Origin of the sequence: Microbacterium sp. TPD7012 (assembly GCF_003075395.1) — a bacterium.
Classification (GTDB): Bacteria; Actinomycetota; Actinomycetes; order Actinomycetales; family Microbacteriaceae; genus Microbacterium.
In genome coordinates this window covers 446,151-543,667 of the sequence record NZ_QDFV01000004.1, presented here as the reverse complement: position 1 = coordinate 543,667, position 97,517 = coordinate 446,151, and the positions used below count along the sequence as shown (strand labels likewise).

Here is a 97,517-nt window from a genome sequence, read left to right as displayed (position 1 = left end):
CCGCTACACCAGGAATTCCAATCTCCCCTACCGCACTCTAGTCTGCCCGTACCCACTGCAGGCCCGAGGTTGAGCCTCGGGATTTCACAGCAGACGCGACAAACCGCCTACGAGCTCTTTACGCCCAATAATTCCGGATAACGCTTGCGCCCTACGTATTACCGCGGCTGCTGGCACGTAGTTAGCCGGCGCTTTTTCTGCAGGTACCGTCACTTTCGCTTCTTCCCTGCTAAAAGAGGTTTACAACCCGAAGGCCGTCATCCCTCACGCGGCGTTGCTGCATCAGGCTTGCGCCCATTGTGCAATATTCCCCACTGCTGCCTCCCGTAGGAGTCTGGGCCGTGTCTCAGTCCCAGTGTGGCCGGTCACCCTCTCAGGCCGGCTACCCGTCGACGCCTTGGTGAGCCATTACCTCACCAACAAGCTGATAGGCCGCGAGCCCATCCCCAACCGAAATTCTTTCCAGACGCAGACCATGCGGTCACGTCACATATCCAGTATTAGACGCCGTTTCCAGCGCTTATCCCAGAGTCAGGGGCAGGTTGCTCACGTGTTACTCACCCGTTCGCCACTGATCCCACAGAGCAAGCTCCGTGTTCACCGTTCGACTTGCATGTGTTAAGCACGCCGCCAGCGTTCATCCTGAGCCAGGATCAAACTCTCCGTAAAAAAGAAATGCATACCCCATCGGGAAAACGATGACGCAGCGAGTTTGATGCTGACCAAAGAGACAAATTCATTGCTGACTTCATCCGAATGCCAACCCCCAAAAGGGGCTGGTCTTTGATCCAAAGGAATTCTCACCCAGCCGAAAAACGACTGAACGAGGATAATTTGGCATTTGACAAGTGCACGCTGTTGAGTTCTCAAGGATCGGATGCTCCCACGACCCAGCCATCACAGCCAGGCCCGAAGGGCAACTTCTCTATCTTACTGATCTCGTTCCCGGTGTCAAATCGCCTTCCGGCGAGATGCTCGTGGGCACGAGGCAGTTCCTTCATCCTGAGGACTCGTGAGAGTTTCGGGATTCGGGAGGTGTTCGATGCTTGACGGGAGCCGGTCCGAGGACCTCCGCTCAACCGTTTGGGGCGAACAAGTAATAAGTTACGCGGATCCCGGGGATCGGGCAAATCCAGCCCGACCGCCGGGCGTGTCGCGCTGATTCACGGCGCCAGGGTCTGGTCGTCGAGAGCCTCGTCGTACCGCTCCTGCGCATCGATCACGTCCTCGACGTGAGACTCCGCCCAGACCTGGAGGGCTCTGAGCGGCTCATGCAGAGTGAGGCCGAGAACCGTGAGCCGATAGAGCGCGTAGCCGTCGGCATGCGCGATGCGCTCGACCATCCCGTCGCGCTCCAGCGCGCGGAGAGTGTCGGCCAGGACCTTCTTGGTGATCCCCTGCACATCCCGATGAAGCTCCCCGAAGCGTCGGGGACGTTCATGGAGCAGGACGACGATCATCGCCGTCCACTTGTTCGCGATGCGGGCCAGCGAACGACGCGACGGGCATCGGGCGGAGAACACCGTCCACTCGGTTGTCATGTGATCCCGCTCCCTGGTGACGTTGAAGTAACCATGTCCGCCTCGACACGGTGGAACCTCAGGGTACCGAGCAGAAGCGGAGGAAGAACATGTCGGCGATCGATGTGGTGGGACGTTACGGAGCCGCGGTGGCGGCTGGAGACATGGCGGGGTTGGCGGCTGTGCTGACCGAGGATGCCGTGTGGCACCAGCCAGGCGCGAACCGGCTGTCCGGCGATCATGTGGGACCCGACGCGATCGTGGCCCATCTGGGTGCATTCATGGAGTTGAGCGGCGGCACCTTCGCGCTCGAGACCGAGTCTGCGACGGAGAGCGGTCTGCTCGTCGCCACGACCGTGCGCTTCACCGCCCGGCGCGCAGGCGCTGCCGATCTCGACCAGCACGGCGTCGACGTGTTCCGTGTCGAGGGCGATCGGATCGCGGAGATCTGGCTGATCAGCGAGGACCAGGACGCAGAGGACCTCTTCTGGGGCTGAGCCCGGGAGAAAGAAGAAAGCCCCCGGCGCGTGCCGGGGGCTTTCTGTTCGGTGGACCTAAGGGGATTCGAACCCCTGACCTCCTCGATGCGAACGAGGCGCGCTACCAACTGCGCCATAGGCCCGTGAACGGCTTCTACGCTATCACGCCGCGGGGGCGGATCGCGTCGCGCGATGCTCAGCCGGCAGCGCGTCGCGAGAGAAGCTCACGAACGTGCGCCTCGATCTCGGCATCGTCGACGAAGCCCATCTTCGCGTAGGGCGACGACGCGGCCGGCAGCTGCACAGGAGCGACCGGGGACATCTGCTCCGCCCGCTCGCGGAGCGCGGCGACCCTGGCCGCCTTGCGACGCTCCTCCTGCGCCTCGATCTCCGCACGCGCGGCCTGCGCGCGCGACCCGGCGACGGTGACCAGCGGCTCGGGAAGCGGACGCGGAGTCCAGGTCGCGCGCCCCTGATCGTGCAGCTCGGGAGCGGTGCGCTCCCGAACGGGTTCCGAGACGACCTGCGGACGACGGACCGCGCGCTGCGCCACGGATGCCATCCGCTGCAGCATCACGCCGGCGATCACGACCAGCGCTCCGCCGATCCATGCGAGCGTCTGCGCACCGGATGCCAGGATCTGCCAGACGCCGAGACCGGCGACGGCCAGGCCGAGCAGAAGAGCACTCGTGGCCACCACCCGCACACGACGACGGGCCCGCGCGCGGCGGATCACGGGGTCGGCGCGCGTCGCCGCGAGTTCCTGCCGCAGGGCCTCGAGTTCGGCGGACTCCCGCTCGGACTGCACGCGCTTCGCGAGCTTCTGCTGCGCTAGCGCGGTCCGCGCGTTGAGCTCGAAGCGGACCTCGCCGGGGGTCTCGCTCGTCTCGGCGAGGACACGCAGCGCCTGATTCAGACGAACGGCGTTCCGCTCCGAGGCGTTGTACTGGTAGCGGCCGCGCCACGACGGCAGCAGATAGAGCATCCACAGGAGCACGGAGACGAGGACGATCACTCCCCCACTCAGCACCGGCCCGTCCATAGGGTCAACGGTAAGCGCTGAGGGCCGCTGCGCCGCGCAGGCGGCGCGTGTCGCGGCGAGTCCGATCCGGAACCGGTGCGAACCGAGGTCTCAGCGGGCGATGCGGTCCGACGGCGGCACCGTCGCGGCATCCGGCGGCACCTGGCCGCTCAGCCACCGGGCCAGCACGCCCTGGGGCACATCCTCGCGCGTGAGCGAGAACGCATAGTGGTCGCGCCAGTCCCCGTCGATGTGGATGTAGCGGCGCCGCAGCCCCTCGTAGCGGAACCCGAGCTTCTGAACGACGCGCAGGCTCGCCGCGTTCTCCGGGCGGATGCAGATCTCCATCCGGTGCAGGCCGTACTCGGTGAAGCAGGCATCGGTGGCGAGAGCCACCGCCGTCGGGGTGATCCCCCGGCCCGCGAACCGCTCGCTCACCCAATAGCCGATTGTCGCGGAGCACAGCGAGCCGCGGGCCACTCCCCAGACGTTCAGCTGTCCGGCGACCTCGCCCTCGTACTCCATGACGAAGGGATAGCCCGAGCCGTCCTTGTACTGCTGCAGCAGCCGACGGATGCTGAGGCGCATGTCGAACGACACCGAGCCGTAGGGGACGGTCGCCTCCCACGGCTGCAACCACGACCGGTTCGCGAGCAGCTCGTGCTGCAGCGGACGGGCGTCCTTCGTTCGCACGAGCCGAAGCTCGATCGGTCCGTGCCGCATTCCCGTCGCCAGATCCATGAGTCGTCCCGACGCCCGCAGAGTCGCCTAGAGGCGTTCCGCGAACTCCTTGAGCCAGGGCCGCAGCTCCGGGCCGAGGTCGTCGCGGTCGGAGGCGAGCTGCACGATCGCCTTGATGTAGTCCACGCGGTCGCCGGTGTCGTAACGACGGCCGCGGAAGATGACTCCGACGACGCCGGGCCCATCGGTGTCTGCTGCCATCTCCTGCAGAGCGTCGGTCAGCTGGATCTCGCCGCCCTTGCCCGGCTCGGTGCGCTCGAGGATTTCGAAGACGGATGCCGGCAGCACATAGCGGCCGATGACGGCGAGGTTCGAGGGGGCGTCCTCCTGCGCGGGCTTCTCGACGAGGCCGGTCACGCGGACGTTCTCCGAGTCCTCGATCGACTCGACGGCGGCGGCACCGTACATGTGGATGCTGGCGGGGTCGACCTCCATCAGCGCGATGACCGCGGCGCCGCTGCGCTCGTGCTCGGCGATCATGTCGGTCAGCAGCGGGTCGCGCTCGTCGATGAGGTCGTCACCGAGAAGCACGGCGAACGAGCTGTCGCCGACATGGGTGCGGGCACGCAGCACGGCATGCCCGAGCCCCTTGGGCTCGCCCTGGCGCACGAAGTGGATGTCGGCGAGGTCGCTCGACTTCATGACGCTCGCGAGGCGACCGTCATCACCCTTCTCCAGGAGCTTGACCTCGAGCTCGGGGACCGAGTCGAAGTGGTTCGAGATCGCGTTCTTGTTGCGACCGATGATGACGAGGATGTCATCGATCCCTGCGTCCGCCGCCTCTTCCACCACGTACTGGATGGCCGGCTTGTCGACGACAGGGAGCATCTCCTTCGGCATCGCCTTCGTCGCAGGCAGGAAGCGCGTCCCCAGTCCTGCCGCGGGAATGACGGCCTTGATCTTGTGCTCACCCATCCTCACAGCCTAGCGGTCGGCACCGCCGTAGACTCAGAGCCATGTCGAACGACGTCGAACACGCGAAACGCGCTCTGCGCGCCGAACTGCGTGAGCGCCGCCAGCTCCTCTCCGAGTCGCAACGCGATGCCGCGGCATCCGATATCGGCGCGCGCCTCGATGCGCTGGTCGACGAGCTCGGCGCACGATCGATCTCGTGCTTCCTCTCGACCACGACCGAGCCGGGCACCCGCGAGTTCGTGACCAGGGCTGTGCGCCGCGGCATCCGCGTGCTGCTGCCGATCACCCGGGCCGACGGCCTGCTCGACTGGGCCGTCGCCACCGACGACGACCGCGTCGCCGAAGGGCTGTTCGGTCTGCCCGAGCCGACCGGCGAGGTGCTGGGACCGATCGCCGTGAACGACGTCGACCTCATGATCGTCCCTGCCGCGGCCGTCGACCGCTCGGGGATGCGGATGGGTTGGGGCCGCGGCTACTTCGACAAGACGATCGGCTCCATGGAGAAGTGCCCGCCCGTCTACGCCGTCATCTATGATTCCGAGATACTCGACTCCCTGCCGCGGGAGGTGCACGACCAGCCGGTGAACGGCGTCGTGACCCCGACGCAGACCCTGAACCTGTCGCCCACGCGGCGCTGACCCGCAAGGACCCCCATGCCCACCTACGCCTATGCCTGCACGTCGTGCGGACACCAGTTCGACGCCGTCCAGAGCTTCTCCGACAACGCGCTCACCGAATGCCCCGAGTGCGGGGGCACGCTGCGCAAGCAGTACGGTTCGATCGGCGTCACCTTCAACGGCTCGGGGTTCTACCGCACGGACTCGCGCGCCAAATCAGGCGGATCGGGCGAGGGTTCGGCATCATCGAAGTCGGAGTCGAAGACGAGCGCCGCACCGGCTGCTGCGTCGACTCCGGCCTCTTCCTGAGGCCCCGACCCGTTGGGAGATCCCATGCTCAAAGGCTTCAAGGACTTCATCCTCCGCGGAAACGTGATCGATCTCGCCGTGGCCGTGGTCATCGGCTCCGCGTTCACCGCGATCGTCAACTCCGTCGTGGCCAGCATCATCACTCCGCTCGTCTCGCTCTTCTTCAAGGCGGATGCCGCCGGCCAGTTCGGGCCCCAGATCCCGAGCATCTACGGCGACATGGTCACCTTCCCTCTCGGGGATCTGATCTCGGCCATCATCAGCTTCCTCGCCGTCGCCGTGGTCGTGTACTTCGTGTTCGTCCTGCCGATGAACACCTTCAAGGCGCATGTCGAGGCCCGCAAGGGCACGAGGGCCGAGGAGCCGGAGGACGAGCCCGCCGCCGCCACCGAGGCGGAGCTGCTCGTCGAGATCCGCGACCTGCTCAAGAGCCAGCGCGCCTAGTCCGCCACTCCGTGAGAACCGCCGCCGTCCCCTCCGGGGCGGCGGCGGTTTCGCGTGGGGGCACTCAGTAGTGCGGCGGCACGTCCTGCATCAGGCGGTCGTCATTGGGACCCTTCGGACCGCGAGGTGCCGCGGCCACGTCGTCATCGTCGGTCTCGGGACCGGACTCCGGTGCGGGGTCGCTGCCGGGCACTGGCGTGAGTCGCGCCCTGCGCGCTCCGGCGACGCGGACGACGCGCTGACCGTCCGGATCGGGCTCGGACTGCTCAGCCATTCTCAGGGTCGATGATGTCGATCGGCTGCGTGTCGTTCTCGACGCGCGGCGCCGACTCGGAGATGCCGAGCACACCCGCGATGCGCGTCGCGGCGGTGACCGGATCGCTGTAGAGATCGAACGCGTGCACGCGCACGTAGTGCCATCCCAGTCTCCGCAGCACATGCGGTCGCAGCCGCAGCGTCTCCCGCAGCGAGTCCCCGCGGGACTCCGGATCCGATTCGATCACGACGGCCTTGCCGTCGTGCTGCGCGACCAGCGGAAGGAGCCCGCGGTAGTCGACGTCGACGGATGCTCCGAGGCGTCGCAGCTCGCGTGCCAGGGCGAGCGTGAGCGGATCGGCGAGATCCTCCAGCCGGGCGTCCCTGCTCCGTGCGGCGAGTCCGCCGAGGATCGACATCAGCGTGGCGGCGCCGTGCTCCAGCCGTCCGTCATCGAAGGCCGAGGGGCGGATGGACGAGACGATCACCATCGAGCGGCGGGCACGTGTCATGCCGACCGTGAGCAGCCGCTCGCCGTCGGGGGTCGAGAGATCGCCGAAGTCGCTCAGCACCCGACCGTGCTTCGTGAGTCCGAAGCCGAGAGAGAAGATCACCCGGTCACGGCTCTCGGCGACGGATTCCTCCAGCGTCAGCACCGCGAAGGGCTCCGCGGTGTCTCGACCGACGAAGTCCGCGACATCGGATCGGCCGGCGAACGCCGAGGTGACGGCCGCGCGGACGCGCTCGGCGTGACGCGTGCTGGCCGTGACGACCATCAGCGACTCGGACGGCCGATGGATCGCATGCTCGACGACGAGGGTCACGACCCTGGCCACCTCCGCGTCCGGGCTCTCGACCGCGCCCGACACCGGGTCCGGTGCACCGGTCCCGCCCTCGACGTAGTCGACCGTCAGGCTGCCGCGTCCGAGGTAGGAGCCGGCCCACGGCAGCGACACGATCTCTCCGCCGTAGAAGGCGTCGTTGATGAGCTCGGCGAGGTCCTCGCCTCCGGCACGGTAGCTGCGCGTGAGCGTCATCACCGGGAGGAGCTCGGACAGCCGCTCGAAGACGGAGACGTCGTCGAACGGGACCTCCGCCTCCCAGGACTCCACCGGGTCCACCGCGATGTGGAAGGGAGTCGGACGCTGTGTGACCGGGTCGCCGAACGCGACGATCTGCCGCGCGCGACGGATCGCCGGCGCGGCCTCCGCGAGGTTGATCGCGGCGGCGTCGACCAGCAGCACGGTGTCGAACTCGACGGAGTCGGGGATCTCGGGGACGAGGTACGGAGAGGAGATCCAGACCGGGGCCAGCACGTCGATGAGCGCGGGCGCGGAGCTGACGACCTCGGCCGTCGTCGTCGCCGGCTGCGTCAGCGCCCGACGGAGATGCTGCGACTGCTGCGGCTCGTCGACGATCGCGATCCGCCACTGGTTCGCGAGCTGCCAGGCGAGCAGAGGGCCGGCCATCGCGGCATGGGCCTCGTCGACGAGGCGGAAGTCGCGTTCGAGCCGGTCCACGACCGCGGTGTTCGCACCGAGGAGCGCCCGGTTGTCCTGCAGCGCCCGCTCCAGGAGCGACTGCCACCAGGCGAACTCGAGCTCGTCGCCCACCCGGGACTCGGCGACATGGCGCACGGAGAGCTCCGCGAGCAGCGGCTCCAGGCCGAGCAGCGCGAGACGGTCGCGCAGCTGCGCACGCTCCACGAGGTTGTCGAACACGTCGGACTTCTCGGCGAGACCGGCCAGCGTGCGGACCAGCCGCGCGACCGGGAGGGTCGCCAGCGGCTCGCGGCGGCCGAGCGCGGCATCGAGCTCCGCGAGCTCCGCCTCCACCCGCTGCCAGGAGGCGGCGACGTCGCCCAGACCCAGCGGCACCTCAGGTGCGACGCCGGCCTCGACGAACCGCTGCCACTGCGTGCGCTGCGTCTGGATGCGCAGCAGAGCCTCGTGCATCTCGGTGACGTGGACGCCGGGGCGCACGTACTCCTTCGCGAGGCGCCGCAGCCGTCGGCGATTGGCGGCGGACAGACCGGGCGCGTCACGGCGCGAGCCATGGGCCTGGATGAGCTCGCCCAGCGGACGCTCGAACACCGTGGGGCTGAACCGGTCGAGCGAGTCGCGGATGCCCTGCAGCAGGCGCAGATACTCGCCGAGCTCGTCGACGGTCGAGAACGGGCGCATGTGCGTCTGGGCGATCAGCTCGTAGCCGCGCTCGAGGAGCGTGGGCACGCTGCTCGCGTGCAGGCGTCCGGCGAGCTCGTGCGCGGCGCGTGCGGCCTCGGTGCTGGCGAAAGTCACGCCGTACCAGGGCGAGTCGTCGGGACCGAAGCGGAATTCGCCCAGGCGTGCGGCCTGGGCCAGCGACTCGGATGCCTCGGTCCGATCGGCGGCCAGACGGCGCAGGGCGTCGGGTCCGAGACGAGCCGTCGTCGACGGCGGAACGGGAAGCGATGCGAGGCGCGTGAGGTGACGGGTCGCGTCGAGGACCGACGCATCGGTCCCGGGGATCGGCGACGTGAGCGCCTGCCGGTAGTCGCGCAGCACGGTGCGCAGACGCACGAGCGCGTCGTCCACCTCGCTCACCTTGGGCGCTGCGGCCTTCTCGTTGCGCCCGATGGCACGGACGAGGTCGCGGCGCACGCTCGCCGGAGAGATCGCGAGGCTGTCGAGCCCGATGCCGGCGAGACGATGACGCACGCCGTCGAGCGTCGAACGCCGTGCCGAGACCACCAGCACGCGCTTGCCCGCGCGCACGAGCTCGCCCAGCGCGTTGATGACCGTCTGCGTGCCGCCGGTGCCCGGAAGCGTCGCCACCGTGAGCGAGTGCCCGGCGGCGATGCGTGCGAGCACGGCCTCCTGCTCGGCATCCGCATCGAGGAGGAGGTTGTCGGATGCCGGTGCACGGTCGTCCGGAGAGGTGTGGTGCGGTGCCGCCCGCGGTGCGGAGACCTGCTCCCGGTCGCCGACGTGGCCGTTGAGTGCGTTCAGCACCAGGTGATCGAGACTCCCGCCGTCGCGGGACATCGCCGCGGAGACATCGGCGAACGTCGAGACGACGAGCCGGGGCTCCACCGAGAACGTGTCGATCGATCGCGTCGTCGCGCGGAGGCTGTCGATCACGGGCTGCGGCTTGAAGATGCCGCCGTCGTAGGCGAGCGCCGCGAGGGATGCGGGGTCGATCGAGATCCCGAAGTGCTCGCGCGCGATGCGCACGAGCTCGGGATTCACCTCGAACGCACCCTGGAGCTTGAGCTCGAAGTCGGAGTGGTGCCGCCGGATCGCCAGAGGCCGCAGCAGGACGGGAGCGGCGAAGCCCGCACCGCCGATGCGCCAGCGGGCGACGCCGACCGCGAGGTGCACGGCCTCGATCCCCCGCACGGTGCGCAGCTCGGTGTTCTTGGCCGTGATCCGCTCGGCGGCGAGCCGCGCGGTGCGGAGCCCGACCTCGTCGCGGAACAGGTTCGACAGGAGCGTCGACTTGCCGGTGATGAACTGGGGAAGGCTGCCGGGGTGCGCCTTCGAGATGTCGATGCCCGACTCGGGCCCGTCGCGGAAGCTGACCAGAGGCGAGGGCCCGCCGAGATCGGCAGCCTCGGCCCGCAGACGGGTGCGCTCGGCCTCGGCGGCGTGCGCGATCTCGACACCGGTGCTCGACTCGTGCAGATCGCCGAGGGTCACAGCGGCCTCCGCCACCGCGTCATCCGCAGACCTGCCCTCACGTCGCCACACACTGACACCCTAGGCGCGCGAGAGCGCGAGCCGGGGTAACCCGGGCGGGTTTCACCGGAATTCTGGCCTCTGACGGGCGCTCGCGACTCCTCCTGCAACACACGGACCGCGAACCCGGTTGTCCACGCGGAGCGGACTGCCGCGTCCGCGAGGTCGCCGCGTCGGTTCAGTATGGATGCATGACCTTCCGCTACGACTTCGCACCCACCCCGTTCGGGGATGCTCTCGCGGTGTTCTCCGACGAGGGCATCGTACGCTTCGACCTCTCCGAATCCGAAGACCCCTCGGTGCCCTGGCTCCTCGAGGGCGTAGCGCGGCAGCTGCACGCGATGCCGGAGCCCGACCCCGGCGCGGCCGACGAGCTGGCCCACCTGCTCGCGGCGTACTTCGACGGGGAACCGGTCCGCTTCGAGGATCACCTCCGTCTCGACTGGCGGCTGGTCGAGGGATTCCCCCTGCTCGCCCTGCAGACGATCTGCGGCATCGCATGGGGCGAGACGCTCAGCTACGGCGAGGTCGCCGTGCTCGCCGGTCACCCCGGAGCGGCGCGGGCGGTCGGCACCGCCTGCCGCCTGACGCCGTTCTCGATCATCGTCCCCGTGCACCGCGTCGTGCGCTCCGACGGGACGCCAGGTCACTACGGCGCGCACCCGGAGCGCAAGACGTTCCTGCTGGACCTCGAGTCCCGCTGACCGACGCCTCCCCCGAGACGACGTGGACCCGGCGAGTAGGCCGCCGGGTCCACGTGCTCGAGGCTCCCGAGGTCAGTGCTCCGTCGCCTTCTCGGCCCCGAAGCCGGTGAGCGAACGCACCTCCATCTCGGCGGCGAGCTGCGGCGACTCCTTCCGACTGCTCGTGACGGTGCCGAGCCAGCCCAGCAGGAAGCCGAGCGGGATGGACACGATGCCGGGGTTGTTCAGCGGCCAGATCGCGATGTCGATCCCGGGGATCATCGACGTCGGCGTCCCGGAGAACACCGGCGACAGGACGATCAGGAGGATCGCCGACCCGAGCCCGCCGTACATGCTCCACACCGCGCCACGGGTCGAGAAGCGCCGCCAGAAGAGCGAGTAGAGGATCGTCGGGAGATTGGCGGATGCCGCGACGGCGAAGGCCAGTGCGACGAGGAACGCGATGTTCTGCCCCTGTGCCCCGATTCCGCCGATGATCGCCAGGATGCCGATGACGATCACCGTCCGACGTGCGACGCGCACCTCGGCGTTCGGGTCGGCCTCCACGGGCTCGCCCGCGGCATCCTTCTTCCCCTTCTGGATCACGTTCGCGTAGATGTCATGAGCGAACGACGCCGCCGCCGTGATCGTGAGGCCGGCGACCACTGCGAGGATGGTCGCGAACGCCACCGCCGAGATGAAGCCGAGGAGCACGGGCCCTCCGAGCTGCAGGGCGAGCAGCGGCGCCGCGGAGTTGACTCCGCCGGGGGCCGCCGCGATCACGTCGGCACCGACCAGCGCGCCTGCGCCGTAGCCGAGCACGAGGGTCAGCAGGTAGAACCCGCCGATCAGCCAGATCGCCCAGACGACCGAACGTCGGGCCTCCTTCGCCGTCGGCACCGTGTAGAACCGCATCAGCACATGCGGCAGACCGGCCGTGCCGAGCACGAGCGCCATGCCGAGGGACAGGAAGTCCCAGGGGTTCGCGCCGTACTGCAGCCCCGGGGCCAGGATCGCGTCGCCCTTGTCGGAGTTCGCCACGGCCGCTTCGAGAAGCGTGTTGAGGCTGAAGCCGTGGATGGCCAGCACCCAGATCGTCATCGCGAGCGCCCCGCCGATCAGGAGGAAGGCCTTGACGATCTGGACCCACGTCGTTCCCTTCATGCCGCCGATCAGCACGTAGACGATCATCAGGACGCCGACCACGGCGATCACGATCGACTGACCGAGCCGGCCGTCGATGCCGAGCAGCAGGGAGACCAGCCCGCCCGCGCCCGCCATCTGCGCGAGCAGGTAGAAGAAGCACACCGCGAGCGTGGTGATCGCCGCCGCCATCCGCACGGGGCGCTGCTTGAGGCGGAAGGAGAGCACGTCCGCCATCGTGAACTTCCCCGTGTTGCGCATCAGTTCCGCCACGAGCAGCAGCGCGACGAGCCACGCCACCAGGAAGCCGATGGAGTAGAGGAAGCCGTCGTATCCGTTGATCGCGATCGCGCCGCAGATGCCGAGGAAGGATGCCGCCGACAGGTAGTCACCCGCGATCGCGAAGCCGTTCTGCGGACCGGTGAACGAGCGCCCTGCCGCGTAGTAGTCGGCCGCGGTCTTGTTGTTGCGGCTGGCCCGGATGACGATGAAGAGCGTCACCGCGACGAAGGCGAGGAAGATCGAGATGTTGAGGACGGGGTTGCTCTCGATGACGACCGTCTCGGTCGCCGAGGGGACGATGTTCATGCGTGGCCCTGCGCCTTCTCGAGCTCTTCACGGATCTCCGTCGCCAGCGGATCGATCTTCCGATTCGCGAAGGACACATAGGCCATGGTGATCGCGAAGGTCGTGACGAACTGCCCCAGTCCGAGGAGCAATCCGACGGTGATATCCCCCCAGACGTGTTGCGCCATGAATTCGGTCGCGAATGCGGCGAGCAGCACGTAGGCGAAATACCAGAGAAGGAAGAACGCGGCGAGAGGGAAGATGAAGGATCGCTGCGTGCGTTTCAGAGTTCGGAATCTCGGTGATTCCTCGATCGCGATGTAATCGATCGCGCTGTTCGAATCCGCGGGGGTCTGGTCGCTCATGGGGCCTCCTTGCCACATGTCCGGTGCCCGCACGACGGGGTCCTGCGGGTGATAGGGTCGACGCTACGAAACGGGGAACGGTGCCGTCACCCCCGAAAGTAGGTAGTCGTGAGCTCACCCGTCGCCATCGAATCCGAAGGCGAACTCGTCGCCAACGCGGTGCGCGAGCTCGCCCGGCGTACGCGCTTTCCCGTGGCCTTCGGCGGGCTCATCGAGGAGGGCGTGGTCAGCGTCACGAGCATCGTCGGAAACCGCACCCGCTCTCTCGACGGTCTGCGGGTCCGCCCGGAGCGCGGCCTCGGCGGCCGAGCCATGATGGAGCTCCGCCCTCGGATGACGAGCGACTACGGGTCCTCGCAGCAGATCACCCACGACTACGACGTGTTCGTGCTGGGAGAGGGGCTGCGCACGCTTCTCGCCCTCCCGATCGTGGTGCACGGTCGACCGCGCGGAGTGCTCTATGCCGGCGCGTGGGATGAGGAGCAGGTGGGCGGCGTCACGACCGCCCCGGCGATGCAGGTCGCGCAGTCGGTCGCCGATGAGCTGCGCATCCGCGACGAGGTGCAGCGCCGGCTCCGGGCATCCGCTCCGGGAGCAGAGGCGGTTCCCGCCCCGCAGCGCGAGGAGCTGAGGGAGAGCTTCGCCGAGCTCCGCAGCATCGCCGCCGACGTCGACGATCCGGAGCTCCGTGCCCGGATCGCCCAGGTCGAGCGGCGCCTCGTCACTCTGGCGGGCGACGCCGTCCCGGTCGTCACCGGCCCCGTGCCGACCGTGCATCTCTCCCCCCGGGAGACCGATGTGCTCGCCTGCGCCGCGCTCGGCTCGACCAACGCGGAGATCGCCGCGCAGCTGGGACTTCGCGAGGGCACCGTCAAGGCCTACCTCGGAACGGCGATGTCGAAGCTCGATGCGTCCACGCGCCACTCCGCCGTCACCCGAGCGCGACGCGCCGGTCTGCTCCCGTGACGCCTGCCCGCACTGCCCAGGCCCTGCCCAGCCGCCTCCGCTAGCATCGGTCGTGGTCGGAGAACTCCGGCCCCGGACGAGGCAGACCAGTACCCGGTGAGCGAAAAGACTGGTCCGAAAGGACCGATCATGTCGTGGATCGTACTCATCGTCTCCGGAGTCCTCGAGGCCGTCTGGGCCACAGCACTCGGAAAGTCCGAGGGGCTCACGAAGCTCTGGCCGAGCATCATCTTCTTCGTCGGACTCGCCCTGTCGATGGTCGGACTCGCCTTCGCGATGAAGGACATCGCGACGGGTACCGCTTATGCCGTATGGGTCGGGATCGGAGCTTCCCTCACCGTCATCTGGGCGATGCTCACCGGCGACACCGAGATCTCCTGGCTGCGCATTCTGCTGCTGATGGGGCTGGTCGGGTGCATTGTCGGCCTGAAGCTGATCGACACGAGTCACTGATAATCGCCGTATTCCGCGATCCTCTTGTCCTCCGCTTTATCCCGGAGGTAGTGTCAATTCCATGGCGAGAAGAATTGTGCACCAGCTGGTAGACGATATCGACGGCAGCGTGCTGGAGGTCGGCGAAGGCGAGACCGTGCATTTCTCGCTCAACGGCACCTCGTACGAGATCGACCTCAATTCCGCACATGTCGAGGAATTGCGCCAGGCATTCGAGCCGTACATCTCGGCAGGACGCCGCGCCGGCACCTCCGGCGCCGCTCGGGCTTCGGCCCCGCGCAAGCGCCCGGCGCGCAACCCCGAGGTCGCGGCGATCCGCGCCTGGGCGAACAAGAACGGCTACACCCTCTCCGAGCGCGGCCGCATCCCGGCCCCGATCGTCGACGCCTACAACGCGGCGCACTGACGTCCGCCCTTCTGCCGGAGCATGCTCTGGCGGAAGGGTCTAGTCCGCCGTCCTGGTCAACCAGGGCTCGTCGCGGAGCGTGATCTCATCGGTCATGTCGGCGAGGAAGCGGATCACGAGGTCTCGCTCCTCTCTGCTCAGCCGGGCGGCGGCGTAGAACCGCTTGGCCTGCTGACGCCCGACCGTCTCCATCGCCGCATGGCGCGTCTCCGGCGTGATCGTGATCGCCAGTGCCCGACGATCCGTCGGATGCGGCGCCCGATGGATGTGCCCGCCGTTCTCGAGTCTGTCGAGCAGCTTCGTGGTCGCCGCGGTCGAGATCCCAAGGTGATGCGCGATCCCGCTGGGCGTCGACACGAGGTTCCGGTTGGCGCAGACGATGAGGTAGTGCAGCGCGCGCATGTCGGTCTCGTTGAGTCGCATGTATCGCCGAGACGCCTGCGACAGGCGCTGCTCGGCGTCGCGCAGCCCGGCCAGGGCCTCCATCACCGCGGCGATCTGCCGCAGATCCTCGGGCGGAACGCCGCTCCGGTCGATCAGGCTGCTCCGCGGGTCGCTGGCCTCGACGTCGTAGATCGCGGCGTGGCTCAGGCCGTCGGGCGTGCCTGCGGTGGTCGCCGAGGCGGCGTGCGGGGTGGTGCCGGCCTCCGAGTCCATGCGATCATGTTACACACGAAGAGTTTCATGCTAAGTTGATTACTCGCTTAGTTAGCTAAATCGGACGAAGGAGGCGTCGTGGATCACGTGACACTCCTCGCGGAGGACGGGACGGCGATCGGCACCCGACCCAAGAGCGAAGTCCACACCGCGGACACACCGTTGCACCTCGCCTTCTCCTGCTACGTCTTCGACTCCCGTGGACGCGTGCTCGTCACGCGACGCGCTCTGAGCAAGCGGACCTGGCCGGGGGTCTGGACGAACAGCTTCTGCGGTCACCCGCGGCCCGGCGAGGAGATGACCGCCGCGGTCCGGCGGCACGGCCTCAGCGAACTCGGTCTGCAGGTCGACGATCTCCGCGTCGTCCTCCCCGACTACCGCTACCGGGCGGTCGACGCGAGCGGCATCGTGGAGAACGAGGTCTGCCCCGTGCATGTCGCCGTCGTCGAGGGCGATCCCCTCGCCGACCCGGACGAGGTCGCGGAGTGGACATGGGTCGACGCCGACGCGCTCATCGAGGCGGCGGGCAATGCGCCGTTCGCGTTCAGCCCGTGGATGGGCGAGCAGCTTCCCCTCCTCCGCGCCATCGGAGAGATCTGAGCCATGACCACCACGGCGACGGAGGAGGATCTCGGCACCCGGATCGAAGAGGCGCTGAGGCGTCGCTTCTCCGAGCGCAGCGCCGCCGCCGAGCACTACGGCACAGAGTTCGTCGCGCTGTGGCAGGCGGCCGCCGAACACGCCCTCGGCGGAAAGCTGATCCGACCCCGGCTGCTGATCGATCTGCTGCGCAGCCTGACGCCGTCGGGCCTCTCGCCCGCCGAGGTCGAGCGCGCCATCGACGTCGCGGTGCATGTCGAGCTGCTGCACTTCGCCTTCCTGCTCCACGACGACGTGATCGACGGCGACCTGATCCGCCGCCGGCGCCCGAATCTGATCGGCTCGCTCGTCGAGCGCCGATCGACCGAGCCCGCGGAGCCGGCACTGCACTGGGCACGCTCGAGCGCGATCCTCATGGGCGATCTGCTCCTCGCCTCCGCCGTCCTGGGATTCGCACGCACCGACGTCTCGAGTGACGCGCGGGTGCGCCTGCTCGCCCTGCTGGAGCAGACGATCTTCGAGACGGTCGCCGGCGAACACACCGACATCGGCCTGAGCGACGGCATCATCGCTCCGGACCTGCGCACCATCCTCTCGACCAGCGCGTACAAGACGGCGACGTACTCCTTCGTCCTCCCGCTGCGCGCCGCCGCCGTTCTCGCCGGCTCGTCGCCGGCTGCCGAGGAGCAGCTCACCGCGATCGGCCGGCACCTCGGGCTCGCCTACCAGCTGCAGGACGACCTGCTCTCGGTGTTCGGCGACCCGGAGGCGCACGGCAAAGACGCCTTCTCGGATCTGCGTGAGGGCAAGGAGACCGCGATCATCGCCTACGCGCGCATGACCGGCCACTGGCCGAGCATCGAGCTGCGCTTCGGCTCGATGGACCTGAGCGATGCGGACGCCGCCGATATCCGCGATCGCCTCCGCGAGTGCGGTGCGGAGCGATTCGTCCGGAGCCTCGTGCAGGAGCAGCTCGGCGCGGTGTCGACCGTGCTCGGCGAGGCCGAGTCGGCGGGCACCATCTCCCCGGCGGCCGGGCGGACGATCCTCGGCCTCACGTCTCGCATCGAAGGCCGCACGGTATGACCGACGAACGCGCAGACGGCGCTCTCCGACGCTTCAACCGCACGGCCGAGATCGCGACGACCGACGTGATCCGCGCGTACTCGACCTCGTTCGGGCTCGCCACCCGCCTCCTCGGGAAGCGCCACCGCCAGCACGTGCGCAACATCTACGCCATGGTGCGGATCGCCGACGAGATCGTCGACGGCGTCGCGGCGGAGGCCGGCCTCGACGTCTCAGCCCAGTCCGCGGCGCTCGCCTCGTACATCGCCGAGACCCATCGCTCGATGCGCAGCGGCTACAGCAGCGATCTCATCCTCCACGCCTTCGCCCGCACCGCGCGGGAATGCTCGATCGGCGAGGATCTGACGCAGCCCTTCTTCGACTCGATGACAGCGGACATCGCCGCGGACGCCGGCTTCGCCTCCTACGACGCCGATGCGCATGCGAACTACGTGTACGGCTCGGCGGAGGTCGTCGGGCTCATGTGTCTGCAGGTCTTCCTGCGCGGGGAGGATCGGACGCCCCAGGAGCACGAGATCCTCGTCCGCGGCGCGCGCCAGCTGGGAGCCGCCTTCCAGAACGTGAACTTCCTCCGGGACCTGGCCGATGACACCGATCGGCTCCATCGCGGCTACCTGGGCGGCACGAACCGGCTCACCGACGCCGATCGCGATGCGTGGGTCGGCACAGTGCGTCGACAGCTCGACGATGCCCGCGCCGCGATCCCCCTCCTCCCCAAAGACGCCCGCGCGGCCGTGCGCAGCGCGCTGGCCCTGTTCGCCGCCCTCACGCAGCGCGTCGCCCGCACGCCCGTCGAGGTGCTGTACCGCCGGCGGGTCCGGGTTCCCGACCCGATCAAGGCAGGTCTCGCAGCACGCGCCCTCATCGTCACCGCACTGGAGCGCGACCGATGAGCCGCGTGGTGGTGATCGGCGCGGGAGTGGCCGGCCTCGCCGCTGCCGGGCTGCTGGCGCGCGACGGGCACGATGTCGTCGTGCTCGAGAAGAACGAGAGGATCGGCGGACGCGCCGGGACCCTCGAGCGCGACGGCTTCCGGTTCGACTCCGGCCCGTCCTGGTATCTCATGCCGGAGGTGTTCGACCACTTCTTCGCGATGATGGGCACGACCACCGAGGCGCAGCTCGATCTCACCCTCCTGGATCCGGGTTACCGCGTCTTCCGGTCTCCCGACGTCTCGGCGGGCCCCGTCACCGTCCCGGCGGGGCGCGCGGCCGTCTCCCGGCTCTTCGAGTCCCTCGAACCCGGGTCCGCGGCCGCTCTCGACGCCTACCTCGACTCCGCGCACGAGGCGAGCACCATGGCCGAGAAGTACTTCCTGTACAACCCGTTCACGCGGCTCCGGACCCTGACCGCGCCCGAGGTGCTGCGTGCACTCCCCCGGCTGTTCTCGCTGCTCGGCACCCGGCTGCAGTCGTTCGCCGCCCACCGCTTCCGCCACCCGGTCATCCGTCAGATCCTCGGATACCCCGCGGTCTTCCTCGGCACGGATCCGCGCAGCGCACCCGCCATGTACCACCTGATGAGCGCGCTCGATCTCGACCAGGGCGTGAGCTACCCGCAGGGAGGCTTCTGGCGGGTGGTCGAGCGCATCGGCGAGCTGGCCCGCGACGCCGGGGTCCGCGTCATCACGGGAGCGCAGGTCACCGGCATCCGCACGCAGGACGGACCGGACGGACCCGTGGCTTCCGGTGTGACCTGGTCCGACGCGACCGGCGCCGAGCACCTCGAGAGCGCCGACATCGTGGTCTCGGCGGCAGACCTGCACCACACCGAGACGGCTCTGCTCCCCCCGGCTCTGCGGTCCTACCCGGAATCCTGGTGGCAGCGCCGGACCAGCGGACCCGGCGGCGTGCTCGTGATGCTCGGCATCCGCGGTTCCCTCCCCGAGCTCCCGCACCACTCCCTCTTCTTCACCGACGACTGGAACGCGAACTTCGACGCGATCTTCGGCGACAGCCCCTCGGTCCCCTCCCCCGCGTCGACGTACGTCTGCCGCCCGAGCGCGACCGACGCCGATGTCGCCCCGCCCGGCCACGAGAACCTCTTCGTGCTGGTCCCCGTGCCCGCGGACGTCGACCTCGGCCACGGCGGCTCCGACGGCGCCGGGTCGCCGCAGGTCGAACGCGCGGCGGACGCCGCCATCGACCTCATCTCGACATGGGCGGACGTGCCCGATCTCCGCGAGCGCATCGTCGTCCGCGAGACGATCGGACCCGCCGACTTCCGCGACGACTACAACTCCTGGCGCGGGGGGATGCTGGGACCCGCGCACATCCTCAGTCAGAGTGCGATGTTCCGCGCGCAGAACGCCTCGCGCCGCGTGCGCGGCCTCTACTACGCGGGCGGCACGACCGCACCGGGCGTGGGCGTCCCGATGTGCCTCATCAGCGCCGAGATCGTGCTGAAGCGCGTGCGCGGCGATCACTCCGCCGGCCCGCTCCGCGAGCCCGTGCGGGAGCCCGTGCGCGGGGAGTCCGGCTGATGGGCGTGCTCTACCTGGGCGCGCTGATCCTGTTCTCCGGCTGCATGCTGCTGCTCGACCGGCGATTCCGCCTCTTCTTCTGGCGCGATGCGCTGTCGGCCACGATCGTCACCGTCGCCGGGTTCGTGTTCTTCCTGCTCTGGGACGTGGCCGGCATCGCCGGCGGGATCTTCTTCCGCGGAGAGGCGACGATCGCGACGGGCATCGTGCTGGCTCCGGAGCTGCCGATCGAGGAACCCGTGTTCCTCCTCTTCCTCGTCCTGTGCACGATGATCCTCTACACCGGAGCCGTCCGGATCCTCGCGCATCTCGGTGCGCGACGCGAGGCGCAGGAGCGGCGACCGTGACCTATCTCCAGCTCGCCGCGTGCTTCCTCGCCGTCGCCGCCGTCTGCGGCATCGTCCTGACCGTGGCATCCCGTCGGCGCGGCCCCGGCCCGGCCGCCGTCGCGCTGACGATCCTCGCCCTCTTCGCGCTGACGGCCGTGTTCGACACCGTGATGATCGCGACCGGTCTGTTCCACTACTCGCCCGCACATCTGCTGGGTCTGCACATCGGCCTGGCGCCGATCGAGGACTTCGCCTACCCCCTCGCCGGCGCCCTGCTCCTCCCGCCGCTGTGGACCGCGCTGCGCGCCCGGCGACGCGAGCGGGACGCCCGCAGCGCGGACGACGGGGAGCAGCAGGCATGAGCGCCGAGGCATCGGCCGCCCGCAGCACCGGGCGCGACATCGCGCAGATCGTCCTCTCGTCGCGGCCGATCAGCTGGATCAACACCGCGTTCCCGTTCGCTGCGGCCTATCTGCTCAGCACCCGCGAGATCGACCTCACGCTGGTGATCGGCACGCTGTACTTCCTGATCCCCTACAACCTCGCGATGTACGGGATCAACGATGTCTTCGACTACGCCTCCGACCTCGCCAACCCGCGCAAGGGCGGCATCGAGGGCGCCCTGCTCGCGCCCCGCATCCATCGCGCGACTCTCTGGGCCGCCGCCCTGACCAACATCCCCTTCCTCGCCTATCTCGTGATCGTCGGGAACCCGGCATCCTGGATCTGGCTGGCGGTGAGCGTCTTCGCCGTGATCGCGTACTCCGCCCCTGTCCTGCGTTTCAAGGAGCGGCCCTTCCTCGACTCGCTGACCTCGAGCACGCATTTCGTCAGTCCCGCCGTCGTCGGCCTCGCCCTCGCCGGTGCCGACGTCACCGCGGCCGCCGTGCTGACGCTCACCGCGTTCTTCCTCTGGGGGATGGCCGCGCACGCGTTCGGCGCGGTGCAGGACATCGGCCCGGATCGCGAGGCTGGGATCTCCTCGATCGCCACGGTCATCGGCGCGCGGGCGACGGTGCGGCTGTCGCTGGGCCTCTGGGTCGTCGCGGGCGCCGCCATGCTCCTGACGTCCTGGCCGGGACCGCTGGCCGCGCTCCTCGCGCTGCCCTACGTCGTGAACGCCGCGCCCTGGTGGAACGTCACGGATGACACCTCCGCGACCACGAACCGCGCGTGGCGGCGCTTCATCGCCCTGAACTACTTCTCCGGCTTCCTCGCGACGATGATCCTCATCCTCGCGTGGGTCTCCTGATTCCCGCACCGCAGCCCTCCGAAAGGCCCCCGATGTCCCGCCCTGATCACGACCCTGCTCCGCCGACCCGAGAGCGCTCACGACGACACTCCTGGGTGCGCGTGTTCATCCCGGTGGCGCTGATCCTCGTCTGGCTCGTCGGCGCGTCGCTCGGCGGGCCGCTGTTCGGCAAGGTCGACGAGGTGTCGTCCAACGATCAGACGACCTACCTCCCCGAGTCCGCCGACGCCACCCAGGTGCAGAAGCTGCTCGGCGAGTTCAACGACAGCGACTCCATCCCCGCCATCGCCGTGTTCACGTCCGAGGAGGAGCTCACCGCGAGCGAGCTCGACGCGATCTCGGATGCCGTCGCCGACGCGCCCTCCGTGGAGGGGGTCGGCGCCGAGGTCTCCCCCGCGCTCCCCTCCGAAGACGGGCGCGCCGTGCAGGCGTTCATCCCGATCCAGAGCGATGCCGAGCTCGCGGACGCCACCGCCGCCCTCGGCGAGGAGCTTCGCGGCGCCGTGCCCGAGGGCATCACGGTCTACATCACCGGTCCTGCCGGCTTCAGCGCCGACCTCGTGGCCGGCTTCTCCGGCATCGACGGGCTCCTGCTGGGCGTCGCGCTCCTCGCCGTGCTGGTGATCCTCGTGCTCGTGTACCGCTCGTTCCTGCTACCGCTCGTGGTGCTGTCGACCAGCCTGTTCGCGCTCTGCGTCGCGCTGCTGGTGGTGTGGTGGCTGGCGAAGTTCGAGATCCTGCTGCTCAGCGGTCAGACCCAGGGCATCCTGTTCATCCTCGTGATCGGCGCGGCGACCGACTACGCCCTGCTCTTCGTCGCACGATTCCGCGAGGAGCTCCGCGTCGTCCAGGACAAGGGCGCCGCCGTCTCCGCCGCGTGGAGGGGCTCCTTCGAGCCGATCGTGGCGTCGGGCGGCACGGTGATCGCCGGCCTGCTGTGCCTGCTGCTCAGCGACCTGAAGTCGAACAGCACGCTCGGCCCCGTCGCCGCCATCGGCATCGTGTTCGCGATGCTCGCGGCCCTCACCCTGCTCCCGGCGCTGCTGCTGCTGTGCGGTCGCGCGGTCTTCTGGCCGCGTCGCCCGAAGTTCGAACCCGAGGTCGTCGAGGCGGAGCACGGCATGCGGACGACGGGGCTGTGGGCGCGGCTGGCCGGCCTCATCAAGCGCCGCCCTCGCGTGATCTGGATCGCCACGACCGTCGTGCTCCTCGTGGGCGCGGCCGGCGTCACCCAGCTCGATGCCGTCGGCATCCCGCAGTCCGACCTCGTGCTCGGGGCGTCCGAGGCGCGCGACGGTCAGGCCGCCCTGGGCGAGCACTTCCCCGGCGGGTCCGGCAGCCCGGCCTACGTCGTCGTGGCCGAGGACCGGCTCCAGGATGCCGCCGACGTGCTGCTCGCGAGCGACGGCATCGACGGGGTGTCCGTCACCGCGGCGGACTCGCCCAGCGGCACGGCGACCGTGACAGAGGACGGGCTGACCGCCGTCGGCCCTCCGGGTACACCGGCCCCGGAGCCGACGGTCGTCGACGGCGACGTCCTGCTCCAGGCGACGCTCACGGATGCCGCGGACTCCGACGCCGCCGCCGCGACGGTCCGCGAGCTGCGCTCCGAGCTGAGCGAGCTGGATGCGCTCGTCGGCGGAGTGACCGCGACCTCGATCGACACGAACGACGCGTCGATCCACGACCGGAACCTCATCATCCCCGTGATCCTCGTCGTGATCATGTTCATCCTGATGCTGCTGCTGCGGTCGGTCCTCGCACCGGTGCTGCTGATCCTGACCACGGTGCTCTCCTTCGGCACGGCGATGGGCGTCTCGGCGCTCGTGTTCAACAGGATCTTCCAGTTCCCCGGAGCCGATCCCGCCGTCCCGCTCTTCGGCTTCGTGTTCCTCGTCGCCCTGGGCATCGACTACAACATCTTCCTGATGACCCGCGTGCGGGAGGAGTCGAAGGCGCACGGCACCCGCGAGGGTGTCCTGCGCGGACTCTCGATCACCGGCGGAGTGATCACCTCGGCCGGGCTCGTGCTCGCCGCGACGTTCGCGGCGCTCTCGGTCATCCCGATCCTGTTCCTGGTGCAGCTCGCGTTCATCGTCGCGTTCGGCGTGCTGCTGGACACGTTCGTGGTGCGCTCGCTCCTGGTGCCTGCGCTCGCATACGACATCGGCAAGGCCATCTGGTGGCCCTCGAAGCTGTGGCGGCGCGGGCAGGATTAGCGGCGGGGGCGCCCGATCGGTCGCCTAGACTTGAACCGCGCCCTCGTAGCTCAGGGGATAGAGCAGCCCTCTCCTAAAGGGCAGGTCGCAGGTTCGAATCCTGTCGCGGGCACGGAACGCGAAGGGCCGCCCTCACGGGCGGCCCTTCCTCCGTCTCCGGGTGCGTCCGCCCGACTCTTCACGCCGCGAGGGCGAGATACGGCTCCCACCGAGGGTCGCTGCGCTCGGTCCCGCGAACGGTCCAGGCGGTGCCGTGCGGCGGGCGGGGAGTGAACCGCAGCTGCCAGCGCATCTCCTGCGGCGTCCGATCGCTCTTGACGTTGTTGCAGCGCAGGCAGCAGGCGACGAGGTTCTCCCAGGAGTCCGCGCCGCCGCGCGAGCGAGGGAGCACGTGGTCGATGGTGGATGCGGCCTTGCCGCAGTACCCGCAGCGGTGGTTGTCGCGGCGGAGGACGCCCCGTCTGGTCACCGGCACCCGTCTGCTCTTCGGCACCCGCACGTAGCGGGAGAGGATGATCACCGCGGGGCGTTCGTAGACGCCGTGACTCCCCCAGACGGGATCGTCTTCCACGCGTTCGATCACCGTGGCCTTGTCGTTCATCACGAGCACGAGCGCTCGCTTGAACGACACGATCGCCAACGGCTCGTATCCGGCATTCAGGACCAGTGTGCGCATTCGTCATCCTCTCGATCCGCCGGGACGGCTTCCCGGCACTCTCGACTCACACGAGGTCGCGCAGGCGGCAGAGCGTTCGCAGGGACGAAAAAAGGCGCTGTCTACAGACAGCGCCTTTCGCGCGCGGCAACGCCGTGGCATCCCTGCGGGCTATGCAGAAGGACGTGACGACCGAGGGCATCCATGGTTCGGATGCTCGATATTCGCTCCATCTGCCTCTCCCGCCAGTACGACAACGGGTTCAGGCTAACCCATCCAGCTGGATGGGAGGCGAAACGAGAGATGAACGGACGGAGGCGTGTCCGCGGATCAGCCGGCGTTCGCCGCGAGCCAGGAGTAGGGCTCGACGATTCCGCCGTTGATCCACACCTCGAAGTGGAGGTGGTTGGCGGTCGAGCTTCCGGTGCTGCCGACGTAGCCGATCAGCTGTCCGGCGGAGACGGTCTGGCCCTCTTCGACCTGACGCGAGCCGTAGGTCATGTGACCGTAGGTGCTCTGGACCTGCTGTCCGCCCACGACGCTGTCGATCATGACGCAGACGCCGTAGCCGCCGATGCTCTCGGCCGACGCGCGGACGACGCCCGCCGCCGTGGCGTAGATCGGGGTGAGGGCCGGCGCGAGCATGTCGACGCCGTTGTGGCCGCCGCCGATCGTGCGGCCTTCCGTGTAGGAGCCGGGAGGCAGCGGATAGCGCACCTCCCCGGATCCGGGCGAGACCAGCGCGTAGCCGGCGGTGTTGAAGTTCGCGGTGGCGGGCGAGGCTGCCGCTGCACGTGCGGCGGCTGCGGCCTCTGCCTTCTTCTTCTCGATCTCCTCCGGCGTCGTCGCCGTGAAGGTTCCGCGGTTGAGCGGCGCTGCGGTCGCCTGCGAGGCGACGACGAGCGACTGCGCGTCGACGGCTGCGAGCTGCTGGACGGTGGTCGACGCCTCTGCCGGCTTGCTCGCCGCGTAGGCGGGAAGGGCGACGGCGGCCACCAGGGCACCGACGGCCGCGAAGATGGCGACGGATCGGAGGGGCTTGACGGCCTTGCGAGCCGTCACCCGCGCACCGGTGCGGCGGGCGGGAACTCGGTCTTCAGATGTCTTCGCGGTCGGTTCGATGTCTGCGGCCAAAACTTTGTCCTCCTGGGCCCTCGCGCTTTCGGGTAGCGCTGGCTCGTCGGCACTCTCGTTCTCGTGGCACGAATGTAGCTCGGGTACTTTGTGCGTTCCTGCCGTGAAGACGACGAGCCTGGAAGGCGATCTTCGCGGGTCATCGCCAGCGGGCTTCTTCGCTGACGACTTGACCGAGGTTACCGGAAGATAACGATCATGTCACCCTGGGAACCTGGCAATCGACGCAGAGCCCTGACTTTCCGCGTGGATCAGGCCGGTTCACCGACCAGGAAGATGTGCGAGGCGAGCTCGACGGGCAGTTCCAGCCCGTCTTCCTTGCCGTCCATCTGGATCAGGACGTAGCCCTCGCTGAAGCGGAAGTCGCCGTGCGCGCCGGGCATGACGCCGGCATCGCGCAGCTGCTCCAGCAGCTCCGGATCGACCTGAGCGGGTTCGGCGAGACGGCGGACCGTGCCGTCGATGGGCGCGCCCGCCGCGTTCAGCTTCTGGACCAGGCCGATGACGCCCTCGTCGAAGGTGCGCGCCGGCAGGTCGCCGAGCTGGTCGAGGCCCGGGATCGGGTTGCCGTAGGGAGACTCCGTGGGGTGGCCGAGGAGCTCGACGAGGCGACGCTCGACCTGCTCGCTCATCACGTGCTCCCAGCGACAGGCCTCCTCGTGCACGAACGCCCAGTCCAGCCCGATGACATCGGACAGGAGACGCTCGGCGAGACGGTGCTTGCGCATGACGTCGACGGCCTTGCGCCGCCCGGCGTCGGTGAGTTCGAGGGTGCGGTCCTCGGAGACGACGACCAGCCCATCGCGCTCCATGCGACCGACGGTCTGCGAGACCGTGGGGCCGGAGTGCCCGAGGCGCTCGGAGATGCGCGCGCGCAGGGGCACGATGTTCTCCTCCTCGAGCTCGAGGATGGTGCGGAGATACATCTCCGTGGTGTCGATCAGATCGGTCATGTGCAGGCCCTCCGAGATTCTTAGGCAAGCCTACATTCCCGGACGGACATCGGATCCGCCGTCGGCGGGGAAGGATGCCGCGCGCCCCCTAGAATCGACGCATGGCGATCGAGATTCCCGGTGACCTCCTGCCCGCTGACGGTCGTTTCGGCTGCGGCCCCTCGAAGGTGCGCCCCGCGCAGCTCGAGGCGCTTCTCTCGTCGGGGGCGGCGATCCTCGGGACATCCCACCGTCAAGCGCCCGTGAAGAACCTCGTCGGCAGCGTGCGCGAGCAGCTCGCCGCCCTGTTCCGCGTTCCGGAGGGGTACGAGATCCTCGTCGGCAACGGCGGCTCGACGGCGTTCTGGGACGCGGCCGCCTTCGGCCTCATCGAGCGCCGCAGCCAGAACCTCGTGTTCGGGGAGTTCGGCGGCAAGTTCGCGGCCGCCGCGGGCGCCCCGTGGCTCGAGGCCCCCGACGTGCGCAAGTCCGAGCCGGGCTCCCGTGCGAACGCCGAGGTCGTGGAAGGCGTCGACGTGTACGCCTGGCCGCACAACGAGACGTCCACGGGCGTCGCCGCTCCGGTGGAGCGCGTCCGCGCGGAGGGCGCCCTCACCGTCATCGACGCGACCAGCGCCGCCGGAGGCATCGACTTCGACGTGACTCAGGCCGACGTGTACTACTTCGCCCCGCAGAAGAATCTCGGATCCGACGGAGGACTCTGGTTCGCCGCCGTCTCCCCCGCCGCGATCGAGCGGATCGAGCGGATCGCCGCGTCCGACCGCTACATCCCCGAGTTCCTCAGCCTGAAGAACGCGGTCGACAACTCGCGCCTGAACCAGACGCTCAACACCCCGGCCCTCACCACGCTCCACCTGCTCGACAGCCAGCTCCGCTGGATCCTCGACCACGGCGGACTCGCGTGGGCCGCCGGCCGCACGTCGGAGTCCTCTTCGGCGCTGTACGACTGGGCCGAGGCATCTGCCGTCGCGACGCCGTTCGTCGCCGACGTCGCACACCGCTCGCCGGTGGTCGTCACGATCGACTTCGACGAGAGCATCGACGCGGCGGCGATCGCGAAGACGCTGCGCGCCAACGGGATCGTCGACACCGAGCCGTACCGCAAGCTCGGTCGCAACCAGCTCCGCGTGGCGACCTTCGTCTCGATCGAGCCGGACGACATCCGTCAGCTGACCCGTTCGCTCGACTACGTGCTGGAGAACATCGGCGCCTGAGCGCCGGCGTCACTCCTCGTCGTCGGAGTCGTCCGCGTCGGCATCGTCGTCGAGGTCTTCGTCCGCGTCGTCTTCCTCGGCGTCGTCTTCATCCTCGTCGAAGCCGTCATCCGTCGAGTCCTCGTCGGACACGCTCGGGTCGAGCTCGTCGATGTCGACCCCGTCGACGTCGCCGGCGTGGAGGACCGTGGCGTGGCCGTCCTCTTCGTCGTCGTCCTCGAGATCGTCGTCGTCGAGTTCTTCCGCGTCCTCGTCGATGTCATCGGCATCGTCGTCCAGGGCCTCGCCGGACTCGGCGGCCTCGGCGGCCGCCTGCTCGGCGAGCTCGATCTGGTGCGCGCGGTAGTCCGCGAGGCGCTCGGCCCACGGGACCCACTCGGGTGCGAGCAGGGCGCCGTCACCGGGGAGCAGCTCGACCTCTAGCACGGTCGGCTCCGCGTCCTCGACGCGGGCGACCGTCACGGTCCAGTACCACCCGGGATAGCCGGGAAGCCGGTTCTCGAACCGCAGCGAGACCGACCCGTCGTCCTCCAGGAGGTAACCCGCGGCGGGGCCGATCGAGGTCGCGGGAGTGATCTCGCGGAGGGCGTCCAGCGCGAGATCGTGGGCGTCGAGGAGACGCGCGTCGGCGTCAGGCTTCGAGGTCATCGGCGACCTTGCGCAGGACGGCCGCGATCTTGCGGCCGTGTCCGGACGACGGATAGCGTCCGCGACGCAGGTCTCCGCCGATGGTGTCGAGGAGCTTCACGAGGTCCTCGACGATGATCGCCATGTCATCGGCCGGGATCCGCTTGGCCTTGGACAGGCTCGGCGGTGCCTCGAGCACGCGCACCGAGAGCGCCTGCAGACCGCGCTTGCCGTCCGCCACTCCGAACTCCACGCGCGCTCCCGCCTTCACCGCGGTGCCGGTGGGCATCGCTGAGGCGTGCAGGAAGACGTCCTGGCCGTCATCGCTGGCGATGAAGCCGAAACCCTTGTCTTCGTCGTAGAACCTGACCTTGCCGGTGGGCATGGGAGAACCTCGCTGAAATCGGTATGCAGAAGAGTGCGCAGGCAGTTGCGCGCGCTCTCCCAGCCTACCGGTCGCCGGACCGGCGGAATCGAGGCCACGGTGCGAGTAGGGTGAGACGGATGAGCACGCAGAATTCCGAACCGGAGATTCCCGTCCGCCGGGTGGATCGCATCCTCGCGTTCTCCGCGCTCGGAATCGCGGCGGCATCCGTGATCTGCTTCTTCGCCATCATCATCGGCACCGCCGTCGGCATGGACCAGTCCGCCTTCGGCGAGGGACTGTGGCCGGTGATCGCCGCGATCCCGTTCTGGGGACTGCCGGTCGCCTTCGTGATGATCATCGCGCTGCTCGTGATGAGCTTCATCCGAAAGGGTCGCGCGGCATCGCGTTCCTGAGGCAGCGCCCATGAGCACACACGCACGACCGCTGGCGGATTGGCTGGCCGCGTCGAGCGATGACGCACTGCGGCACCTCCTGTCGTCCCGCGGGGTGCGACCGGATGTCGCGTGGCAGGATTTCTTCGACGCCGCAGAGGCGCTGCTCGATGCGTCCGCCCTGACGAAGCTCCTCCCCTCCCTCACCGCCTCCGAGGCGGCGGCCCTGCTCCGAGCGACCGACGGCGAGGATGCCGGCCGCGAACGCGATGCGCTCACGGCACTCGCACTCCTCCGACCGGACGGCACCCCCTATGCCCCGCTCGCGTCGGTGCTCGCCGGGCGCTCCGTCGCCGAGGTCGACGAGGTCGCAGCCCCGGGGCCGGCAGCGGAGACCGCGGCCGCGCACGCGGCGGAGCGAGCGTTCACCACGGTCGCCGTGCTCGCCGATGTGCTGCTCGTCGCCCGCGAGACACCGTTCGCGCTGCTCGCCGGCGGCAGCATCAGCGCCGGCGAGAAGCGCCAGCTCGCGGATTCGGGGATCTCGGCCGACATCGTCGACACGCTACTCTCCATCGCCCTCGACGCCGGACTCGCGGTCACCGCGGACCGTCGGCTGCGCACCACGGCCTCGGCGGAGACCTGGTTGCGATCCTCCGTCGCGGATCGCTGGACCGTCCTCGTGACGAGCTTCCGCGCCGCGCTTCCGCGCGGCGTCCGCGCCCCGAGCGGCGGGTGGATTCCCCCCGAGGCCTGGCCGCTCGCGCATCCGTGGGATCCGTCCTGGCCGGAGCGCTCCCGCCTCCTGCGCGAGGCGGCGCGCCTTCTCGGCCTGGTCGCGGAGGACGGCACCGAACCCGAATGGGCGGCGTCCGTGCGTCGCGGCGAGGATGTCGACCCGGCCGCGCTCGTCCGTCTGCTCCCCGCCGAGGTCGATCGCATCTTCCTGCAGAACGATCTCACCGCGATCGCGCCGGGACCGCTCGAGCCCGCGCTCGACGTGCGCCTCCGCGCCATCGCCGCCCGCGAGTCCGCTGCGCAGGCGTCGTCGTACCGCTTCACCGCGGAGTCGATGGCCCACGCCTTCGTCGCCGGCGAGACCGAGGAGTCGATCCTCGAGTTCCTCAAGGGGATCTCCCTCACGGGGATCCCGCAGCCGCTCAGCTACCTGGTCGCCCAGACCGCGCAGCGGCACGGCCTCGTCCGCGTCTCCACCGACGATGAGACCGGCCGCACGCGCATCGAGAGCACCGACCTCCACCTCATCCAGGCCATGGCGGTCGACCAGTCCCTGCGCCCGCTCGCGCTCGCGAAGCACGCCGAGTCGCTCACCACGCGCGTCGGCCGGGAGACCGTCTACTGGGCTCTCACGGACGCGCGCTACCCGGCGACCCTGGTCGGGGCAGACGGCGCCGTCCCGGTGCGGGAACGGCATCCTGCACCTCCCGTCACGGCCGCGCCCGCCGACGATCGCGATCTGAACGGACTGATCGCGCGCCTGCGCGACCATCAGGGCCCGGATGCCGATGCGGCATGGCTCGACCGCGAGCTCGAAGCGGCGGTCCGCGCCAAGGCCGTGCTGCAGGTCACGGTGGGGATGCCGGACGGGTCGACGCGCGAGCTCCTGCTCGAGGCCACCGGGATCGGCGGAGGCCGCCTGCGCGGACGCGATCGGGCAGCCGACGTCGAGCGCACCCTCCCCGTCTCGAGCATCCTGGCCGCATCGATCGTCGTGCCCTAGGCCCCGCACCTCTCGCGCCCGGTAAACTGGACAGCTATGTCTGATGGCCCCCTGATCGTCCAGAGCGATCGCACCGTGCTGCTCGAAGTCGCCCACGCCGACGCCGAGAGCGCCCGGCACGAACTCGCGATCTTCGCGGAGCTGGAACGCGCCCCCGAGCACATCCACACCTACCGGATCACGCGGCTCGGGCTGTGGAACGCGCGGGCCGCCGGCCACACCGCCGAGGACATGCTCGAGACGCTGGACCGCTGGTCACGCTTCCCCGTGCCGCCGTCGGTCGCGGTCGATCTGCGGGAGACCGTCAACCGCTACGGGCGGCTCGTGATCGAGCGCGACGACGAGGGAACGCTCATCCTGCGCTCGTCCGACCCCGCCGTGCTGACCCAGGTCGCGAACAACAAGCGCATCCAGCCGCTGCTGATCGGGCACCCGAACCCTGCGACATTCGTCGTCGACGCGTGGGCACGTGGTCAGATCAAGCAGGAACTGCTCAAGATCGGCTGGCCGGCCGAGGACCTCGCCGGCTACACGCCCGGCACCCCGCACGAGATCGACCTCGCCGAGGACGGCTGGCAGATCCGTCCGTACCAGCAGGATGCCGTCGACGCTTTCTCCAAGGACGGCTCGGGCGTCGTGGTGCTCCCCTGCGGCGCGGGCAAGACGATCGTGGGCGCCGGCGCCATGGCCGCGACCAAGACCACGACGCTGATCCTCGTGACGAACACGGTCTCGGCCCGGCAGTGGCGCGACGAGCTGCTCAAGCGCACGAGCCTGACGCCCGAGGAGATCGGCGAGTACTCCGGTCAGGCCAAGGAGGTCAAGCCCGTCACGATCGCGACGTACCAGATCCTCACGGCCAAGCGGAAGGGCGAGTACGCGCACCTGGCGCTGCTCGACGCCCTCGACTGGGGTCTCATCGTGTACGACGAGGTGCACCTCCTCCCCGCTCCGGTGTTCAAGCTCACCGCCGATCTCCAGGCCCGGCGACGGATCGGACTCACCGCGACGCTCGTCCGCGAGGACGGCCGCGAGGGCGACGTCTTCAGCCTGATCGGCCCCAAGCGGTTCGACGCTCCGTGGAAGCAGATCGAGGCGCAGGGGTTCATCTCCCCCGCCGCCTGCTACGAGGTGCGCGTCGACCTTCCGCCGAGCGACCGGCTCGAGTACGCGGCGGCGACGGACGACGAGCGCTATCGCCTCGCGGCATCCGCTCCCGCCAAGGTCCAGGCCGTGCGCGAGCTGATCGCGAAGCACCCGGGAGAGCGCATCCTGGTGATCGGGCAGTACCTCGACCAGCTCGAGTCGCTCTCCGAAGCGCTGGACGCTCCCCAGATCACCGGTGCGACCCCCGTGGACGAACGCGAGGAGCTCTATCGCGCGTTCCGCGAGGGCGACATCTCGCTGCTCGTGGTCTCGAAGGTGGCGAACTTCTCGATCGACCTGCCCGAGGCATCCGTCGCCATCCAGGTCTCCGGTTCCTTCGGATCCCGCCAGGAGGAGGCCCAGCGCCTCGGTCGCCTGCTGCGACCGAAGCAGTCGGGCCACACGGCGAGCTTCTACACGCTCGTGGCCCGCGACACGATCGACCAGGACTACGCGCAGAACCGCCAGCGCTTCCTCGCCGAGCAGGGCTACAGCTACACGATCATGGACGCCGACGCGATCGCAGCGTGATTCCCTCCGGACCGCTGCCCGCGGTCAGCCGTGGATCACGGTGTCCAGACGATGGGTTCCCTCGGCGCCGCGCGACGCCGGGATCGGCGCCACGGCGAGCGTTCGCTCGATGCCGAGCCGGCGCGCCCACCGATCGGCCAGCAGCGCGTAGACGACCATCGCCGCTGTCGATGCGAGCAGATCGACCGGAGTGCCGGAGGTCGCGTTCGCGTCGACCATCCCGACGGACCCGAACAGGAAGATGAGCACGTTGTTCACGATGTGCAGCGAGATCGCCGCCTCGAGACCGCCCGTCCGCCAGCACAGCCAGGCGGCGACGATCGCGAAGACCCCCACGCTCGCCGCGCCCCAGACGTCGTATCCGTGGCCGAGCACGAACAGCGGGACCGGCAGCAGGATCGCGAACGCCGGATGCCGCAGCCAGCCGCCGACGAGCTGCATCAGGTAGCCCCGGAAGACGTACTCCTCGGCGGCCGCCTGGAAGGGGATCAGCAGGAGCACGAGCAGCACCATGATCCAGAGGTTCGGGTGCGAGAAGTCGGGGACGACCTCGGTGCCCGTGACCGCCGAGAGGCCGAGGGACACGGCGAAGTACACCGCGAAGACGGCGAGGGCGAGCAGCAGGCTCCTGCCGAGCCAGCCGAGCCGCAGCCGGCCCGCCACGGACGACAGCAGCCCCACCCCGCGTCCCTCGACGATGCGCGAGGCCAGCAGGAGCGGCGGGATCATCAGGATCAGCGGCAGCACGAGGACCACGAGAAGCCAGGGGCGGTCGAGGTCGAAGTACTCCATGGTCACCAGGAGCACCTGCAGCTCGGCGCCCCATTCCGGTACCAGCACCGACGCGACGCCCACCGGGACCATGAGGAGCAGCAGCAGCAGCACGTAGAACGCGAGGGCGACGAGCCCCGTGAGCAGCACCCGCCACCAGCGATACCGCGGGCGCACACGCGCGAGACGGTGGAAGGCGATCTGTTCGGCCGGCGCGGGCGTCTGCGCGGCGGTGACGGGTACGGGGGCGGCGATGTCGTCCTCGGTCGAGCTCATGCATCGATCCTCTCGGGTGCGGCTGTGGATCGCATCCGACCACGGGAGGATTTCGCGGCTCGTCGGAGGCGACACCCCGCCGTTCCGGACAATAGTCAGCATCCGCATTGCCGAAGTCACCATAATGGGGACATGACTGATGCGCGCATCCTGGTCGTCGATGACGAGCCCAACATCCGCGACCTGCTCTCCACGGGTCTCAGCTTCGCCGGATTCCAGGTGAAGACGGTGGCCAACGGCGCCGCCACGATCTCGGCCGTCCTCGAGGAGGAGCCGGACCTCATCATCCTCGACGTCATGCTCCCGGACATGAACGGCTTCAGCGTGACGAAGCGGCTCCGCGGTGCCGGATTCACGGCTCCGATCCTGTTCCTCACGGCGAAGGACGGCACCGAGGACAAGATCGAGGGACTCAACGCCGGCGGCGACGACTACGTCACCAAGCCGTTCAGCCTCGACGAGATCGTCGCCAGGGCGCAGGCGATCCTCCGCCGCACCATGCAGGCCGACGAGGAGTCGATCATCCGCGCGGGTGAGCTGTCGATGGACCAGGACACGCACGATGTCCATGTCGGCAAGGAGGCGATCGAGCTCAGCCCCACCGAGTTCAAGCTGCTGCGCTACCTGATGCTGAACCCGAACCGCGTGCTGTCGAAGGCGCAGATCCTCGACCACGTCTGGGAGTACGACTTCAACGGCGACGCCGGCATCGTGGAGAGTTACATCTCCTACCTCCGTCGCAAGATCGATCCGCACACCGAGGAGTCGCTGATCCAGACGAAGCGCGGCTTCGGATACATGCTCAAGGTCGGCAAGACGGTCTGACGACCGCACGACCCCCGACGCCGTTCCGCGGCGCAGACGCCGCACCCGGGAGGACCGCATGGCGCACAAGCCCGATGCGGTCACCAGCTGGTGGCGGCGGACCAGCCTGCGGGCGAAGGTCACGGGCGTCACCGTCGCGGTGCTCGCCCTCGGTCTGCTCGTCGCCGGGATCGGCACGGTCCCGATCCTGCGCACGGCACTCGTCGGGAACATCGACGCCCAGCTTCCGGCGCTCGTCTCCAGCGACCTCGCAGACCGCTACTTCGAGATGACGACCGTCGAAGGCGACACGATCTACACGCCGCGCGACCAGCAGCCCCGTGACTTCGCGTTCGCGATCTACGACGCCGACGGCGTGCTGCAGGCCTCGACCGCGGACGCGTCGGAGGCAGGACCGCTCTTCCCGGAGAGCTACCCCCTCGCGAAGGCGCAGTCGGAGGCCGACACGACCTTCGATCTTCCGGGTGCGGATGCATCCGTGTACCGCGCCGCCGTCGCCACGGTTCCGGGCGACGGCGGCGAACTGCGCATCCAGGTCGTCGCCATGCCGCTCGCCGAGGTCGATCGCATCCTCAGCCAGTATTTCGGCATCTACATCACGATCGCGCTGATCACGATCCTCATCGCGGCCCTCCTCACCCGCGGTCTCGTCACGCTCACGTTCCGCCGACTGGGTCAGGTCGAGGCCACCGCCATGTCGATCGCCGCCGGCGACTTCCGCCAACGGCTCACCGACCTCGAGCCCACCACCGAGGTGGGCCGCCTGAACAGCGCCATCAACACCATGCTCGATCGCGTGGACCGCTCCCTCGCTCAGCGCGATCGCACGGTCCAGCACATGCGCCGGTTCATCGGCGATGCCAGTCATGAGCTGCGCACCCCGCTCGTCAGCGTCCGCGGCTACGCGGAGCTCTACCGGATGGGTGCCATCCAGGGCGAGGAGGACACGGCGCGCGCCATGGAGCGCATCGAGAAGGAGGCGATCCGGATGGGCGTCCTCGTCGAGGACCTCCTCGCTCTCGCCCGCCTCGACGAGGAACGCGAGCCCGAGATCGAACCGCTCGACCTGCGCCCCATCGCCCGCGATGCCGCTCTCGACGTGCGGGCCGCGGCCCCCGGGCGCACGGTCACGGTCATCGACCGCACGGTCGAGGTGACGGACACCGCGACCGTGCGGATCGCCCCCGTGCCTGCCCCGGCTGCCGCTCGGCTCACGCCGCGCGGCCTCTCCCGCGGCACTCTGGCGCGGCTGCGTCGCCGACCGCGACAGCCGGAGCAGCCGCCGGCGATCGACTTCACCGAGGTTCCCGACACCCCCGTGCGCACCCCGCCCATCGTCCTCGGCGAGGAGAACAAGGTGCGCCAGGTCGTCACCAACCTCCTCGGCAACGCGCGGCGGTTCTCGCCTGAGGACGGCCCCATCGAGATCGTCGTCGACTCCGACCGGGTGCGGGGCACCGGGAGCATCGCGGTCGTCGATCACGGCGAGGGCATCCCCCCGCAGATCCGCGAGCAGATCTTCGAGCGCTTCTGGCGCGCCGACACCTCACGCGCCAGAGAGACCGGCGGCTCCGGACTGGGGCTCGCGATCGTCGCCTCGATCGTGAAGGCGCTGCACGGCTCGGTGGCGGTGTCGGAGACCCCCGGCGGCGGCGCGACGTTCACGGTCACGCTCCCCCTCGCGCCTTCCCGGGCGACACCCGCGCACCTGCTCGAGGACACCCAGCCCCTCGACCGTCTGGAGCTGTGAGCGCCCTCCACCGCCACCACTCGTGGCCGGTTGTGCACAGTCGGCGGCGGCACCGCCGATCGGAACGGCTGCCGCTCCCCTCAGGCCTCTAGCGTCGGAGCTCCAACGAGAAGGAGTTCCCATGTCTGTCTTCACCGTCGACACCGACGCCGTCGAGTCCGCGAACGCGGCGACCCGCGGCACGATCGAGAGGCTTCGCAGCGAGTCCCGCACGCTCATGGCGCAGCTGCAGCAGCTGCAGTCGTCGTGGATGGGCGATGCGTCGAACGCGTTTCAGATCTGCGCCGAGCAGTGGCAGGGGGCGCAGCTGCATGTGGAGCAGGTGCTCGACTCGATCGGCACCTCGCTCGGATCGGCCGCTGCGCAGTATGCGGATGCCGATCGATACTCGGCGAGCCTGTTCCGCTGATCCCGGTCCTCACCAGAGGGCGGAAACGCCGAACGCCCCCGGCCGGAGCCGGGGGCGTTCTGTGCGACGGAGTCGCTGACCTCATGCGAGCGTCAGAAGTCCATGCCACCCGACGGGTCGCCCATCGGTGCCGCAGCCTTCTCGGGCTTGTCGGCGACGACGACCTCGGTCGTGAGGAAGAGAGCCGCGATCGACGCTGCGTTCTGCAGAGCCGAACGGGTCACCTTCGCCGGGTCGATGATCCCCGCAGCGAACATGTCGACGTACTCGCCCGTTGCCGCGTTCAGGCCCTGGCCCGAGGGAAGCTCGGAGACCTTGTTCGCGACGACGCCCGGCTCGAGACCGGCGTTCAGCGCGATCTGCTTCAGCGGAGCCTCGATGGCGACGCGGACGATGTTGGCACCGGTCGCCTCGTCACCCGTGAGCGACAGAGCGTCGAGAGCCTTCGTGCCCGACTGGATGAGCGCGACGCCACCACCGGGGACGATGCCCTCTTCCACAGCAGCCTTCGCGTTGCGGACGGCGTCCTCGATGCGGTGCTTGCGCTCCTTGAGCTCGACCTCGGTCGCCGCACCCGCCTTGATGACGGCAACGCCGCCGGCGAGCTTGGCGAGGCGCTCCTGGAGCTTCTCGCGGTCGTAGTCGCTGTCGGTGTTCTCGATCTCACGACGGATCTGCGTGACGCGACCCTCGATCTGGTCGGCCTCACCGGCGCCCTCGACGATCGTGGTCTCGTCCTTCGTGACGATGACCTTGCGTGCACGACCCAGCAGGTCGAGCGTGGCGTTCTCGAGCTTCAGGCCGACCTCTTCGGTGATGACCTGACCACCGGTGAGGATCGCGATGTCCTGCAGCTGCGCCTTGCGACGGTCGCCGAAGCCGGGAGCCTTGACGGCGACCGACTTGAAGATGCCCTTGAGCTTGTTGAGCACGAGCGTCGCGAGAGCCTCGCCCTCGACGTCCTCGGCGATGATGACGAGCTCCTTGCCGTCCTGGATCACCTTGTCGACGATGGGCAGAAGGTCCTTGATGTTCGAGATCTTCTGGTTCGCGATGAGGATGTAGGCGTCCTCGAAGACGGCTTCCTGACGGTCGGGGTCCGTGACGAAGTACGGGTTCAGGTAGCCCTTGTCGAAGCGCATGCCCTCGGTGAGCTCGAGCTCGGTGCCGAAGGTCTGCGACTCCTCGACGGTGACCACACCCTCCTTGCCGACCTTGTCGATCGCCTCGGCGATCAGCTCGCCGATCGCGGGGTCGGCAGCCGAGATGGAAGCGGTCGCAGCGATCTGCTCCTTGGAGTCGATCTCCTTGGCGCTGGCGAGCAGCTCCTCGGTGATGGCCGCGACGGCCTTCTCGATGCCGCGCTTCAGCGAGATCGGGTCGGCGCCGGCTGCGACGTTGCGCAGACCTTCGCGGACGAGCGCCTGAGCCAGGACCGTGGCGGTCGTGGTGCCGTCACCGGCGACGTCGTCGGTCTTCTTGGCGACCTCCTTGACGAGCTCCGCACCGATCTTCTCGTACGGGTCGTCGAGCTCGATCTCCTTGGCGATGGAGACACCGTCGTTCGTGATCGTGGGGGCGCCCCACTTCTTCTCGAGGACGACGTTGCGGCCACGCGGGCCGAGGGTCACCTTGACCGCGTCGGCGAGGATGTTGAGGCCGCGCTCGAGGCCGCGGCGGGCCTCCTCATCGAAAGCAATGATCTTTGCCATGAGTTTTTTCGTCCCTCCTGGACGTAGACGTTGGGTTTAGCACTCGGAGTAAGAGAGTGCTAACGCCATTCTGGCACTCGACACCACCGAGTGCAAGCCGCCGGGGACGGGGCGCATCCCGATGTCAGGAGGCGGGAGTCTCGGCAGGAGTCTCGGGCACCGTGGTGGATCGATCGAGGCCGATGACGACGGTGATCTGCTTCGCGCCGGTGTCGTTCAGCGCCGCGTAGAAGTCGCTCTGCTGGACCTCGGCGCCGCCGATGACGCGCGCCAGGCCGATCGCTGCGAGCTCGTCCTCTTCCGCGACGTAGTAGACGGTGGTGGTCTCGAAGTCCACGCTCGCGCTGTCACTCGCATAGACGCTGTCCGCGAGCCAGCCGCTGTTGATCAGCAGGTCGCGCATCTGCGTGTCGAGCCCCTCTTCAGGCGTCGCGTTCAGGATCATCACCGAGATGGTCGTGTCGACGACTCCGGTCTCCTCGGGGGTGGGCACGGAGCTCGGCGCGGTCTCGGGGAACAGCGAGATGCGACCCATGACGACCAGCGAGCCGAAGATGCCGGCGATGATGAGCACCAGGGCCGCGACGAAGGACCACAGCAGAACGACCCAGCCGTTCATCCCGGGGGTCTCGGCACGGTGGGCCCCGACGCGTCCGGAGGAGCGGGGGACGTCATCGAAGCGATCGCGGCTGGGCTTGGACACCCCTCGATGCTAGCGGCACGTTCCTGTCAATCCGTTCCGCGGCGCGGGCGCGGAACCGCCATCGGGCAGGATCAGCCGACGAATCGCGGAGTGCGGGCGGTGCGCTGGGCGGCCCGGCTGTCGCGGATCCGCCGCAGACGGCGCACCAGCATCGGGTCGTATTCGAGCGCGACGTCGGACTCGATCAGACGCCCCAGAACCTGGTAGTACCGCGCCGCGCTCATGCCGAGCTGGGCCCGGATCACCTCTTCCTTCGCCCCGCCGTGGCGCGGCCACGACGCCTCGAGGGCGAGGATCGCGCGATCGCGCTCCGTGAGATCTCCGAGCATGGCTCCAGGTTAGGACGCATCAGCCGCGACGGCCGCGCGCCACTCCCACCAGCGCCCGAGCGGATCCGCCGCAGCACGGACGCGGCCGTCGAGGGCGACGACGAAGCCCGGCCAGGCTCCCGCGTCGACGGGAGGCTCCCAGACGTCGAGCAGACCGGGTGGATCGATCGTGATCCACCGCGCGGGCAGCCCGGAGATGCGGTCGATCAGAGCGGTCCGCGCCGCCCGGGGGATGTGCACGAGCACGCCCGGCGTGGTGATGACGAGCGTCGCACCGGCGGGGGCCTCGGCCGCGAGCGCATCGATCTCCGCCAGCGCGTCGCCCGCGACGAGACGAGGAGGATCGGATGCCGCGATGTCGAGCGCGGCATCGATCCGCTCTTCCCGCCCGCTCTCCCCCGGCCAGACCAGGGCTCGCAGCCAGCTCCGATCCCGGTCGTCCCCCGCGTGCAGCGGCGCCAGGTCGATGCCGGCCCGCCAGACGACCTCCGGCATCCGCAGCGGTGGCAGGACGCCCGAGACCCGGCTCTCCAGGGTCACGGTCGATCGGCCGTCGTCAGGGTCGAGCGCGGCCCGGAGCGCTCCGTCCTCGCCGACGAAGCGATAGGAGAAGCGGTCCGGATAGAGGCACAGCCCCGCGGACGCGCCGATCTCGAGCATCGCGACAGGCCCCTCGATCTCCGACAGCACGGGGAGCAGCGCGGCGAGCCGCAGAGGCTCGTTGGTCTGGAGCTGCCGCGCCGTGCACGCGGCGACGATCTCGTCGGCATTCCGCACGACGAAGCGCCGCCACGCCGGGTAGCCGCCGAGGTCGGCGCCGAGCAGCCGCGTCACCGCGAACACGAGGGGCGGCTGCCGCCTCGACTCGGGGATCCGCAGGAGGATCCGCTGCACCTCGGGATCGGCGGCGACGCCGGCCGCCCACTCCTCGTAGAGCGCGCTGCGGCCCGGGGCCTCATCCCGGGCGAACCGCGCGTAGCGCTGCTGGACAGCATCCGTCATCCGTCCATTCTGACTCGGCGCACCCGACGCCCCGGCGCAGGAGGGAGAATGGAGGGGACTCAGGAGGATACATGTCGTACAGCGTGGACAAGACCGAAGACGAGTGGCGCCGCGAGCTCGGCGATGAGCAGTACGCCGTGCTGCGCCAGGCCGCGACCGAACGCGCATGGACGGGCGAGCTGCTCGACGAGAAGCGCTCGGGCCTGTACACCTGTGGAGCGTGCGACGCCGAGCTCTTCAAGAGCGGCACCAAGTTCGACTCCGGCTGCGGATGGCCGAGCTTCTACGAGTCGATCCGCCCCGAGGCGGTCGAGCTCATCGAGGACTCCAGCCTCGGCATGGTGCGCACCGAGGTGCGCTGCGCGAACTGCGGCTCCCACCTCGGACACGTGTTCCCCGACGGGTTCGGCACGCCGACCGGTGACCGCTACTGCATGAACTCGATCGCGATGAACTTCACGCCCGACGAGTCGTGAGCGCGCTCGACGCCGTTCGCGCCAGGCAGTCCTGGTCGAAGGTCGATGACACCGCGCCGACGCGCGAGGAGCTGGTGACCCTCGTCGCCGCGGCCGGCCGTGTCGCCGACCACTCCTCGCTGCGTCCCTGGCGTCTGATCGAGCTGCGAGGCACCGATCGCGAGGCGCTGGGCGCCGCGATCGCGAAGGCCGAAGGCGACAAGTCGCCGTCCTCGAAGCCCCTTCGCGCGCCGCTGCTCATCGCGGTGGTGGCCAGCTACCGCAAGAGCGACAAGGTGCCGCGCTGGGAGCAGGAGGCCACCGCATCCGGCGTCGCCCACACGCTGAGCCTGCTGCTCGACGAGGCCGGCTGGGGCGTCCTCTGGCGCACCGGGCACTACACGCGGTCGAAGGCGGTCGCCCAGGCGCACGGACTCGCGAAGAACGAGGAGCTCCTCGGCTGGCTGTACGTCGGCGGCAAGCCCGCCGGGCGCAAGCCGGGCCGGCGCAAGGCCGTCGATGCCCGCAAGCTCCTGACCCGCATGCCGGCGAGGACCGAGCCGATCGAGAAGACGGCGAAGAAGGCGAAGAAGGCGAAGAAGAAGTAGTCGTCAGCGCCGGGGCCGGATCCGCGCGACGACGACGGATGCCACGGCGACGATCACCATCGCGATGATCTGCCAGAGCGCGGGACCCGCCGCCGTCGGCCAGAAGAGGTCGATCACGACCGAGGTCACGAGCTGCCCGAGCACGGACCCCAGCCCCATCAGGAGCACGCCCGTGTGCGCGACGATGAACGCTCCGAGGAGGATGTAGGCGGCTCCGAGGAAACCACCCAGGTACAGCCACGGCTCGGCCGGCGGAGCGTCGGGCATCCCGCGGACCGCGATGCTCACTCCGGCGGCAGCGGCCAGCACGATCGTGCCGGCGATGAAGCTCATCAGCGTGGCGGCGATGGGCGACTCGACCCTCTGCGCGAGCCGTCCGTTGGTCGCCGCCTGCCACGCGATGCCGACGCCGGTCGCGAACGGCAGCAGCAGCATCCACAGCGGCGCCGATGCGAGCACGTCGCCGGAGAGCGAGATCGCGACCGCGGCGAGCGCGAGCGCTCCCCCGGCCAGGCGACCGGGGGTGACCGCGACGACTCCGGCCGGGCCGAAGCCGATCCGGTCGAGCACCAGTCCGTTCAGCGTCTGTCCGGCCACGACCCCGACGGTGAACAGCGAGACGCCCAGCACTCCCGCGGTCAGGCCCTGGGTGGAGACGGTGAGGGCGCCGCAGGCGCCGCCGAGCAGCATCCAGAACGGGATCCGCCCGTGTCGGATCCCGCCGACGAGGCGCACGACGCCACGACGCGCCGAGGGGATGCAGGAGATCACGACGACGAGGGCGAGGAGGCCGACCGCGAACGAGATCAGCCCGGCGACGACGCCGTCGTCGACCTTCACGCCGAGCACGCCGTTGATGCGGGCCTGGATCGCCGTCATGACGCCGATGGCTGCTGCGCCGCCGAGCGCCAGGGGCACGGGAAGCCGGCGGGTATCGGGCACCTGTCGACACTACCCGAGCGGCGGAAGACCGCAGACCGGGCGGATGTCGGCGGCCACGGCTACGCTGACGACATGTGCGCGAGCTATGGTCTCGATCCCCGGTTCACCGACGCAGAGCTTCTGGCCGCGGCCGACGACGCGGTCCTGGAAGGCCTGCGCGTCTGGGCCGAGGAGAACGCCGGCGAGACCCTGCGTCCGACCGGGAAGAACCTGCGGAACCTCAATCCGATCATCGTGCAGCCGGAGACCGCGCCGACGCTGGAGCCGGCGTGGTGGGGGTACCTCGTGAACGGCGAACCCGCCAGGTTCCCGTCGATCAACACGCGCTCGGAGCGCCTGCAGGACCGGCCCGGCAGTGCGAAGTCCCGCGCGATCGTGCCGGCGACGAGCTGGTTCGAGATGCAGAAGCCGTCCCGGCAGTGGCATGAGTTCCTCGTCGACGACGGCGCGCTGTTCGGCATGGCGGCCGTGACCCAGCGGGGGCGCACCGCCGACGTCGCGTGGTTCACCTGCTACTCGATCGTGATGCGACCGGCGCCGGAGCACCTCGCCGGCGTGCACGATCGCATGCCGGTGCTCGTCCCGGCGTCGTTCGCCGGGGAATGGCTGACGGCCGACACCGGCCGCGAGGTGGTCGACGAGGCGCTGCTCGCGGCCGCCGACCTCGACGATCGCGTGCAGGTGAAGCCGCGCAACGACGACAAGCGCGCCGAACGGCTGTTCTGACGCGTGGATGCGCAGGAACTGACGTCGGCCGCCGCCGGGCGCGCGGATGAGCTGCCCGGCTCGGCGCTCGAGAATCCGTTCGGCCCCGAATGGGACGTGTACAAGGTGCGGGGCCGCGTCTTCCTCCTCCTGCCGCTGGACGACACGGGGCGTGTCACGCTCAAGTCGCAGCCCGACGACGCGAAGGCTCTCCGAGAGACGTTCGCCGACATCGTCCCGGGGTACCACATGAACAAGAAGCACTGGATCACGCTCACCCCCGGCTCGTCGCTCGAGGAGGGCCTGGTCACGGAACTCGTGACCGAGTCGTACCTCCTCGTCGTCGAGAAGCTCCCGAGGGCGCAGCGCCCGGTCGACCCCCAGACCTTCGGGCGACCGGCCGACTGATCTCGGCGCCGAGCCACCGGCATCCGTCACCGGGATGACCCGCGCTCCGAGGGAACGGTACCGAGGGAGGACGCGGAACATCGTGCTCGCTCCGTAACGTGGACGACATGATCACAGCAGAAGGCCTCACGAAGAGGTTCGGAGACAAGACGGCCGTCGACGACGTGTCGTTCACGATCCAGCCGGGCAGCGTCACGGGCTTCCTCGGCCCCAACGGCGCCGGCAAGTCGACCACCATGCGGATGATCGTCGGACTCGACCGTCCGACCTCCGGCCGCGCGATGGTCTCCGGCCGCGAGTACCGCAAGCTCCGCGCACCGCTCACCGAGGTCGGCGTGCTGCTCGACGCCAAGGCCGTGCACACCGGCCGGACCGCCCGCAACCACCTCCGCGCGATGGCCGCGACGCACGGCATCCCGGCGTCCCGCGTCGACGAGGTGATCGATCTCGCAGGTATCAGCTCCGTCGCCCGCAAGCGCGCCGGCAAGTTCTCGCTCGGCATGGGCCAGCGCCTCGGCATCGCCTCCGCGCTGCTCGGGGACCCGCACACGCTGATCCTCGACGAACCGGTCAACGGCCTCGACCCCGAGGGCGTCCGCTGGGTGCGCCAGTTCGTCCGGCACGCGGCATCCGAAGGACGCACGGTGCTGCTCTCGAGCCACCTGATGAGCGAGATGGCGCAGACCGCCGACCACGTCATCGTGATGGGCCGCGGCAAGGTGCTCGCCGACGCTCCGCTCCCCGAGCTCGTCCGCGCCTGGACGACCAACACCGTGCGCGTGCGCACCCCTCGGGCGGCCGACCTCGTCGCCGCCGTCGGCGGGCCGGACGTCGAGATCGTGAGCTCGGCTCCCGATCTGCTCGATGTCGTCGGACTCCCCGCCGCGCGGATCGGCGATCTGGCCGCCGCCCGCGGCATCCCGCTGCACGAGCTCACCCCGACCACCGGATCGCTGGAGGACGCGTATCTCGCTCTCACCGGCGACGCCGTCGAGTACCGGACCAAGGAGATCTCATGACCGTCCAGGAATCGGCTGTCGCCCCGCACCGTGTCGACACCCGCCACCGACTGACCTTCGTCCGCGCGCTCCATGGCGAGTGGATCAAGCTCGCCACCCTGCGATCCACCTGGTGGTCGATCGGCATCACCGGCCTGCTCACCGTCGCCATCGCCGTCCTGATCGCCCAGAACGTGACCGACCCGGGCTTCGATCCCGTGCAGGCGGTCGTGTCGCCGTTCCAGTTCACGATGCTCCTCGCCGGCATCCTCGGTGCGATCTCGGTCACCGGCGAGTACTCGACCGGCATGATCCGCTCGACGCTCACCGCGAACCCGGGCCGTGGCTCGGTCCTCGCCGCGAAGGCCGTGGTGCTCGCCGGCGTGATGTTCGTGTCGTCGCTGATCATCTTCGGGATCGCCGCCGTCGTCGTGTCCGCTGTCGTCGCGGGCCGGGATCAGAGCATCGACTGGTCGGATCCGTCCGCATCGTCGCTCCCGATCATCGTCGCCTCGCTGGCGATGGCCGTGTTCACGACCATCGGCGTCGCGTTCGGCTTCATCCTGCGATCCGGGGCGGGTGCGATCGCCGCGACCGTCGGACTGCTGTTCGTCCTGCCCATCGTCGCGAGCATGTTCGCCCTGGCCGGCGAAGCCGGGCGCTGGGTCATGGAGGCCGCCTCGCACCTGCCGGTGGCCGCGGCGCAGACCGTCATCGTCCCGGGTGAGGGCAGCGATGTCCCCGCCGCCTATCTGACGCTCGCCTGCTGGGTCGCCGCCGGGTTGCTGTCCGCGTGGGCCGTGCTCCGCACGCGCGACGCGTAGAGTCAGCCCGTGAGCAGAACGCGCAGCCGCAGCGACTCGATCCGCGAGGACGAGGAGCTGCGGCTTCCGCGTGCCCCGGGTCTCCTCCGACGGTTCTGGGCGCGGCATCCGGTCGTCGCCGACGTGCTGATCGTCGGCATCACCCTCCTGCTGTCCACTGCGACCGTGGGGATCGTCGACATGGATGCCCCGGTGCCGGACGACACGGCGCCGCCGTTCCTCATCCCGATCTGCATCATCGCCGCCGCCGCGACGCTGTTCTGGCGACGGCAGCATCCCCTCATCCCGTTCGTCACGGCGTTCGCGTTGGAGATGCTGCTGATGCTCCTCCCGCACCCCGGCAGCACGCCGTTCCCGCTCTTCGCGTGCTACGCCCTCGCCGTGTACGGGTCCGTCCGCGCGGTATGGATCGGCTTCGGCATCGGATCGGCGGCTCTGACGCTCTTCGCCCTGTGTCTGATGCTGACCGGCGTCGCCACGCTCCAGACCGGCGTCGACACCGTGCTCGGCGTCGTGGTCCTCGGGCTGATCGGCACCCTCGTCGGGGTCAACGTCGGCGAGCGCAAGCGCTACCTCGCCGCCATCATCGATCGTTCGCGGCAGCTCCTCGTCGAGCGCGATCAGCAGGCGCAGCTGGCGGCATCCGCGGAGCGTGCGCGCATTGCACGCGAGATGCATGACATCGTGTCGCACTCCCTCACGGTCATCGTGGCGCTCTCCGAAGGGGCGGCCGCGACTCCGGATGCCGAGCAGGCGCGCAAGGCCGCGACCGCCACGGCGGAGACCGCGCGGGGTGCTCTCACGGAGATGCGATCGATGCTGGGCGTGCTCCGCGCCGACGATTCGCCGCTGCCGCTCACTCCGATGGAGCCGACGCCGCCGCGCGACACGGTGACGGCCGCGCAACGCGCCGGCTTCCCCGTCACGCTCGCGGTGAGCGGAAGCGCGGTCGTCGCTCCCGGCGTCGCGCACGCCATCGGCCGGATCGTCCAGGAAGGCGTGACGAACGCGATGCGTCATGCGCCGACCGCCACGGCGATCGCCGTGCGCGTGGCCTACACCGCCGAGACCGTGACGGTCGACATCGTCAACGACGGCGTGCGCGGGGCCACCGGAAACGACGGCTTCGGGCTCCGCGGGCTCGCCGAGCGCGCCGCCCATGTGAACGGCGACCTGCGCTCCGCCCCCGACGGCTCCGGGCGCTGGGTGCTGCACGCCGAGCTCCCCGCGGCGGGCACCGCGTCCGCCGCCCCGTCATCACCGAACGAGGAGAACGCATGACAGAGACGATCAGAGTCCTCCTCGTCGACGACCAGGAGCTGATCCGCGTGGGGTTCCGCATGGTCCTCGAAGCGGAACCCGGCATCACCGTCGTCGGAGAGGCCGCCGACGGGAATGCCGCGATCGCCCAGGTCGCCGCGCTCGCGCCCGACCTGGTGCTGATGGACATCCGGATGCCGGGGCTCGACGGCATCGCGGCGACGGAGACCATCGTGCGAGAGCATCCGCAGACCAGGGTCCTCGTCCTCACCACCTTCGACCTGGACGAGTACGCTTTCGGTGCGATCCGCGCGGGTGCCAGCGGATTCCTGCTGAAGGACGCGCAGCGCCACGAGATGATCTCGGCCGTCCACGCGGTGCATCGCGGTGATGCGGCGCTCGCACCCCGGATCACGCGAATGCTGCTGCAGCACGTCTCCCCGCAGCTCGGCACCGCGCGGGCGGAACCCGATCCCGCAGACTCCGCCCGGCTCGCCGACCTCACCGAGCGCGAGCGCGATGTGTTCCTCGCCATCGGCCGCGGTCTCACGAACTCCGAGATCGCGCAGACGCTCTACGTGGGCGAATCCACCGTCAAGACCCACGTCGGGCGGGTCCTGGCCAAGCTCGGCGCTCGCGATCGCATCCACGCCGTGATCCTCGCGCATCGCCTCGGGCTCGTCGGAGAGGACTGACGCGAGCTCGCATCCGACTCGTCGGCCTCAGGCCTGAGCGGGCGTCCACTCCGAGACGCGGTTCAGCTGCTCCACCTCGTCGGACGCGAGCTCCAGTCGTCCGCCCGCGAGCAGATCCGGCACCTGCTCGACGGTGCGGGCACTCGCGATCGGCGCGACGACGGTCGGCTGCGCCCGCAGCCAGGCGAGCGACGTCGCCGCGACAGATGCACCGTGAGCCTGCCCGATCTCCTCGAGCGCGTCGATGATGCGCAGTCCCGCGTCCGTCGCGTACTTCGCGGCGCCCTGGGCACGCGGTGACGCCTGACCCGCAGCATCCGTCGAGCGGTACTTGCCGGTGAGGAATCCGCTGGCGAGGGAGTAGTACGGGACCAGGCCGAGGCCGAACTCCTGGGCGACCGGGATGATCGTCTCCTCGACGACATTGCGATGCACGAGGTTGTAGTGCGGCTGCACGGCGACCGGGCGGGACACGCCGAGGCGATCCGCGATGCCGATCCACTCGCGGATGCGCTCCGCGGTGTAGTTCGACACCGCGACGTGGCGCACCAGGCCGTCGGTCACGAGCTGTCCGAAGGCGGCGACGGTCTCCTCCAGGGGCACCGACTCGTCGTCGAAGTGCGCGTAGTACAGGTCGATCGTGTCGAGGCCCAGCCGTGCGAGCGATGCCTCGGCGGCCTTGCGCACGTTCGCTCCCGAGAGGCCGCGGAAGTCGGGGTGCTGACTCACCTTGGTCGCGACGACGACGTCCGCAGGCTTCCGCGAGGCGAGCCACGCGCCGACGATCGTCTCGCTCTCCCCTCCCGCGTTGCCCGGCACCCAGGAGCTGTAGGAATCGGCCGTGTCGATGAAGCCGCCGCCACCCGCGACGAAGGCGTCGAGAACGGCGAAGGAGGCGTCGCGGTCGGCCGTCCAGCCGAACACGTTGCCCCCGAGAGAGAGCGGGAAGACGGAGAGGTCACTGGTTCCGATACGAGTCATCCTCGGGACAACGGCCCGCCCCGATGAGGCATTCCCTCATGACGGCGTGTTGCGACGCGCGTCTAGGGGTCGCTGATGTCGAAGGTCATCTCCGCGGGGTCGGGGCCCCAGGGATCGAAGATGACGTCCGGATCCCACACATCGAGGGGGTGCTCGTCCGGCGGGCCCCAGTAGCCGTCGGCATCCAGCGCCCGGAAGGTGAACCAGTACCAGCCCTGGGAGTGCATGCGGAGTCGCTTGATCGCGTGCCCGGTGCTGTCGAGGGGGATCAGCGCCGAATGCCCCTCGATGCTCGTGATGTAGATCGACCCGTTCGCCGGTCCCGTGGCGGCGATGACCAGGCCGGTGGTGCTGGCCTCCGTCACGTCCATGTCCTCGATGCCGGTGATGTTCTCGAAGCCCTCGATGACGATGGGAAGGATCGTGAAGCTTCCGGCCATCGCGGGCGACTGGATGTCTTCGTCGAAGGCCCAGGCCTGATAGTCGTAGGTGCCGGCGGGCAGCTCGAGGGCGCGGGGATCGAAAGACCACGAGCCGTCGTCCGCCACTGCGGGGGTGTAGCGCGCACCCGCGACGTCGACGCCGACCGTGGACCCTGGCGTCGCGGTGCCCGCCAGCACCGGCGCGAGGTATCCGGACGACGTCGAGGGGGTGACCAGTCCCGGGGTCAGTCCGGCGCCCGATCCCGGCCCGGGGGTGGTTCCCGGTGCCGTCCCCGGCGCCGTCGGGGTGATCGGTGCCGGGGCGTCGGGGTCGTTGACCAGATCGACCGAGTCGATCGCGGGGTCGTCGATCCAGCGCCCCGTACGGACCGTCGGCCGCGGACTGGACGGGATCGGCACCACCTCGATGCCTCCGGGCGTTCCGACGCCGGTGACAGGGGGCGGCGCGGTGGACGTGCGCTCGGTCGCGGCGATCGGGGCCGAGGAGGCGACCGGAGCGTCCCCGGGGAAGAACAGCGGTCCGAGCAGAAGGCCGCTGATCGTGAGCACGCCGATGCCGCCGGCGAGAAGGCTCGTGATCCCGACACCGGTACCGGCCGCGATCAGGCCCACCGCAGCAGCGGTGGTGCCGGGGGCGAGGGCTCCCGTGGCCGGAAGGACGACCCCGAGGGCGCCGAATCCGACAGCGGACAGGGTGACACCCTGCAGACGGCGGGCGTCGCTGCGCATGTCGAGGAGCAGTTCTCCGCATTCGCTGCAGGACGACACATGGTCATTCACCTCGCGCGCCACGGTGTGGTCGAGCGGATCGGTCAGGTGTCGGGGGAAGAGGCGGGCGGCATGCGCCTCGTCGTCGCGCAGCGCGAGCGGGATCTGCGACGTGAGCCAGTTCAGCTTGAGACCGGTGCGTGCGCGGCGCTGCAGGGCGGAGACGGCGTTCGGCTTGATGCCGAGCTCACGCGCGATCTCGGGGCGGGGCACGTCGGCGACCTCCGTGAGCCACAGCACGCGCTGCCACCGCTCCGGGAGCTCTTGGAACGCTCCGAGGAACTGCTGGGCGTTCGACTCCCGTTCGACGAGGCTGAGGGCGTCGCGGAAGTGGGGGCGGTCGGCCTCGACGGTGTCGTCGATGCGGTCGGCGTCCTTGCGCCACCGGATCGCGGTGTTGCGGATCACGGCCTTGAGATACGAGCGGAAGGCGAACTCGGGCCCGGCGCTCGTCGTCGTCACCTGCTGGTAGACGGCGAGGAGCGCCTCGGAGGCGAGATCCTCCGCGTGCGAGGGGAACAGGCGGTGCGCGTATCGGAGCGCCGCGCCGATGTGGCGCTCCCACAGCACGGCGTACGCCGACTGGTCACCGTCTCGGAGCGCACGGAGGAGCTCACGATCGCTGCGAGAATCTCCCACGTCTCCCTCTCCAGAAAACGCCCGCTCGTCTCCGCCGAGCAGCCGGACGCGAGTCGACCCGCGCGATCGATCCGATCTTGAATCGACGTTCAATGATATCCCCGCCGGGGGCGTGGAGGCCATCCCGGATCGGTCCTCCCCCACGCGGAAGCGCGGGCAGAGCAGCGGAGGATCCTCTCGCCGCTCTGCCCGCGCGGACCCGCAGGTCAGGCGTCGACGTCGCGCCTTCTCGACCGCATCAGGATCGCTCCCGCGAGGAGAGCGGCCGACGCGGCCGCGACGATCACCGTCGGTGCCGCGGCGCCGGTGACGGCGAGACTCCCGCTGCCGGGCTTCGGCGTCGTGGGGACGACGGAGGTTCCCGCCTCGACAGCGACCGTCTGCGCCGCGTCATGGATGTCCGTGTGCGCGGCGACGGGTTCGTCCCCCTCGTCGTCACCCACGAAGAGCCACTCGAAGGCGACCAGCACGTCGCCGGAGAACCCCGCAGGAACGGTGAACGTCACGTCGATCGACCCGTTCGCGCTCGTCGGCGTGAATGTGGCCGACCCCATGATCCCGGTCGGCTGGCTGTCGGCCTTGTCCATCAGCTCGCCGACGACCGTGTACTCCACCCCGGGAGTGAGGTTGAGGTACGCGACCGTGTCGATGAGCGTCCCCCCGCCGGAGCTCAGTACGTGGTCCTGGTCGGCGGCATCCACCAGCGACGTCCCGATCGCCGGGACCGGCACCTCCGGGGCCGTCTCCACCGTCACGGTCTGTGCGGCGTCGTCGATGTCCTTGTGCTCCGCGACCGGCTCGCCCGCGCCGCCCGCGCCTTCGAAGAGCTCCTCGAAGGCGACGAGCGTCTCACCCGCATATCCCTCGGGTACGACGAAGCTGACGTCGATCGAGCCGTTCGCCACGGTGGGGGTGAAGGTCGTCGCACCGGTGATCCCGGTGGGCTGACCGTCGGACTTGCGCATGAGCTCACCCGAGATCGTGTACTCGGTGCCCGGGACCAGGTTCTGGTAGGCGACCGTGTCGATCACGGTGCCGCCGTTCCATCCCAGCACCCGGTCTCCGTCTGCGGCGTCGACCAGCGACGTCCCGATCACCGGCTCGACGGCACCCGGCTGCGCAGCCCAGTCCACCGTGGCTTCTCCCGTCGTCTGCGCCGTCTCCGGCGCGACCAGGATGATCGACTGCGCGTGGTCCTCCGCTGTCGGGGTGCCGCCCGGCGTGGTCGGCACCGAGATCACGGTGCCCGTGCTTCCCGAGCCGACGGCGGTCGCGCGCACGGTGGCGCTCCCCGCGGCGGTCGAGCCCCGCAGATCCAGGTAGAGCTCCTGTCCGTCGACGACCGCGTTCGGGTCGACCGCGGTCCCTGCGGCATCCGTGATCGTGACGGCGGGATCCACCGAGACGACGACCGAGGCCTGATCGGTGTTCACCGTGAAGGGTCCCACGAGGCTCCCCGCGGTCTGGGGTGTGCCGGGCGCCGTCACCGAGGCCGTCACCTGCAGGTCTTCGGGGGTGAGCCCCGGACTGGCGTTCGCCCCGTTCACGAGATACCAGTAGGCAGCCTCCGAGTCGGGGGTCTCCCAGGCCCAGGGGGCATCGAAGGTCAGGTCGGTGTATCGCCAGATCGCGTACTGGGTCGCCTCGATGGCGTCGTTGCGCGAGATGCCCGGCACCCCCGCCGCCGCACCGAGGTCTTCGAGGCTCACGGCCGGGAAGCTGTTCGCCAGCACCCACAGCACCTTGCCGGTGACCGCCGGGTCGGTGAAGTAGTTGGCGCCGAGGTAGCTGTCGAGGCCTCCGGCGACGCCCAGCAGTCCGGTCTCCGCCGACACGTCGTGCTCGATGCAGTACGCCCAGTAATCCGGATCCCCTTCCTGCACCCCTGAGGACCAGATCGGGAAGACGCCGGTGCCGCCGTATCCCTCCTTGCCGCCGATGTAGACCGCATCGCCCGGTTCGACCTCGGCCGCCATGGCTGCGCTGACGCCACCGGGTGCGATGGCGGCTCCGAGCGCGAGCAGCGCACCGGCGAGCCAGCGTCCCGCGCGGCTCGACCCTCTCGACACCCCCGTGTCGCTCCGGCGGTTCATACCGTGCACACCGGGTTGAGGGCGGTGAACGTGAGCGGCCCGATCCAGATGTTCTGGGGCGGCCGCTCTCCGAGCGCACGCCCGGAGTTGTTGGCGACGAAGGTGAGGTCGAACGCGCTGACACCCGACGCGGTCACCCGCACGTTCCCAGCCGCGCTGGTGGGCGCGACCTCGGGGTTCGGCGAGCCGGTGAACGGCCGCCATGCGTTGGTGCCCGTCCCCTGGCCGCGGATCCAGTCGGAGTTGTACGTTCCGGTGCCTTCGGAGACGTATACGCGCTCCGCACCACCGAGGCCGTCCAGAGCCTGGACGCCGTCGATGTCCTTGATCGTGTAGCCGAGGTCCGAGACCGTGGTCGCCACTCCGTCCAGAGCGAAGCTGAACGTGACGCGCTGCCCTCCGCCGAGATTGCGGAGATCGGCGGTGTCGAGCGCGAGATGCACGCTGGGCTGCGCTTCCCCGCCGACGGTGGCGGAGTCGAGACGAAGGTTGTTCGTCTGGTTGATCGTCATGTTGCTCGCACCGTTGGGGACCGCGCTGAGCGTGAGTGTGAGGTCCTTGCCGTCACCGAAGACGTCCACCCAGGTGAACAGCGACGAGGTGCCGCTCAACCGCGAGTAGACGGCGGTGCTCGTGCTGAGCGCTGCGGTGCATGCCACGGACGCGGCGGTGAGCGGTGTGGCCACGGCCGCCGCGATCACGGGCACGGACCATGCCCCGCCGATCACGACCGTTCTCCGCGTCAGGCCACGCTTCTGGACTGCCTCTTGTTCCTTCATCTGATTTGACTCCCCTCAAGCGGCCGACAGTCTGTCGACACATTGGGAAGGAGTCGGAAACGTCGCAGGAGTGACGCGAGATCCAGCAGATCGTGAAATCTCCGGTGGATTCCTCCGTTCGGCGTCACTTCGGGGGCCGATGGGACTCCTTCTCCGTGGCGCACTCAGCGATCATGCGCTCTCCGCGTCACGACGCGCGCACACGTGGAAGAGATGGCTCCTCAGAGCCGGAAAAGGAAAGAAATGCAGGACAACCTCAGCACCCGCGACCTCTCGCGCCGGACCCTCGTCAAGGGCGCAGCCTGGTCGGTCCCCGTCGTCGCCGTCGCCGTAGCGACGCCGCTCGCCGCCGCATCGCAGACGCCTCCCGCTGCGACCTTCTGGGCCACCGGCGCGACCGTCAGCGTCGTGAGCGGCAACGTGACCAACTTCACCGTCGAGGGCAGCGATGCGGACGGCAACCTCGCGCTGCTCCCCGCCGGCACCAGCGTCATGATCGTCCCGGATCCGGGCGTCACCCTGCAGGTCGTCAACGCCATCGGCATCGTCGTCACGCAGAACCCCGACGGCTCGATCACCGGCGTGATCACCGCGAGCGACATCACCAATGTCCGCATCCAGTTCCGTCCCACCGGCCCCTCCGGATCCGGATACTCGATCACGACCAACATCGACATCGACCCGTTCACGGAGACGATCGACGTCACTCTGCGCTGAGACACGGGCGCGCTGACGGGCGGGAGTGATCTCCCGCTGGACACAGAGAAGGCCCGCCTCTCCGGATTCACCGGGGAGGCGGGCCTTCTCGCACGGAGCCGACTACGGGACTCGAACCCGTAACCCCCGTATTACAAGTACGGTGCGCTACCAATTGCGCCAAGTCGGCGAGCCGCGGAATTCCGCGGATCTGGGGTCGTTGTCCGAATTCGGTGGTAGCCGATCCCGCACAAACCCCGCGCATTCAATCTTCGCGAATGTGCATCAACGATTCTAGAGCGTCTGCCGCTCGGCTCCCGCCGACCTTCTTGCTCATGTAGGTGTTCATGGTCAGCGACGGGTTCGTGTGACCGAGGTACTCTGCGACGTCGCGAGGCGAGAGCCCCGCTTGATCGAGCGCGGTGCCCACCGTCTTGCGGAACGAGTGGAACGTGTAGTCGCCGAGGCCGAGACGCTCCCGTGTCGCTTGCCACTCGCCGGAAATGTTGCGACGGTCGCGGCGTTTGCCTAGCGGCGTCGGGAACAGTGGCCCGACCCTGTGTTCCCCGGAGCACAGGGTCTTGAGCCTGTCCGCCACGGCGGCTGGCACGGTGATTCGCCGCTCCCCCGCCTTCGTCTTCGACTTCCTGATTGTTACGACAGATCCCTCAACGTCGCCGACATCCAGGCCAATCGCCTCCGTGATGCGGGCGCCCGTGCCGGCGATGAACATCACGATGTCAGCCAGCCCGGAAGCTGCGGCTTGCTCGTCCGCAGCCAGCTTCTCAAGCAACCCGGGAAGCTCCGAGAGTGGGACTGGCGTGGCGCCCACAGCCTTCGCCTGGATCGGTGCCAGCTCACGCACCGGGTTTGTCTTTACAGCGTCAGAACGCGCGGCGAGCCCCATCATGCCCGACAACACCGCTCGGGCCTTCTTGGCCTCGCCAGGGCCGTTCTCCGCGGCGATCGCATTCAACGTGCGCTGCAGTCGATCGGCCGTCGCCTCCGTCACCGCAAGGTCGCCAATGCGTGGCACGATGACCTTGCGCACGCTGTGCGTGTACGTCTCGACCGTCCGCGGGGCGCGGTCAGCCTTCGACAGCAGGAACCGTTCACCGAGATCACTCAGCCGAGTCTCTCGCTTCACCTCCGTGGCAGTACTCGCCTGGATCGTCGTCAGCGCCTTCTTCAACGCCGCCTCCGCCTTCGCCTTCGACGGGGCGAATCGCTCCACCTGTCGCAGCTTTCCATCGTCGAATCGATACCGCGTCCGGGCTCGCCACTTGCCGTCCTCGATCTCAACAGCGGAGATCCTTCCGAAGCTACTCAGGGGAGTCCGTGGACGAGGCATCAGAAGGTCGGCCGATGCTTCACTTCGTCGGCGACGGTGTCCAGCACGCCCATGACCATGACGCCCGATTCCTCAAGAGCCTCGTACTCGCCACCCGACAGTAGAGCCGTGTCGGCCACCGCGGTGATTGCCTCGAGCAACCCCGGCTTGTCGGCGGCGACGGGGTAGACCGTGTAACTCCCCTGTCCAACGCGCTCACGTCGTACCTGCCACACGCGCTCGCGGACGACACCCGCGTACCACCGTGGGAAGTCGGAAGAGTCTCGCGGACGACCGACCGCGAGATCGTCAAGAGCGTCAAGAAGGCTGGGATCTTCACCGAACAGGACGCCGGCGTTCATCAACTCCTCGGCGAAGCGCGCCGAGCTCTCTGCGAGCTGGTTGCCCCTCCACTCGACGTTGTTGAAGGCGGCCCCCATGCGTTCCTGAGCGGTCATCTTCGCACCGACTAGGTCGCCGATCTCGCGGCCGAGTACGTCGGCAATCTTGAGGGCTTCGGCAAGCCTCACGGCGCGCTGCCCCTTCTCGATGCGAGAGACGGCAGGAGCGTCGACCTTCATCCCCGCCTGCGTCAGAGCCGCCGCCAGATCCTTCTGACTCATCCGTTGCGTCGCGCGATGAGACGCAACGGCCTGTCCGAACTCTTCATCCGAAGTTGTCATAGCGAACATCATATGGCCTCATCGCCAATCGCGTGTTACTGTTGTCCAAGTCGACAACTGATGTCGTAATCCGCAAATCAAAGGAGACGAGATGGAGCGCACAGCGTTCGGAGAACTGCCCGACATCGCCACGCGGCGACAGGTCGCCGAGTTCACGCAGACGTCGATCCCAACGCTCGCCCGATGGGCAGCCGAAGGCAAGGGCCCGAAGAGCGTTCGGCTCGGCGGCGGTTCAACCGTTCGCTACCGCCGCGAAGACGTTCTCGCCTGGATCGAAGCGTCCTGAAATGTCCACCACCAATGAAAAAGACCCCGACACCGGCCAGGGTGTCGAGGTCTCCGATCCCTCGAAAGGAACCAATCTGATGAACACCAGACTATCGGCCGCGGAGTCTCTCGCAAGTATCCGCGAGCAGTTCAAGGCAATCACGCAGGAACATGAACGCCTCGAGGCCGAGCGCCGACGCGTTCTCGTCGCAGAACGAAACCAGTGGCGCGCAGATGGCGTCGATGCACACATCGTCAGCCAGCCCGGAAGGGGACGGAAGCTTGAGCGCAAGCATCTCGTCTCAATGTTTGAGGTCATAAGCAACCGGCCCAACAAGTGGGAACGCGATGTCAGCTACAGCCTGATCTATGTCGGGGATGACGGACGTCCAGAGTGGGGACCATACGTGGCGCCCTCCGGCAACGTCCTCTGGCTCCACCGGGGCACGTACGTCTGCGTGCTGGCCGACGACGAGGATGCCGTCATCGTGAGCGCGATGAAGTTCAACCCGATCAGTGCGGAGCGGATTGCCCGAGCCGCATCGCGTCTCCGGGGTCTCGCCCGCCGGGAACACATGCGTGTGTCCATCCGCGACACGTCCGTCATCGTCAAATCACCGATGAACGACGTCGTGCACGAAGGTGACATCACCTCTGCGTACCTCTGGCTCTGCGGCATCGACGAGAAGGCCATCGAAGACCGAACCAAGAACTACTGGGAGCCGGAAGCATGAGCAAGACCGACGAGGAGCTTGATGCCGAGGCTGCAGCGGAGATCGTCGTCAAGACAACCAGTGACGAGATCGCCATCATCGGCGACGACGGCTACATCGCGATGAGTACGGCCGACAAGCACCTCGCCCGCGCGATCGCCGTACGCCTCGTCGAGCTGGCGACAGAGCTGCCCGAAGCCCCGCGGCTCCTGCGCCGCCCAACCAGTGTCGACGACGAGCTCAAGGAGATGGACCAGTGAAAGATCCGACAGCCAACGCCGCGTCGCGCAACGTCACCGGTCAAGAACGGGCCGCGCTCATCAACTACCGAGAGGACGGTCGTCCCGCCCGTCTCTGGATGGACAACGCTACCTTCACCAAGCTCGCCTCCCTCGTGGTGATTCTCGCTGACGACCAGGGCGAGCGGCACATCCGATTCCGGGAGACGAAGCAATGAGCGCGCTCCTGATCACGACAAGCTGCGAGCGGGACGCGCCGATCGAGGAGTGCCGCGAGGTGTTTGCGGCACATCCCGAAATCTCTGAGAAGGCACCGCGATGGGCGCGCGAGGTGTCGTTCCACGGCATATTCGATGACGGCTACATCGGGTGGAGCTACCGATTTCAAGACGAGAACGTCGAAATCGCATGGGGATGGACGATCGAGAACGGAGCCATCGCGCACGAGAAGCTGCAGGACGACCCCGACACAATGCTCGGCGGCGACACGCTCTTCGAGATCATCGCCGACTACATCGAACGGACGGAGGCGAGCGCGTAGTGGGTTTCAAGAACTCCGAGTGGGCATACTCGCTGGCGCTGCCCCCATCAGAGAAGGCCGTTCTCGTTGCGATCGCCCACCGTGCGAGCGACAAGACGGGCGAGACGTTCGTGGGTAGGAATGCGATCGCCGAAATGGCCGGATGTGCGTCGCGAACCGTCACCCGGGCTCTCGATTCACTGGAACATCGAGGCGCTATAAAGCGCAAGGAGCGTCGGCGGCGGGACGGATATCGGGATACGGATCTGCTCGTGATCGATACCTCGTGGACGCTATCTCAAGGGACAGAGAGTCAGGTGACAGACGGTCACCTGACAGACAGTCAGGTGACACTGACGACAACCTCAGGTGACACCGACGACAGTCTCAGGGGACAGAGTGTCCAGGCAAGTTCTAAAGAACTGGATATACATGAAGTAACAGGTAAGAAGTACTCCGATGAACTGATCGACACCGAGCTGACCGACCCCTCGGGACCCACCTTCGACGACTTCTGGGTCGCATGGCCACGCAAGGTCAAGAAGCCCCACGCGCTCCGGGCGTGGGGCAAGGCCATCAAGCGGGCCAGCCCCGAGGACATCGTCGCCGCCGCGATCTCTTACCGCGACAACCCAGGCCGTCCCGAGACGCGATTCATCCCCCATCCGGCGACGTGGCTCAACGCCGACTCGTGGAACGACGCGCTGGAAGACAACCGGGACCGAGGCGGCAAACAAACTCCGCTGCAGCGCGCCCAGCAGACCATCGCAGCCGGCCAGAGCGTCGTCCAACAGCGACAGACGTACGGCAACATCACGACACTCAACCCGAAGGGGATCACAGCATGAACACCGAAGAAGTCACCGTCCTCCTCGCACGGATCCAGGGACTCGACAACCGACAGGTGGACGAGCTGACGGTACAGGCATGGGAACCTCTCATGGACGACGTCGAGTACGAAGATGCCGTCAACGCGGTGAACGAGCATTTCCGTACCTCCGATCGTTACCTCCTGCCTGTCCACGTTCGCGACTACGCGCAGGCATTCAAGCGCAAGCGCATCAGGGCGGCGCACGTGCACGACTTCGATGGGCACGGATACTGCGGCACCTGTCAGCTCCATGAGAGCTACGTCACGCGTGACGTAGCCGGTGTGACGTGAGCGCCGAGATGCGGCACGTACACGTGATGTCAGCGGTCGCCCCGTGGGCAGTTCACTCGCCCACCTCGTCTCGCTGGCTCGAGCGATTTGAACAGCACCTCGATCAGATCCCCCAGCTTCTCGAGGTCATGCGAGAGCAGCGGGTTCCGATCGGAGCTGCGAGGTCGAGCGAACGAGTCTCGGGCGGAGGCGGCTCAGCACCTCTCCCCTTTCGTGAAGATCGTGTTGACGACTGCGACGACCTATGGGCCGCACTAGCCGAGTACATCGGCGAGGTGGCTGAGCGACTGCAAGACCCGGCCCCCGGAGCCGTCGGGGCGACCTGGGCAGTCAACGGGAATCCCCATGGCATGCCGTCCTGGATGAGCGGTGATCTTGCCTACAAGGCTGGCTTCGCGCTCATCGCCTGGCTTATCGACCGAGCTTCCGAGGTGCAGGAACTCGGCATGCGCGACTCAGAGCAGCACCTCTTCGAGATGATCCGGAAGCTGTCGGCGCGATACACCGTCCCACCCATCGAGCGCCCCTCTCGTCGGCGACGCTGCACGGTCTGCGGGGAGGCTTCCGTGGTTGTCGACTGGGTGCTCGGCGGAACCGGGGAGGCCGTGTGCAGAACATGCGGGGCGACCTACGCGCCCGAAACACCGGGGGTAGTCGCGTGAGCATCATGCTTGACTACCGTCAGGCCGCTCGTCGTGTTCGGCGCTCAGTCCGCACGATCAAGCGCTGGCATAAGGCGGGTCTGAAGATGAGTACCGCCCCTGATGGTCGGCGCTTAGTCGAGGAGTCTCGGTTGCTTGCGTGGTGGAGGGACAGAATGACCGCCGATCCGGTTCACCAACTTCGTCTTCGGCGACAGGACGAGGCGGTAGCCCCACAGAAGGAGATCACGGATGGCTAGCGTCGGACACCGCATCCTCTCTACGGGGGAAGTGCGCTGGCGCGTGCAGGTGCGTTTCGACGGATCGATGAAGCAGGCGACTTTCCCTGACAAGAATGCCGCCGATCAGTTCGCAGCGCTCGTCGACCGCGTCGGATGGAAAGCGGCGGATCAGGTGCACCAAGCTCGAGCGCCTCGCCGTCGCGTCAAGAAGTCCACGTTGCGCGAGTACACAGAGCGCTACCTCAATCCGGACAGCGGCCTCCTGACGGGAGTGGAGAAGGGCACTCGTGAGGGGTATAGGGCTGAGGCCGAGAGGTCATGGTTGCAGATCCTGGGTGACGTCCCTATTGACGCGATCACGAAGCCCGATGTCGGTTCCTGGCTCGCATGGCAGGAACGTCAACCAATCTGGCGCGACCGGGACAAGCCGAAGAGTGAGCAGCGCACGGTCTCATCCAAGACGGTGAAGAACTATCACGCGCTCCTGTCGGCAGTTCTTCGATCAGCAGTGGGCGAAGGCCTCCGCGCGGACAATCCTGCCTACAAGATCCGCATCACCCGAGGTGTGGCAAGGGAGAATGTCTTCCTGTCCCCCAGCGAGTTCGCGACGCTCCTCCACTTCATCCCGAGCGATCTGCAGCGGTTCGTTCTGTTCCTTGCCGGCACAGGTCTACGCTGGGGCGAGGCGACCGCCCTAACGTGGGCGGACGTGAACCTCTTCGGCAACCCGCCAACCGTACGTGTCACGCGCGCATGGAAGAAGGCCAGTGGCGGTCCGCTACTCGCCCATCCGAAGACGTCGAAGTCGCGTCGGTCAGTATCTCTGTTTCCTGATCTCGTCGCGATCATGGGCGAACCGGGTGCGTCTGACGCCTGGGTCTTTCCTGCACCTCAGGGCGGGCACATGTGGCATGGGGTCTTCTACTCGCGGGTGTGGCTCCCGGCGATAGAAGCAGCCATGGATGAGGATCGGTGCCAGGATCTAGGGCTCGAGCCTCTCAGGCGAGCCCCCAATATTCATAGCCTGAGACACACCCACGCGTCTTGGTTGATCGCTCAGGGAATCCCGCTCCCCTACATCCAGGCTCGCCTCGGCCATGAGTCGATCACAACCACAATCGACACGTACGGGCATCTTGTCCCCGATGCACACGAGCAGATGGCGTCGGCTATCGCCGTGACGCTGTCAGGCGTTCATCGCCCACTGCCCATCGATCCGCGTTTGGCGCGCTAGATCCGCTCGAGAGCAATTTCTCCTTCACGGTCCCGCCGGGGCCCGCTGCCTCGCTATGGTGACGACCATGAGCAAGCAAAGCCTGTCGCGCCGAGGCCTGATCGGCGCCGCCGTCGCTTTACCAGTAATCGCGGCTGCCGGCCCCGCCCCGGCGGCCGCGGCCACGACCGACGACGCAGAGGTCGCCGACCTGGTCAACTCCCCGTCATCTTTGACCCGCGGCGCGCTTGAGGGCGCCATCGGACGCGTGTCTGCAACGGGGCGGACCAGGAGCGATGTCATCGACACCCTCAATCGCGCCGAGGCGTTGGGGAAGGGAACTATCGCATTCTTCCCGGGCGGAGCTCCGTATGACGTCGGAGCGGGCATCAGCCTTGCTGGGTACTCGATTCAAGTCCAGGGAAGTGGGGCGACGGGGAGTACAGCAGATCCGCGAGGCACAACTTTCTTCGCTTCTTCTCAAGAGGGTCCAGTACTCGACTTCTCCGAATGGAACATGCCGGCCGGTTTCCAAGGCAAGTCAACCCACGCAGGGTTCAACATATTGGGGTCGGGCGTTTCGGACCCGAGCAAGCACAACAGCGGAATCAGATTCAACAAGCTGAGCTCAACGTTGTTCGCGGACATCGCAATCAGGCAGACCGGGGGACCCGGCATCGAGGGTGTCGCGTCGCCGGGGAACGCCGTCTACTTGTGCGACCTCGAACGGATAGTCGTCTCGACCCCGGTTGATGCTCAGGTGAACGATGTCCCGTATTGGTTCTTCAACGAGATGAACGGCGTCCGACTCCGGGGGTGCGCTATCCGATCGACGACTACCACCAACGACTGCGGAGTTTCAGGAGCGGTGGTCTTCACTTCCAACTCGAGCTACTCTGCCCAGTCGAGCCTGATCGACGGCTTCTGGGTCGAGAACATTCACGTGCCGACAGATGGCACGATCATCGCGGTCCAGGCGAACAAGTACATCTTCACCGACATTCAGTTCTTCGATGCGCACAAGCTGCCCGGGGCGACCGGAACCAGTCATATGCGCTTCACCTCTCCCCCGTTCAACCTCGGTGGCAACCTCGTGCGCGGGGTCATTCCCGGTAAGGGCACCAGCGCGACGGACCTTGACATCGGAATTGAGCTCAATCAGTCAGGGAACGCTGTCACTGGCATCAAGGGGTACAACGGTCAGAACGTGCTTCTCAAGCCCGGGGTCGGCGGGACCACGATCGAGCTCTATGGGGCCGAATCGAATGCATCACAACCAGGCTGGGTGGACTCATCCGGGTCCGCCAGCAACACCCTGATCGACCACCATCTCGGCGAGCGACTCTACGGCCGGCGCGCCGGCACATACTCACCTTCGAACAAGATCAACGGCGTCCATATGGCGCAGAAGGCGGTGGCATATTCGACGGCTGTCAACTTCACCGTCTCCTACGCGGGCGCTAACTTCCACGTCGTCACCATCGACGCGAGCTGTGCGTGGACCAACGTACTGAACGGGGTTGTCGGAGCTGAGCTAACGGTCATCCTCAAACAGGGCGCAGCGGGTGGAGCGTCGGTAACCTTCCCATCTGTCGTTCGCTGGAAGGCGTCCGCTCCCACCCTCGCTTCGTCGGCCGGCGCGAGAGTGGGTGTGAAGCTGGCGTTCGATGGCGAGGTCTGGGTCGAGTTGTGACGAACGGGCGTGTCCTGCTGGCGCCGTGACCGTTGTCACCCCTTAGGTTGAAGATGAGCCTTCGTGCCTACCGCAACCTCTCCCCCTCCACGGTGCAATACTCTTCTTGTGCAAGAAGAGTCCGAGTTGAACCTCACTAGCGAACAGCGTATGCAATTTCGTGAGGCGATCAAGCGTGCGGGGGCCTGGACGCCTTGTTCACGTTGTGGCGCCGAACCTGAGGTCTTCGGAGTTTTCCCAGCGCAGTTCCCGGTCAATCTCTTCCAGATTTATGAAGCGGTACGAGGAGTGCAGGAAAACCAGGCACTCACGGTGCCCCTCATGTGCACTCGTTGCGGAGCCGTGTACTTCCATGCAGTCAGCATCTTGAATCAGTATCTCGAGAATCCGAACAACGATGACTGAGGCTGAGCGCGCGGACGCCACGATCGATCGTGTAGTTCAAGCGACGAAGGTCACGGACAACACGGCGCAAGAGGTGATCGAAGTGACGCGCGATAAGGTCGAGCTGGCACTCCATCGCAATCTTCACAAGTATGTCCCGGCCGGTGAGATCCTTGCGTGGACTGGACTGACCATCACGCTGCTCACGACTATGTTGACTGCTGAGTTTCAGCCCTCTTTCGGAATGAGTGGTGATACTTGGCGCGGCGTCTTTATCCTGGCATTCTGGGCGTCGGTGTTCCCCCTAGTCCGAGGCCTGGTGCGGCTTTGCCGTCGCCCGAAGATCGATGACTTGGTCAACGCCATCGAGAGAGACTCCCGCAGCGCCAGCTCGTAGTGCAAGTGCCAATACGATCCTTTAGACGCGTTCAACCCACGATCCGCGAATTCAAAGCCGCCACTCACGCAAGGGCGGCTTTTCTGTACCTCCAAGCGATGTCGGTTGATCCCCAATCCCGGCCAGCCTGGTTGTAGGAGCCGCAAGTCAACGCGGCAGCAGTGCATCCGTGCGGGATGCACAACAACTTCAAACGCTCGAGCCAGTTCGGCTGCGGCGAGCACATCACTTCTTCCTTCGATACCCACCCTCAACGCTGAGGAGGCGATCGTGCATGCCATCACGGTTGACCGCGACGAATGCGATGCGTGCGAATCCGATGCACACGTTCAAGCATTCCTCTACGCCGAAATGCCATCAGGCCACACGCTCAGCTATTGCGGATCTCACGGAACGAGATACCTCGACGGCCTGATCCGCCAAGGCGCGAAGATCATCGACCTTCGCCACCTCATCCACTCATGATGCACAAGACGCGCATTAACCCCGAGGTATGCAGGGGTCGGGCATGAAGATCCTGCTTGGCATTGTCGCCGGCATCACACTCATGATCCTCGGCCACATCCTCGGTTGGCCCTACGTCCGCTGGCTCTTCTCGCACAACCCACCCGAAACACACCCCGACTGCGCACCCAAGTACCGCACATGCCACGACGGCGTGTGGACAGAAGGGCCATGGACGTGAGGGAAGGCTGCTCCTGCGGCGCATGGGTACACGCAACAAGGCGCGACGTACTCGGGTGGCGCGACCAACACGTCTGCCCCGATAGGCCGAGCGACCCGGACCAAGTAGCGGCAAGCGCACAAGTCGAGCTCGCAGCCACAGTGCCCATCGGATTCCCTGTGCAGCCCACCAACTCGCAAGACCCATTCGAAAGCGACGAGGCTGACGATGAGTGATGTCCGGGCAGTGAACCAGGCCGTATCGAACGACCTGCAACGCCGCCGCCAACTCAAAGGCATGACGAAGCCCGAACTCATCGACTGGGTAGTGCAACTCGAGACCAACGCCAAGCGCACCCAAGACTCCATCGACGCCCTCAAGGACCGCATCAGAACCGCATACGAGGAAGGCCTGTGACCGTGTACAGCTGCGACCTCTGCGGACGCGAAGACGCATCCTGGGCCGTCATCATGCGATGCGAACAGGACTGCTACGACGACGCTCAGGCAGCACGACGCGGACGCCTCGAAGCCAGGCTGAAGCCCACCGCAGTCCGATGGGAAGACTTCGACTAAGCGGGAGCAACGTCATGGTCTCATCCCGTACTGGACTCACACCCCACCTCCGGTTCCGCAAAGCCGTACTGGGGAGGGACCGCAGAGCGGGCGTCACGAACTGTCCCGACTGTGACTGCGTCCTCGACTACGACGTGAGCCGACTGCCGACCTCTGCCGAGCCAGATCACATCGTTCCTGCTGCACAAGCACGCAAGCTCGGGTGGACAGGCGCACAACTCAACCACCCAAGCAACGGCCGCACCATCTGCCGCCGCTGCAACCAATCACGCGGTGACGGCAAGGTCAAGAAAAAGGCAACGAAGCCCATCATCAAAGCCTCAGCAGGATGGTAGGGCACCCACCCCCTCCCACCCCCGCCACGCTCGCACCCGAGGCATTGCGAGACTTTCACACACAGGGCTCGTCAGGTTCGCCAGGAGGTTTCTCATGGCTCGAATCGATGATTTGAAGTCTGCTCGTGACGTCATGTGGGATTCGATCGCGGAGGCGGATGCGGATAAGCGCGCCCCGTTGATGAATCAGTGGCGTGCGCTTGAGGCGACGATCGCGACTCTTGAGTCTGAGACCGGGAAGGCGGCTGATCCGATTGACGAAATCGCAGCCCGTCGCACTGCTCGGGGAGGCGCCACCGCGCGTCCTGGTCGCACCCAACGGGTCGAAGGCTAACTCGTGGGAGGACGTAGCTGATCTGTCTGCTCGAGCGGGGGTTGTGCTCGACGAGTGGCAGGAGCTCATCCTGAAGACGGCGATGGGTGAGCGTCGTGACAACACGTGGGCCGCGAAGCGCGTGGGGGTCACTGTTCCGCGTCAGAACGGCAAGTCGCAGCTTCTGGTGTCACGGGCGCTTGCCGGCGCATTGTTGTTTGGCGAGAAGAAGATCGTCATTTCGGCGCATCAGCAGGACACGGCGCGCGAGGCGTTCAACAAGCTTCTCGAGATCCTTGAGAGTGAAGCTAACGGCTGGCTGATGGATCGCGTCAAGGGTGATGGTCCTCGCAAGTCGGGCATCATGAATGCGATCAACCGTGAGGCTGTGAAGTTCAAGAACGGTGCGACGATCCAGTTCAAGGCGCGTTCAGGTGCCGCGGGTAAGGGCTTCTCTTCCGATTGCCTGATGCTCGATGAGGCGCAGATCCTGTCCCAGCGTGCGTGGGTGTCGATCAACTCCACGATGTCGGCGATGCAGAACCCGCAAGTGTGGCTGCTTGGCACGTCCCCGCAGGTTGAGGACGACTCGGAAGTGTTCGAGTCGATTCGTTCGGCCGCAATCGAGGGGCGATCGTCTACTGCCGCATGGTGCGAGTGGGGCGCGGATATCACGAGTCCTGACTATGACCCGGCGAGTGAGTACACGCGTTGGTCTGCGAATCCGGCTTGGAACACTCGCGTGAACCACGAGGTGGTTGACGGCGAGTTCGAGACTTACCCCGAAGACAAGTTCGCGCAGGACCGTCTTGGGGTCTGGCTCTCTGACCTCGGCTCCACTGGGACTCGAGCGGTTTCGAAGGAGCAGTGGTCGGATTCCGCGATCGACGCAGCTCCTGATGGCATCCGCGCGTTCGCGGTGGCCTTCAACCTCGCCGGCGACCGCCTCGCACTTGGTGGGGCTCGGAAGCATGGCGACGGTGTGCATGTCGAGATCATCGACGCGCTTGAGGATGACCGGGGCGTGGAGTTGGGCCTGAGCAGTCTCGCGGACTGGTTCTGCGAGCGTGATGAGTCGGGTACGCCTCGTTGGCGCCAGTCGGCGGGCATCGCGCTCTCTGGACGTTCTGGCGCGCCGGCTCTCGCTCAGCTTCTGCGTGATCGCCGCGTTCCTGACCGTTGGATTTTCCTGCCGTCGACACCGAAGTACGTGGAGGCGTGTTCCATGTGGCTTGAGGGTATGCGTGGCGGGACAATCACTCATCTTCGCGAGGGGCAGTCTGTTCTGGATGACTCAATTGCGATCACGGACGTTGACAAGCGTGGCGGTCTCTCTGCCACTTCGATCGATGGTGACGACACGCCTGTTGAGGCTGTCGCCCTGGCGCACTGGGTTGCGCGTACATCACGGCTTGGCCCTCGGGCGATGACTGGCGAGCGGAAGGCGGTGATTCGGTGATCCCTAGGAATGTGAGTGATGTTCTGACAGCCGAAGATGCGGCTCTGTTCATCCAGTGCGCGAACAAGTGGGATAACCGGCGCGAGTCGAACGCCACCCGCTCGATTTACTTCGATGGCGAAGCCGCTTTGAAGGATTTCGGCATTTCGCTGCCGCCGCAGATGCGCTCTATTTCTGCCGCGCTCGGCTGGCACGGGAAGGGTGTTCGCGCGGTGACGGATCGGTCGCGCTTCGAGGGAGTCGTTTCCGCGTCCGGTTCCGAGGATCCGTTTGAGATCGAGCAGATTCTCGCTGACAACCAGTTCCGATCGGAGTATCCGCAGGCGAAGGTATCCTCTGCCGTCCACGGATGCTCGTTCCTTACGGTGTCGATGGACTCCGGGCGACCGATGATTCATGCGGTGTCTGCGGACACAGGTGCCGGCGTGTGGGATACGAAGCGCAGGCTCCTCAAGGCGTTCCTTGAGATCGTGGAGATTGACGAGCAGAAGCGCCCGTCGCTCATGGTGTTGTACACCCCTGAGCGGGCCATCACGGTGGCTATCGATCAGGGCAAGCCGGTCGTCGTAGATGTGGTTCGGAACCCGCTTGGTCGCGTAACGGTCTTCGCACTGCCGTACAACCCGGAGTTGCGTCGACCACTTGGGCACTCCCGTATCTCGCGGGCTTCCATGTACTTCGCAGACGCTGGCTTGCGCACAATCGTGCGGGCAGAAGTCTCCGCTGAGTTCTACTCGGCACCTGAGTACTTCCTGTTCGGCGCCGACGTTTCCGGCTTCGCGGGTGACGACAAATGGACGGCTCTCATGGGTCGCATCAAGGCGTGGGACTACGATTCCGTCGCCGGCGAGGATGCGCCCACGCTTCACCGTTTCAATGGCGCGTCTCCGCAGCCTCACACCGATCAGTTGCGCATGTGGCAGGCGCTTTTCGCGGAGGATCAGGATCTCGAGGTGAAGTTCGCGGACTCGTCGAACCCGTCGAGCGCGGATGCGATCTTCGCTGCGAAGGAATCACTCATCACGGTCACCGAGGATGCCAACGGTCGCTGGGATGCCGCCGCGGTCCAGGCCTTGCAGACTGCGGTGATGTTGCGCGACGGCTTGCGTGAGCTGACGCCTGAGTTGCGTCAGCTCACGATCCGTTCGACTGACCCGCGCATTGTGTCCCCCACTGGGCGTGCCAATGCCTACACGCAGATCTCGTCGGTAGATCCCGTGTTCGCCACGTCGCGTGTCGGTCGGGCCTACGCAGGTCTCACTCAGCCGCAGATCCTCGAGCTTGAGGCGGCCGAGAAGAAGGCCGCATCAGCATCTCGGTTGACGTTGCTGGCAGAGGCGGCGAGGGGGTTGCGCGATGGCAACAGCAACGCAGGTGGCCGAGTTCAGGCGAGCGAATCAGGATCTGGCGATTCTGGCGCAGTCGCAACTGCAGGACTTCCTGTCTAGCTTTAACCTCTCGGGCGATCCGGCTCGGGTGAGGAACGCGCTGTTGGCGTTCTTCCCCGAGCTGGTCACCGAGTACGGCGACATCTCAGCGTTGCTCGCCGCCGACTTCTACGACATGTTGCGTGACGTTCCACCGTCCGCAGCATCGTTCCAAGCTGCATACGCGCGCCCCGTTGACCCCGCAAAGGCCGAGGGGAGCGTCAGGTGGGCCGTGGGGGCGCTATTCGCTGAGGATGCACCTGTTTTCACTTCTCAGATTCTGGGAGCCACACAGCGGCTTGTGACACAGCGCGGTCGGGACACAATCTTCGACAATGCGGGCCGCGATCCTGTGCGCACTTCGGTAGCGCGAATTCCTTCAGGCACCGACACGTGCACGTTCTGCATCATGCTCGCGTCTCGCGGCGCCGTATATACCGATCTGGTTTCAGCCGGCGAGATGAACGACTTCCACGACCTGTGCGACTGCGTGCCCACGGTGATCCGCTCGAAGCGTGACTACCCCGAGGGCCATGACGTAGCGAAGTTCACAGATCTGTACACCAGCGGGCTCGGCACTGGCCGATACGCAACCGCTGAGGGCTGACGACCATAACCGTCTAGTTTTCCTGCCGTCGCGATGGCGTCAGGTCGGTGCGGTGCGATGCCGCGTGTCAATGGAGGATGCAAATGGCTGATGAAACGACTGCTGTAGAGACTCAGGAGTCCGCGACGGACACCGATGAAGCTCTGGGCGAGGGCGGCCTGAAGGCTCTGAAGGCAGAGCGCGAACGTGCGGCGGCGGCTGAGAAGTTGGCGTCGGAGCGTGAGGCGAAGCTGAAGGAGTACGAGGACCGCGACAAGTCGGAAGAACAGAAGACGCTCGATCGAATCGCGGCCGCTGAGAAGCGCGCGCAGGATCTCGAGCTGACCGCGAACCGTGCCACGGTCGCCGCGACCACTTCTGTCCCGATGGACGTTCTCGCAGGCCCCAAGTCGGGCTCGCAGGAAGACATTCAGGCATTTGCGGATGCGCTCATTGCGTGGCGTGGGGAGCCGGTTCAGGAGCAGGGCGAGCGCGAGTACTCGATCCCTGCTGCTGGTCGACGCCCCGAGCTCGCGCTGAACGGCGACGGCATCGAGTCGGCGCTGAAATCTGCTCTCGGCATCTAGCCGAGCAACGTTCCAGGAGGAATCATGGCAATCACTGCCGCAACCAAGACCAGCGACTTCGCTGGCTTCCTCAAGCCTGAACAGGCTGAGGATTACTTTGAGCAGGCGCGCCGCCAGTCGGTCGTGCAGACGCTCACCCGTCAGGTGCCGCTCGGCATCAACGGTCAGGAGATCCCGGTCGTCACGACCAAGCCCACTGCGGGCTGGGTCGCTGAGGGTGGGCAGAAGCCCGCCACTTCGGGTGCGGTCGGGCTCAAGACGATCACGCCGAAGAAAATCGCGGCCATCGCCGTGGTTTCGGCTGAGGTCGTTCGTGCCAACCCGGCGAACTACGTGAACATCTTCCGCGATGACATCGCAGAGGCGTTCGCCGTCGCATTCGACGCTGCGGCACTGCACGGCACCAACTCGCCGTTCGGCGCGGGCAACAACATCGATGCGACCACGAAGGTCGTCGAGATGGGGACGACTACACAGGCGAACGGTGGCATCTACGGCGACCTCAACGCCGGCCTCAAGCTGCTCGTAGACGCGAAGAAGAAGCTCACGGGCTTCGCTCTCGACACGACCGCCGAGCCGCTTCTGAACGGCGCTGTCGACCTCAACGGTCGTCCGTTGTTCGTTGAGGCGCCCTACGAGAACACCGCGCTTGACGGGGGCCGTCTGCTGCGTCGGCCGGCTTTCTACGGTGAGGGCATCTCCACTCCGATCGTCAACGGCACCCCCAACACGGGCGGCATCGTCGCCTACGGTGGCGACTGGTCGCAGGCCGTCTGGGGATCTGTCGGCGGCATCAGCTACGACGTGTCCACCCAGGCCACGGTCACGATCAACGGCGTGCTGACCTCCCTGTGGGAGAACAACCTCGTCGCGATCCGCGCCGAGGCCGAGTACGGCTGGCTGGTGAACGACGCTCAGGCGTTCGTGAAGTACACCAACCACACGGCCTGATCATGGCGCGGCTGACGCATCCCGAGACCGGGACGGTGGTGCACGTCGAGGGTGACCTCGAAGAGCAGTACAAGTCTCAGGGCTGGGAAGAAGACCAGGACGACAAGCCAGCGCGCAAGCCGCGGGCGAAGAAGTAGCAGGGGAGGGGCGCGGAGCTCATGTTCCGCGCCCCCACCTTGACCGATCCACACGAGGGGGCATCATGGCATCTTGGACAACTCCGGAGGATGTCACCGACGCGTGGATCGGTGAGGGTGCACCGACCGATGATGAGTCGATCCAGAACTGGATCGATCGTGCTGAGAGGCTGATCCGACGACGCGTGACTGATCTGCAGGAGCGCATCGACGCTGAGGCTGAGGAAGTTCCACCTCGCACCGATCTTCTAGAAGCGGCTGTCGACGTGACCGTTGCAATGGTGATCCGAGTTTTCAGGAACCCGGACGGAACGCGTCAGGTCAACACGACGACAACGACCGGGCCGTTCTCGGACACTCGATCGCAGACATACGGCGGCGATGTGCCGGGTGGACTGGGTTTGACGGACGAGGAGCTGGGTGCGCTTCAGGGTGCTTCGGCCGGCGCATTCAGCATCGAACTGATCCCTTCCACCTCGCCATTTAGTTCGTCATACTGGCCGTATCCGTGGCCACAGGAGACCATCTGATGTTCCGGGTGATCAGCGAGTACGTGCTGCATGAGGTGTTCGACCCTGGCGCCGTCGATGCGCATGGCAACGAAACCGAGGATTGGCTTCCTGGCGTTGAGGTTGGCGTGTACGCGTTCGATCCAGGTTCTTCATCCGAACCTCGCGAGGCTGGTCATGACCGCGTGATCGTTGAGCCGACCCTGTACTTCCCAGCTGAAACAGTCTTCGATCCGCACGACCGGGTGACTGCTCGAGGCAAGGTGTACGAGGTTGAGGGCGAGACCCGAGAGTGGGTACACCCGACTGACTCGACTCGGCGTGCGAACGTGGCGACTCTGCGAAGGGTGGATGGCTGATGGCGAAGTCGCAGATCAAGTGGAATCTGCGTGCGTTCCGCGAGCTCCGCCTTGAGCCTGGCGTCATCGACGATCTCGGTGAGCGGGCTGATGCTATCGCGGACGCTGCTGGTCCTGGATACGAGGCCTCAACGTTCGAGGGGAAGAACCGTGGCCGCGCTTCGGTGATCACCGCCAATGCGAATGCTCGCCGCGACAATGCGCGCAACCAGACGCTGATTCGCTCGCTTGATGCCGGGAGGTGACCATGGCTGAGGTCATCATCGCCCCCGACGCCGAGGGTAGAGCGGTCGCGTACCTCAAGGCAAGGTTCACTGCTCTCGGAGACTCGGCCAAGGTCGGCACGAAGTTTCCCGCAACGGGCTCGTCGCGATTTGTGCGCGTAGTCCGTGCGGGCGGCGTCAGCGAACTTGCCTATGACCACCCTCGACTGGTGTTCATCTGCTCGGGCAGCTCGAGCGTGACGGCGGAACGGCTCTGCTCCCTCACCCGAGCTCTGGTGCTCGCGTGGGCGCGACTGTCTGACGACGTGACGCGCGTTCAGGATGCCGGCGACATGGCTTACGTTCCTGATCCGGATAGTGGTCAGGATCGGTACCAGTTCGCCGTTCAGGTGGACATGAAGATGTCCGCAATCTAGGTCAGCAAACCAATCAGGCTCATCCGTCCGGGTGGGCCTTTTCTTATGCCCGCTGCGGCGGGGAAGGAGGCCCATCGTGGTCAACACTGTTGCGAACGTTGCCGCCGGAAAGCCGCTGGCATCGGGCGGGATCTGGCTCGCACCTATCGGTTCGACGGCGCCGACGACTGTCACCGCTGCTCTCGATGCGGCGTACAAGTCCGCCGGCTACATCGGCGAGGATGGCGTCACCGAGGGTGGCGAGCGGTCGACAACGAAGATCAAGGCGTGGGGCGGCGATGTCGTCAAGGTCGTCCAGGATGAGCACTCTCTGACGTACACATTCCGTTTCATCGAAGCGATGAACGGTGACGTTCTCGAGGCTGTCTACGGCCCCGACAACGTGACGACCACGGAGGCGACCGTCTCCACTGGCACGATCCACCAGGTGCAGGTCACGGGCGAGTCCCTCCCGCACTTCCAGATCGTGTTCGAGATCAAGGATGGCGACAACCGCATCCGCATCTCCGCGAAGGACGTGCAGATCACCGAGGTGGGGGAGATCACCTACTCGGACGGCGATGTCATCGGCTACGAGGTCACCATCGAGTGCTTCGCAGACGGAAACGGCGTCAAGGCCACCAAGTGGCTCGACAACGGGGTCTTCGACGGAGCATGACAGACGCCGGGGGTGTGGGTTTTCGTGCTGACCTCCCACATCCCCGGTTTCATTCAGGTCAGCACCAACGAAAGGTCAGCACATGACTCTTGAGAAGTTCCACCACACGGTGGGCAAACAGAAGATCACGCTCCCGAAGTTCGATCAGGTGTTCACGACGTTCGGCGAGGTGCGTGAGTTCCGTCGTCTCGATTCGGGAGAGCAGATGTTTGCTCTTATCGAGAAGGCGGCAGATGCGGCGAATCTAAAGAAGATCGACGCGCTCACCGTTCCTGAGGTGAAGGACCTGCTCGTCGCGTGGCAGCGGGATGCGGGCGTGACGGTGGGGGAATCTTCGGCCTCTGCGACCTCGTAGACGAGTTCCCGGAGGCCGTCGAATACGACGTTCTGCGGCACGGTCTGCGGCTTCGCGATCTGGGCACAGATCGGCTCTCCTGGCGGGATCTACGGATTCTTCTGACACAGCAGAAGCCGGACGAGTCGGCGCTGTGGATGGAGCAGAACCCGGATCACATGTGGGGCCTGAACGAGTTCCTGTTGGCCGATGTCGCTGACTCTCTTCACATGCTGTTTTGGGCGAAGACGAAAGACGGTTCCAAGAACCGCAACCGCCCGAAGCCGATCGAACGTCCGGGTCGTCGACCTGAGCGGATGGGCAAGAAACCTCTTCCGCTGGACGAGATGGCCGTGTGGCTCGCTGAGCGGGTGCCAGTAAGCGCGTAGTCCCCTCCGGGGACAGAAATGTCCCTGGAGGTGGCTATGGCCGTCGAACTCGCCACCGCGTATGTGAGCATCGTCGCCGACACCAAGGGCCTCGCGGGCTCGATTTCCAAGGGCACGTCCGGACTCGATTCTCAGTTGGAGAAGCGGGGCTCCAGTCTCGGCGGGTCGCTGATGAAGGGGCTCGGAGGCGCTGCCCTCATTGGTGCAGCAGCGGTGGGCGCTGCAGCTGTCGGGACTCTCGGCGTGGCCCTGACCAAGGGTTTCGCACGCCTCAACTCCATTGATCAGGCCACGGCCAAGATGGAAGGCCTTGGCTTCGCGGCGCAGGATGTCGACGGATTGATGGCCAACGCGCTCGAGTCCGTCAAGGGCACCGCATTCGGGCTCGGCGATGCGGCCACGGTCGCCGCCCAGCTTGCCGCCACTGGTATCGGTCCTGGCGAAGAGATGGCGTCCACGCTCAAGACGATCGCGAACACCGCCGCGGCTGCTGGTGGGTCGATGGATGAGATGGGTTCGATCTTCGCGAAGGTCGCATCCACGGGTAAGGCGCAGAACGACACTCTGCAGCAGCTTTCTGACCGGGGTATCCCGATCTATCAGAAGCTCTCCGAACTGTTGGGCGTCTCCACTGATGAGGTGTTCGAGCTCGCCTCAGCCGGCGAGATCTCGTTCGCCGAGTTCTCGGCAGCTGCCGAGGCTGCGGGTGGGAACGTTGCGGCCGCAATGGGTGGCACCGTGCAGGGCTCGTTCGACAACCTGCAGGCTTCTCTTGGACGCATCGGTGCGGGTCTTCTGGGCGGCGTTTTCGATCAGATTGCCCCATTGCTGCAGACCATCACTGCGAACCTTGCACCCCTTGAAGAGAGGGCCGCCACCTTCGGCGCAACGGTCGGCGAGCTGATCAAGGTGGTCTCGGTCGGGTTTACCGGCAACCTCATGGAAGAGGACTCGTTTCTCCCGCTTGGCTTGGTGAAGAACGCGATCACATTCGGCGAGGTCTTGCGTGGCATCTTCGATGCAGTGGGGCCGCTGATTGGTCAGATCTTCGAGCTCGGCACACAGTTCTCCCCCGTGCTTCTGGCGTTCCAGGTTCTCGGTCCGGTCATCCCGCTTCTCGCGAGCACGCTGGGCGAAGTGGCTTCTGTCATCGGTGGCGCGCTGGGACAAGTGCTGGCCGCGTTGATGCCGGTGCTCACCCAGGTTGTCGGGGTCTTCTCACAGCTACTGGCGCAGATCCTTCCGCCACTGATGCCGATCATCACTCAGCTTGCGGGAATCATCGCGCAGGTTCTGCTTGCGGTACTTCCGCTGATCGATCCGCTGATGCAGCTGATCACTGCAATCTTCCCGATCTTGCAGACCGTGATCGCCGCTCTCATCCCGATCATCCAGGGCGTTGTCGACACAATCAGCGCCATCCTTATCCCGGTTGTTGACACTCTTGTCGCCGTCCTCGGCGGTGTGATCACCTTCCTCACAGGCGTCTTCACAGGCGACTGGGAGAAGGCGTGGCAGGGGATCCAGGACATCTTTGGTGGCCTATTCGAGGGGATCGTGAATATCGGTAAGGGAGTCCTGAACGTCTTCATCGACATCATCAACGACTTCCTCAACGCGCTCAATGAGGTCGGCAACTTTGTCTCTGACGTCACGGGCGGAACGATCGATTTCTCGGTGCCAAAGCTCCCCCACCTGGCGGAGGGTGGAACTGTCCTCCCTCGCCGGGGTGGCACGCTCGCGGTTCTCGCTGAAGCGGGTCGCGCTGAGTCGGTCGTGGACACCGGGTTGCTGAACCGCGCTCTCGCTGAGGGTATCGGCGGGTCTGGTTCGGGCAGGTCGGTGCAGATGGACATTCATCCTGCGCCGGGAATGGATGAGACGACTATTGGTCGTATCGCTGCGGAGCGGTTGGACTACGAACTGCGGGGTGCCTGATGCGTGCTGATCGTCGCGCCCGCATCGGGAGTATCGAGTTTCAGGGTTGGCCCGCTGACCATCATGGCGACTGGTTCGTCCTGGACCCGGATGGCATCAAGAGCTTCTGGGGCGGGGTGGACGTTCGGCGTGAAGAGATCGCGCGTCCGTCTGCTCATGGTTCGTTCGACATGCAAGGTTTTCTGTCGCCGCGTGTCATCCCGGTTTCTGGTCACATGTCGTCGCGTACTCCTGAGGGTCTTGAGCATATGCAGGCTCGGCTTTCGGGGTTGCTTGCTGATGGCTCGTCGTCTCGGTTGGCTATGGAAGGCCCGCTGGGTTCTCGCTGGTGCGATGTGCGGTTGGCGTCGGCCACGCAGATGACTCAACTGGATGCGACGACGGCTCGCTTCCTCGTCACGTTCTGGTCGGCCGATCCACGGACTTACGGCGAGGTCCGGGAGTTCCCCGCCGGGACTGCCGCCGCTCAGCGTGGCAACTTCCCCGCCACACCGCGCCTCCTGGTCGGCGCCGGCACTGGTGGCTACACGGTCACTGGTCCTGGTGGTCGTGTGGTGACGGTGACGACGGCTCCTGCTGGTGCTCATGAGATCGACTTCGCTACGGCGGGGTTGTTCCTGGGTGGTGTCCGTCAGTCGAATGCGATCGGTACGTATCAGCCGTGGACGATTCCACCGGGTCTTCCTGGTGTGACGGCGACGATCAGTAGTGCTCGAACTCTCACGCAGAGGGTGACCGACACGTTCATGTAGAAGCGAGGTTGTTGTGGCCGAGCTTCTGACTCATGTGTGTGACGGCATCACTGGCGTAAAGGTGGATACGATCCCGGCGTCTGCTCGGTCGTATGAGCGTCTTCTGTCTGCCGGCGATTCTGGGTCTCGGGCGACGGTTCCGCTGGATGGTTCGTTCGGCAAGGCGGCACTGAAAGCACTTCTGCATCCGTGGCGGTACATGCTCGCGTTCGAGCGTGACGGTCAGATCGAATACAACGGGTACATCCATGGCCGCACGTACAAGCGTGGATCGAGCATGGTGAACGTCCCGCTGGGAGATCTCTGGTCTCTGATGAACACGCGCCTGGCCGTGGATCACTCCGAGGAGCACGTCGAGGAGTGGGCCGAGACGGTCGTCGGAGTTCTCGGTGTCCATCTGAACACTGGGCTTGTGTGGGCGCGCGATTCGTACACGGGCACGCCTGATGCGTTCTTCCCGCTGACGATCCCGGGCGTCGCACCGTCAGGACCGTCTGTCTCTCGCACCTACTTCGGGTATCACCTGACGACGGTGACGGACTACCTGAATGACCTGATGGAACAAGGGCTGGACATCTACTTCCGTCCGGGCTGGGGTGATCCGGGCGCGGTCGGGTGGGTGACGAACTCTGGTGTCCCGTGGTCGTCGGGTGCAACGAGTGAGTTCTCTGCAACGGCGGACGAGTCTCCGGTCACAGGGTTCTCCGAGACGATCGACGGCATCCGCATGATGAACAACTCGATCCGTGTTGGCGAGGGTTCTGAGGTTGACATGTTGGCGATTTCGAATCTCGATGTGGGTTCGGCGTTGCCTCTGCTTGAACGGGTCACGCAGTCGAAGACGGTCACCTCGACATCGCAACTGTCGATGATGGCGGGCCAGGATCTGGTCACCTATGGCCAGCCGACAGAGCAGTGGGATCTGCAAGTGACTGCCGACACGCAGGTTGACGTGGGCGACACTCTGCGTCTGCGTTTCGATGGTGACCCGTGGATTGATGACGGCTGGTACACGCGTCGCGTCGTGAAGATCAGTGGCGACATGTCCGACACGAAGACGGTTGGCGTTCAGCCTGTGGGGGGTGCCTGATGGTTCATCATCCAGGGCGAGGTGCTGCCGCGGATCAGAAGCGCGCGCAACGCAATCAGGGTGTTGCGACGATGCAGAACACGTCGATTTCTCGAGCGAACTTCACGGTTCGTGATGGTGGGCACATCATCATCGAGAACGGTGGCCTTGATGTCACGGGGTCGGCGAACATCACTGGCGCACTGAACGGCTCGGGAACGATCGATTGGACGGGTCCGTCGATCTTCCGCGGCACTCTGAACGTCACGGGCAATTCGGCGTTCAGCGGCACGATGTACATCGGCGGCGTCACGACCCTGGCGACGACGCTGAATGTCCTGGGTGGGCTGATCCAAGCCGGCGCCGTTACGATCACGCCGACCGGTGGTGGAATGATCCAACTCGGGTCTCTGCAGATCGACGGCGACTTGGGTGGCACGATCCGGTCCTCGGGCACCGTGTACCTGACTGGTGCGGCCTCCACTTCCGTCCGCGTTACGGGGCTGCTGGCTGCGAGTGATGCGCTGGTGCTGGGGAAGATCACGGCGGGCGAGCTCGACGTCGTTGGCCCGAAGTCGTTCCGCATGGTGCACCCGTCGAAGCCTGAAACGCATTGGCTGCGTCATGGTTCCACGGAGTCTCCCGTCTCGGGCATCGAGTACTGGGGCAACGAGGTGTTGGGCGCTGATGGCAAGTTCGTCGTCGAGCTCGCGGACTACTTCGAGGATCTGGCGAAACCGGAGAACCGGAGCGTACTCGTCACGGGCAGAGGTTTCAACGCCGACTGGACCGACATTGAGGATGGCAAGTTCACGGTCACTGGGACTCCAGGCGGTCGTTTCTCATGGCTGGTGAAAGCGGAGCGGTTCGGTGGCGACTTCCTGCTTGAGGAAGAGAAGCCGACCGAGGAACCCGAGGAGTGGAGTGACGACAATGGGTGATCTGCTTCTGCCTGTTGGCCCGCGCAGCATGAGTTCGTGGGCATCGCATCAGCGCCGGTCTCCGCGTTCATCAGAACCGGGGACGGACTTCTTCTGCCCGATCGGCACACCTGTTCTCGCGCCGGCCAATGGTCGCATCTACGACACCGGCAACTCGATCGTCCCCGCGACAGGTCGATGGGTGGGTGTCGACCTCGACAACGGGATGCGCTTCCGAGCCATGCACCTGTCATCCATCCGTCGCGCGTCCGGGTTCGTTCGCCGGGGTGAAGTCCTCGGATGGTCTGGCGCGTCGGGGTATGGCGAAGAGGACTGGTCGTGGAACGTCGCCGAGACGGGTGGCGCACACACGCATGTGACGCTCTGGCCGACGCACGCTTCGAACTTCGGCTACGACCGCAACGGTCGGCCTTACACGGTCGACTTCATGGACTACGCAGACACATCAGGTTCCGCCAGCGGTGGCGGAGGAGACGAGGACGACATGAGCGCGCGCGCAGAGCAGCAGATCGACGCGGTGTACAAGGCACTGTTCGGCCCCAACAACGGCGAGACGGCAACAACCAGTCCGCTCGGGTGGCAGAACGTGTACGGCGATGTTCAGTCGTCCGCATATGGCCTCCTGCCCATCGTGATCCACAACCAGACACTCATCGCTTCACAGGCAGGACGCCTCGCTGCGATCGAGGAAGTCGTGGAGCAGCTCGCTCAGGGTTCGGGTGCCGTGCTCGACATGAACGCGATCTCTGCGGCGGCCGAGCGGGGCGCGAAGAAGGCACTAGACGGACTGGTGCTCACGGCTGACGTGGAAGGTTGATGCGCGCGAAGGCAAAGCGGGGAGGGGGCCAACATGGACATCGTGTCCCTCTTCGCTGATGCGAACATTCGCGACATCGGCGCAACGGCCTTGCTCACCATCGTCGTCATTCTGATCCTCACGGGTCGACTGGTGCCGAAGAGTGTGGCTGACGCGTGGAAGAACGCGTACTTCACGGAGCAGGCATCGGGGCGCGAGAAAGAGAAGCAGATCACTCTCCTCGCGAGTTCGACCACCGTGTCTGCCCGTGTTCTTGATGCTCTCCCCTTGAAGGGGGGTGACTCGGATGCTGAAACGACTGTTCCGAAAGATCGTCGGCGCTGACTGGGATGCCGCTGAGGCGGCGCAGAAAGACGCGCAGGCGTCATTGGATACGGCACGAGCTCGAACCGTGGAGATCTCGCAACTGGCGGGGCGCATGCACGAGCACGGTGTCGTCAATCACATTGGCGAGCGGGTAGAAGCCGCATGGAGGGGAGCCTGATGAGCATCGATGACCTGATCCTGATCGTCCTGCTGTCGTGGATCATCCCTCTGATCCGTTTCGTGTTCTACCAGGTGACGACACCTGTCCCGGGCGCGCGCTGGCTTCGGAAGCTGGTTCGAATCCGTTCTCTCACCCCCATCACTCGGATGCTTCTGGCCCAGAAGGTGGGGCTGATCTTCACGGTCGGGTTCATCGGCCTAGTCCGGTTCACGGGCGGCTTCCCTGGTCGCGAGTGGGTGGCGTTCGCACTGTACCTGACGCTCGTCGTTCTCGCGTGGGTCGTCCACATCTACCAGCGGCATCTGCAGCTCCCCGGAGAGCGCGCGATCCGCAATCAGTAACAACCCCCAAGGAGTAACCCCATGAAGACCCTGTTCGACTCTCTCGTCCGAACCTTCACGCCCATCGTGGTCGGCGCTGTGCTGGCATGGTTCACCACGGCTGGCATCGCGCTCGATCCTGAGTTCGAGACGGCGCTGACTCTCGCTGTCGGCGGTGCGTTCGCCGGCGTGTACTACCTCGCGGTTCGGCTGTTCGAGCTGTACGTGTCCCCGAAGTTCGGCTGGCTCCTCGGTCTCGCGAAGCCGCCCGTCTACGACGCAACGGAACCTGTTCTGATTCCGGTTGGCGGTCCCGATCGTGACGAGATCCTGACTTCCCTGATCGACGCGACGCCTTCTGAGCGTGAGGCGAGCATTCAGGCGGCAGCTTCCCGAGTCAACAAGTAGGAGTACCCATGCCCACCTACGCATACACGGGAACCCTGGCTGACATCGGCTTGGGCGTTCTGACACCCCTCATGCCACGCATGGCCGTGCATCCGGAGGTTGAGGCATTTGGTCCGGACGGCCTGATCTCAGACGTGCCGGTGCCGGTGGCAGTGGACCCGGTTACAGGCGCGTTCACAATGAACCTCATCCCCTCGGGAGACCTCACGCCGACAGCCGGTGGACGTTCTGGGGTGGGCTACATCATCGAGGTCGCCCGGTTCGGGCAGACGATCGATGGCACGTATCACGCTGGCACGGACGTATGGAAGTTCACCGCGGTTGCTGGCGGCGGGAACGTCGGCGGCATGAACGGCGGATCGCTGCTGGCGGTCTGGGTCGGTCCACCGTGGCCCGCGGACCCTGTCCCTTCTGGTCTTTACGTCGACATGACACCCCCGAATGAGTGGGGAGTGAAGGAGTAACCATGGCACTTCCTGTTGGCGTCACACGCCTCGGCTCGTTCAAGGGCAGTCGCGGCGATAAAGGCGAGAAGGGTGACAAGGGGAACGCAGGCGACCCGGGCGCGCCAGGAATCCCTGGAGTGAACGCGGTTCCTGCTCAGGAGGCCGTCGCCGCGTACGTGGCTGCGGAGACGGACACGCGTCGCGCGGTTGGTGACGCCGCTCTTGCGGCCGTGATCGGTTTCTCCGCGAACGCATACGGCGCGGATCCGGCCGCGACTTGGCAAGTGAATCGTGACGCGTTCCAGGCTGCCAACGACGCTGCCGTTGCAGCGGGCGGCGGTCGGGTCACCGCACGCCGCGGAGAGTATCTCGCGAAGGGGATCGTGCAGGACTCGAACGTCGAGTTCTTCCTTCCGGGAGTCACTATCAAGAGTCCGGACGGTCTGCCGCCGAACGTGCTCAGTTCTCGCCAGGTCGACGTGACCGGGTCCGTCGCCACGGGTGGCACAGCGGTAACAGTCGCCTCGACGGCTGGAATCGCGGAGGGCGCACGGGTTGCCGTTCAGGGCGCGGGCGGCATCCTCGATACGCAGTTCACCCGTCTCTCCGCGGACATCACCAGCAGCCAGACAAGTGGCATCCAGCTGGTGTCAGTCACCGGCCTAAACACCGCGGGCGTCCTGCAGGTCGGGACAGAGCTCATCAGCTTCACTGGTCGATCCGGTGCCATGCTGTCGGGCGTCACTCGTGGCGCGTTCGGCTCCACCGCAGTCGCCCACACCACGGCTGAAAACATCGGCGTCGCTCGCCGCTTCTACGCTACGGTAACGGCCATCGCCGGGACCACGCTGACGATCGACCGGCCCGCCGTTCTCGGCGTGACCGACGCTCAGGTGTCGGTTGGCGCGGTGAACGTGAAGATCACGGGTGGGAAAATCGACGGGAACGCGGAGCCGACTGGTGCCGCTGCGTCCACGTACGCGATCTACTGGCCCCTCACCCGGCTTTCCGAGATCGTCGGCACCCGCGTCGAGAACGGCGACCAGGGCGGGATCATCCTCACCCGGGGCGCGGCCGACAACCTGATCCGTGGCGTCACGCTCCACAACTGCGGCATCCCCGCAGTGTCGAAGGGCTCCGCGTTCTGGCTGTATCAGGGATGCGTCCGCAACAACGTCATGGGCCTCTCGGTCACGGGGCGCGCGTGGGTCGCCGTGTACCTCGACGATCGGACCACGACCGCCGAGGACTGGGACGCGCCAAACATCGCGAACGTGTTCACCAACACCACCGTCGACGTCGTCGGGTCCGGGACCGCCGTGCTCAACATCGTCGGCTCGAGCCACAACCGGTTCCTCGGGGGTTCGATCAAGTCTCCGAACGTCGGCATCAACATGTCGCAGAACTCGCAAGGTGTCACCGCGGACGGTTCCAAGCCCCCCACGTTCGGCAACGACGTCGGCGGATTCTACTTGGACGTACTGCAGGGATGGACCCTGTTCGCACCCGGCAACAACCTGCATGACACGACCGTTGCGGCTACCGCATCTGCCCTCGGAACCAACACGGGCGAGAACATGGTCTACGCCACCTCTGTCGCGGTCGGCGGGGCTCCGGCCACCCGATCCGCCGCACCCGTGAGCGGTGCCGGCACGGCAGGCTACGCCTTCCAGGGCGACCCGAACACGGGCGTCTACTCCGACGGTGCCGACCAACTCGGCCTCGCAGTCGGAGGCGCCGGCGTGCTGCGACTGTTCCCGACCGAGGCGCGCTTGGCTGATGGGGTGAACCTTACGGCCGGGGGCGCGGCTGGCACGAAGATCGGCGCCAACGCCGGTCAGAAGCTCGGCTTCTTCGGAGCGACGCCAGTCACTCAGCCCGCCGCTCCGCCCGCGAACGCGTCGGACCTGGCTAGTACGATCACGCTAGTGAATGACCTGAGGACGAAGCTGCGAACGTTGGGGCTGCTCGCGTAGCCGGTACGTTCAGGTTTCGGAGCAAGCGAAGGAGAAACGATGGACCGATCCGATCCGAGGATGCGACTCGCCCAGGAAGTTAACTCGCGCGTGCCGGATCTTCTGCGAGCTGCGCTGGACCATTCGCGAACGATAGTCGGCAGTGAGGCGAACACGGAGGCGAACACGGAGGCGAATAGAAATTTCGCCGCGAAGTATGCGGAGATTATTCAGGCGGTCGACGGTAATCAACCCGGCCTGAACGCCCAAGGCATCACTTTCGCCGTCGCACGCCTGGCGGCGCAGATTATCGATCAAGTGTCGGTCGAGGCTGGGATGGATCCCGAGAAGGTCATTCTGGAGTTCTCTCGATAGAGACTCGCGTCGCCGCAAAGGCCCCCACTCAGCCTCCCCGGGCTGGGTGGGGGTCATTCGTCGTTGATTGGACGCGCTCATCAATCGTTGACCGCACGGCCTATCGTTGAACGACGCCCTGGACGCCGCGTGGAACGCGAACTCTCTTCACTGTGATGACAGTCGAGAACGGCCCCGCGGCCTCATGCGAACAGAACTGAAGCGGAGTTATCTGGTTCCCCTACCCAGAGCGCGCCTGCCGTGTCGCCGTTGAATCCCTGCCCGGGTTGCGTGGTGTTCTTCTCCAGCACGGGTGCGGGGCTCACGATGATGCGTCGACCAGTAGCGGCCGCGGACCGGAGCTGGATCTGAACGCGTGCGCCCTCCGTGAGTGCGGCGGTGACGGGGATCACCGCGGTCAGTCGCTTCGTCTCGCCCGGATTGATTGCCGTGATGGGGCCGACAACCGAGTTTGTCACCGCAGCTGTGGATGAGATGTTGCGGTATCCGAGAACCACGGCCGCAAGGCTGACCGCTGGGTAGCCCGCCGGGACCGTGACCTCTACCGAAGCGGTCAAGGGAACTCCTGGTCCGACGGGGATCGGAGTGGTGTTGTAGACGATCGGGTTGAAGGTTGTGGCGGTGTCAGACAGGTCGATGACACCGTTCGGACCGCCCGTGCCTGCTGCGGGGAGGATGGTCCACCCGTCCCAGGTGTCGAGTCGTGATTTCGGAAGCATGTTGAGCCGGTAGGCAGCGGCCATGAGCGGTGCGACGCCCGGTGCAGGACTCACGGCGTAAACCGTATTCCCAGGAGCAGCCGTTCCCGGGAAGGACTGGTGTGACGCTTCCACGAAGCAATCGTGGAGGAGGTTCCCCGACGCGCTGATCGTGTAGGGCGTTTCTCCGACGTTGAGCGTGTAACTGGTGAACTCGTTGCCCACCGAGCCCTGCCCCGCTGCGGATCCCTGGCTGTTGTTGGAGCAGTTGATGCCGATCTTCGGCGATTTCAGACGCCCGCCGAGGAAGCGGTTGTATCGACCAGAAACGACGTTGAGTACACCAGTCGCGGATTGCGTGACGTCGATATTGATCGTCACGAAGGTGTTGTACGAGTTCGGGGCATCCCACCCTTCCTCGTTGATGGAAGTTCGGTCATCCAGGTAGACACCCACCCATGAGTGGCCGGTCACTGTGATGTTCTCGAAGTGGTTCTGCTCGCAGCCCTGGTACAGCCAGAAAGCTGAGCCCTTGGACGCCGCTGGTACAGAACTGTCGTGGAGGTGGATGCGGCGTCCGAAGTTGTAGGCAGAGCCGCGGGAGAACATCATCCCGCCGGTTTCTCCGTTCACGATGCGGAGGTCGTACTCGCCCCAAGCGGCGAGCTGTACCAGGACCGCATACACGCTCGAAGGGGCTCCGTTGATCGGCTTGTTGCCATCGATGGTCGGGAAGCCGATGATGCCCGACTTCACCGTTCCGAAGGCGATAGCGACATCAGTAGCAGTTGATAGCGCTGGCCGGTCGAGGGTGAGAACATCGCCGGAGATCGCGACCACGGTTGCGTACAGTCGACGGGCGATGCCGATGGGTGCTGTCGCCGTGTGGGATGCAGCGGTCGTGCCGTATGCGCCGCGTGTGACCCCTGTCAGAGTGCTGCCGGAGCGCCCCGTGTAGGAGATCAGTTCATCGTCGATGATCAAGGTGCCCGTCACCGAGAGGCCAGTCACATTCGTCAACGCGAGGACTGTGCTCGATGCGTCCACGGCCGTTGATAGCAAGCTCTGCTGCGAGTCAAGAATTCCACCCGCAGCGAACACTGCCACACGGCTACCGATCTCGATCCCGGCTATCCCGCCAGCAGTCACGGTGACATCCCTCGAGCCCTTCGCCACCCAGGCGGTGCGCGACGTGAGCCGGGTCGTGATCACGTTCGGTACCAGGCCATCAGGCGACTGGAGTGTCACCCCGGGGAGGTCGAATACCACACGCGAATCCAAGAAGATGCCCTTCGCGAGATACACCCCCGCCGGCGCCGTTACACGTCCACCCCCAGCGGAGACCGCCGCGTTGTTTGCGGCCTGAAAGGCATCACGGTTCACCTGCCAGGTCGCGGAAGGATCGGCTCCATAGTCCGCGGCGGAGAAGACGCCGAGCGCCTCCGCTGACAGCTCTTCGTTCAGTCGGGTTCGAACGGCCTCGTCGAACTGGGTGCGGGCGGCATTCTCAGATGATGCAGTGGGCGGTGCGGGGATGATCGTAGGCAAGGGACTCTCCTCGGTAGCTTTGATCGCGTACGCACAGCCAAGGCGGCTGGACGTTCACCGTGACCCTAGCGATGCCTCACGACAAAGCTCTCGCCCTCTTCCCCTCAAACGCTCATGTCGCTGGTCGGTCAGCCATGCGAGCCACGCATATCGAGATCGCGTAGCCGACGACCGAAATCTGGCTAGGTTCGAGTCATGGATATCGAATCCGCGGTCGCGATCACCTGGATCATCAGCATCCTCGTCTGGGCGCTGGGAGCCTTCGTCGCCCTCCTTCTGAGCTACCTAGTCATCCGCTTGGGCGTGTTCCACGGTCTGCGCGCTCACACGCGCTGGGTCGACGATGGCAAAGACGGAAGACGGCGCGCTGAACCGTACAGGGAACGTGAAGACCACCGCCGCTGAGCGGACGCAGCCGATCGTCTTCGCGACCCCACGAATATGGTCCCGAGATGATTGCGTGACGTCACGAAATCATCACCTTCCTGTAGCACCTCTAGGTCCGTAGCGACGAGTTGTTGGTCCCAACAAGACGCAGCCGCGTGGAGAGCTTGATCATCTTGTCGACTCCGACAAAATGGTCCGTTGGAACCACGGGTCTCCACCGTGTGGAGACCCTAGGAGTCCGGCTCGTCCAATGTGACCGCGTTGCCCCACACCCAACATCGATAGCGATCGCCGCCAGCGCGGAACTGGATCCCAGCCGCCAGAGGTGTCGATCGCATCAACTTCGCATCGACGCGGATCGACTCCGGACCGAACCGCATCCAGGCCTTCACGCGACACTGTAGGGCGTGTGGATACACCGTGACGGGTTGGTTGCGCACATCGAGTTCGCGATCGGTGAGCGACTGCAGCGGTCCGGAACGCGCGGCCGACTTGATCGCAGACTCAGCCGACCGCATGTCGTACGTCGCTCGCAGTCGCTCACCCGGATTCCCCACGCCGGCTTCCTCCCTCCGGCCTTCACTCGAAGGTAGCAAGTTTCGAACATCCGTTCTATGGTCTTAACCCATGAGCACGCCAAACATCGAACAAGCAGCAACCATATGGATGGTCAACGACATCCCCACGCAGATGGTCTACGCCGGCCGACGATGGCGCGTCACAGACGCCCCCACGCGACTCCGACACTCCTCGTGGACTGTGCCGCTCGAGGAGGCTCACACGGGCCTCTACGGGTGGCGATTCCAAGGGACGGACGAGGACGGAATGTCACTCGTTTTCGACGTCCACAAGGGCATAGACGGCTGGCAGGTTCACCGCACGTACCAGTGATCAACGCACCCTTAGGCGCTCGACGGGCCATGGGTACTGTCTAAGTTGACGAGGATGCTATGCGGATACCGCGTCCTCAAGAACAAGTCGTACGTCAAGAGCCTTTGTCAACCGAATGATGGTTGACTCGGTGGGGTTACTGAGCCCGCGCTCGATTCGGCTGATCTCCGCTTGCTGGACATCCGCCCGCGCAGCCAGGGCTGGCTGCGATAGCGCTCGGTTTTCCCGGGCAAGCTTGAGTAGCGCGCCGAGGCGCACACGCTCAGCCATCTCGAACTCAAAGGCTTCGGCGGCGGCGTCGTAAACTGCCCGCGCATCGTCGCTCCACTCGGCCTTCTTCTCGGCGGCGAACTCTGCGAACGACCGGCTCATGATCTTCCTCTCAGCCACTAGATGAGTACGAGTCTATGTCTTAAAAGACATAGACTCAAGCACGGCCTTTCCTCTCGAGCGCCGCCTTGCGCTTTTCCTCTTCAAGCCAGGCCTTGAGAAGCTTCCTCGCTCGCTTGATCTCTCTTTGCTGACGCTTCTCCGAAGGATCACGCTTTTTGTCATAGATGTGGAGCAGGAGCACGATGCGATCACCGTGGACCGTGAAGAACGCTCGCAGCAGCACGCCGCGGTCGGAGCCGGGCGGAAGTGCTGGGAGATCTACGCCGTTCTCTTTAAATTCGTCGTGGATCGCGCGGAGAGATTTCCTGACTCGGAACTCGTAGAGCCCTTCACCCAGGTTCTTGCCCCACTCAGTAGCACACACTTCATGCCCGAGTACCCCAAGCACCTTCTCGATGGCAGCGACCATGACAGCCTGCTCATACTGAGGGAGCTTGTCGAAGGCTCGCTCGAAGGCATCTTGCTGTTGGACGTTCCAGGCGCTCATAAACGCTCAGTCTGCCTGATGAGCCGACTCTAGGTGGAGGACGGCGGTCACTTTGGGGTCGGGATCGGCGTGAAGTCGGCCTGTGGCGACCCCGCCTGCAGCTTCACTAGCGCCTCACGGTCGCGGAACGCGTTCCAGGGGGCGAAAGCGTTCGACAGACCAATGATGAGGGTGGTCCCGACAGGTCTGGGGTACCTTCGGGACCACCTGCCGGCTTCGCTGGGGACTCCACCGGCCCGTGGATCGCGATTTCTTGCGATCTAGGCTCAACCTACCGCTGAGGCCGTCTGCGCTGTCAATCCCCTAGTCGTGTCCGCGGTGCTCGTTAGCGTTGGCAGTTGCAGCCGATGCGTCGCGTTCTGGGGAACGCAGCGCGAAACCCTGCAATCTTGCGGCCTGCCGGAGTGTGAAGGGATACGACGGCGGCCGCTTCCACACTGGTGAGGTTGATAGGCGAGGGCTCATCTAGACGCCAATGGTTTAACGGCGTACTCTGCCCGCAGAGCAGCGGTACAGCGGAACTGGGGAAGACTTGCGCCGCGTTCTGAGCCTTCCGCCGAGCGTCGAACTGGGGCGATCGCGGAGCGGAAGGCTACCCAACCTGACGACTTTGTTGCGCGCCTACCTTCCGCTCGTACCACCCCTGACCCGCTAGTTGCGCGGCTCAGGAACATGACCGGTTTCGTCCCTGACGATGTGCGCCACCTGCAGTGCGTGCGCGAGGGAGCGACCGACCTCCACCGCCTCAGCCTTTGTGCGGTGGTCACCTTGGATCCGAGCATGACCTGTTATCTGGTTGAACCAGATCCCGTCGCGGTGAAGGGTCTCGACGTCTCCCACTGGCATGCTGTCCCCGATCTCTCCAGCGATGCAGCCCATCCTGGGGCAAGAAGCCAGCGCAACGGCACCCCCTTGCGTTTGGCGCGATCACGCCTCCGGAGTCTCGAGTACCTCGTCGATGAGCATGATGCCGCCGGTCGAGTTGGCCGATAGCATGAGCTCTTCGATCCACTTCGCATTCAGCTGCGGAGTCTCCGGCTCATCGAAGGTGAACCGCAGCGGGATCGACGGGTGCAACCAGATCGTCGATCGGCCCCCGACCTCCTCCTCCGGATGCTGCCACGACAGCGTGAAGCTCTCGTTCCGACGCAGCTTCGTCGCGATGACCACCTTGAGGTGCGCTAGCGCCCGGTCCTCGATATGAATCGGGTCCAACCCGCCGCCGTACTGAACGCTGCCCATACGTGAACCCTACTGCGCGACCATCCTCCGTTACGCCACCCGAATCGACGGCTCAGAGATCCGCATGCAACAAAAGGCACGGACCGTCAGGAGCGAGGGACGTTTCTGACGCTTCTGACGTCGATATCGCCAGGTCGACCTGCGTATGACGTAATAGAGGTTGCTGCGCGACCTATGGTCTGGGCATGGTCATACGTCGCGCGAGGGGCACTGGCACCATCTTCCAGGATCAGAACGGGCGCTGGACGGTCGCTTTTCCACTGCCCGCCAAGGACGGTAAACGTCAGCGCCGCGTGAAGAGATTTGGAGACCGCGGTACGGCGTTGGCTTACCTGCGCAACTACGAGCGATCCCGCAGCGGCACGGATCTCCCCCGAGCCGGCGAGTATCCGTCAGGTATCGGGGTCACGACCGTTGGCGAGTGGTTCGAGTACTGGTTGGCAGAGTGTGTCTACCCGCAGCTGAGGCCGCGGACCGCGGACGGCTACCGGAGTGCCGTGATCACTCACATTGTGCCAGCGTTGGGTGCAAGGACTCCGTTGGCATCAGTACGCGCAGCCGATATCCGCCGCATGCAGCATGCCGTGAGGGAAGGTCGATCACCGACCACGGTCCGCAACGTGCACACAATCGCGGCCCGAGCCTTCGATGTGGCCGTGCGCGAGGAGGAAATCACTCGCAATCCAGTACGACTCGTCGAACAGCCGCGCCCGGCACGCCCAGACCTCGACGTGCCCACGATCGCCGAGGTGCGCCACCTACTCACCGCGCTCGGAACCCGCCCCGATGGCCTGAAATGGATGACATACATCCTCACGGGTGCGCGTAGGGGCGAAGTCGTCGGCCTGGAGGTCGATCGTGTTGGCGATTACATCGACATCAGCTGGCAACTTCAGACGCTCAGGCGCGGAGAGACAGGGCGACCGATCGCTCCCCCGGACTTCGACTATCGACACCTCTACGGCGGCTTCTTCCTGACACGGCCGAAGTCGAAAGCAGGCTGGCGCACGGTCCCGCTCATCAGTCCCCTTCGCGAGATGATGGAACACCATCTGGCAACGATGGAGCCGAACCCGTGGGACCTGGTATTCACGCGAAAGGGTCGGCCCATCGACCCAAACATGGAGACCCGACTGTGGCCCGCGGTGCAGCGCGAGTTGCTCGGCGAGGACCGTCACGTGCGATTGCACGATTTGAGACATGCCGCGGTCGACCTCCTCTATGCCGCCGACGTGCCGGAAGAACTCATCGTCGAACTCGTCGGCCATTCGACGCGTTCGATGACTCGCTCCTACAAGAGTCCCGCACACCGCGACCGACTCTCGCGAGCTATGGCGGGTGTGGAAGACCTGCTTTCCTAGCTCCACCGGGCGCCTGCGACGATGGACTCATGATTGACGATCATCGATGGCTGTCGCCAGCTCAGGTCTGCGAGCTCCTTCCGGGGATGACCGAAGAGATTCTTAGTGAGCGCCGAAAGCAGCGCCTCGACCCGCCGTACTTCAAGCCAACCGGCGATAGAGGCAGAGTCATACTGTACGACCGAGCCGAGGTCCATGACTGGGTTCTAGCCAGCAGGGTCGCCACCCGCGAGGGCTAGTTACCAATGGCCCAACCCCGCACTTACCCCGCACATTCAGCGAGATTAGCCGATCATCGGTGAGACGGTCTGAGCAAGTGCCGGAAGGGCTGAGCGGTCCTCTGATACCCCGCACTTACTCTTGATATCGCTACTGACTGTATTACAAGTACGGTGCGCTACCAATTGCGCCAAGTCGGCGGACGCCACCAGCTTAGCGATGGCATCGTCCCCGCTCCGAACTACGGCGTGGGCGTCGCGGTCGGGCTGGGCGTCGGCGACGGGGTCTCGGTCGACTTCTGCGACGCGTCGTTGTCGACGGTGAGCACGAACTGCGCGAACTCGGCGGGATCGTCGAGCGCACCGATGTACGCGTCGCCGTTCGCGACGATCATCGGGGCGGAGGACAGCACCAGGTCATCGGACCCGGCGAGCGGACCGTCGAGCGCGCGGGTCGTCGCGTCCTTGGCCCAGGTCACGAAGTCGCCGTCCACGATGCAGGATCGCACCGCTTTGGTGTTGTCGACGCCCACGGCCGCTGCGGCGTCGGCGAGCTGCTCGTCGGAGAGCCCGTCACTGCCGACCTTGGGCTGCTTGTCGAGCAGATCATGGTTGAACGCATAGAACTTGTCCGGGGAGTGCGTCGCGACGCAGGCCGCGGCGGCCGCCGCACGCAGCGAGTACTTGGTGCCGTTCGAGCTGGCGGTCAGCAGGGCGACGGGGTGATAGCTCACCGACACGGCGCCCTCGGAGATCCAGCTGGCGAGCTGGCGCGAGTTGGCGCGTTCGAACTCCCCGGCGTCCGGCGACAGGTAGTCGACGTACACGTGGATCTCGACGCGCTCCGGCGCGGTCGGCTCGGGCGCGGGAGTCTCCGTGGCGCCGGCCTCGGTCGGCTCGGGGCTCGGCGTCGTGAGCGTCTCATCGGATGCCGCGACGGCGGAGATGTCGTTCACGACAACTCCGTCCGACTCCATCCCCGTCGGGGTGAGCTGCGGCTTGGACACCTGAGCGGACACCGCGAGGGTGACGGCGGTGCCGATCGCGCCGACGACGATGACGGCGACCGCGCCGATGATGATCCGTCGCATGAGACGCGCCCTGGACTGCTGGGCGTGCACCTGCTGGGCCTTCTCCCGCACGGCCTCGCGGGAATTGCGAGGCGTGGGGACGTTCGGCGTTTCGTCGCTCGACATCGTTCCTCTTGAAAGTCTGAGGGGGTCCGGGTTGGCCCCGACCATCGCTCGGAGCGACGATCGCCGCGTGACGCGGCCAGGTTCGATGTTAACCAGCCAGGCTGAGAAATACCCAGGTGCCACGGTTCGTGTCATACTGATTCCGACCCAAAGACGGGTCATGGCGGCCTGTTCCGCCACTTCCATCACAACGGATCGTCCGGCACGTACCTGCCGGTGAAGGAGAAATGACAATGGCATCTGTGACTTTCGATGACGCCACTCGCCTGTACCCCGGCGGAACGCGTCCCGCAGTCGACAAGCTGAACCTCGAGGTCGGAGACGGCGAGTTCCTCGTCCTGGTCGGCCCCTCGGGTTGCGGTAAGTCCACCTCGCTCCGCATGCTCGCCGGCCTCGAAGAGGTCAACGCCGGCCGCATCCTCATCGGCGACCGCGACGTGACCGACGTCCCGCCGAAGGACCGCGACATCGCGATGGTGTTCCAGAACTACGCGCTGTACCCGCACATGACGGTCGCCGAGAACATGGGCTTCGCGCTCAAGATCGCCGGCGTCAACAAGGAAGAGCGCGCCACCCGCGTTCTCGAGGCCGCGAAGCTCCTCGACCTCGAGGACTACCTGACCCGCAAGCCGAAGGCCCTCTCGGGTGGTCAGCGTCAGCGTGTCGCGATGGGTCGCGCGATCGTCCGTCAGCCGCAGGTGTTCCTCATGGACGAGCCGCTGTCGAACCTCGACGCGAAGCTCCGTGTGCAGACCCGTACGCAGATCGCGTCGCTCCAGCGTCGTCTCGGCGTCACCACGGTCTACGTCACGCACGACCAGACCGAGGCCCTCACCATGGGTGACCGCATCGCGGTCCTCAAGGACGGTCTGCTCCAGCAGGTCGGCTCGCCGCGCGACCTGTACGAGAAGCCGAACAACGTGTTCGTCGCCGGCTTCATCGGCTCGCCTGCGATGAACCTGTTCTCGGCGGACCTCGCCGAAGGCGGCATCCGCTTCGGCACCGAGGTCGTCCCGCTCGACCGCGACACCGTGGGCCGTGCGAACGGTTCGCAGGTCACGGTCGGCGTCCGCCCCGAGGACATCGTCGTCGGCCCCGCCGACGGCAAGGGCCTCTCGGTCACGGTCGACCTCGTCGAGGAGCTCGGCGCTGACGGCTACCTGTACGGCCACACCGAAATCAACGGCAAGCGCACCGACCTCGTCGCGCGCGTCGACGGCCGCAACCACCCGAACGCGGGTGAGACCGTCACGCTCGCCGCGACCGCCGGTCACGTGCACGCCTTCGACATCGAGTCGGGCGAGCGCCTGAACGACAAGCCGGTCGTCTCGGCCTCGTAATTCCCTCAGACGCGGCGCGGGTCGACCTTCGGGTCGCCCGCGCCGCGTCTGCTTTTCCCCCGACTGCCCTCTGGAGCGCCATGCAGGATTCGCTGCGGATCACCGCGAGCACCGTCGACCCGGGACTGCTGTCCCTCCCCTGGTCGACAACGCTGGCGAAGTGGCCATCCGAGCAGATCGTCTCGCTCCCGAAGGGGCTCTCCCGCCACCTCGTGCGGTTCGCCGACCTCTCGGGACGCGTGGTCGCCGTCAAGGAGACGACCGCCGAGATGGCGCAGCGGGAGTACGACATGCTCGGCAACCTGGCGCGCCTCGACGTCCCCTGCGTCGATCGCGTCGCCGTGATCGCCGGACGGACGGATGCCGCGGGCGAACCGCTCCCCGCGGCGCTCGTCACCTCGCATCTGCGCTTCTCGATGCCGTACCGCGCCCTCTTCACCCGCGTGCTGCGCCCCGATACGGCCACGCGTCTCGTCGACGCCCTGGCGCTGCTGCTCGTGCGCCTGCACAACGTGGGCTTCTACTGGGGCGACGTCTCGCTCTCGAACACGCTCTTCCGTCGTGACGCCGGCGCCTTCGCCGCCTACCTGGTGGATGCCGAGACCGGCGAGCTGCACGAGGAGGGTCTGACCGCGGGCCAGCGCGCATACGACCTCGACCTCGCCCGCACGAACATCGCCGGCGAGATCATGGACCTCGCCGCGGGCGGGCGGCTGGAGCACGGGGTCGACGCGGTGGCGATCGCCGATGGGATCGTGTCGTCGTACCGGTCACTGTGGGCCGAGCTGACCGCGCAGGAGTCCTTCTCGGCCGCGGAGACCTGGCGCATCACCGAACGCGTCGAGCGCCTCAACGCCCTGGGCTTCGACATCGACGAGATGTCGATGTCGACCACTTCCGACGGCACGGTCGTCGAGATCCAGCCCAAGGTCGTCGACGCGGGGCACCACCAGCGGCGCCTGATCCGCCTCACCGGTCTCGACGTCGAGGAGAACCAGGCGCGCCGGCTGCTGAACGACCTCGACGAGTTCCGCGCCCGCTCGACCAAGCAGTGGGCCGACGAGGAGATGTACGCACACGAGTGGCTCACGCGCGTGTTCGAGCCCGTCGTCCGGGCGATCCCGTACGAGCTGCGCACCAAGCTCGAGCCGGCCGAGGTGTTCCATCAGGTTCTCGAGCACCGCTGGTACCTGTCGCAGGCGCAGGGGCGGTCCGTGCCGCTCGCCGAGGTGCTGACGAGCTACATCAACGAGGTGCTGCGCCACCGGCGCGACGAGGCGACCATCATGGGGCCGCCGACCGAGACGATGAGCCTGCCGGTGATCACCGGCAACCTGTCGCTCGCCGACGACGAGGACGAGGTCGACTGGCGCGACCTGGTCTGACCGCCGCCGACCTCAGTACCCGACGGTGAACCGTTCGCGGTGGTGATCGCCCTGTTCGATCTCGTCGACCATGGCGACCGCGAAGTCCGCACCGGAGATCCACGACTTCCCGTCGGCATCCCGCACGATCACGTCGCCGCCGTCGCGGTAGTGCCCGGTGCGCTCGCCCTCGGCCCAGGGACCGAACTCCTCCGCCGGGTGCACGAAGAACCAGTCGAGATCGGCATCCGCGCTCTGCAGGAAGGCGAGCGAGTCGATGCCGACCTGCGCCTCCGCCTTGTACTCCTCGGGGAAGTCCTGATCGAAGAGCCGGGGGCCGCCGGGCGCGACGAGGCTTCCGCCTGCTCCGCCGATCACGCCGAGACGCGTCTCGGTGCCGGCGAGCCTCGCAGCCACCAGCCGCAGTGCGCCGAGCACCTTGTCCTCCATGTCGCCCCGCGGAGACAGCGCCCACACGACGGCGTCGGCTCCCTCGAAGGTCTCCGCGATCGCGTCGACGTCGAGCGCCGACCGCTGCACGTACGCGGCGCCCGCCACCGGATCGCCCGGCTCGGACCGCGAGACCGCGATCACCGCATGCCCGCGGGCCACGGCCTCCGCGACGATATGGCGGCCGGCGTATCCGGTTCCGCCGAGGACGACGATGCGAGTCATGCGCTGCGCTCCTAGGACTTCTTCTTCGCGCCGCGGACCGTCGACACCTGGTACAGCGCGACGGACGTGGCGATCCCGGCGTTCAGCGACTCGGTGGACGCGGAGATCGGGATCGAGACGATCTGGTCGCAGGTCTCGCGCACGAGGCGCGACAGCCCCTTGCCTTCGGACCCGGCGACGATGACGACAGGACGGTCGGCGAGCTGGAGTTCCGGGAGCGAGACGTCGCCGTCACCCGCGAGACCGAGGATGAAGACGCCCTGCTTCTTGAACTCCTTGAGCAGCGTCGTGAGGTTGGTCGCGAGCGCCACCGGGGTGCGGGCGACCGCACCGGCGCTGGTCTTCCACACCGCGGAGTTGACGCCGGCCGAGCGCCGCTGCGGGAGGATGACGCCGTGTGCCCCGAACGCGGCGGCCGAGCGGATGACGGCCCCGAGGTTGCGCGGATCGGTGATGCCGTCGAGCGCGACGAACAGCGGCACCAGGCCGCGATCGATCGTCTGCTCGAGCAGATCCTGCGGGTGCGCGTACTCATACGGCGGCACCTTGATCGCGACGCCCTGGTGCACGCCGTCGAAGCCCGCCATCCGGTCGAGCTCCTGGCGGGTGACCTCGAGCACCGGGATGCCGCGGTGGGTCGCGATCGACAGCATCTCCTTGACGCGGTCGTCCATCTCCACGCGCTGCGCGATGTGGAACGCGGTCGCCGGGATCTTCGCCCGGAGCGCCTCGAGCACCGAGTTGCGGCCGGTGACCGTCTCCGCCTCGGAGGTGTTGTCCTTGGCGCGGGCCGAGCGGTTCGGGTTTCCGCCCGACGCCTGGCGCTGGTTCGGCTTGCCCTTGCCACCGGATGCCGCGTACCGCTCGGCCGCGGCCTTGCGCTTGCCGGCCGGGTGCCAGGCGCGGTCCTCCGCCTTCGGGGTCGGTCCGCGGCCCTCGAGGGCCTTGCGTCCGAGTCCGCCGGTGCCCTTGGTCGGGCCCTTCTTGTTTCCCTTGCTCGCGCCGGGGCGCCCTGGCTTAGCCATCGATACTCCAATGAGTTCCGGCCGGAGTGTCCTCCAGCGTGATTCCTGCGGCGGCGATCGCATCACGGATGCGATCGGCCGCCGCCCAGTCCTTGTCCGCGCGCGCCTGAGCGCGCTGCGTGATCATCGCCTGCACGAGGGCGTCCAGAGCGGATGCCGAGGCGCCGCCGCCGTCCGCGCCGTCGCGCCACTGCGTCGAGCCGGGGTCGATGCCCAGGATGCCGGTCATCTCGCGCACCTTCCACGCGGCGATCCATGCCGCAGCGTCGTCACCGGCATCCAGCGCGCCGTTGCCCCGACGCACGGTGTCGTGGATGACAGCAAGCGCCTGCGGGACCGCGAGGTCGTCGTCGAGCGCATCACCGAAGGCCGCGGGAAGGACGAACCCGTGCTCCGCTTCGCCGTCATGGGGGCGCTCGGCCTCCTGCGCCGGCCTCTCGGCCGACCACGTGAAGGGACTCTCGAGTCGCCCCGCGCGCTCGAGGAACGATCGGATGCGACCAAGCGCGGCATCCGCCTCGACGAACGACGACTCGGTCAGGTCGAGGTTCGACCGATAGTGCGCTGCGGCGAGGGCGTAGCGCACCACGAGCGGGTCGAACTCCTCGAACACGTCGGCAGCGAGCGTGAAGTTTCCCAGCGACTTCGACATCTTCTGACCGTTGACGGTCACGAGCCCGTTGTGCACCCAGTAGCGCGCGAAGGCGTCGCCGGCCGCGGTCGACTGGGCGAGCTCGTTCTCATGGTGCGGGAAGCGCAGATCGAGCCCGCCGCCGTGGATGTCGAACTCGGCGCCGAGGTACCGCTTCGACATCGCGGAGCACTCGATGTGCCACCCCGGCCGTCCGGGCCCCCACGGGGACGACCAGGTCGCGTCGGCGGGTTCCTCCGGCTTGGCGCCCTTCCAGAGGGCGAAGTCCTGAGGGTTGCGCTTGCCGCGAGGATCCGCGTCCTCCGCGGCCTCCATCGCGTCGACGGACTGATGCGTGAGCGCACCGTACTCGGACCACGAGCGCACGTCGAAGTACACATCGCCCGAGCCGTCCGGAGCCGGATACGCGTGGCCACGGTCGATCAGCCGGGAGATGAGCTCCTGCATCTGGGGAACGGATGCCGTCGCCCGCGGCTCATACGTCGGGGCGAGGATGCCGACTCCGGCATATGCCGCCGTGAACTCCTGCTCCATCCGGTAGGCCAGAGCCCACCAGGGCTCGGCCTCCGTCGCGTTCGCGAGCACCTTGTCATCGATGTCGGTGACGTTGCGCACGAACGTGACACGGCCGAACCGGTGCGTGAGCCAGCGACGCAGCAGATCGAAGCTCAGCGCGGCTCTGACGTGGCCGATGTGCGGGCCGGACTGCACGGTGGGTCCGCAGACGTACATCGTGATGTTCTCGGGATCGAGAGGCACGAAGTCGCGCAGTTCCGCAGCGCGGGTGTCATAGAGGCGGAGTGTCACCGCTCAAGCCTACTCGGGCATGGCTGAACGCCCGCCGCCGTGCGACGAATCGCGGAACATGTGACGAATCGCGGAGGGATCGGGGAGAAAGTTCCGCGAAACGTCACACTCTCCGGGAGACGTCCGGGACGACGAGGGCGATCGCGGTGACGGAGATGCCCTCCCCGCGACCCGGGAATCCGAGCCCGTCCGTCGTGGTGGCCGTGACCGAGACAGGAGCCCCGCCGAGGGCCTCGGAGAGGACCGCTTCGGCTTCGGCCCGACGCGCGCTGAATCGCGGCCGGTTGCCCTGGAACTGCGCCGAGACGTTGCCGATCACGAAGCCGGCATCCGTCAGCAGCTCCCGCGTGCGGGAGAGGAACACCGCGGCGTGCGCCCCGGCGTACTCCGGATGCGCGGTTCCGAAGTGCTCGCCGATGTCGCCGAGCCCCGCAGCGCCCAGCAGCGCATCGACGATCGCGTGCGCCACGGCGTCGCCGTCGGAGTGCCCGGACAGGGCCTGCTCCCCCGGCCACGGCAACCCGGCCAGCCAGAGGTCGCCCTCTCCCCCGAACGCGTGCACATCGGTCCCGATGCCGACGCGCGGCACGCCGAATCCGGATGCCGGACCGGCTGAGGGGGCGGGGACCGGAGCCGCCGCAGCGAGCAGGTGCCGCGCCCGCTCGAGGTCGGCGGGGGTCGTGATCTTGAAGGCGCGGGCGGAGCCCTCGACGTGTCGCACCGCATGACCGGATACCGCGAAGAGGGCCGCGTCGTCGGTGTAGTCGATGCCCGACGAGAGCGCGCGGGCGTACGCCTCCTCGAAAAGCGCCCGGGGGAATCCCTGCGGGGTCTGCGCGGCGGCGAGTTCCGCGCGATCGACAGGTCCGACGACCACGTCCGCATCGACCCGCTTGAGGGTGTCGACCACGGGAAGCGCGGGGATGATGCCCGTGTCCGGCGTCACGGCGGCGGCGACCGCGTCGATCTGAGCCGGAGGCGTGAGAGCGCGGGCCGCATCGTGCACGAGCACGGTCGTCACGTCGCCCCAGAGCGCGTCGAGTCCCGCTGCGACGGAGAGCTGTCGGGTCGCGCCGCCGACCACGACCCGACCGAGGTCGCGGCGCTTCCCCGCGGCGGCGTCCAGCTCGGCCTCCGCGTCGCCTTCGTACCCGGGCGGCGCGACGACGATCACCTGCGCGGGAGCAGCGGCGAAGACGCCGTCGAGCGCGTGGCGCAGGATCGAGTGCGCATCGATGCCGACCAGGGCCTTCGGCGCC

Annotated in this window: 111 protein-coding genes, 3 tRNA genes, 1 rRNA gene and 1 riboswitch (1 of these 116 only partly in view); of the genes, 76 read left to right on the top strand and 39 right to left on the bottom strand. The window is 66.8% G+C overall.

Annotated features, from left to right (window positions below; all coding sequences use genetic code 11):
- Together DC434_RS14225 and DC434_RS14220 are read right to left on the bottom strand one after the other, a co-directional pair.
- Window positions 1-669, bottom strand: a 16S ribosomal RNA gene (locus DC434_RS14225); the annotation flags it as partial.
- A 494-nt stretch (window positions 670-1,163) separates the two neighbouring features.
- On the bottom strand, window positions 1,164-1,541 hold the full coding sequence (locus DC434_RS14220; protein ID WP_116635920.1) for a helix-turn-helix domain-containing protein: 378 nt from the start codon (window positions 1,539-1,541) through the stop codon (window positions 1,164-1,166).
- Between the two features lie 89 nt (window positions 1,542-1,630).
- Here DC434_RS14220 and DC434_RS14215 point away from each other — a divergent pair, with 89 nt between their 5' ends.
- The gene (locus tag DC434_RS14215; RefSeq protein WP_116635919.1) at window positions 1,631-2,017 is read left to right on the top strand and encodes a nuclear transport factor 2 family protein; all 387 of its coding nucleotides are present in this window, start codon (window positions 1,631-1,633) and stop codon (window positions 2,015-2,017) included.
- A gap of 52 nt (window positions 2,018-2,069) precedes the next feature.
- Here the strand turns inward: DC434_RS14215 and DC434_RS14210 are convergent.
- From DC434_RS14210 to galU, 4 genes are all read right to left on the bottom strand, one after another.
- A tRNA-Ala gene (locus DC434_RS14210) sits at window positions 2,070-2,142 on the bottom strand.
- 53 nt (window positions 2,143-2,195) lie between these two features.
- Entirely contained in the window at window positions 2,196-3,041 is an 846-nt protein-coding gene (locus tag DC434_RS14205) for a hypothetical protein (RefSeq protein WP_116635918.1), read from the bottom strand.
- Window positions 3,042-3,131: 90 nt separating this feature from the next.
- Window positions 3,132-3,743: a GNAT family protein gene (locus tag DC434_RS14200; protein WP_116635917.1), complete on the bottom strand. Its 612-nt coding sequence runs from the start codon at window positions 3,741-3,743 to the stop codon at window positions 3,132-3,134.
- A 45-nt stretch (window positions 3,744-3,788) separates the two neighbouring features.
- Window positions 3,789-4,676, bottom strand: a complete 888-nt coding sequence (gene galU, locus DC434_RS14195) for a UTP--glucose-1-phosphate uridylyltransferase GalU (protein WP_116635916.1) — start codon at window positions 4,674-4,676, stop codon at window positions 3,789-3,791.
- Window positions 4,677-4,717: 41 nt separating this feature from the next.
- On the opposite strand from galU, the gene DC434_RS14190 reads away from it, so the two are divergent.
- The 3 genes from DC434_RS14190 to mscL are packed head-to-tail and all read left to right on the top strand — an operon-like array spanning window position 4,718 to window position 6,046.
- Window positions 4,718-5,314, top strand: a complete 597-nt coding sequence (locus tag DC434_RS14190) for a 5-formyltetrahydrofolate cyclo-ligase (protein WP_116635915.1) — start codon at window positions 4,718-4,720, stop codon at window positions 5,312-5,314.
- A gap of 15 nt (window positions 5,315-5,329) precedes the next feature.
- Entirely contained in the window at window positions 5,330-5,602 is a 273-nt protein-coding gene (locus DC434_RS14185; RefSeq protein WP_116635914.1) for an FmdB family zinc ribbon protein, read from the top strand.
- A gap of 24 nt (window positions 5,603-5,626) precedes the next feature.
- Window positions 5,627-6,046, top strand: coding sequence for a large conductance mechanosensitive channel protein MscL (gene mscL, locus DC434_RS14180; protein WP_116635913.1), 420 nt, complete (start codon window positions 5,627-5,629; stop codon window positions 6,044-6,046).
- Window positions 6,047-6,110: 64 nt separating this feature from the next.
- Here the strand turns inward: mscL and DC434_RS14175 are convergent, their stop codons facing one another.
- Window positions 6,111-6,320, bottom strand: a complete 210-nt coding sequence (locus DC434_RS14175; RefSeq protein ID WP_116635912.1) for a hypothetical protein — start codon at window positions 6,318-6,320, stop codon at window positions 6,111-6,113.
- Window positions 6,313-9,981 carry an AAA family ATPase gene (locus DC434_RS14170; protein WP_116635971.1) on the bottom strand — a complete coding sequence of 1,223 codons (3,669 nt, stop codon included), beginning with the start codon at window positions 9,979-9,981 and terminating at the stop codon, window positions 6,313-6,315. Before DC434_RS14170 ends, DC434_RS14175 begins: the two co-directional genes overlap by 8 nt.
- Window positions 9,982-10,211: 230 nt before the next feature.
- On the opposite strand from DC434_RS14170, the gene DC434_RS14165 reads away from it, so the two are divergent.
- Complete coding sequence (locus DC434_RS14165; RefSeq protein ID WP_116635911.1) at window positions 10,212-10,724, top strand: methylated-DNA--[protein]-cysteine S-methyltransferase; 513 nt, start codon at window positions 10,212-10,214, stop codon at window positions 10,722-10,724.
- 72 nt (window positions 10,725-10,796) lie between these two features.
- Here the strand turns inward: DC434_RS14165 and DC434_RS14160 are convergent, their stop codons facing one another.
- Both DC434_RS14160 and DC434_RS14155 read right to left on the bottom strand, forming a co-directional pair.
- The gene (locus DC434_RS14160; protein WP_116635910.1) at window positions 10,797-12,434 is read right to left on the bottom strand and encodes a cation acetate symporter; all 1,638 of its coding nucleotides are present in this window, start codon (window positions 12,432-12,434) and stop codon (window positions 10,797-10,799) included.
- Window positions 12,431-12,778, bottom strand: a complete 348-nt coding sequence (locus tag DC434_RS14155) for a DUF485 domain-containing protein (protein WP_116635909.1) — start codon at window positions 12,776-12,778, stop codon at window positions 12,431-12,433. The genes DC434_RS14160 and DC434_RS14155 overlap by 4 nt, the downstream gene beginning before the upstream one ends.
- 108 nt (window positions 12,779-12,886) lie before the next feature.
- Between DC434_RS14155 and DC434_RS14150 the strand changes: the two genes are divergently transcribed.
- The 3 genes from DC434_RS14150 to DC434_RS14140 all read left to right on the top strand — a co-directional run bounded on the left by DC434_RS14150 (window position 12,887) and on the right by DC434_RS14140 (window position 14,603).
- The gene (locus tag DC434_RS14150; RefSeq protein ID WP_116635908.1) at window positions 12,887-13,744 is read left to right on the top strand and encodes a LuxR C-terminal-related transcriptional regulator; all 858 of its coding nucleotides are present in this window, start codon (window positions 12,887-12,889) and stop codon (window positions 13,742-13,744) included.
- A gap of 52 nt (window positions 13,745-13,796) precedes the next feature.
- Window positions 13,797-13,862, top strand: a riboswitch (guanidine-III (ykkC-III) riboswitch).
- An 11-nt stretch (window positions 13,863-13,873) separates the two neighbouring features.
- Window positions 13,874-14,197 (top strand): multidrug efflux SMR transporter, encoded by a 324-nt coding sequence (locus tag DC434_RS14145; RefSeq protein ID WP_116635907.1) that lies wholly within the window; start codon window positions 13,874-13,876, stop codon window positions 14,195-14,197.
- A gap of 61 nt (window positions 14,198-14,258) precedes the next feature.
- The gene (locus tag DC434_RS14140; protein ID WP_116635906.1) at window positions 14,259-14,603 is read left to right on the top strand and encodes an Lsr2 family protein; all 345 of its coding nucleotides are present in this window, start codon (window positions 14,259-14,261) and stop codon (window positions 14,601-14,603) included.
- Between the two features lie 39 nt (window positions 14,604-14,642).
- Here the strand turns inward: DC434_RS14140 and DC434_RS14135 are convergent, their stop codons facing one another.
- Complete coding sequence (locus tag DC434_RS14135) at window positions 14,643-15,260, bottom strand: MarR family transcriptional regulator (protein WP_116635905.1); 618 nt, start codon at window positions 15,258-15,260, stop codon at window positions 14,643-14,645.
- 78 nt (window positions 15,261-15,338) lie between these two features.
- On the opposite strand from DC434_RS14135, the gene idi reads away from it, so the two are divergent.
- From idi to DC434_RS14090, 9 genes are all read left to right on the top strand, one after another.
- Window positions 15,339-15,860, top strand: a complete 522-nt coding sequence (gene idi / locus DC434_RS14130; protein ID WP_116635904.1) for an isopentenyl-diphosphate Delta-isomerase — start codon at window positions 15,339-15,341, stop codon at window positions 15,858-15,860.
- Between the two features lie 3 nt (window positions 15,861-15,863).
- Entirely contained in the window at window positions 15,864-16,946 is a 1,083-nt protein-coding gene (locus tag DC434_RS14125) for a polyprenyl synthetase family protein (RefSeq protein ID WP_116635903.1), read from the top strand.
- Window positions 16,943-17,839 (top strand): squalene/phytoene synthase family protein, encoded by an 897-nt coding sequence (locus tag DC434_RS14120; protein ID WP_116635902.1) that lies wholly within the window; start codon window positions 16,943-16,945, stop codon window positions 17,837-17,839. The genes DC434_RS14125 and DC434_RS14120 overlap by 4 nt, the downstream gene beginning before the upstream one ends.
- The gene (crtI, locus tag DC434_RS14115; protein ID WP_116635901.1) at window positions 17,836-19,428 is read left to right on the top strand and encodes a phytoene desaturase family protein; all 1,593 of its coding nucleotides are present in this window, start codon (window positions 17,836-17,838) and stop codon (window positions 19,426-19,428) included. The genes DC434_RS14120 and crtI overlap by 4 nt, the downstream gene beginning before the upstream one ends.
- A complete protein-coding gene (locus DC434_RS14110) occupies window positions 19,428-19,775 on the top strand; it encodes a lycopene cyclase domain-containing protein (RefSeq protein WP_116635900.1) in 348 nt (115 codons plus the stop codon). Before crtI ends, DC434_RS14110 begins: the two co-directional genes overlap by 1 nt.
- Complete coding sequence (locus tag DC434_RS14105; protein ID WP_116635899.1) at window positions 19,772-20,119, top strand: lycopene cyclase domain-containing protein; 348 nt, start codon at window positions 19,772-19,774, stop codon at window positions 20,117-20,119. The genes DC434_RS14110 and DC434_RS14105 overlap by 4 nt, the downstream gene beginning before the upstream one ends.
- Entirely contained in the window at window positions 20,116-21,009 is an 894-nt protein-coding gene (locus DC434_RS14100; RefSeq protein WP_116635898.1) for a prenyltransferase, read from the top strand. Before DC434_RS14105 ends, DC434_RS14100 begins: the two co-directional genes overlap by 4 nt.
- A 32-nt stretch (window positions 21,010-21,041) precedes the next feature.
- Window positions 21,042-23,228 carry an MMPL family transporter gene (locus DC434_RS14095; protein ID WP_116635897.1) on the top strand — a complete coding sequence of 729 codons (2,187 nt, stop codon included), beginning with the start codon at window positions 21,042-21,044 and terminating at the stop codon, window positions 23,226-23,228.
- Between the two features lie 39 nt (window positions 23,229-23,267).
- Window positions 23,268-23,340, top strand: a tRNA-Arg gene (locus tag DC434_RS14090).
- A 66-nt stretch (window positions 23,341-23,406) separates the two neighbouring features.
- On the opposite strand, the gene DC434_RS14085 is transcribed toward DC434_RS14090, so the two are convergent.
- The 3 genes from DC434_RS14085 to DC434_RS14075 all read right to left on the bottom strand — a co-directional run bounded on the left by DC434_RS14085 (window position 23,407) and on the right by DC434_RS14075 (window position 25,970).
- Complete coding sequence (locus tag DC434_RS14085) at window positions 23,407-23,904, bottom strand: HNH endonuclease (protein ID WP_116635896.1); 498 nt, start codon at window positions 23,902-23,904, stop codon at window positions 23,407-23,409.
- A gap of 309 nt (window positions 23,905-24,213) precedes the next feature.
- Window positions 24,214-24,945 carry a M23 family metallopeptidase gene (locus tag DC434_RS14080; protein ID WP_243408938.1) on the bottom strand — a complete coding sequence of 244 codons (732 nt, stop codon included), beginning with the start codon at window positions 24,943-24,945 and terminating at the stop codon, window positions 24,214-24,216.
- 323 nt (window positions 24,946-25,268) lie between these two features.
- Entirely contained in the window at window positions 25,269-25,970 is a 702-nt protein-coding gene (locus DC434_RS14075) for a metal-dependent transcriptional regulator (RefSeq protein WP_116635894.1), read from the bottom strand.
- Between the two features lie 101 nt (window positions 25,971-26,071).
- On the opposite strand from DC434_RS14075, the gene serC reads away from it, so the two are divergent.
- Window positions 26,072-27,184, top strand: a complete 1,113-nt coding sequence (serC, locus tag DC434_RS14070; RefSeq protein ID WP_116635893.1) for a phosphoserine transaminase — start codon at window positions 26,072-26,074, stop codon at window positions 27,182-27,184.
- 9 nt (window positions 27,185-27,193) lie between these two features.
- On the opposite strand, the gene DC434_RS14065 is transcribed toward serC, so the two are convergent.
- Together DC434_RS14065 and DC434_RS14060 are read right to left on the bottom strand one after the other, a co-directional pair.
- The gene (locus DC434_RS14065) at window positions 27,194-27,832 is read right to left on the bottom strand and encodes a DUF3027 domain-containing protein (protein WP_116635892.1); all 639 of its coding nucleotides are present in this window, start codon (window positions 27,830-27,832) and stop codon (window positions 27,194-27,196) included.
- Complete coding sequence (locus tag DC434_RS14060) at window positions 27,816-28,196, bottom strand: cold shock domain-containing protein (protein ID WP_116635891.1); 381 nt, start codon at window positions 28,194-28,196, stop codon at window positions 27,816-27,818. The genes DC434_RS14065 and DC434_RS14060 overlap by 17 nt, the downstream gene beginning before the upstream one ends.
- A 119-nt stretch (window positions 28,197-28,315) precedes the next feature.
- Here DC434_RS14060 and DC434_RS14055 point away from each other — a divergent pair, with 119 nt between their 5' ends.
- The 3 genes from DC434_RS14055 to DC434_RS14045 are packed head-to-tail and all read left to right on the top strand — an operon-like array spanning window position 28,316 to window position 31,988.
- Entirely contained in the window at window positions 28,316-28,591 is a 276-nt protein-coding gene (locus DC434_RS14055; protein ID WP_116635890.1) for a multidrug ABC transporter ATPase, read from the top strand.
- Between the two features lie 10 nt (window positions 28,592-28,601).
- Window positions 28,602-30,311, top strand: a complete 1,710-nt coding sequence (locus DC434_RS14050; RefSeq protein ID WP_116635889.1) for a helicase-associated domain-containing protein — start codon at window positions 28,602-28,604, stop codon at window positions 30,309-30,311.
- A 36-nt stretch (window positions 30,312-30,347) separates the two neighbouring features.
- Entirely contained in the window at window positions 30,348-31,988 is a 1,641-nt protein-coding gene (locus tag DC434_RS14045) for a DNA repair helicase XPB (protein WP_116635888.1), read from the top strand.
- 24 nt (window positions 31,989-32,012) lie between these two features.
- Here the strand turns inward: DC434_RS14045 and DC434_RS14040 are convergent, their stop codons facing one another.
- Window positions 32,013-33,035, bottom strand: coding sequence for a CPBP family intramembrane glutamic endopeptidase (locus DC434_RS14040; RefSeq protein ID WP_165808077.1), 1,023 nt, complete (start codon window positions 33,033-33,035; stop codon window positions 32,013-32,015).
- 132 nt (window positions 33,036-33,167) lie between these two features.
- On the opposite strand from DC434_RS14040, the gene DC434_RS14035 reads away from it, so the two are divergent.
- The 3 genes from DC434_RS14035 to DC434_RS14025 all read left to right on the top strand — a co-directional run bounded on the left by DC434_RS14035 (window position 33,168) and on the right by DC434_RS14025 (window position 36,019).
- Window positions 33,168-33,860: a response regulator transcription factor gene (locus DC434_RS14035; protein ID WP_116635886.1), complete on the top strand. Its 693-nt coding sequence runs from the start codon at window positions 33,168-33,170 to the stop codon at window positions 33,858-33,860.
- 58 nt (window positions 33,861-33,918) lie between these two features.
- The gene (locus DC434_RS14030; RefSeq protein ID WP_116635885.1) at window positions 33,919-35,610 is read left to right on the top strand and encodes a HAMP domain-containing sensor histidine kinase; all 1,692 of its coding nucleotides are present in this window, start codon (window positions 33,919-33,921) and stop codon (window positions 35,608-35,610) included.
- Window positions 35,611-35,731: 121 nt separating this feature from the next.
- Complete coding sequence (locus tag DC434_RS14025; protein WP_116635884.1) at window positions 35,732-36,019, top strand: WXG100 family type VII secretion target; 288 nt, start codon at window positions 35,732-35,734, stop codon at window positions 36,017-36,019.
- A 92-nt stretch (window positions 36,020-36,111) separates the two neighbouring features.
- Here DC434_RS14025 and groL read toward each other — a convergent pair whose 3' ends face one another.
- The 4 genes from groL to DC434_RS14005 form a co-directional block, all read right to left on the bottom strand.
- Complete coding sequence (groL, locus tag DC434_RS14020; RefSeq protein WP_116635883.1) at window positions 36,112-37,731, bottom strand: chaperonin GroEL; 1,620 nt, start codon at window positions 37,729-37,731, stop codon at window positions 36,112-36,114.
- A gap of 124 nt (window positions 37,732-37,855) precedes the next feature.
- Window positions 37,856-38,434, bottom strand: coding sequence for a LytR C-terminal domain-containing protein (locus tag DC434_RS14015; RefSeq protein ID WP_243408937.1), 579 nt, complete (start codon window positions 38,432-38,434; stop codon window positions 37,856-37,858).
- A 71-nt stretch (window positions 38,435-38,505) separates the two neighbouring features.
- Entirely contained in the window at window positions 38,506-38,763 is a 258-nt protein-coding gene (locus tag DC434_RS14010; RefSeq protein ID WP_116635882.1) for a DUF3263 domain-containing protein, read from the bottom strand.
- Window positions 38,764-38,772: 9 nt separating this feature from the next.
- Window positions 38,773-39,765: a DUF2332 domain-containing protein gene (locus tag DC434_RS14005; protein WP_116635881.1), complete on the bottom strand. Its 993-nt coding sequence runs from the start codon at window positions 39,763-39,765 to the stop codon at window positions 38,773-38,775.
- A gap of 71 nt (window positions 39,766-39,836) precedes the next feature.
- Here DC434_RS14005 and msrB point away from each other — a divergent pair, with 71 nt between their 5' ends.
- Together msrB and DC434_RS13995 are read left to right on the top strand one after the other, a co-directional pair.
- Window positions 39,837-40,241, top strand: coding sequence for a peptide-methionine (R)-S-oxide reductase MsrB (msrB, locus tag DC434_RS14000; RefSeq protein WP_116635880.1), 405 nt, complete (start codon window positions 39,837-39,839; stop codon window positions 40,239-40,241).
- The gene (locus DC434_RS13995) at window positions 40,238-40,828 is read left to right on the top strand and encodes a nitroreductase family protein (RefSeq protein WP_116635879.1); all 591 of its coding nucleotides are present in this window, start codon (window positions 40,238-40,240) and stop codon (window positions 40,826-40,828) included. The genes msrB and DC434_RS13995 overlap by 4 nt, the downstream gene beginning before the upstream one ends.
- A gap of 3 nt (window positions 40,829-40,831) precedes the next feature.
- Here DC434_RS13995 and DC434_RS13990 read toward each other — a convergent pair whose 3' ends face one another.
- Window positions 40,832-41,740, bottom strand: coding sequence for a DMT family transporter (locus DC434_RS13990; RefSeq protein WP_116635969.1), 909 nt, complete (start codon window positions 41,738-41,740; stop codon window positions 40,832-40,834).
- A 102-nt stretch (window positions 41,741-41,842) separates the two neighbouring features.
- Here DC434_RS13990 and DC434_RS13985 point away from each other — a divergent pair, with 102 nt between their 5' ends.
- From DC434_RS13985 to DC434_RS13960, 6 genes are all read left to right on the top strand, one after another.
- Window positions 41,843-42,496: an SOS response-associated peptidase family protein gene (locus DC434_RS13985; RefSeq protein ID WP_116635878.1), complete on the top strand. Its 654-nt coding sequence runs from the start codon at window positions 41,843-41,845 to the stop codon at window positions 42,494-42,496.
- 3 nt (window positions 42,497-42,499) lie between these two features.
- Window positions 42,500-42,883 carry an MmcQ/YjbR family DNA-binding protein gene (locus DC434_RS13980; protein ID WP_116635877.1) on the top strand — a complete coding sequence of 128 codons (384 nt, stop codon included), beginning with the start codon at window positions 42,500-42,502 and terminating at the stop codon, window positions 42,881-42,883.
- 107 nt (window positions 42,884-42,990) lie between these two features.
- A complete protein-coding gene (locus DC434_RS13975) occupies window positions 42,991-43,902 on the top strand; it encodes an ATP-binding cassette domain-containing protein (protein ID WP_116635968.1) in 912 nt (303 codons plus the stop codon).
- Window positions 43,899-44,705: an ABC transporter permease subunit gene (locus tag DC434_RS13970; protein WP_116635876.1), complete on the top strand. Its 807-nt coding sequence runs from the start codon at window positions 43,899-43,901 to the stop codon at window positions 44,703-44,705. The genes DC434_RS13975 and DC434_RS13970 overlap by 4 nt, the downstream gene beginning before the upstream one ends.
- A gap of 9 nt (window positions 44,706-44,714) precedes the next feature.
- Window positions 44,715-45,986 (top strand): histidine kinase, encoded by a 1,272-nt coding sequence (locus DC434_RS13965; RefSeq protein WP_116635875.1) that lies wholly within the window; start codon window positions 44,715-44,717, stop codon window positions 45,984-45,986.
- Window positions 45,983-46,660, top strand: coding sequence for a response regulator transcription factor (locus DC434_RS13960; protein ID WP_116635874.1), 678 nt, complete (start codon window positions 45,983-45,985; stop codon window positions 46,658-46,660). Before DC434_RS13965 ends, DC434_RS13960 begins: the two co-directional genes overlap by 4 nt.
- A 27-nt stretch (window positions 46,661-46,687) precedes the next feature.
- On the opposite strand, the gene DC434_RS13955 is transcribed toward DC434_RS13960, so the two are convergent.
- The 4 genes from DC434_RS13955 to DC434_RS20155 all read right to left on the bottom strand — a co-directional run bounded on the left by DC434_RS13955 (window position 46,688) and on the right by DC434_RS20155 (window position 52,291).
- Window positions 46,688-47,641: an aldo/keto reductase gene (locus DC434_RS13955; protein WP_116635873.1), complete on the bottom strand. Its 954-nt coding sequence runs from the start codon at window positions 47,639-47,641 to the stop codon at window positions 46,688-46,690.
- 62 nt (window positions 47,642-47,703) lie between these two features.
- Window positions 47,704-49,491, bottom strand: coding sequence for a sigma-70 family RNA polymerase sigma factor (locus DC434_RS13950; RefSeq protein WP_165808076.1), 1,788 nt, complete (start codon window positions 49,489-49,491; stop codon window positions 47,704-47,706).
- 206 nt (window positions 49,492-49,697) lie between these two features.
- Window positions 49,698-51,560 (bottom strand): VaFE repeat-containing surface-anchored protein, encoded by a 1,863-nt coding sequence (locus DC434_RS13945; RefSeq protein ID WP_165808075.1) that lies wholly within the window; start codon window positions 51,558-51,560, stop codon window positions 49,698-49,700.
- Window positions 51,561-51,580: 20 nt separating this feature from the next.
- A complete protein-coding gene (locus DC434_RS20155; protein WP_165808057.1) occupies window positions 51,581-52,291 on the bottom strand; it encodes a hypothetical protein in 711 nt (236 codons plus the stop codon).
- A 315-nt stretch (window positions 52,292-52,606) separates the two neighbouring features.
- Here DC434_RS20155 and DC434_RS13940 point away from each other — a divergent pair, with 315 nt between their 5' ends.
- Window positions 52,607-53,080, top strand: coding sequence for a hypothetical protein (locus DC434_RS13940; RefSeq protein WP_116635870.1), 474 nt, complete (start codon window positions 52,607-52,609; stop codon window positions 53,078-53,080).
- Window positions 53,081-53,176: 96 nt separating this feature from the next.
- On the opposite strand, the gene DC434_RS13935 is transcribed toward DC434_RS13940, so the two are convergent.
- The 3 genes from DC434_RS13935 to DC434_RS13925 all read right to left on the bottom strand — a co-directional run bounded on the left by DC434_RS13935 (window position 53,177) and on the right by DC434_RS13925 (window position 55,072).
- A tRNA-Thr gene (locus tag DC434_RS13935) sits at window positions 53,177-53,249 on the bottom strand.
- Window positions 53,250-53,324: 75 nt separating this feature from the next.
- Entirely contained in the window at window positions 53,325-54,293 is a 969-nt protein-coding gene (locus tag DC434_RS13930) for a site-specific integrase (protein WP_165808074.1), read from the bottom strand.
- Between the two features lie 116 nt (window positions 54,294-54,409).
- Window positions 54,410-55,072, bottom strand: coding sequence for a helix-turn-helix transcriptional regulator (locus DC434_RS13925; protein ID WP_165808073.1), 663 nt, complete (start codon window positions 55,070-55,072; stop codon window positions 54,410-54,412).
- 91 nt (window positions 55,073-55,163) lie between these two features.
- Between DC434_RS13925 and DC434_RS13920 the strand changes: the two genes are divergently transcribed.
- The 38 genes from DC434_RS13920 to DC434_RS13735 all read left to right on the top strand — a co-directional run bounded on the left by DC434_RS13920 (window position 55,164) and on the right by DC434_RS13735 (window position 81,974).
- Entirely contained in the window at window positions 55,164-55,358 is a 195-nt protein-coding gene (locus DC434_RS13920; RefSeq protein WP_116635867.1) for a helix-turn-helix domain-containing protein, read from the top strand.
- 1 nt (window position 55,359) lies between these two features.
- Window positions 55,360-56,073, top strand: coding sequence for a hypothetical protein (locus DC434_RS19985; protein WP_133192816.1), 714 nt, complete (start codon window positions 55,360-55,362; stop codon window positions 56,071-56,073).
- Window positions 56,070-56,312, top strand: coding sequence for a hypothetical protein (locus tag DC434_RS13905; RefSeq protein ID WP_116635864.1), 243 nt, complete (start codon window positions 56,070-56,072; stop codon window positions 56,310-56,312). The genes DC434_RS19985 and DC434_RS13905 overlap by 4 nt, the downstream gene beginning before the upstream one ends.
- Window positions 56,309-56,509 (top strand): hypothetical protein, encoded by a 201-nt coding sequence (locus DC434_RS13900; protein ID WP_116635863.1) that lies wholly within the window; start codon window positions 56,309-56,311, stop codon window positions 56,507-56,509. The genes DC434_RS13905 and DC434_RS13900 overlap by 4 nt, the downstream gene beginning before the upstream one ends.
- On the top strand, window positions 56,506-56,832 hold the full coding sequence (locus DC434_RS13895; RefSeq protein WP_116635862.1) for a hypothetical protein: 327 nt from the start codon (window positions 56,506-56,508) through the stop codon (window positions 56,830-56,832). The genes DC434_RS13900 and DC434_RS13895 overlap by 4 nt, the downstream gene beginning before the upstream one ends.
- Window positions 56,832-57,659, top strand: coding sequence for a helix-turn-helix domain-containing protein (locus DC434_RS13890; RefSeq protein ID WP_116635861.1), 828 nt, complete (start codon window positions 56,832-56,834; stop codon window positions 57,657-57,659). The genes DC434_RS13895 and DC434_RS13890 overlap by 1 nt, the downstream gene beginning before the upstream one ends.
- Complete coding sequence (locus DC434_RS13885) at window positions 57,656-57,973, top strand: hypothetical protein (RefSeq protein ID WP_116635860.1); 318 nt, start codon at window positions 57,656-57,658, stop codon at window positions 57,971-57,973. The genes DC434_RS13890 and DC434_RS13885 overlap by 4 nt, the downstream gene beginning before the upstream one ends.
- A 275-nt stretch (window positions 57,974-58,248) precedes the next feature.
- Window positions 58,249-58,635: a hypothetical protein gene (locus DC434_RS19980; RefSeq protein WP_133192815.1), complete on the top strand. Its 387-nt coding sequence runs from the start codon at window positions 58,249-58,251 to the stop codon at window positions 58,633-58,635.
- Between the two features lie 231 nt (window positions 58,636-58,866).
- On the top strand, window positions 58,867-60,090 hold the full coding sequence (locus DC434_RS13870; RefSeq protein WP_116635858.1) for a site-specific integrase: 1,224 nt from the start codon (window positions 58,867-58,869) through the stop codon (window positions 60,088-60,090).
- 67 nt (window positions 60,091-60,157) lie between these two features.
- A complete protein-coding gene (locus tag DC434_RS13865) occupies window positions 60,158-61,762 on the top strand; it encodes a hypothetical protein (protein ID WP_133192814.1) in 1,605 nt (534 codons plus the stop codon).
- A gap of 397 nt (window positions 61,763-62,159) precedes the next feature.
- Window positions 62,160-62,543 (top strand): hypothetical protein, encoded by a 384-nt coding sequence (locus tag DC434_RS13860; RefSeq protein WP_116635856.1) that lies wholly within the window; start codon window positions 62,160-62,162, stop codon window positions 62,541-62,543.
- A gap of 270 nt (window positions 62,544-62,813) precedes the next feature.
- Window positions 62,814-63,008: a hypothetical protein gene (locus tag DC434_RS19975; RefSeq protein WP_133192813.1), complete on the top strand. Its 195-nt coding sequence runs from the start codon at window positions 62,814-62,816 to the stop codon at window positions 63,006-63,008.
- A 43-nt stretch (window positions 63,009-63,051) separates the two neighbouring features.
- Entirely contained in the window at window positions 63,052-63,228 is a 177-nt protein-coding gene (locus DC434_RS20150; protein WP_165808072.1) for a hypothetical protein, read from the top strand.
- Between the two features lie 207 nt (window positions 63,229-63,435).
- Complete coding sequence (locus DC434_RS13850; RefSeq protein ID WP_116635854.1) at window positions 63,436-63,624, top strand: hypothetical protein; 189 nt, start codon at window positions 63,436-63,438, stop codon at window positions 63,622-63,624.
- A gap of 870 nt (window positions 63,625-64,494) precedes the next feature.
- Entirely contained in the window at window positions 64,495-65,889 is a 1,395-nt protein-coding gene (locus DC434_RS13845; RefSeq protein WP_116635853.1) for a terminase large subunit, read from the top strand.
- Window positions 65,890-65,900: 11 nt separating this feature from the next.
- Window positions 65,901-67,337, top strand: coding sequence for a phage portal protein (locus DC434_RS13840; protein ID WP_165808071.1), 1,437 nt, complete (start codon window positions 65,901-65,903; stop codon window positions 67,335-67,337).
- On the top strand, window positions 67,246-67,923 hold the full coding sequence (locus tag DC434_RS13835) for a hypothetical protein (protein WP_133192812.1): 678 nt from the start codon (window positions 67,246-67,248) through the stop codon (window positions 67,921-67,923). The genes DC434_RS13840 and DC434_RS13835 overlap by 92 nt, the downstream gene beginning before the upstream one ends.
- 83 nt (window positions 67,924-68,006) lie before the next feature.
- Window positions 68,007-68,489, top strand: a complete 483-nt coding sequence (locus tag DC434_RS13830; RefSeq protein WP_116635850.1) for a hypothetical protein — start codon at window positions 68,007-68,009, stop codon at window positions 68,487-68,489.
- Window positions 68,490-68,513: 24 nt separating this feature from the next.
- A complete protein-coding gene (locus tag DC434_RS13825) occupies window positions 68,514-69,440 on the top strand; it encodes a phage major capsid protein (RefSeq protein WP_116635849.1) in 927 nt (308 codons plus the stop codon).
- A 2-nt stretch (window positions 69,441-69,442) separates the two neighbouring features.
- Window positions 69,443-69,577 carry a hypothetical protein gene (locus tag DC434_RS20440; protein ID WP_279303214.1) on the top strand — a complete coding sequence of 45 codons (135 nt, stop codon included), beginning with the start codon at window positions 69,443-69,445 and terminating at the stop codon, window positions 69,575-69,577.
- 65 nt (window positions 69,578-69,642) lie between these two features.
- Window positions 69,643-70,107 (top strand): Gp19/Gp15/Gp42 family protein, encoded by a 465-nt coding sequence (locus DC434_RS13820; protein WP_116635848.1) that lies wholly within the window; start codon window positions 69,643-69,645, stop codon window positions 70,105-70,107.
- Entirely contained in the window at window positions 70,107-70,445 is a 339-nt protein-coding gene (locus tag DC434_RS13815; protein WP_116635847.1) for a hypothetical protein, read from the top strand. The genes DC434_RS13820 and DC434_RS13815 overlap by 1 nt, the downstream gene beginning before the upstream one ends.
- Window positions 70,445-70,690, top strand: coding sequence for a hypothetical protein (locus DC434_RS13810; protein ID WP_116635846.1), 246 nt, complete (start codon window positions 70,445-70,447; stop codon window positions 70,688-70,690). Before DC434_RS13815 ends, DC434_RS13810 begins: the two co-directional genes overlap by 1 nt.
- Before the next feature lie 2 nt (window positions 70,691-70,692).
- Window positions 70,693-71,085: a hypothetical protein gene (locus DC434_RS13805; RefSeq protein WP_116635845.1), complete on the top strand. Its 393-nt coding sequence runs from the start codon at window positions 70,693-70,695 to the stop codon at window positions 71,083-71,085.
- A gap of 76 nt (window positions 71,086-71,161) precedes the next feature.
- Window positions 71,162-71,743: a hypothetical protein gene (locus tag DC434_RS13800; protein ID WP_116635844.1), complete on the top strand. Its 582-nt coding sequence runs from the start codon at window positions 71,162-71,164 to the stop codon at window positions 71,741-71,743.
- An 82-nt stretch (window positions 71,744-71,825) separates the two neighbouring features.
- Window positions 71,826-72,098, top strand: a complete 273-nt coding sequence (locus DC434_RS13795; protein WP_116635843.1) for a hypothetical protein — start codon at window positions 71,826-71,828, stop codon at window positions 72,096-72,098.
- Between the two features lie 137 nt (window positions 72,099-72,235).
- Window positions 72,236-72,466: a DUF5361 domain-containing protein gene (locus tag DC434_RS13790; RefSeq protein ID WP_116635842.1), complete on the top strand. Its 231-nt coding sequence runs from the start codon at window positions 72,236-72,238 to the stop codon at window positions 72,464-72,466.
- 36 nt (window positions 72,467-72,502) lie between these two features.
- On the top strand, window positions 72,503-74,404 hold the full coding sequence (locus DC434_RS13785; RefSeq protein WP_165808070.1) for a tape measure protein: 1,902 nt from the start codon (window positions 72,503-72,505) through the stop codon (window positions 74,402-74,404).
- Window positions 74,404-75,156, top strand: a complete 753-nt coding sequence (locus DC434_RS19970; RefSeq protein ID WP_133192811.1) for a hypothetical protein — start codon at window positions 74,404-74,406, stop codon at window positions 75,154-75,156. Before DC434_RS13785 ends, DC434_RS19970 begins: the two co-directional genes overlap by 1 nt.
- A 13-nt stretch (window positions 75,157-75,169) precedes the next feature.
- A complete protein-coding gene (locus tag DC434_RS13775; protein WP_133192810.1) occupies window positions 75,170-76,246 on the top strand; it encodes a hypothetical protein in 1,077 nt (358 codons plus the stop codon).
- A 71-nt stretch (window positions 76,247-76,317) separates the two neighbouring features.
- The gene (locus DC434_RS13770; RefSeq protein WP_116635838.1) at window positions 76,318-77,166 is read left to right on the top strand and encodes a hypothetical protein; all 849 of its coding nucleotides are present in this window, start codon (window positions 76,318-76,320) and stop codon (window positions 77,164-77,166) included.
- A 28-nt stretch (window positions 77,167-77,194) separates the two neighbouring features.
- Window positions 77,195-77,983 (top strand): M23 family metallopeptidase, encoded by a 789-nt coding sequence (locus tag DC434_RS13765; protein WP_165808069.1) that lies wholly within the window; start codon window positions 77,195-77,197, stop codon window positions 77,981-77,983.
- A 33-nt stretch (window positions 77,984-78,016) separates the two neighbouring features.
- Window positions 78,017-78,307 (top strand): hypothetical protein, encoded by a 291-nt coding sequence (locus tag DC434_RS13760; RefSeq protein WP_116635836.1) that lies wholly within the window; start codon window positions 78,017-78,019, stop codon window positions 78,305-78,307.
- Between the two features lie 159 nt (window positions 78,308-78,466).
- Complete coding sequence (locus DC434_RS13755; protein WP_116635835.1) at window positions 78,467-78,811, top strand: hypothetical protein; 345 nt, start codon at window positions 78,467-78,469, stop codon at window positions 78,809-78,811.
- 21 nt (window positions 78,812-78,832) lie between these two features.
- Window positions 78,833-79,198 carry a hypothetical protein gene (locus DC434_RS13750; RefSeq protein WP_116635834.1) on the top strand — a complete coding sequence of 122 codons (366 nt, stop codon included), beginning with the start codon at window positions 78,833-78,835 and terminating at the stop codon, window positions 79,196-79,198.
- Window positions 79,199-79,206: 8 nt separating this feature from the next.
- Entirely contained in the window at window positions 79,207-79,662 is a 456-nt protein-coding gene (locus DC434_RS13745; protein WP_116635833.1) for a hypothetical protein, read from the top strand.
- A 2-nt stretch (window positions 79,663-79,664) separates the two neighbouring features.
- Window positions 79,665-81,620 (top strand): collagen-like protein, encoded by a 1,956-nt coding sequence (locus DC434_RS13740; protein WP_133192806.1) that lies wholly within the window; start codon window positions 79,665-79,667, stop codon window positions 81,618-81,620.
- 39 nt (window positions 81,621-81,659) lie between these two features.
- Entirely contained in the window at window positions 81,660-81,974 is a 315-nt protein-coding gene (locus DC434_RS13735; protein WP_116635831.1) for a hypothetical protein, read from the top strand.
- Between the two features lie 182 nt (window positions 81,975-82,156).
- Here DC434_RS13735 and DC434_RS13730 read toward each other — a convergent pair whose 3' ends face one another.
- Window positions 82,157-84,220: a hypothetical protein gene (locus tag DC434_RS13730; RefSeq protein ID WP_133192805.1), complete on the bottom strand. Its 2,064-nt coding sequence runs from the start codon at window positions 84,218-84,220 to the stop codon at window positions 82,157-82,159.
- Between the two features lie 195 nt (window positions 84,221-84,415).
- Between DC434_RS13730 and DC434_RS13725 the strand changes: the two genes are divergently transcribed.
- Together DC434_RS13725 and DC434_RS13715 are read left to right on the top strand one after the other, a co-directional pair.
- Window positions 84,416-84,625, top strand: a complete 210-nt coding sequence (locus DC434_RS13725; RefSeq protein ID WP_116635829.1) for a hypothetical protein — start codon at window positions 84,416-84,418, stop codon at window positions 84,623-84,625.
- Between the two features lie 609 nt (window positions 84,626-85,234).
- The gene (locus DC434_RS13715) at window positions 85,235-85,498 is read left to right on the top strand and encodes a hypothetical protein (protein ID WP_116635828.1); all 264 of its coding nucleotides are present in this window, start codon (window positions 85,235-85,237) and stop codon (window positions 85,496-85,498) included.
- A 57-nt stretch (window positions 85,499-85,555) separates the two neighbouring features.
- On the opposite strand, the gene DC434_RS13710 is transcribed toward DC434_RS13715, so the two are convergent.
- The 4 genes from DC434_RS13710 to DC434_RS13695 form a co-directional block, all read right to left on the bottom strand.
- Window positions 85,556-85,870, bottom strand: a complete 315-nt coding sequence (locus tag DC434_RS13710; protein WP_116635827.1) for a helix-turn-helix transcriptional regulator — start codon at window positions 85,868-85,870, stop codon at window positions 85,556-85,558.
- Window positions 85,871-85,925: 55 nt separating this feature from the next.
- Window positions 85,926-86,378: a type II toxin-antitoxin system RelE/ParE family toxin gene (locus tag DC434_RS13705; protein ID WP_116635826.1), complete on the bottom strand. Its 453-nt coding sequence runs from the start codon at window positions 86,376-86,378 to the stop codon at window positions 85,926-85,928.
- 651 nt (window positions 86,379-87,029) lie between these two features.
- A complete protein-coding gene (locus tag DC434_RS13700; protein WP_116635825.1) occupies window positions 87,030-87,224 on the bottom strand; it encodes a DUF2188 domain-containing protein in 195 nt (64 codons plus the stop codon).
- A gap of 81 nt (window positions 87,225-87,305) precedes the next feature.
- Window positions 87,306-87,620 (bottom strand): hypothetical protein, encoded by a 315-nt coding sequence (locus DC434_RS13695; protein ID WP_116635824.1) that lies wholly within the window; start codon window positions 87,618-87,620, stop codon window positions 87,306-87,308.
- Window positions 87,621-87,805: 185 nt separating this feature from the next.
- Between DC434_RS13695 and DC434_RS13690 the strand changes: the two genes are divergently transcribed.
- Window positions 87,806-88,981, top strand: a complete 1,176-nt coding sequence (locus DC434_RS13690) for a tyrosine-type recombinase/integrase (RefSeq protein ID WP_116635823.1) — start codon at window positions 87,806-87,808, stop codon at window positions 88,979-88,981.
- 460 nt (window positions 88,982-89,441) lie between these two features.
- On the opposite strand, the gene DC434_RS13680 is transcribed toward DC434_RS13690, so the two are convergent.
- Window positions 89,442-90,395, bottom strand: a complete 954-nt coding sequence (locus DC434_RS13680; RefSeq protein WP_116635821.1) for a thioredoxin domain-containing protein — start codon at window positions 90,393-90,395, stop codon at window positions 89,442-89,444.
- Between the two features lie 233 nt (window positions 90,396-90,628).
- Here DC434_RS13680 and ugpC point away from each other — a divergent pair, with 233 nt between their 5' ends.
- Window positions 90,629-91,735 (top strand): sn-glycerol-3-phosphate ABC transporter ATP-binding protein UgpC, encoded by a 1,107-nt coding sequence (ugpC, locus tag DC434_RS13675; protein WP_116635820.1) that lies wholly within the window; start codon window positions 90,629-90,631, stop codon window positions 91,733-91,735.
- Window positions 91,736-91,815: 80 nt separating this feature from the next.
- Entirely contained in the window at window positions 91,816-93,120 is a 1,305-nt protein-coding gene (locus tag DC434_RS13670; protein WP_116635819.1) for a DUF4032 domain-containing protein, read from the top strand.
- A gap of 12 nt (window positions 93,121-93,132) precedes the next feature.
- Here DC434_RS13670 and DC434_RS13665 read toward each other — a convergent pair whose 3' ends face one another.
- From DC434_RS13665 to ispD, 4 genes are all read right to left on the bottom strand, one after another.
- A complete protein-coding gene (locus DC434_RS13665) occupies window positions 93,133-93,774 on the bottom strand; it encodes an NAD(P)H-binding protein (RefSeq protein ID WP_116635818.1) in 642 nt (213 codons plus the stop codon).
- Between the two features lie 11 nt (window positions 93,775-93,785).
- Entirely contained in the window at window positions 93,786-94,799 is a 1,014-nt protein-coding gene (rlmB, locus tag DC434_RS13660; RefSeq protein WP_116635817.1) for a 23S rRNA (guanosine(2251)-2'-O)-methyltransferase RlmB, read from the bottom strand.
- Window positions 94,792-96,258 carry a cysteine--tRNA ligase gene (cysS, locus tag DC434_RS13655; protein ID WP_116635816.1) on the bottom strand — a complete coding sequence of 489 codons (1,467 nt, stop codon included), beginning with the start codon at window positions 96,256-96,258 and terminating at the stop codon, window positions 94,792-94,794. Before cysS ends, rlmB begins: the two co-directional genes overlap by 8 nt.
- Before the next feature lie 103 nt (window positions 96,259-96,361).
- Window positions 96,362-97,517, bottom strand: the 3' portion of a protein-coding gene (gene ispD / locus DC434_RS13650) for a 2-C-methyl-D-erythritol 4-phosphate cytidylyltransferase (RefSeq protein ID WP_116635815.1). It continues 74 nt past the right edge of the window; 1,156 of the gene's 1,230 nt are visible here — the last part of the coding sequence; its start codon lies beyond the right edge, outside the window; its stop codon occupies window positions 96,362-96,364.

Excerpts from the sequence above, each read along its gene's own strand:
- DC434_RS13825 (WP_116635849.1), top strand. The coding sequence starts at position 68,514 with ATGGCAATCACTGCCGCAACCAAGACCAGCGACTTCGCTGGCTTCCTC.
- DC434_RS13850 (WP_116635854.1), top strand. The coding sequence starts at position 63,436 with ATGAGTGATGTCCGGGCAGTGAACCAGGCCGTATCGAACGACCTGCAA.
- mscL (WP_116635913.1), top strand. The coding sequence starts at position 5,627 with ATGCTCAAAGGCTTCAAGGACTTCATCCTCCGCGGAAACGTGATCGAT.
- DC434_RS14040 (WP_165808077.1), bottom strand. The coding sequence starts at position 33,035 with ATGAGCTCGACCGAGGACGACATCGCCGCCCCCGTACCCGTCACCGCC.
- DC434_RS13735 (WP_116635831.1), top strand. The coding sequence starts at position 81,660 with ATGGACCGATCCGATCCGAGGATGCGACTCGCCCAGGAAGTTAACTCG.
- DC434_RS14190 (WP_116635915.1), top strand. The coding sequence starts at position 4,718 with ATGTCGAACGACGTCGAACACGCGAAACGCGCTCTGCGCGCCGAACTG.
- DC434_RS14060 (WP_116635891.1), bottom strand. The coding sequence starts at position 28,196 with ATGCCCACCGGCAAGGTCAGGTTCTACGACGAAGACAAGGGTTTCGGC.
- DC434_RS14215 (WP_116635919.1), top strand. The coding sequence starts at position 1,631 with ATGTCGGCGATCGATGTGGTGGGACGTTACGGAGCCGCGGTGGCGGCT.
- DC434_RS13690 (WP_116635823.1), top strand. The coding sequence starts at position 87,806 with ATGGTCATACGTCGCGCGAGGGGCACTGGCACCATCTTCCAGGATCAG.
- DC434_RS13670 (WP_116635819.1), top strand. The coding sequence starts at position 91,816 with ATGCAGGATTCGCTGCGGATCACCGCGAGCACCGTCGACCCGGGACTG.
- DC434_RS13975 (WP_116635968.1), top strand. The coding sequence starts at position 42,991 with ATGATCACAGCAGAAGGCCTCACGAAGAGGTTCGGAGACAAGACGGCC.
- DC434_RS13680 (WP_116635821.1), bottom strand. The coding sequence starts at position 90,395 with ATGTCGAGCGACGAAACGCCGAACGTCCCCACGCCTCGCAATTCCCGC.
- DC434_RS13700 (WP_116635825.1), bottom strand. The coding sequence starts at position 87,224 with ATGCCAGTGGGAGACGTCGAGACCCTTCACCGCGACGGGATCTGGTTC.
- DC434_RS13755 (WP_116635835.1), top strand. The coding sequence starts at position 78,467 with ATGAGCATCGATGACCTGATCCTGATCGTCCTGCTGTCGTGGATCATC.
- galU (WP_116635916.1), bottom strand. The coding sequence starts at position 4,676 with ATGGGTGAGCACAAGATCAAGGCCGTCATTCCCGCGGCAGGACTGGGG.
- DC434_RS19970 (WP_133192811.1), top strand. The coding sequence starts at position 74,404 with ATGCGTGCTGATCGTCGCGCCCGCATCGGGAGTATCGAGTTTCAGGGT.
- msrB (WP_116635880.1), top strand. The coding sequence starts at position 39,837 with ATGTCGTACAGCGTGGACAAGACCGAAGACGAGTGGCGCCGCGAGCTC.
- DC434_RS13970 (WP_116635876.1), top strand. The coding sequence starts at position 43,899 with ATGACCGTCCAGGAATCGGCTGTCGCCCCGCACCGTGTCGACACCCGC.
- DC434_RS13860 (WP_116635856.1), top strand. The coding sequence starts at position 62,160 with ATGACTGAGGCTGAGCGCGCGGACGCCACGATCGATCGTGTAGTTCAA.
- DC434_RS14050 (WP_116635889.1), top strand. The coding sequence starts at position 28,602 with ATGAGCACACACGCACGACCGCTGGCGGATTGGCTGGCCGCGTCGAGC.
- DC434_RS13895 (WP_116635862.1), top strand. The coding sequence starts at position 56,506 with ATGAGCGCGCTCCTGATCACGACAAGCTGCGAGCGGGACGCGCCGATC.
- DC434_RS13715 (WP_116635828.1), top strand. The coding sequence starts at position 85,235 with ATGAGCACGCCAAACATCGAACAAGCAGCAACCATATGGATGGTCAAC.
- DC434_RS14155 (WP_116635909.1), bottom strand. The coding sequence starts at position 12,778 with ATGAGCGACCAGACCCCCGCGGATTCGAACAGCGCGATCGATTACATC.
- DC434_RS14205 (WP_116635918.1), bottom strand. The coding sequence starts at position 3,041 with ATGGACGGGCCGGTGCTGAGTGGGGGAGTGATCGTCCTCGTCTCCGTG.
- DC434_RS13815 (WP_116635847.1), top strand. The coding sequence starts at position 70,107 with ATGTTCCGGGTGATCAGCGAGTACGTGCTGCATGAGGTGTTCGACCCT.
- DC434_RS14065 (WP_116635892.1), bottom strand. The coding sequence starts at position 27,832 with ATGACCTCGAAGCCTGACGCCGACGCGCGTCTCCTCGACGCCCACGAT.
- DC434_RS14005 (WP_116635881.1), bottom strand. The coding sequence starts at position 39,765 with ATGACGGATGCTGTCCAGCAGCGCTACGCGCGGTTCGCCCGGGATGAG.
- DC434_RS13725 (WP_116635829.1), top strand. The coding sequence starts at position 84,416 with ATGGATATCGAATCCGCGGTCGCGATCACCTGGATCATCAGCATCCTC.
- DC434_RS13920 (WP_116635867.1), top strand. The coding sequence starts at position 55,164 with ATGGAGCGCACAGCGTTCGGAGAACTGCCCGACATCGCCACGCGGCGA.
- DC434_RS14100 (WP_116635898.1), top strand. The coding sequence starts at position 20,116 with ATGAGCGCCGAGGCATCGGCCGCCCGCAGCACCGGGCGCGACATCGCG.
- groL (WP_116635883.1), bottom strand. The coding sequence starts at position 37,731 with ATGGCAAAGATCATTGCTTTCGATGAGGAGGCCCGCCGCGGCCTCGAG.
- DC434_RS13795 (WP_116635843.1), top strand. The coding sequence starts at position 71,826 with ATGACTCTTGAGAAGTTCCACCACACGGTGGGCAAACAGAAGATCACG.
- DC434_RS14045 (WP_116635888.1), top strand. The coding sequence starts at position 30,348 with ATGTCTGATGGCCCCCTGATCGTCCAGAGCGATCGCACCGTGCTGCTC.
- DC434_RS14055 (WP_116635890.1), top strand. The coding sequence starts at position 28,316 with ATGAGCACGCAGAATTCCGAACCGGAGATTCCCGTCCGCCGGGTGGAT.
- ugpC (WP_116635820.1), top strand. The coding sequence starts at position 90,629 with ATGGCATCTGTGACTTTCGATGACGCCACTCGCCTGTACCCCGGCGGA.
- DC434_RS13765 (WP_165808069.1), top strand. The coding sequence starts at position 77,195 with ATGAGTTCGTGGGCATCGCATCAGCGCCGGTCTCCGCGTTCATCAGAA.
- DC434_RS14075 (WP_116635894.1), bottom strand. The coding sequence starts at position 25,970 with ATGACCGATCTGATCGACACCACGGAGATGTATCTCCGCACCATCCTC.
- DC434_RS13830 (WP_116635850.1), top strand. The coding sequence starts at position 68,007 with ATGGCTGATGAAACGACTGCTGTAGAGACTCAGGAGTCCGCGACGGAC.
- DC434_RS14140 (WP_116635906.1), top strand. The coding sequence starts at position 14,259 with ATGGCGAGAAGAATTGTGCACCAGCTGGTAGACGATATCGACGGCAGC.
- DC434_RS13885 (WP_116635860.1), top strand. The coding sequence starts at position 57,656 with ATGAACACCGAAGAAGTCACCGTCCTCCTCGCACGGATCCAGGGACTC.
- DC434_RS13710 (WP_116635827.1), bottom strand. The coding sequence starts at position 85,870 with ATGAGCCGGTCGTTCGCAGAGTTCGCCGCCGAGAAGAAGGCCGAGTGG.
- DC434_RS13695 (WP_116635824.1), bottom strand. The coding sequence starts at position 87,620 with ATGGGCAGCGTTCAGTACGGCGGCGGGTTGGACCCGATTCATATCGAG.
- crtI (WP_116635901.1), top strand. The coding sequence starts at position 17,836 with ATGAGCCGCGTGGTGGTGATCGGCGCGGGAGTGGCCGGCCTCGCCGCT.
- DC434_RS13955 (WP_116635873.1), bottom strand. The coding sequence starts at position 47,641 with ATGACTCGTATCGGAACCAGTGACCTCTCCGTCTTCCCGCTCTCTCTC.
- rlmB (WP_116635817.1), bottom strand. The coding sequence starts at position 94,799 with ATGGCTAAGCCAGGGCGCCCCGGCGCGAGCAAGGGAAACAAGAAGGGC.
- DC434_RS13785 (WP_165808070.1), top strand. The coding sequence starts at position 72,503 with ATGGCCGTCGAACTCGCCACCGCGTATGTGAGCATCGTCGCCGACACC.
- DC434_RS14125 (WP_116635903.1), top strand. The coding sequence starts at position 15,864 with ATGACCACCACGGCGACGGAGGAGGATCTCGGCACCCGGATCGAAGAG.
- DC434_RS13805 (WP_116635845.1), top strand. The coding sequence starts at position 70,693 with ATGGCTGAGGTCATCATCGCCCCCGACGCCGAGGGTAGAGCGGTCGCG.
- DC434_RS13940 (WP_116635870.1), top strand. The coding sequence starts at position 52,607 with ATGCAGGACAACCTCAGCACCCGCGACCTCTCGCGCCGGACCCTCGTC.
- DC434_RS13985 (WP_116635878.1), top strand. The coding sequence starts at position 41,843 with ATGTGCGCGAGCTATGGTCTCGATCCCCGGTTCACCGACGCAGAGCTT.
- DC434_RS13740 (WP_133192806.1), top strand. The coding sequence starts at position 79,665 with ATGGCACTTCCTGTTGGCGTCACACGCCTCGGCTCGTTCAAGGGCAGT.
- DC434_RS14025 (WP_116635884.1), top strand. The coding sequence starts at position 35,732 with ATGTCTGTCTTCACCGTCGACACCGACGCCGTCGAGTCCGCGAACGCG.
- DC434_RS13810 (WP_116635846.1), top strand. The coding sequence starts at position 70,445 with ATGGCGAAGTCGCAGATCAAGTGGAATCTGCGTGCGTTCCGCGAGCTC.
- DC434_RS14135 (WP_116635905.1), bottom strand. The coding sequence starts at position 15,260 with ATGGACTCGGAGGCCGGCACCACCCCGCACGCCGCCTCGGCGACCACC.
- DC434_RS14010 (WP_116635882.1), bottom strand. The coding sequence starts at position 38,763 with ATGCTCGGAGATCTCACGGAGCGCGATCGCGCGATCCTCGCCCTCGAG.
- DC434_RS19985 (WP_133192816.1), top strand. The coding sequence starts at position 55,360 with ATGTCCACCACCAATGAAAAAGACCCCGACACCGGCCAGGGTGTCGAG.
- DC434_RS14085 (WP_116635896.1), bottom strand. The coding sequence starts at position 23,904 with ATGCGCACACTGGTCCTGAATGCCGGATACGAGCCGTTGGCGATCGTG.
- DC434_RS13705 (WP_116635826.1), bottom strand. The coding sequence starts at position 86,378 with ATGAGCGCCTGGAACGTCCAACAGCAAGATGCCTTCGAGCGAGCCTTC.
- DC434_RS20150 (WP_165808072.1), top strand. The coding sequence starts at position 63,052 with ATGAAGATCCTGCTTGGCATTGTCGCCGGCATCACACTCATGATCCTC.
- DC434_RS13790 (WP_116635842.1), top strand. The coding sequence starts at position 72,236 with ATGGAGCAGAACCCGGATCACATGTGGGGCCTGAACGAGTTCCTGTTG.
- DC434_RS14030 (WP_116635885.1), top strand. The coding sequence starts at position 33,919 with ATGGCGCACAAGCCCGATGCGGTCACCAGCTGGTGGCGGCGGACCAGC.
- DC434_RS13925 (WP_165808073.1), bottom strand. The coding sequence starts at position 55,072 with ATGACAACTTCGGATGAAGAGTTCGGACAGGCCGTTGCGTCTCATCGC.
- DC434_RS13750 (WP_116635834.1), top strand. The coding sequence starts at position 78,833 with ATGAAGACCCTGTTCGACTCTCTCGTCCGAACCTTCACGCCCATCGTG.
- DC434_RS14165 (WP_116635911.1), top strand. The coding sequence starts at position 10,212 with ATGACCTTCCGCTACGACTTCGCACCCACCCCGTTCGGGGATGCTCTC.
- DC434_RS13865 (WP_133192814.1), top strand. The coding sequence starts at position 60,158 with ATGAGCAAGCAAAGCCTGTCGCGCCGAGGCCTGATCGGCGCCGCCGTC.
- DC434_RS13665 (WP_116635818.1), bottom strand. The coding sequence starts at position 93,774 with ATGACTCGCATCGTCGTCCTCGGCGGAACCGGATACGCCGGCCGCCAT.
- DC434_RS14175 (WP_116635912.1), bottom strand. The coding sequence starts at position 6,320 with ATGGCTGAGCAGTCCGAGCCCGATCCGGACGGTCAGCGCGTCGTCCGC.
- DC434_RS13745 (WP_116635833.1), top strand. The coding sequence starts at position 79,207 with ATGCCCACCTACGCATACACGGGAACCCTGGCTGACATCGGCTTGGGC.
- DC434_RS14095 (WP_116635897.1), top strand. The coding sequence starts at position 21,042 with ATGTCCCGCCCTGATCACGACCCTGCTCCGCCGACCCGAGAGCGCTCA.
- DC434_RS13820 (WP_116635848.1), top strand. The coding sequence starts at position 69,643 with ATGGCATCTTGGACAACTCCGGAGGATGTCACCGACGCGTGGATCGGT.
- serC (WP_116635893.1), top strand. The coding sequence starts at position 26,072 with ATGGCGATCGAGATTCCCGGTGACCTCCTGCCCGCTGACGGTCGTTTC.
- DC434_RS13905 (WP_116635864.1), top strand. The coding sequence starts at position 56,070 with ATGAGCAAGACCGACGAGGAGCTTGATGCCGAGGCTGCAGCGGAGATC.
- DC434_RS13770 (WP_116635838.1), top strand. The coding sequence starts at position 76,318 with ATGCAGAACACGTCGATTTCTCGAGCGAACTTCACGGTTCGTGATGGT.
- DC434_RS14160 (WP_116635910.1), bottom strand. The coding sequence starts at position 12,434 with ATGAACATCGTCCCCTCGGCGACCGAGACGGTCGTCATCGAGAGCAAC.
- DC434_RS13960 (WP_116635874.1), top strand. The coding sequence starts at position 45,983 with ATGACAGAGACGATCAGAGTCCTCCTCGTCGACGACCAGGAGCTGATC.
- DC434_RS14035 (WP_116635886.1), top strand. The coding sequence starts at position 33,168 with ATGACTGATGCGCGCATCCTGGTCGTCGATGACGAGCCCAACATCCGC.
- DC434_RS14200 (WP_116635917.1), bottom strand. The coding sequence starts at position 3,743 with ATGCGGCACGGACCGATCGAGCTTCGGCTCGTGCGAACGAAGGACGCC.
- DC434_RS13835 (WP_133192812.1), top strand. The coding sequence starts at position 67,246 with ATGGCAACAGCAACGCAGGTGGCCGAGTTCAGGCGAGCGAATCAGGAT.
- DC434_RS14110 (WP_116635900.1), top strand. The coding sequence starts at position 19,428 with ATGGGCGTGCTCTACCTGGGCGCGCTGATCCTGTTCTCCGGCTGCATG.
- DC434_RS13870 (WP_116635858.1), top strand. The coding sequence starts at position 58,867 with ATGGCTAGCGTCGGACACCGCATCCTCTCTACGGGGGAAGTGCGCTGG.
- DC434_RS13760 (WP_116635836.1), top strand. The coding sequence starts at position 78,017 with ATGGACATCGTGTCCCTCTTCGCTGATGCGAACATTCGCGACATCGGC.
- DC434_RS14145 (WP_116635907.1), top strand. The coding sequence starts at position 13,874 with ATGTCGTGGATCGTACTCATCGTCTCCGGAGTCCTCGAGGCCGTCTGG.
- DC434_RS14185 (WP_116635914.1), top strand. The coding sequence starts at position 5,330 with ATGCCCACCTACGCCTATGCCTGCACGTCGTGCGGACACCAGTTCGAC.
- DC434_RS14120 (WP_116635902.1), top strand. The coding sequence starts at position 16,943 with ATGACCGACGAACGCGCAGACGGCGCTCTCCGACGCTTCAACCGCACG.
- DC434_RS20440 (WP_279303214.1), top strand. The coding sequence starts at position 69,443 with ATGGCGCGGCTGACGCATCCCGAGACCGGGACGGTGGTGCACGTCGAG.
- DC434_RS14220 (WP_116635920.1), bottom strand. The coding sequence starts at position 1,541 with ATGACAACCGAGTGGACGGTGTTCTCCGCCCGATGCCCGTCGCGTCGT.